This is a genomic window from Saccharospirillum salsuginis, from assembly GCF_014651855.1.
GTDB classification, from domain to species: Bacteria; Pseudomonadota; Gammaproteobacteria; order Pseudomonadales; family Natronospirillaceae; genus Saccharospirillum; species Saccharospirillum salsuginis.
Genome location: NZ_BMXR01000012.1, coordinates 1 through 114,988 on the forward strand (window position 1 = coordinate 1; position 114,988 = coordinate 114,988).

Here is a 114,988-nt window from a genome sequence, read left to right on the forward strand (position 1 = left end):
GACTGGTATCTGGGCTTGCATGAAGAATGAAACGCCGTTTGATAGTGCGCTTTTGTTCAGCGATGAGCATTTTAAGGCTTGACGCTAAACGGAGTATCTACGGAGCTATCGATCTTCTAAGTAGCTGTGTATTGGGATTGTCTGATGGAGGTATTGGCAACGCTGCAAGCGACGGATGCCTGGGGTTCCCAGCCGGGGATGTCCGCAGCAGGGATGCTGCGGTCAAGTCTACAAGGACGTATTCACGACGACCCCGGATGGGAACCCCAGGTAGCCGGCGCGAACGATGGGCACAGAAGCAAACCCAGGCACCATTGAAACATGCCACTAAAAGAACCACTGGCACCCAAACAAACCACCAAGAAACCACGAAAATTGACTAGCATTTGGGAACCGTTTTGGGAGAATGCGCCGCCCGAATAGATCGGGCCCGACAAGAGGACCCAACCATGAGACAGGTAACCGTAGCCGCCACACAAATGAGCTGTGGCTGGGACGTGGATGAGAACATCGCCAAAGCCGAGCGCCTGGTGCGTCAGGCCGCCGAACAGGGCGCCCAAATCATTCTGATTCAGGAACTGTTCGAGCGCTGCTATTTCTGCCAGAAGCAGAAAGAGGAATACCTGCGATTCGCGACGCCCGTGGATGAAAACCCGGCCATTCGGCATTTTCAGAACGTCGCCGCCGAACTCAAGGTTGTGCTCCCGATCAGCTTCTTCGAGCGGGCCAACAACGCCTACTACAACAGCGTCGCCATCATCGACGCCGACGGCTCCAACCTCGGGATTTACCGCAAGACGCACATTCCCGATGGCCCCGGGTATTCCGAGAAATTCTATTTCACGCCTGGCGACACCGGCTTTAAAGTCTGGGATACCGCCTACGCGCGCATCGGCGTCGGCATCTGCTGGGACCAGTGGTTCCCGGAAACCGCGCGCAGCATGGCGCTGATGGGCGCGGAACTGTTGTTCTACCCGACCGCGATCGGGACCGAACCGCAGGACAGCACCATCGACTCGCGCGATCATTGGCAATTGACCCAGCAGGGCCACGCGGCGGCGAACCTGACGCCGTACATCGCCTGCAACCGGATCGGCAAGGAGTTCGAGGGCGATCAGGACATAACCTTTTACGGCTCGTCCTTCATCGCCAATGAACTGGGTCAGAAAGTCGCTGAATTGGGTCGCGACGAGGAAGGCGTGCTGGTGCATACCTTCGATCTGGACGAAGTGGCCGCGACGCGACATGCCTGGGGCATTTTCCGCGACCGCCGGCCGGATCTGTACGGCCCCATCCTGACCAAGGATGGAGGCCGCTGACATGCCCGCACCCCTGCCTTCGACGCCGCGTGAAGACGGCTTCGCCATGCCCGCCGAGTGGGCGCCGCACAGCCAGACCTGGATGCTGTGGCCGGAGCGGCCGGACAACTGGCGCTACGGCGCCAAGCCGGCCCAACGCGCCTACGCCGCCGTCGCCGAAGCCATCGCTCGCTTCGAACCGGTGTCGATGGGTGTGTCGGCCGACCAGTATGAAAATGCCTGCGCCCGTCTGAGCGCAGGCATCCGGGTGGTGGAGCTGTCCAGCAACGACGCCTGGGTACGCGACACCGGTCCGACCTTTGTCACCAACGGCGAGGGTGCCTTGCGCGCCAACGATTGGGAGTTCAACGCCTGGGGCGGTTTGACCGGCGGGCTCTATCAACCGTGGAACCGGGACGATCAGGTGGCGCAGAAGATCTGTAACATGGAAGGCATCGAGCGCTACCGCACCGAGAACTTCGTATTGGAAGGCGGCGCCATTCACGTGGACGGCGAAGGCACCCTGATGACGACCGAGGAATGCCTGCTGAACCCGAACCGGAACCCGCATTTGACGCGGCCGGAAGTCGAACAGAAGCTGCGCGACCATCTCGGTGTGGACACGATCCTGTGGCTACCGGACGGCATCTACAACGACGAGACCAACGGCCACATCGACAACATGGCGTGCTGGGTCGCGCCGGGCCAGGTGGTCCTCGCCTGGACCGATGACGAGTCGGACCCGCAATACCAGCGCAGCCGCACCGCCCTGCATTATCTGGAATCCCACCGCGACGCGCACGGCCGGTCATTGACCATCACCAAGTTGCCGTTGCCGCAGCCGCTGGTGCAGACCGAGGAAGAGGCCGACGGCATCGACTGGGCGGCCAAGGCCTGGCCGCGACGCGCCGGCGAGCGGATGGCCGCCAGCTATGTCAACTTCCTGATGGTCAACGGCGGCCTGATCATGCCGGCCTTCGGCGACCCGAGAGACGAGGAGGCGGCCAACATCCTCGCCGACCTCTGTCCGGACCGGCAGGTGGTGCAGGTCCCCAGCCGGGAAATCCTGCTTGGCGGCGGCAACATTCACTGCATCACCCAGCAGCAGCCGCGCCCCTGATTCCCGTTCAGGTCGAGGCGCCAGCCAGGCGTCTCAGTCCACCGAACTTGCGCCGGTATTGCGCTGGCGTAATCCCCACTTTCTGCTGGAACTTGCGGCTGAAAAACGCCGCATCCTGATAGCCGACTTCTTCGGCGACGACATCGATGGCGACATCGGACGTCTCCAGGATGTGCTTGGCTTCTTCCAGTCGCAGCGTCAGGACATATTCCATCGGCGACAGTCCGGTCGCCAGCTTGAACCGCCGCTTGAAGGAGCGCTCGCTCAACCCACTCATGGTGACCATGGTCGCCACCGGCGAGCGCTGATTGTAATGCTGCGCCACCCAGGTCTGGGTCTCGGCGATGCGGGCGTCCTCGACCTGGCGGGTCTGGCTGAGCATGGCGTAGGGCTGTTGGCCGTTTTCATGCCAGTCGATCAGGTTCACCTTGGCCACCCGGGTGGCTTCCTCGACGCCGAAAAAACGCGCGATCAGATAGAGCGCCATGTCCATCCAGGAGGTGCCGCCGCCGGCCATGATCAGTCGCTGTCCGAGCCCGGCGGTGACCAGAACCCGGTTGGGATGGACCCGGGCACTGGGGAAGGAGCGGGCCATCAGGTCGCAGTAGGCCCAGTGTGTGGTCGCGTCCTGGTCGTCGAGCAGGCCGCCCTGCCCGAGCAGATAGGCGCCGGTGCAGGCGGCGGCGATGATGCCGCCGCGCTGCCAATACCCCTTGAGCCATTCGACCTCGGGGCTGTAGTCGGTCTGGGGGCCGCGGAACGGGTCGAAAAAGAGTTCCAGCACGCAGACGACATCCGGCTGGTAGTCCTCGGCCAAGCGTTGTTGCGGCTGCACCAGCCCACCGTTGGCGATGGGCAGCGGTTCCAGATCACGCGACAGGATGAGTGGGCGGATGATGCTTTCGCCGGCCTGTCCGGTCGTCAACAAGGGCCAGTCACGGCCCACGGAAGACAACACATCGACCATGCCGTAGAGTGTGGACCCTGTGGATTCCGGTGTGGCCAACAAGGCGACTTCGATTGGCCGCGTACGATCTGTCATGACGTCTTCCCGCGCGGTAAACAGGACGCCCAGTGTACCCCGTTTTTCATACCGACATCGATTTGGCCGAATCGACCAGAGGCTGACCGTTTTGGCTGGCGGGCTCAGTCGGCGTCGGCTCTACCATAACGACTCCCAACTCAAGGAGACTGTTATGCCTTTCGACACCCACACCGCCCAACGGGATCCGGCCGCGTTCGCCGACCGTCTGGGTGAACAGATCAACGGGGCCGCCGTGGTCACCATGATCTCCCTGGGCCACCGGCTCGGCCTGTTCGACCGGTTGGCGATCACCAGCCCGTGCACCAGCCAGTCGCTGGCCGAGGCGTGCGACCTGAACGAACGCTATGTCAGCGAGTGGCTGGCGGTCATGGTGACCGGCGACGTGCTCGACTACGACGCCTCGTCCGCCACCTATCGTCTCGATCCGGGTCACGCGGCCTGCCTGACCCGGTCGGCTTCACCGGACAACCTGGCCGTCGTCGCCCAGTACATCCCGCTGATCGCCGGCATGGAAGAACGTCTGTTGCAGTGCTTCCGAACCGGAACGGGCCTCGCCTACCCGGATTACCCCTGTTTCCACCAGGTCATGGCCGACGACAGCTACCAGACCGTCGTGACCGCCCTGTTCGATCATATCCTGCCGTTGATCCCCGGTCTGACCGACCGGTTGAACGAGGGCATCGACGTGCTCGACGCCGGCTGCGGCGCCGGTAAAGCATTACTGGCCCTGGCCCAGGCTTTTCCGCGCAGCCGTTTTGTCGGCTACGATCTCTGCCTGGAGGCGTTCGAGCCGACCCGCGCACGCGCCGAAGAACTCGGGCTGGATAACCTCCACTTCGAACAGCGCGACCTGCGCGCCTTCGACGAACCCGGCCGGTACGACTGGATCGCCTCGTTCGATGCCATACACGACCAGGCCGCGCCGGACGCCCTGCTGGCGGGCATCGCCCGGGCACTGAAGCCCGGCGGGGTCTACCTGATGCAAGACATCGCTGGTTCCAGTTACCTGGAGAACAACCTCGTCCATCCGCTCGGGCCGTTGTTGTACAGCATCTCCTGTGCACACTGCACACCGATCTCAATCGGACAGGGCGGGCCGGGCCTGGGCACGATGTGGGGCGAGGAAACCGCGCGCCACTATTTGCACCAGGCCGGCTTCGACGACATTCAGGTGCAGCGGCTCGACCACGACCCTTTCAATGTTTACTTCGTGGCACGCCGGTAGGAGGATTCAGGCCGTGTTGAACAAGTTTCACATCATGGGTTACCTGGCCCTGGCCTGGGTGCTCGGTTCCAGTCTCGGACTCGTTCTGGAATGGCTGGGCCGGCTGATGGCCGGACACTGAAACCCGGGGCGCCGTAGTCCACGGCGCCCATTCATCATGAAAGAGAGAACCCTCAATGAACCCAACCTGGACAAAATGGTTGCTGAACACCTATCCCCCCTATTGGGGCACGGGGATCCGGATTACTCACCTGGCCCGGGACTGGCGCGCGCTGGACGTCGAGATGCCGTTGCGCTGGTATAACCGCAACGCCGTAGGCACACACTTCGGCGGCAGCCTGTCGTCGATGACCGACCCGTTCTACATGTTGATGCTGATGAACCTGCTCGGTCGGGACTATCGGGTCTGGGATCAGTCCGGGACCATCGAATACCGCAAGCCGGGTCGAGGCCGGGTCCATGCCCGGTTCCGGATCGATGACGACCTGATCGATGCCATTCGGCGCGCGACCGACACCGGGGAACCTTATCGACCGACGCTCGCGGTCGATATCGTGGACGACCGGTCCGACGTCGTCGCCCACGTAACCCGTACGCTTCATATTCGCCGTCTGGTGACAAAGACCGAGACTCCACAAGAGGCACTGCGCACAGCCGATTAAGCGGTTACAATGCGGCCTTCATATTAGAATTGACGGGTCCCATGCTATATACCTTTTTACGCGATACCGTGCGCTTTTTCGGCAACCACTGGCTGCCGCTGGTGCTCATCACCGTTGGGCTCGGGGTCCTGTTCGAGGGCGCGACGCTGGTGTTGATGCCGGCGATGGCGGGCATGGAATTTCCCTGGCCGATCTGGCTGTTGCAATGGGTCGGCGGTGTCTGGAGTTCGGCGGCGGTGATCCTGTATCTGGACCGGGCCATCAAGAAGGAGTACCTGCCACCGCGCCAGGCCGTTCTGCAGGCTCTGGCCTGGGTGCCGATGCTGGCGACGGTCCAGTTTCTGACCGGCATCGTCGTCGGGCTGGGGTTGATTCTGATCGTACCCGGCCTCTATTTCGGCGTCCGGCTGGTGCTGGCCAGTTTCTTCCTGATTCTGGATCGTCAGCCGGTGCTGGACTCGATGCGCACGGCCTGGACCCGGAGCGTGGGTTACGGATGGACAATCTTCGGCGGCTACGCGCTGATCTACGGGGCGCTGATCCTGGTCAGCCAGGTCCTGTTCATTGGCGGCGATGTGGAAGCCGGCAACACCGGATACGGTTTGGGGACGGTGCTGTTGAATCTGTTGTTCAAGCCGGTAGGCGCCCTGGCCCTGGTCTTCGGTTTCCGGGTGTATACGGACAGCCAGCAGTCGACCTGACCACCCTGCCCCCCAGATGGACCGGCGCTCCCCGGATGAGCGCCGGCTACCGGCCTATACGGCCACTTCAATCATCGGCCGCCTCCAGACGATCGCAGTAGCAATGGATGGCCTCATTCATAAACTCGGCCAACCCCGCCCCGAAGCGGTCGATGTTGTCGGTGAAGCGACCATCGTTGACGCAGAGATCCGCCAGGCCGCGCAACATATCCCGTGAAGGCTGATAGAAATGCTGCAGGTGCTGATGCCAACGCTGCACGACAGCCTGCACGGCCGCGTCGGTCACCGCACACTCGATCAGGTCGGCCATGTCTCGATAAATGGCATTGCCTTCGTCAAGAATCGCCTGGCGCTCTTGTTCCGACAGGTTATTCCAGCGCTGGTTGCTGGCCTTGACCAGGTCTGCGTCCCAACGTTCAGCGGCCTCCTGTGCATAGGCTTCCTGTTTTTCCGGGCTGAAGCCGTCGAAAAGGCTGGGTGATGTCATAGGGGTTCCTCGCTGTATCGATTCCAGGGTTGTCTCCACCGTGCGCAGCAACCGGCCCAGCCGATCGTGATCGGCAAGCAGGCGCTCGCGGTGGCGTTCCAGGGCCTGGAGCGTGGAGTGATTGGGCGCATCCAGCAGGTCCTTTATCTCCGCGACCGGGACATCCAGTTCCCGGTACAGCATGATCTGTTGCAGCCGCAAGGCGTCCGCCCCGGAATAGCGGCGGTAACCGTTGTTCGGATCGCGCCCGGCCGGCAACAACCCGATGCGGTCGTAAAAATGCAGCGTGCGGCGGGTGACACCGGCCATAACGGCCAATTTCCCGATGCTGTACATGGCAGCCACTCCTCTCTCATTGCCCTTGAAACCCAGGCTCCGGGTTGACGCAACGTCAAGGTCAACGGGCAAACTGAACGTTTTTCCAGCCCGTCCTCCATGAATCGGCTCGCGAAGGCTCTATGACGGCCCTTTCAGCACTGAACTTCAACGCAAAAAGTGAACGATTTTTCTTTATAAAAGACGAATTCGTTCAGTTATACTGAGTGCGATTGGAGGAGCGAGTATGCCACGTCATCGACCCATGCAGTTGCTGGAAGCCGCCGGGCGTTGCTTTCAGCGTTATGGCCTGCATCAAACGCGTATGGAAGGCATCGCCGCCGAGGTGCCGTGCTCGAAGGTCACACTCTATAAACAGTTCCCGGACAAGTCCGCTCTGGCCGCGGCCTGGCTGACCGATCGGATGTCCCGCTCACGCGAGCGGACCGCCGCCATCCTGGGCGGCCGCCAGCCCTTCGCCGCCAAGGTCAAACAACTGGTGGCGCAGAAACAGACCGACCTGGCGCAACTGGGTGAACCCTTCACGCGCGATCTGTTTTCGTCGGACTGTCCCGCCGGACTGCGCCGGGAACTGCAACGGCAGATCGAATTGAACAAACAACAGACCGCCTGGATGATCGACCTCGGCCGTGCCGAAGGTGTCATCGACCCCGCCATTGACGACAGCCTGGTGCGACTCCTGCTGGACCATTTTGAACAACTCTTCACCGACCCGGCTTTCGCCGAAACAGTACCCCAGCCTCAGCGCATCGACACCCTGGTGAGCCTGTTTCTCTACGGCGTACACCGCCACCCCATGCGGGAGCATCACTCATGATCGACGTTGAACAACTGCGCAACCGGTACTCCGGGCGCGACGAAGATACCCTCAAGGGACTGAGTTTCAGCGTCGAACCCGGCGAAATATTCGGTTTTCTGGGCCCCTCGGGCTCGGGTAAAAGCACCACCCAACGCCTGCTGATCGGCTTGGAAAAAGGCCATCGCGGCGCCATTCGCCTGTTTGGCCGTCCGATCCAGGAGTGGAACGCCGCCCTTTACCGCCGCATCGGCGTCTGCTTCGAACTGCCCAACCATTACGCCAAGCTGACCGCCCGCGAAAACCTCGCGGTGTTCGCCGCGCTGCAGGGCATCGAGAATCGGCGGCGCATCGACGCGGTGCTGGATCAGGTCGGCCTGCTCGCCGACGCCGACACCCGGACCGCGCGGTTTTCCAAGGGGATGAAGATTCGCCTCAACCTGGCCCGGGCTCTGTTGCCGGAACCGGACCTCCTGTTCCTGGACGAACCCACCTCCGGGCTCGATCCGGTGACCGCGGGGCGCATCAAGTCCGTGATACAGGACCGGCAAGCCGCCGGCACCACGGTGTTTCTCACCACCCACACCATGCAGGACGCCGATCAGTTGTGCGATCGGGTGGCTTTTATTGTCGACGGTGAACTGAAACAGATCGATGCCCCCAGCGTACTCAAGCAGCGCTTTGGTGAGGACAGCCTGACCGTCCGCCACGTTCGGGCCGGTCGTGTCATGACCAGCCGGTTCCCGCTGCAGGAGCTGGCCAACAACGCCGACTTCCAGGCGTTGCTGCGTACCGATCGGATCGAGCAGATGCACAGCCAGGAAGCCAGCCTGGACGACGTCTTCATCCGCGTGACCGGAGCGGCGTTGATATGACCGCCTGGCTAGCCTTGTTGAATGCCGAAGCCCGCCTGTTCTGGCGTCAGGGTCTGGTCGCCGCCGCCCTCGTACTGACCCTGGTCTGGGTGGCTTTGCTGCATCTGACACCGCCTGCGGACCGGTTGTTCTGGCTCGGTCTGGTGGCGGGCATGGACGTCATCGCCATGGGCCTGTTGTTCGGGTTCGGCCTCGGGCTGCTCGATCAGGTTCAGGGCACGCCGACCGCCTGGCGACTGACGCCGACACCGGCCCTTTGGTTCAGCCTGAGCCGGACCCTGTTGTTGAGCGGCCTGTTGACCGCCTGTTTGCTGTTGCTGGCGTTTCTGGTGCTGCCCTTCGCCACGGTCTGGCCGCGTCTGCCGGGCCTGGTCCTGCTGGCGATACAGGCCGCGCTCGCCGGTCAACTGTTCGGCCGCTGGCTGAGTGACCTCAACGGTTTCATTCTCGCCACCGCCCTCAGCGCTCCGCTCTGGGCGCTGCCGTTTCTCGGCTACGCCGGCTGGCTCGACGGCCCCCTGCCCTGGCTCTGGCCGCTGTCCGGCGGCTTGTACTGGCTGACCGAAGGTGCGCTGTCCTCGCCCGTGTCCCTTGCATGGATCACCGGCCTGCAGCTCGGCTGGATTCTGGTCTCGGCCGGGCTGGTCGAACGGCTGGCCCCGCGTCATCTCGGCCACCGGCTCGGAGAACGGTCATGAACAGGACGACTCGCCCTCTGCATCTCTGGCGCAGCCTGCTCCGCGCCGAGGTTCAACGCCTGCGTGATGATGCGTTCCTGCTCCTGCTGCTCGGCCTGATGCCGGTGGTCGCTCTGGTGTTACACCAACTTTGGCCGGTGTTGATGGATCGCTGGCCGGACTGGCCCTGGTCGGCGTTGGCGCCGTTCGTCAGCGCCCTGCTGTCCTTGCTAACCCCGCTGATGATGGGGCTGGTGCTGGGTTTCCAATGCCTGGCCGAGCGCGAAGCCGGTATTCTGGCCGCCATTCGACTCACGCCGGCCGGGCTGACCCGAGCGCTGCTGGTACGGCTGTCCGGCTATGCCGTCGCCGCCGGACTGCTGACCCCACTGGTGCATCAATGGCTGGGCCTGGTGCCCCTCGGCTGGCCTCAGGCGCTGGCGATCGGCGTCCTCGCACTGCCCCTGTTGCCGTTCGCCACACTCCTTGTGCTGGCGTTTGCCCGCAGCCAGGTGGAAGGGTTCGCCATCATGAAAGCCACCGGCGGGTTGGTCTCGATTCCTCTGCTGTTGCTCGCCCTGATGCCCGCCCCGGGCTACTGGCTGGCCGCGCCCCTGCCCACCTGGTGGACACTGCTGGGCTATGTGCGCCTGGCCGAAGGCCACCGCATCGGTTGGCTTTGGCTGCTGGTCGGCGCGGCCTGTTTACTGGCCGTTACCACCCTATTTTGGGTTCGTCTAAGTCGCCGATCGGATTGAACATTTCCGACTTACACACAGAAGCTGTGGATAACCTTATGGATAAGGTTGGTACAACCTCGGGCGATGCCATGCCTGTCCCATCCCGAAAATCTGATCTAAATTTGCACACTGTGACGTACGTCGCAGCCATGAGCCTGCCCAATGGATCACTTTCCCGTATTGAATCTTATTGACGCTCACCTTCAATTATTTCATTTAACAAGACCTTCCTCCCCTTCGTATAACCCGACGCTGGCCAGCACCCTCAACCACCACTTCAACTGTAAGGAAGGTTGCTATGCACACCAAATTACTGGTCGGGTCGCTGGCGGCGGGCACACTGTTGCTCTCCGGCTGCGAGATGTCCGACAACAACGACAATGACACAGACGATTCCTCAGACAACGCCTCGGCCAACCTGCGTGTGCTCCACGCCTCCGGTGATGCGCCGGCCGTCAATGTATATCTGGATAACGCCCTGACCCCGGCCATCGACACACTCGATTTCGGCGAGGCCTCGGCCTGGGCGGAAGTCGATGCCCAGACCTACGATGTTGACGTCTTCGGCATTCTGCCGGATCTGTCCGACACCGCCGACGCCGTCATCAGCGCCGATCTCGATCTGATGGACGACATGAACTACACCGTGGTCGCGGTCAACGAACTGGCCAGTATCAGCGCCAAGGTCTTCGCCGATGACGGCACCACGACCGACAGCAGCAAGGTGCGGGTGCAGGTTGCCCACCTGACCTCAGGGGCACCGGCGGTCGATGTTCATGTCACCGCACCCACCGATGCGCTCAGTGCAAACACCGTACTGGGAACCGTCTCCTTCAGTGACACCGACACTCTGGGTCCTGTCCTGGTGGACGCCGACACCTATCGGATTCGCATCACAGCGCAAAACGATGCCTCCACCGTGCTGTACGACTCCGGCGAGGTGAGCCTGGCCGCCGGCAGCGATTTGTTCATCGGCGCGATTCCGAACGAATCCGGCATAGGCGACTCACCGGTCACCCTGGCCGTGCTGGATGGCACCGACACTACCTTGTTGTACGATCAGGATGACGGTGCCGCCGTACGTGCCGTTCACAATGTGTCCGATGTCGGGGAAGTCGATATATTCGCGGCGGGCGACACCACAGCCAATCTGGATGTCACGGATTTCAGCAATGGCAATGCGACCTTCGCGGACGTCACCTATGAAGCCGTATCCAACTATGCCGAAGTGGCCGCCGGTGACTTTGATCTGGCCGTCAGCACCGACAACAGTTCCGCCGCCATCAGCGCCGAAGGCGTTTCCGTCGCCAGCGGCATGAGCTACAGCGTGTTCGCCATGGGCACCGCCTCGGGTGCGGACAGCGCCGAACTCGAACTGGTGCCCTACATCGACGACCGACGTGACATTGCCACCGGTGCCAAGGTGCGCATCATTCACGGCGCGGCGGATACCGCCGATGTGGATGTGTATGTGACCGCCGGGACCGACATCACCAATGAAGATCCGGCGTTCGTGGATGTCAGCTACAAAGCCGACACCGGCTTTGTTCAACTGGCGGCGGGCACCTACTACGCCACGGTTACTCCGGCCGACTCCAAGACCATCGCCATTCAGGCGCAACTGACCGTCGCCGCCGGTGACATTATCACCGTCTGGGCGCAGGACGGTGGTGACGTTGTGGTGCGGGACGACACGCCCTGAATAGCGTCTGAAACAGGAATTAGGGGGATGCGATCGCATCCCCCGATTCATTTCTATTTCCCTTCTTTGTCGTTCACACTCCGTTAATTCCAATCTTCGACCTGCTTTCCTAAAACCGCGACCTTTCGGGTTGATTACCTGTGGGTTGGCAATGAGGGTTCGGCTAAACTAGGCTCGACTGAACCTGGAAAGCCGAGCGATTTGCGCTTCAGGTACCAATCCCCCAAAGGCAACACGGTTGTAGAGGCATCAATGGGATCCATCCTGAGGTCCATCACCGCACTGTTTCTCGGTATCTGTTTTCTCATTCTGGGCAATGGTCTGCTCAGCACCCTGTTGATTCTGCGAGGTGTGAACGAGGGGTTTTCCGAGCAGTTTCTGGGTTTGCTGACATCGGCTTACTTTTTGGGGGCCTTGTTCGGGACTCAATTCGCCTCGAACCTGATTCGGCGCATGGGGCACATCCGGTGCTTCACCTTCAGCGCGGCCATGCTGGCGTGCAGCATTCTGGCCTATGTCCTGCTGCTGTCACCTGTGGTTTGGCTGGTGATCCGCTTGTTCACCGGTTTCGGTGTCTTCGTCATGTACACCGTCATCGAAAGTTGGTTGAACGGGCAAACGCCGGACGACTATCGCTCGCGCGTGTTCTCGATTTATACGCTGGTGAATCTGATGTCGATCGCGGCGTCCCAACAGTTGCTGCACATCGATACGGTGGATGCGTTCACGCTGTTCGCCCTGGCGGCGGTGTTGGCGACGGCGTCGGTGATGCCGGTATCCTGGACCCGATTGCAGCAGCCGAACATCGCGATCGACATGCCGAAGATGGACTTGCGTTACCTCTATCGGGTCGCCCCCGTGGCGGTCATGGGGGTTATTGCCTCGGGGCTGGTGATGGGGCCCTTCTACGGGTTGATGCCCCTGTTCGCATCGAGCATCGGCTATTCGGAAAGCCAGTTCGCGATGTTGATGACATTGTCTTTATTGGGTGGGGCGTTTATTCAATACCCGGTCGGACGATTGTCGGACCGGCACGATCGGCGTCGAGTCGTGTTGTGGGTGATGCTGGCCGGTGTGCTGGTGTCGATCGGGATGGGCTGGGTGGCCATGCAGTGGCCGCAGCGGGTCGTGCCGATGACGGTGTTGTCGATGGTGTTTTGCGGTCTGGTATTGGCCATTTACCCGATCTCGGTGGCGCATCTGGTGGACCGGATTCATAAGGATCATCTGGTGGCGGGGTCGAGCGGCTTGCTGTTGCTCTATGGCTTGGGTGCTTTCGTGGGTCCCGGGGTCGCCGGTTTGATGTTGCAACGGCTCGGCGGTTCGTCGTTGCCGGCGGTCTATCTGGCGACACTGGCGGTTTTCGGGATGGCGGTCGCCTGGCTGTTGAAACGGTCGACGGTGGTGGAACATCCCGAGGAATACGAAGGCCATTTCGTGGCGATGGTGCGCACCACGCCCAATGTGTTGCCATTGCACCCGGATTCGGAGGAGGAGCTGGAGCCGCCGGAGGAACGCCGCCAGGAGGACCGCGTCGGATGATGATTGCGAACGTCTCGCTCAGTGTCGGGTCTGTTGTTTCTTGCGGCTGATGACTTCGATGGTTTTCAGTATGTCGCGCCAGGTGACGATGCCGATCGGCTGGAATTGGTCGTCGACCACGGGAAGGCAGGAGACGCCTTTGTGGTTGAACAGTTCGACGGCGTCGAACAGTTCGGAGTCGGGGCCTACGGTGACGGGGTTGCGGCTCATGATTTGATGGGCGCGTTTGTTGAGTGTGGCGGTGTCGTGCGTTGTTTCGGCGGGGGTTCCGACGTAGGGGCTGACGGTTTTGAGGATGTCGCGGTCGGAGATGATGCCGACGAGTCGGCCGTTGTCGGTGACCAGCAGGTGGTGGAATTTTTGTTCCTCGAACAGTTCGCGGACCTGGCTCAGGTCGTCGTCCATTTTGACCGTGACGACGGTGTGACTCATAATTTTCTTAACGGTCATGTTGGTGCCCCTGGTTGGTCAGATTGCGTAGCCTTTTGTGCCAATGGCCCGCGCCTGGTGCCGGCGCGGATCCTCCCGGGTCGCCGTAAATACGTCCATGTAGGCTAGACCGCAGCATCCATGCTGCGCACTCCCCTGGAGTATCCACCCCGGCACCAGTCGCTTACTCAAGTGGTTACACAAGTACAACTATTATAGCCCGTAATCTCTCTCCACCTTGGCCACTCTCAATCGATAATCCGCATACCACCTTTCCCTGCCAAGCCGCTGCGCTTCCAGATGTTCCGCCTGTTGTTTCCACGCTTTGATGGACGCTTCGTCGCGCCAGTAGGAAACGGTGATGCCGAGCGCTTCCCGTGCGGATTCGACGCCGAGGAAGCCGGGTTGCCGGTGGGCGAGTTCGACCATGCGTTCGGCCATGTCGCCGTATTCGGTTGCGTCGAGGTCGGTGCGCACGGAGGTGAAGATGACGGCGTAGTATGGGGGTTCGGGGGTGTCGGCGATCATCTGTGGCTCCTTGATGGTTAGCTTAGGATCGGGGTGCGTATTTTGCCAGCCAGCGGTCGAGTTGGTTGGCGAATTGCTGGCGGTCCTGTTGGTTGAGGGCGGGTGGTCCGCCGGTCTGGATGCCGCTGCCGCGCAGGGTGTCGAGGAAGTCGCGCATGTTGAGTCGGGCGCGGATGTTGTCGCGGGTGAACAGTTCGCCGCGCGGGCTGAGGGCGAGGCCGCCTTTGTCGATGACGTCGGAGGCGAGCGGTATGTCGCTGGTGATGACGAGGTCCCCCGCGTCCATGCGCCGGACGATTTCGTTGTCGGCGACGTCGGCGCCGGCCGAAACCTGGATGCTGCGAATCAGTTTCGAGGGCGGTGTGCGCACCGGCTGATTGGCCACCAGCACCAATTCGGTGGCGGTGCGTTCGGCGGCGCGGAACAGAATGTCTTTGACCACGCCCGGACAGGCGTCGGCGTCGATCCAGATCGTCATGGCGGTTCCACTCTGGCTTGGGGCGCCACTATAGCATGCTCTTCGGGGTCGATTTAAAACGGCCGGTCTTGTGTCGATTACGTTGTTCCGGGGTTGTTGAAACAGCACCCCGGGATGCTTGACCTTCCAGTCGCTGCATGCGCGAAGCTGGTCGGACATTCGGATGGAGACACGCCATGGCGAAGCAAGCAGACGATATTCTCATTGTGGGTGGCTACGGCAGTGTGGGTCGCCACCTCGCCGCCTGGCTGGCACCGGTCTTTCCCGATCGGCTTGTCATCGCGGGGCGTCGTCTCGACGCGGCTCGGGCGGCGGCCCAGGCGGTGGGGTATGGTTGTCGGGCACGGGCATTGGATCTGGCGCAACCACCGGCCGATGCCGACCTGGGCGAAGTCGGCCAGGTGGTGGTCTGCGTCGATCAGGTCGATACCGCCTTCGCGCGGCTCTGCCTCACCAAGGGTATCGATTATCTGGACATCACCGCCAGTCTGGAGTGGCTGCAGAGGCTGACTGCTTTTGACGAACTGGCACGGGAAACAGGCGCCAGTGGGCTGATCAGCCTGGGAACGACGCCGGGTTTGACCAACCAGATGGGGGCCTGGATCGCAGGGCATGCCGACGGGGCGCACCGCCTCGATCTGCTGGTGGAGTTCGGCACCGGCGAGACGCATGGTGATGCGGCGCTGGATTGGATGTTCGATCACCTGAATGACCGATTCGAGGTGCGCGAAGAGGGTCGCTGGCGGACGGTACGTGGTTTTGGCGAAAAGCGGCGCTTTCGAGGGAATGGAAAACGCGGTCGCTGGGGCTACCGGTTCAATCTGCCGGACCAGCAGATTCTGGCCACCGACCTGGCGATACCCACGGTCGGTACCTGGGTACGATTCAGCAGTACGCCCCTGACCGCCCTGATCGCGCTGACCACGCGCCTGGGTGTGGTGCGTCTGTTGAAGTGGCCGCTGGCACGGCGCTGGGTGAAACGCGGTTTCAGTCAACTGGCCTACGGCAGCGACTGCTGCACCCTGGTCGCTGAAAGCCGCTCGGCCATTGGGCAACGTCAGTGGCTGGTGCTGAGTGCCCGACAGGAAACCCGGTTAACCGCTGCGGTGGCGGCCGCCAGCCTGGTCTGGCTGCGCACGCGGGGGCTGCCGGGCGGCGTCCACCATCTGCATCAGGTACTGACGCTGGACGACCTGCTGCCACAACTGCGTCAATGGCTACCCGATTTGGAATTGGACAGCAGCGTGCCCGGCACTTAGTGGGCTTAGTGGGATCGAAGCGAGGTGGTGGGACGGCGAGACCGGATTCCCGCCGCCGCAGCCGATTCAGCCTAAGTTCGACAGGCTCCTAGATCCCCAACTTGTCGCGCAGGCCATAGTAGAAGGCGCCGATGGCGGTGTACGGCACTCGCATCAGGCGGCCGCCCGGAAACGGTAAATGAGTGAGACCGGCGAAGGCGTCGAAGCGTTCGGCCTGTCCGCGCAAGGCCTCGGCGATCAGTTTGCCGGCGAGGTGGGTGGTGGTGACCCCGTGCCCGCTGTAACCCTGGGCGTAGTAGATATTGTCCCCGATGCGCCCGAATTGCGGCAGGCGGTTCATGGTGAGCAGGAAGTCGCCACCCCAGGCGAAGTCGATTTTGACGTCTTTCAACTGCGGGAATGTATGCTCGAAGTGCGGCCGCAGGAAACGCTCGATCGACGCCGGGTCGCCGCCGCCGTAGGTGACACCGCCGCCGTAGAGCAAGCGGAAGTCGCCGGTGATGCGGTAGTAGTCGAGTTTGTAGTTGCAGTCCTCGACGCATTCCAGTTGCGGAATCAGCGACCGGGCCCGCTCCTCCCCCAGGACTTCGGTGGTGACAATCTGGGTACCGCAGGGCATGGCCTTGGCCGCCAGCTCCGGGATCAGACCGCCGAGATAGGCGTTGCCGGCGACCATGACGAAACGGGCTGTCACGCGGCCGTGCCCGGTGTGGACCACGGGGCGTTCGCCCCGCTCGACGCGGGTGACCGGTGAGTCCTCGAACAGACGGCCACCGTGCTGCTCGATGGCGTTGGCTTCGCCGAGCGCCAGGTTGAGCGGGTGGATGTGACCGCCGCGCCGGTCGCGCAAGCCGCCGACATAGCGCTCGCTGTTGACGACGTCGCGGACATCGGATTGGTCGAGCATGTCGAGCTCGGTGTGACCGTACCGCTCCCAGAGGGCTTTTTGCTCGCGCAGTTCGTGCATCTGACGCTTGTTCAGGGCCATGAAGACACCGCCCGGACGGTAGTCGCACTGGATGTCGTACTGGGCGATTCGGTCGCGAATGATGTCGGCGCCTTCGAAGGCCATGCTGCCGAGCACGCGGGCAACGTCCATACCCTGGCTCTTTTCGATCACGTCCATGTCGCGACTGTAACTGTTGACCAGTTGGCCGCCGTTGCGGCCGCTGGCGCCATAACCGATGCGGGCGGCCTCGAGCACGACCACGCTGAAACCGGCCTCGGCCAGGTGCAAGGCGCTGGACAGGCCGGTGAAGCCGGCGCCGATGACGCAGACATCCGCCTCGATAGCCTCGGTCAGCGGCGGCCGCTCGGGAGCCGGGTTGGCCGTCGCGGCGTAATAGGAGCCGGTGTGCGGCACGCGTTGTGTCATGATCGGTTCCTGTCAGTCCAGAGTGGGCATCACAAACTCGGCGCCGAGGTCGCCGTCCGGCCAGCGCGCGGTGACGGCCTTGCGACGGGTATAGAACTTGACCCCTTCCATACCGTGCACGTGGTGACTGCCGAACAGGGAACGCTTCCAGCCACCAAAGGCGTGGAACGCCATCGGCACCGGAATCGGCACATTGACGCCGACCATGCCCACTTGGATGTCGCGTACAAAGCGACGGGCGACACCACCGCTGCGGGTATAGATAGAGGTGCCATTGCCGTATTCGTGGCGGTTGATCAGTTGCACCGCGCTGACGTAATCCGGTACCCGGACCACGCACAGGACCGGACCGAAAATTTCTTCCTGGTAAATGGTCATTTCCGGCGTGACCCGGTCGAACAGGCAACCGCCGAGGAAATAGCCGTTCTCGTGCCCCGGCACCTGGTGCCCGCGGCCGTCTACGACCAGCTCGGCACCCTCCTCGACGCCTTTGTCGACGAAACCGGTGACCTTCTCCAGATGCTCGCGCGTGACCAGCGGCCCCATGTCGAGACCGGTCTCGGCGCCGTTGCCGATTTTCAGGGTGCGGGCCTTGTCGGCCAGCTTGGCCACCAGTTCATCGGCGATGTCGCCCACCGCGACGGCCACGGAAATGGCCATGCAGCGTTCTCCGGCCGAACCGTAGGCGGCGCCGGTCAGGGCGCTGACGGCACCGTCGAGATCGGCGTCGGGCATGACCACCAGGTGGTTCTTGGCGCCACCCAGGGCCTGCACACGCTTGCCGTGTTCACTGGCGGTGGAATAGATGTATTCGGCGATCGGAGTCGAGCCGACAAAGCTCACCGCTTGCACCGTCGGGTGGGTCAGCAGGGTATCGACCGCGACCTTGTCGCCGTTGACGACATTGAACACGCCGTCGGGCAGTCCGGCTTCTTTCAGCCATTCGGCCACCAGCAGCGCCGCGCTCGGGTCTTTTTCGGACGGTTTCAAAACAAAGGTGTTACCGCAGGCGATGGCCACCGGCCACATCCACATCGGCACCATGGCCGGGAAATTGAACGGCGTAATGCCGGCGACCACACCCAGCGGCTGGTTGACGGACCAGGCATCGACCCCGCGACCGACCTGTTCGGTAATCTCACCCTTGAGCAGATGTGGAATGCCGCAGGCGAATTCCACCACTTCCATACCGCGTATGATCTCACCTTTGGCGTCTTCGAACACCTTGCCGTGTTCACTGCTGACCACACGGGCCAGTTCGTCGAGACGCTCCTCGAGCAACATCTTGAACCGGAACAGGATGCGCGCCCGGTTCAGCGGTGTGGTCTCGGCCCAGTCCGGAAAGGCGTCACGTGCGGCTTCGATGGCGCCGATCACCTCATCCTGACTGGCCAGCGACACCTGGCCGCTCTGTTCGCCCAACGCCGGGTTGTAGACCGGGTATTGCCCCTGGCTGGGGTCGGTGAGGCGTCCGTTGATGAAATGGTTGATTTGTTTCATGGAGATACCTGGAGTATTGATTGAGGTCTGTAGGAGCGCATGGTCCGCACTCGGACCCTACCCTGCCAATTTCACACAGGTCGCGCACGGAGTGCGCTCCTACCACAGGAGTTAGTTAACCGTTTTTATCGCATGCTTCAGCGCACCGATGATCTCATCGATCTGACTTTCGCTGACGATCAGCGGCGGTGACAATGCGATCGTATCGCCGGTGCAGCGCACCAGGGTGTTGCCCTGCCAGAAACAATGATGGAAGACATCGTAACCGCGTGCGCCAACCGTTTCGCGGGGTTCGAATTCGACGGCCCCGACCAGCCCGATGTTGCGGATGTCCTTGATGTGGGGCAGATCAGACAGGCTGTGCAAGGCCTCGGCCCAGCGCTCCTCCAGCTCCAGCGCGCGCTGGAACAGGCCCTCGCGTTCGTACAGGTCGAGCGTCGCCAGACCGGCCGCCGCCGCGACCGGGTGACCGGAATAGGTGTAGCCGTGGAACAGTTCGATGGCGCTGTCCGGCCCGTTCATGAAGGCATCGTGGATGAAGTCCGCGACGAAGACGGCGCCCATCGGCACGGCGCCGTTGGTCAGCCCCTTGGCGGCTGTAATCATGTCCGGCGTGACGCCGAACCGGTTGGCCGCAAAGGGTTCGCCGACCCGGCCGAAGCCGGTGATGACTTCATCGAAGATCAGCAGAATGCCATGGCGCCGGGTAATCTCGCGCAGCCGCTGCAGGTAACCGACCGGCGGCAGAATCACGCCGGCCGAACCAGCGACCGGTTCGACGATCACAGCGGCAATGGTGTCCGCGCCGTGCAGGGCGATCATCCGTTCGAGATCATCGGCCAGTTCCGCTCCCTGCTCGGGGATGCCCTGAGTAAAAGCGTTCTCGGGCAGCAGGGTGTGGCGCAGATGGTCGACCCCGTTCAACAGGGTGCCGAACATGCGCCGGTTGTTGACCAGACCGCCAACGGAAATGCCGCCGAAGCCCACCCCGTGATAGCCCTTCTCGCGACCAATCAGCCGGGTGCGCTCGCCCTGCCCTTTGGCGCGATGATAGGCCAGGGCGATTTTCAGCGCGGAATCGACCGATTCGGAACCGGAGTTGGTGAAAAACACCTTGTTGATGCCGTCCGGCGTATGCTTGACCAGACGTTCGGCCAGTTCAAACGGGCCGGGGTGACCCATCTGGAAGGTCGGACCAAAGTCCATCCGCTCCAACTGCGCGCGTACCGCTTCGGTGATGGTCGAACGCCCGTGACCGGCATTGACGCACCAGAGACCGGCCGTGCCGTCGAGAATGGTGCGGCCGTCCTCGCTGGTGTAATGCATGTCCCTGGCGCCGACCAGCATGCGCGGCTCGGCCTTGAACTGGCGGTTGGCGGTAAAGGGCATCCAGAAAGCATCGTGCGACGCGGGTGCAACTTGAGACATAGGCAGCTCTCACTCAATTCAAGCCGGATGGCGAGTCGGTGTATGTGTGTTATTTTGAACAGCTAGACGCCAGTGTATGTCAAATAAATAAAACATCAACCCCCGTACCGGGGAATGTCATGGAGGCATTAACCGGGGCGCCCTGATAATGTTTGGCGATAAGCCAGCGCGATGGCAGGCATAGCCGAGCGTTCAATATATTGAAACTTTAGCGCCCGCTGGTGTAAGTTAGCGTCATTGCTCACCAAGCCGAGGTTGCCATGACCATCAACACACTCGAATACTGGACCGCCGCCGCCGACAAACTGAACCCCGAGGGCCGCGCCTTCATCGGCGGAGAATACGTCGAGGCGGCCTCCGGCGAGACTTTCGAATCCCGCAGTCCGATCGACAACCGCAAACTGGCCGACATCGCCGCCTGCAACAGCCTGGACGCCGACCGCGCGACCGCCGCCGCCCGAGCCGCCTTCGAGGCCGGTCACTGGGCACATCGGCCGCCGGCCAAACGCAAGAAAACCCTGATCCGCTTCGCCGACCTGATCGAGGAATACGGCGACGAACTGGCCCTGCTCGATACCCTCGACATGGGCAAGCCGATCACCCATGCTCGAAAAATCGATGTCAGGGCCACCGCCAACAGCATCCGCTGGTCGGCCGAGGCGATCGACAAGCTTTACGACGAAATCGCCCCGACACCGCACGACGAACTGGGCCTGGTCACGCGGGAACCGGTCGGCGTTGTGGCCGCCATCGTGCCCTGGAACTTCCCGCTGATCATGGCCAGCTGGAAGATCGGCCCGGCGCTCGCCATGGGCAATTCCGTCATCCTCAAGCCGTCCGAGAAATCGCCGCTGTCGGCCATTCGCCTGGCCGCCATCGCCAAAGAGGCCGGCATACCGGACGGCGTTTTCAACGTTTTGCCGGGTTACGGCCATACGGTCGGCAAGGCGCTGGCCTTGCACATGGACATCGACACCCTGGTGTTCACCGGCTCAACCGGCGTCGCCAAGCAACTGATGATTTGCGCCGGCGAATCCAACATGAAACGGATCTGGGCCGAAGCCGGCGGCAAATCGCCGAACATCGTTTTCGCCGACGCCCCGGACCTGGACGCCGCCGCCAGCGCCGCCGCCGAAGGCATCTGCTTCAACCAGGGCGAAGTATGCACCGCCGGTTCACGCCTGCTGGTCGAAGACAGCATCGCCGAGCCTTTCATGGAGAAAGTCCTCGCCGCCATCAGCACCTGGAAGCCGGGCAACCCGCTCGACCCCGAGACCAACATCGGCGCCATCGTCGACGAAGCACAACTGAACCGGGTTCTGGGCTACATCGAAGCCGGCCGCAGCCAGGGCGCCCGACTGACCAGCGGCGGAGGGCTGGCCAAAGTAGTCGACGGCGGCTTCTTCATCGAACCCACCGTCTTCCAGGACGTGACCGGCGACATGAAAATCGCCCAGGAGGAGATTTTCGGACCGGTGATGTCGGTCATCACCTTCAAAGACGAAGCCGAAGCGCTGCACATCGCCAACGACTCCATCTACGGCCTGGCCGCCGCCGTCTGGACCAGCGACCTCAGCCGCGGCCATCGCATGGCCAAGGGCTTGCGCGCCGGCTCAATCTGGGTGAATCAGTGGGATGGCGGCGACATGACCGCACCCTTTGGCGGGTTCAAGCAGTCCGGGAACGGCCGGGATAAATCGTTGCACGCGTTCGATAAATACAGCGAGGTCAAAGCGACCTGGATTAAGCTGTAGGGGAACTATAAAACGGCCCTACTCAGTTTTTGGTGGGCGCCACCCACTGTAGGTCGGATTAGGTCCGAAGGGCCGTAATCCGACAATGGTGGTTTTAGCGCCATCAACGCCATTAGCACAATGTTGGATTACGCCTATCGGCTAATCCAACCTACATGACTTCGTAGGGTGGGCACCGCCCACCATAATTCGTCACCTCGAAGACCCCTTCTCAAAACACATCCTTCAACCGGTGATACAACATCCCCAACGCCAACAACGGCGACCGGAACTTCGGACCACCGGGGAAAGTCATGTGCCGCACCCGCTCAAACAACTCGATCCGCCCGTCCTCACCGTGCATCGCCTGCGCGATCAAGCGACCGGCCAGGTGCGTCACGTTGAGCCCGTGGCCGGAATACGCCTGGGCGTAATAGACGTTGGGTGCCAACCGTCCGATCTGCGGAAAACGATTCGCCCCGATACCGATCATGCCCCCCCATTGATAATCGATACGCACATCCTTCAAATACGGAAACACACGCACCAGGTGCGGTTTCAGAACGTTTTCGATCGACTGCGGGTCGCGCCCGGAATAATTACACAGGCCGCCGAACAACAACCGCTTGTCGGCACTGAGCCGGTAGTAATCCAGCGCCACATTCTGATCGCACACCGCCAGATCTTTCGGCAACACCCGCCGCCAGACATCCTCCGGCAAGGGCTCGGTCGCGATCACATAACTGCCCGCCGGCAACACCTTACCCGACAAGGCCGTATTCAACCCCGCCACATAGGCATTACCGCACAACACCACCTTACTCGCCCGCACCTCACCTTTCGCCGTGCGCATGATCGGCCGATCCCCCTCGACCACCTCCGTCACCAGACTCTGCTCGAAAATCCGCACACCCAACGCATGCGCCGCCTCCGCCTCCCCCGCAACCAGGTTCAGCGGGTGCAAATGCGCCGCCCCCATATCGACCAGACCGCCCACATACCGATCCGACCCCACCACTTCATGCATCCGCTGCTCGGGAATCAACTCAATGCGATGGGCATAGCCCGCCGCCTTAAGCGCCGCATACTCCAACTCGAAATCCCGCACATGCCGGCGCCGCGTCGCCAGATCGCAATACCCCATCTTGAAATCGCACTCGATGCCGTACCGCGCCACCCGATCACGCACAATCTCGACCGACTCCTCCCCCATCGCCGTCACCGCCTCGATCCCGGCCTGTCCCAGTACCTTGCGAAACGGCTCCAGACCATGGCCCACACCGCGAATCAACTGACCGCCATTACGCCCCGACGCCCCCCAACCGATCCGACGCCCCTCAATCAACGCCACCGAATCCCCCCGCTCCGCCAACTCCAGCGCCGTATTCACCCCACTGAACCCGCCGCCGACCACACACACATCCACATCGATGCGCTCGGTCAACTCGGGATAGGTTCGTGTATAACGACGCGTCGCCGCGTAATAGGATTCAGGATGATCGTCGGTGTGAGTACGGGGGTTCAGGTACATGCGGCGTCCAGAATACAGATCAAAATGTTCGGTATTTTTGACACAACATCACCGCATTTTCAACAGGATTAGAGTCACTTTCAGCAACCACCGCACCGAGCAACGGCTAAAACGAGGCATTCTTCGAATATTTCAGGACAGGAATCCAACAAACCGCAGCCATTAGCGATGGCCCCCCGGGCTGCTCTCACGGGGATGTCTGAGGCATGGATGCCGAAGCCAAGCCCCCATGGAAGGGTTCACGGCGACCCCGTGAGAGCAGCCCGGGGGGCCAGCGCGGATTCATGTGTGCCGTTGCGGGCTCTTGGCACTCAATCTAACCGGGCCATCTCCCATTGGTCCCCCGATCAGAATTTGCTACTCTATGTAAAAAATAATGGATAGCCACCCAGCTATCCACAACCACCCCATCCAACCGCACAAAACCCGACCGGAGGTGCCCTTCATTGGACGTAGGCGAACGACTCAAGGCCATTCGTAAGCAAAAAGGTCTCTCACAGCGTGAACTGGCCAAACGCGCCGGCGTCACCAACAGCACCATCTCCATGATCGAGAAAAACAGCGTCAGCCCCAGCGTCAGCTCGCTGAAAAAAGTGCTGCAGGGCATCCCCATGTCACTGGTCGAATTCTTCGCCGAAGACACCGATACCGACAACGCCCAGCCCGTCGTCTACAACCCCGATGAATTCATCGACCTCTCGGTCGACGAGGTCAAACTGAAACTGGTCGGAAAAGCCTTCGGACGGCGCGCCATGGCCTTCATGATCGAAACCTACGAGCCGGGCGCCGACACCGGTGCCGAACTCTACGTCCACGAAGGCGAGGAAGCCGGCCTGGTCATCAACGGCGCCTTTGAACTGACCGTCGGCAGCGAGGTGTACCACCTGAAGAAAGGGGATGCCTACTACTTCGATTCAACCCGACCGCACCGGTTCCGCAACCCCTTCGAGGAGACCTGCGAAATCGTCTCGGCCACCACCCCGGCCAATTTCTAGCCGGCCGGGGGCGCCGGCTCCCCGGGGCTAGAAATCCGTGAACTGAATGCCCCACCGCTGTTCGATGGGTTTCAACAGTCCGGCCGCACGCAGTTCCCGCAACTGCGACAGCAGCCACTCCATTTCCAGCTCAGCGCCCTGGCTCACCAGTACACTCAACCGATAGGTATTATCCGCCCGTTCGGACACCAGCAAATCGCTCATGTCCAAGCCCTCATTCCGGCGCGCGCGCAGATAACTTTCATTCAACACCGCCACCTCGCCGCGTTCGCGCATCAACATTTCCAGACCCGCGGCCAGGCTGGGGGCGAAGTCGATGGTGAACTGGTCCTGCAGCCACTGTTCATCGGTGCGGTAACTGGCGAAGCCGTAGTGATAACCCCGCGTCGCGATCAGATGTTTTTTATGGATATCGTCAAAGAACCCCTGGCCGCGGTCTTCTTTGTCCAGAGCCACGTACACGTCGCGGTCGACCGCGATCGGGTGGGAGATGTTGACCGATTCGTCACGCCATCCCCAGTCGGGGGACTCGAAAAACATCGCCTCGAAGCGCCCCTGTCGGAACGACAACTCACGGCTGAAGGCCGCGACCGGGACGAATTTAAACTCGATCCGCGATTGCCACTCGTTGAGCTGGTCGAGCACATCCACCGTAGCGCCGCTGGGCTCTTCAGATGCGTGGCCGACAACATAAGGCGGGTAGGGATATCCACCGACCAGAACAGTCCGTTCATAGGCCTCGACCGCCGCCAGCGGCAAAAGCCCGACCAACGCGGCCAGCATCACACGAATACAAGAGTGCATTGAAGAAGTCTGCAATTCAGTCATAACGTCAGATCAGCATAGACCGCCACCAAACCGAATTCCAAAAAAGTGGTCTAAACTGCGCGTAAACGCGAACCTTGGAGGTGGAGGGTCGCATCATGAAAACACATCGCGCAGGCAAGATCCCGACCTGGCTGGCCGGTCTGGCATTGGCTTTATTGTGGCCCGTCGCGGCGGATCAGAACGACGACCGTCTCGACGGCCTGTTCGACAAACTGCAGGACGCCCCGAACGCGTCGCAGTCCGCCGTGATCGAACAACAGATCTGGCTGATCTGGACACAGGCCCCGAACGACGAGGCCGAACGCCTGATGGACCGGGGCATGCAGGCCATGCGACTGGGGGAATGGACCTTGGCCGAGCGGTTGTTCGATCAACTGGTCGAGAAGGAACCCAAGTTCGCCGAAGCCTGGAACAAATTGGCCACCGTTCATTACGTGCTCGGGGATTACAACGAGTCGATGTCGGATATCGAACAGACGCTCAAATTGGAGCCCCGTCATTTCGGTGCCCTGTCGGGCCTGGGCAGTATCTTCGCGCGTCTGGGCCAGCCGGCGGCCGCCATTCGGGTGTTCGAACAGGTACTGGAAATCTACCCCCATTCCCAGGACAGCCAACATTCGATTGAGCAGCTGCAAGAGCAACTGCTGGACCGGGCAATCTGACTGGCAAGCCAGATTGCCACTCTCGTCCCGATCGGGTCACGGCAGTGTCACGAAAAACCACTAGGCTGACAGTGGGCGCCGACACGATTGCGTCGCCCCAACCGGTCTAACCGCCCCCGGGCAGGAGGAGCCATGCTCACGTTGCAACCGGATATGAAAACCCTGTTTGAACAGCTCGGGCTGGACAGCAGCCCCGAGGCCATGGAGGCCTTTTTCGGCAACCATACACTCGACCCGGACGAAGATGTCTCCGAAGCCGATTTCCTGAGTTTCGAACAACGCCTGACCCTGGCTCGGATGCGCGATGAAGACGCCGAATGGGCCGAGGTCGTCGACACCATGGAAACCCTGCTGCACAAGCACTGAACCGGATACGTTCAACCGGGTCAGCGCCCTTCCCGCTGTCGCGCCTCAAGCCCCGACTTCACCCGATCGATGGTGGCCGCGTGCCGGTTCAGCCAGGCCACGGCCTCCCCCTGGGTGCGCACCCGCATCAGGACCCGCTCGTTGTGCCAGCCATGCACCAGCGCCTCCCACCGGGCCGACCAGGTATGCGCGCCCCGAAACCGATGAAACGCCACGGCGGAGGCCGACAGCATCAATAACACCCTCTGATACGGGTTCAACGGTTGATCGGCCGCTGTGGTGCTGCGCCGGTAAGGTCTCGGCACCACATCCACACGATCCGTCCGGGGTGTCGACCGGTTCAGCACGGCGGACAAGTCCGACGCCTGCCGGTCGCGCTCGGTCAGCGCGGGCAGATTCCAGCGCCGGCACAGGGTGCGCAGGATGCTGCTGTGGTCGAACACCGTCGAACATACGGTGCCATCCTCGATCCAGGGCGACACCAGGACCGCCGGCACCCGCACGCCCAGCCGGTCGAATCGAAAGCCCTGCTCACCCGCTTGCCCGTCCGGTCGGGGCGGCACGGCCGCCGGCGGTGACACGTGATCGTAGTTGCCGCCGTGCTCGTCATAGGTGATCACCAACAGGGTTTTTCCCCACGCCGGCCCGTTGCGCAAGGCCTCATACACACGGGCGATCAACTGCTCACCGGCCAGTACGCTGGAGGTGTCCACCGGGTCGAGGAATGGCGGGATGCCGGCGGGCGGGTGCTGGTCGTTGTTGTCCAGCATCAGGCGCGGCTCGATAAAACTGTAGTCCGGCAGTTCTCCCTTGGCGGCCTGATCGAAAAACGCATCCATCGTATGCACATGACGGCGTCGATACCGCCACAGCGCCGGCTGCAGCAACTCGGTAAAGCTAATGACATCCTCGGGGTCGTAATAGATGCCGAAGGACCGGCCGGCGTCGTCGAGCCGGTTGAACACGGTCGGCGCCGAATGCAACAGCCACTTGTGCACCGGACTGTTGTTGACGAATCCGTGAGAGGTCCCACTGTGCACGAAGGCGCGATTACCGAAGGTTTGACTGGGAATCGCGCTGAACCAGTGGTCGCAGACGGCGAAACGTCGCGCCAGGGTGCTCAATACCGGTACGGATTCGGGCGTAAACCCGGTCATGATCTGACGGTAAACGGCCGGGTCGGGCTCGCCGAACCGGGGGGCCAGTGACGGCCACCAGCGCGCCAGGTGCTTGCGCAACCAGAGAATCGGTCCCGACGCCTGCGGATACAGTGAGGGGTTACCGGCCAGATTATCGATGTAATCCCGCACGAAGCCGGACATCGGCGCCGGGTCCGGCACAGGATCCGGCACATTGAAAGGCGGCCGATCGAATGGATACCATCGATTGGCGGCCGGACGAGTGCTACCGAAGAGCTGTCGGTTGACGTGATAATACTCTTCGCCCGGATCGGGGTTGGGGCTGGTCATCCGGTCCGTCTTGCCGAAAGGCAGGTGACCGCCGCCGGCGTAATCCGGAACCGGGTTGGACAGATCCCGACCGCTGACGCCGGCGTACGCCTGCCCTCGCGGCGGTGTTTTATAGGGTTCGGGGTTGTCCGGATCGTACAGCCACCCCAATACATTATCGAAGGACCGGTTTTCCATCATCAGAACGACGATATGATCGATCCGATCGAGTGCGCCGCCACCGGCGGTTTCACTGGACACGACTTGGCTCCCTGAACGCTGTTCTTTCACGCCAGTCTAGCCCGGATCCCGACGCCTGAGGAGGCCCCATGACCCAACCGGAACACGACACCACCGAACATCGGTTCACCCTGACCCTGGACGGGGACCGGGCCGAGCTGAACTATCGAATGGACACACCGGATACCGTCAATTTCACGCGCACCTTCGTGCCGAACGCGTTTCGCGGCCACGGTTACGCACGACAGCTCGTGGACACCGGCCTGGCCTGGGCGCGGGAAAACCATTTTCGAATCAAGGCGGACTGCTGGTACGTCCAACAGGTGCTGGATCGGGGTGGTTGATAACGCCGATTCCAAACTTGGTCAGAATTATTGAACAGCGCCATCAGGAAGCTTTGATTGGATTGGCACTCCAGGCCCGAATAATGGTCGACGTCTCCGGGACGACCGGACAACCGATTCGAATTCAACAGGAGTGTCACCATGACCAAGGTACTGATTCTTTACTACAGCATGTACGGCCACATCGAACAGATGGCGCACGCGGTCGCCGAGGGTGTTAATAAGGTGGACGGTGTCGAGGCGACCCTGCGCCGCGTGCCCGAAACCATGAATCCCGAAGCCGCCAAACAAGCCGGCGCCAAGCTGGATCAGAGCGCTCAGGTCGCCACCGTCGAGGAACTGGCCGACTACGACGCCATCATTTTCGGCACCCCGACCCGGTTCGGCAACATGGCCGGCCAGATGCGTACCTTCCTCGACCAGACCGGCGGTCTCTGGGCCCAGGGTAAACTGGTCGGCAAGGTCGGCAGTGTGTTCACCTCCTCCGCGACTCAGCACGGCGGACAGGAGACCACCATTACCTCCTTCCACACCACCCTGCTGCACCAGGGCATGGTCATCGCCGGCGTGCCCTACAGCTGCCAGGGGCTGACCAAAATGGACGAGATCACTGGTGGGTCGCCCTATGGCGCGAGCACTCTGGCCGGTGGCGACGGCAGCCGTCAGCCATCGACCAACGAGCTCGAGATTGCCCAGTTCCAGGGCCAGCATGTCGCTGAACTGGCGAAGAAATTGAGCGCGGCCTGACCCGTGCCTGCACAGCTTGCCTGCGGGCAGGCTGTTCCCTCCTCAGTCTTCGTTTTCGAGCACCAGAACCCCCGCCGCCGTGTTCGACACCGGTATATGGTAATGCCGATGCAGTTCGGTCACGTGTTCGCTCAACACACCGCGCATGGCCAACCACATGTTCAGCTCCACGCCCTGTGCGCCGGCCTTTTCCACCAGGTCATCGTTGGTCAACCGGGTCAGTTCTTCCGGGTGCCCGACCAGCGTGTCCATGCAGTACTGATCGAATGCCTTGTTGATGAAACCGGCCCGTTCGCCGTCCAGCTGATGCGACAAGCCACCGGTACCGAACACCACCACTTTCTGGTCCCCCGCGAACGAACGAATGCCCCGACCAATGGATTGACCCAATTTGTAACAGCGCTTGGGTGACGGCATCGGGTGGCGTTCGCAGTTGATGCACACCGGAATCACCTTGATGTGCTGATAGCGGTTGCCCGGCCACATCAACGACAAGGGGACCGTCAGGCCATGATCGACTCTCAGTTCCTGGCACACCGTCATATCGAATTCATCGTCGATCAATTGATTGACCAGATGCCAGGACAACTCGGTTTCCCCGGTGACCGGCGGAATGGGTTTGATGCCCCAGCCTTCGTCGGCGTTGTGGTATTGCGGGGCCGTCCCGATGGCGAAGGTCGGTTTCTTGTCGAGGAAGAATTCCAGACCGTGATCGTTGTAAAACACCACGGCGATGTCCGGTTGTTGCGCCTCCAGCCAGGCCCGAACCGGCGGGTAACCGTCGAAAAACGGCTTCCAGTACGGCGTGTCCTCTTCATGCCGGTCCATGGCCATCCCGATGGCCGGAATGTGCGATGTGGTGATACCACCGAGTACCTGTGCCATGGTTATTCTCCCGCCCTGACCAGTTTTTCCTTGAATGCCTCGACCGTCATGCCGGTTTGCAGCGCACCGACATCCTGAACGTTCAACCCCAACAGACCGGCGAATTTCGCCAGATAGTAAATGCTGCCGCCCTCGCGCAGTAACGCGAGAATATCGCGGTCGAGAATCGCCGCCTTTTGTTCGGGGGTCAGTCCGAACCGATCGCAATAACCGGCTTCGTCCTGTTTGAACGCCTCGCGGGCGGAGGCTTCGTTGAAGGAGTAACACATCTTGTTGAGGGCATAGCCTTTGGTGGCCATGGGACCGTCGAATTTAATGGTGCCGGGAACATCGGCATGGGATGAATTGGACATGGTAATACCTCTCGGGTGAGCGCACCCGAAAGGCTAGGACAAGGCGATCGCCAAAACCTGACCTGAATCAATTGTTCGGTCGCAAAGGCAACGAACGGCCTGTTCGGTTGCTGGAACAACCGGTCTCAGGCCAGTTGTTCCAACCGTTCCAACAGGGTGTCGTATTGCTCCTGCTTGTACTCGTCGAACAGCGGATCGTGTCGGTGCTGGATGTTATCCAGGATGGCCTGGTTGGACGCTTCATCCAACCGCTCGAACAGTGGAAACACCAGATCCTCTTCCTTGCGCATGTGTTCGCGCATATGCCAGGCATAATCCTCGAACGCGCGGTGCAACTGATCGAGCGGCACCGGTTGGCCGAAATTGATTTTGCGTATCAGTGAGCGCAGCTCATCCCCTTCCCGCTCCAGTTGATCGTGATCGCTGCGAATCACACTGGTCTTGGAAGGGGCGGCCAGCTTCTGCGCTTCCAGGTAGTCGAACGCCACTTCTTCCAGCGGGTGATGAAAGAACTCCGGATAGCTGTGCATGTATTCCATGATGTCCATGATCAGCGACAGATCCGGTGTGTCATCGTCGTCGGAATTTTCAGTGTCGTATTTGGCGATTTCCCGCTCCAGCACCGTCAGCACCCGTTTCAGGTTTTGGTGGTCGTTCAGCAATCGGTCGAGTATCGCGGTGGTCATAATGCACCTCCTTTCCTGCGCACTCCCCGGAAGAGGTAGGGAGTCTATCCAGAGACTAACAAGGCCCCCGGCAACCATCTTGACCTGGGTCAATAGCCTGGGTACCGACAATCGACGGTGCCGACAACGCGGGCAGAATGATAGACTGCGCCTGAATACAAGCGCACAGAGTAGTGACTCATCCAATGAAGAAAACTGTCCAGGTCGCCACCAGCGAAATCCATGGCCGGGGGCTGTTCGCCACCCGCCGCATCAAGGCCGGCACCCTGATCGGTCACTGCCAGACCCGCCCCACGAAAACCGAGAATGACTATACCCTCTGGCTCGAAACCGGGCCGGTGGATGTAACCTGCGAGTTGAAATACATCAACCACGGCACCCGACCGAACGTCGCTTACTATGACGATCTGTCCGTCGTAGCCTTGCGCGATATCGCCCCGGAAGAAGAACTGTTGCACCACTACGGAGATGACTGGGAGTGAAAACGCCCCTCAGCGACTGGCAGCGGCCTGTCGAACCACAGCCTGACCCAGCGCGGCGAAATACCGTTCGAACGCCTCATTGACCTGCAACCGGTGCGCTCCCTCCGGATAAAGCCCGATTTTCGCTTCGTCCGATTTGAGCGTGCCCTTGACCAGAAACCGGTTCTTGACACTGGCATCCTGAACGAACGCTTCGAATGCCCGGGCACAGACTTCTTCCGGCAAGCTGAAATAGAGCGACTGTTGCGCCCGGTCGATCCGGGCCGAACGCTGAAAAAGGTCGCTCGGAGACTGGCCGTCCGCACTCAGCAGTATGGCGCTGAAACAGCCGAACAACAGATCGTTCAACGGATGCCGCACCGGCGGCTGATCGCTCAGCCAGGCCTTGGACGCGAACCAGTTCGGTGGCGCGCCCCGGGCGGCCTTGTCGACCATGTAATGATCGAACGCGTGAAACCACTCGTGCGCAATGCTGCCGGGACCGGCGTTCTTGGCCAGGGCGAAAGCGCGAGAAGGTAAGGTGTAATGGGCCGACACCCCGGGCTGACCGCCGGTGCCATACTCCAGCGACAGGGTGCCGCGCAACGAGATTACCGATTCCGGTACCTTGAGGATATCCATCAGATCACAGAGCGCATCGTAGAAACGCAGGCAGGAAGCATCCCGCTCGGCGGCGGTAACCCAGCGCCCGATGCGGATGGACCGAAAACCGAAGCGCCGGCGCACATCGGCGAAGCCCACCGGGGCGCCGCCGCGATGGTCGCGCCCCTGGCGGTGGTAGGGATCTCGCATATTGACAGAACTCTGATGTGCGGCTAGTTTGAGGCCGCTAGTGAAAATCGCACCATGGTCGGTTCGATTTTATCGGATTCAACACGGCATTGCCCACGACCACTGGTTCGATACCCCATTCATCCAGTCACAATCCGCAAAAGGACCTTGCCCATGAAGCCTTGGCTCCTCCCCTGTGTATTAACCCTGTTAACCGCCTTACTCACCGCCTGTGCCGGCGGTGGCAGCGACGACAATGATGGTGACGACTCCGGTTCCGCCACGTCCTCCCAACAACGACTGTCCGGTTCGGTCAGTCAGGAAGGCGGGGCCTCCGACGAGGATCCCATCAGCGTTAAAATCCTCAGTTACGATGGCGACGACACTCTGATAGACAGCGAAACCACCGTTGCCAGCTACCTCAGCCAAAGCGACAGCTGGATCTACGAGTCTGAAATCGACATGGACAAGGCCGGCGGCTATCTGGTCGTCAGCATGGACAAAGACGGCTACGCCGGTTTCAACCGGAAAGTCGAGTTCGATGCACCGCGCGACATCCAGGTGCTCGGCCGGATTGTCGAAGCGGCCGAGGCGCAGGTCACGGTGGAAAGCAGCGGCTATGTTCTGCGCAGTGGCCGCACACGCAACAGCTTCACCTTCGCTCTGGTCGAGGACGGTCGAGGCCAGCGCTCCCTGGTCGGTGGCGCCTCCAACCTGCTCGCGGCCCGCGCCGCCAATGCCACCGATGTCCTGGTGATCGATATTCCCGCCAGCTCCGTGCCCCAGGACACCACTGAACTGCAGGGCCGCATGGCCAGCTTCGACCCGAACGATGCGGAAGAATCCGAATCCTTCCCCGGCGAATACGCCGACAGCGACGGCAACGAACTGCTCTCGGTCGCGTTCCAGTTCAACGAGATCACCACACAGGACGGAGAGTCCCTGGGCAAGGCGGTTCAGCAGGCCCGCGCCAATGGCTTGATGTCCCGTGCTGAAACCGAACCCACGATCATCTCCCGGTACATTCCCGAAGGCAGCTGTTCCGCCATGGAAAACCTGGGCGATTCCGACGACACCAAGTCCGGCTTCCAGATTCCGGTGTACACCTACAACCCGAACAGTGGCCTGTGGGATTTGCTGGGCACCGGCACCGTCTACGAAGACGGTGGCACCCCGGTCCCCAGTGACCGGGAAATTTTCGATTGCGGAAGCGTCACCTATTACCTGGAAATCGAAGTCAGCAACGAAGACTTCAACCGGAAATGGTGGAACCTGGACTACCCGCTGACATTCGAACAACCGGTCCAGCTGTGCGCCAAGGTGCGCATCGAGGATCAGGATGGTGCACCGTTGAGTGGCACCTCGATTTTCCTGAAGGACGACGATGGCCGCAGCTTCTCCGATACCTACGGTTACACCAACGACAGCGGAGAAGTCACACTGAATACCACGTTAATCGACGGCAGTGACGACCGTAGCGCACAAATTCGGTATTGGGGTTTCAACAGCGCCGCTTATGTTTCCAGTGCCGTGACCTTGAGCGAAGACTGCGCCACCCGTCAGACGGTAACCGTGGAGCGCCGGGACAAATGCCTGATCCGGGGCCAGGTAAACGATGAAACCGGTCCGCTCAAGGATGTACTGGTTTACGCATATGGCTATGGCGATCAGGACTGGCATTACGGATACGGGCAAACCAATGCCAGCGGCGAGTTCAGCCTGAACGCGGTCTGCAACATGGATTACACCGTCTACGCCTACGGTAGCCAGACCTACTATCAGAGCTTCAAGAGCGCCAATGTCGACGCCAGCCTGGGCGAGGACGAACAGTCCGATAACGGCGAAGTGGTCCAACTGGACACCATCACCATCGAAAACCAGGGCCCGATCGCCTATGCCTGGTTCTACTGGAGCTCCAACATTGGGGACACTACGGTTGGCGACGATGGCGAAACCTACTACAGCCTCGACAGCGGCACTGTCGACGTCTGGGGCTACGCCTGGGACTACGAAGGAGATTGGCCCGTCAGCATGACGCTGCAACTCATCGATGAAGACGGCACGGTCAGAGACAGCGTGACTCAAGAGCTGACCGAGGAAGACTACTTCGCCGATGAGGATGGTTTGCTGACGCTGGATGTACCGGGCAACGGATACTACCGCCTAGGCGGCACAGCGACTGACAGCAAGGGGAATTCCAGCGACATCAACAGCTACGGCGCGATCGATTAACGCGTCTTCCCTCCGGGCCGGGCGCCCGGAGGGATTGATTCACACCCGCGACAGCGTTTGACTCAAGCCCGATCAACCTGCAACGGCTGCATGGATTGTTTCAACTGGGCCCAGAGCCGCTGGCGCTCCATCTCCAGCGTCAGCCCCTGGCTTTGACGCCAGTCCCGCCACTGCCGCAACACCGTACTCACCACCCAGTTCGACGGTCGGCAAAAGCGATAATGGGAGCCATCGCGAGCCAGCACCGAGACACTGTCCGCCTCGATCTCGACCGCGCCCAGTGCGCACTGAGCCGACGGACGGCGCTTGTTCTGATAGTAACCGGCTTCCACAAAGCAGACGCCCTCGTTTGACGTCCACAGGAAGGCCACCGGTAAGGTGAGCTGGAAGAAATCCGGCCCCTGGATCACAACTTCAAGATTCTCGTTGAACGGCAGTTGTTCACGGGGAATCGGCTGCATGGATCAATCCCTTTTCTCGATTTGACTGAGGCTGTTGAGTCGACGCTGCGCGAACTGGCGAGGCGATGGTGCCTTGCCGACTGTCCTTCGTCGCGGCAAGGGCCACTATAAATCCGCCCGGAGAAAATGCCAAAACGAATGTGTCATTCGTGTCCGCTTTTGATTCAATCCCGGCGGGATCGGCTTGTCATCGCGAAACGTCCGTGCTGAGATGGACACTGTTTGAATCCATCCGAGACCTTGCATTGATGCCCATCGAGCTGTTCACCCGCCACTTCCTGGGACTCTTCTTCCTGATGATTGGCCTGCTGTATGGCTGCCGCAGCCTGGGTCTGTCACAACGATGCGGGTACAGCCACATCCACTATGGCGAACCGGGCTCGGCCACCTGGTGGCACCGGCAAAGTTTCAACCTGTTTCGGGCGGCCATACTGGGGGTGTGTCTGGCGCGCATCCCGTTTCCCATCGACGGCTGGCTGGGCATGATCGAGCCGCTGTATCAACCCGGCATCCTGCTGATCGGCGTCGCCCTGCAGCTCATCGCCTTCGCCCTCATCAGCTACGTTCAAGGCTACCTGAACGCCGACTGGCGCTCCGGCATCGATCAGGACCATCCACCGTCGCTGATCACCGACGGGCCTTACGGCCGCAGCCGCAACCCCATTTTCCTGGCCATCCTGATCGGACAATTCGGCTTTTTCCTGGCCTTGCCCAGCCTGTTTTCCCTGGTGTGTCTGGTGGTTGGCGCGGGGGTGATCCTCCGCCAGGCCCGGGCCGAGGAAAGTGCCCTGAACCGGTTGCACGGCTCGGCCTATGAGGAATACCGCCACCGCGTTCCGCGTTGGTTGTGAGCCTGCAACGCTGAGTTCCAGCAACGATCAGGCGGCCTGCTTGTCGATTCGGCCGGCAACGGACTACCCTGACCTCAGCTTAAACGATGGGCTTACAGTCGCATCAATCACTCTTAACCAGGAGAACCGGGATGTCGAATTGGATTGAACTCAGCGCTTCGGACCAACACCGCTTCAAAGCCTACCTCGCCGAACCCGAAGGCACGCCCAAAGGAGCCATCGTCGTGCTGCAGGAGATCTTCGGTGTGAACAAACACATCCGCACGGTCTGCGACCGACTGGCTGGCGAAGGCTATGTCGCCGCCGCCCCGGCGCTGTTCGACCGGGTTGAGCGGGACTACGAGGCGGGTTACGAGCCCGAGGACGTCAAACGTGGACGAGACCTGGTACTGAGAGTGGACCTGGCGCGATCGCTCGACGACATCGACGCCACCGTCGCTCACCTGAAACCGCAGGGCCCGGTCAGCATCATTGGCTTTTGTCTGGGCGGCTCCCTCGCTTTTAAGTTCGCCGCCCGATCGGAGAACATCGCCTGTGCGGTCGGCTACTACGGCGGACGCATTCCGGACTGGGCCGATGAAACGCCCCGGTGCCCGACCATCCTGCACTTCGGCGAAGAAGACGCCGCCATCCCGATGGACAAGGTGGACATCGTGCGTCAAAAACAACCCGAACTGCCGATCTACACCTACCCGGCCGGTCACGGTTTCAATTGCGATTTGCGCGGTTCCTACGAGCCCGAATCGGCCGCGCTCGCCTGGAAGCGGACGATGGCGTTTATTGAGGACAACAGCCGAGGGTGAACAGCCCTTGGCTTCAGGAACGTGCGCCCAGCTAAGCGCATTGATTCACGTTTATTGAGGCAACTTTAGACTGGCACTTGACGCCAACGCCGTATCGACCTTAAATAGTCCACTTGGTCGATAATAAAAGTACCCGCCAATGACTTATCTCTTGCTGAAATACTGTCACCTCCTGTCCGCTGTGATCATGCTGGGAACCACCCTGTGCAACGGCATCCTGCGGTTTCACACCAACGGCACCCGGCAAAGCCATCATATGGCCGCGATCTCGACGGGCGTAACGGCGCTGAATCGCATTCTGCTCGGTCCATCACTGACCCTGTTGCTGCTGACCGGTCTGGCTATGACACTGAGTCGCTGGTCGTTCGACATGGCCTGGCTTCAATGGTCACTGGGCCTCTACGGCCTGCTGCTGTTGGCGTTTATTCTGGGGTATGCCGAGGAACGTCGATTGGAACGGTTAGCTGTCGACGCCTTCGACAACGGCCAACACGAACCGGACCCGCGCTACTGGCAGGTCATGCGTCGGGCCACGCCCATCGGACTGGGAGCCACCCTGGTCAGTCTGTGGATACTGTTTATGATGCTGGCGAAGCCGATGTAACCCGCTCTGGTTGGAGGTTTCACCTTATCCGCATTGAGACGGGACGGGGCTTGATGCATCATTCCGGCCTCATATTCGACCGTCGCCCCCTCGTCACCCGATGCCTACGCTGACCGAACTCGATCTGCTGCCTTATTTTTCCGACGTCACACTGCAACGCGGACGCGCCTACTATTTCGGCGGCTGCGCCACGGTCAAGCACCGTTTTCAGGAAGACGATGCGTATGTCGTGCGCGGCACGGTCTCCGGGCAGTCCGCCTCCCACTACCAGACCACGGCTCTGGTTCAAGTGGATAGCCGGCAGATTCTCAACGTTGATGGCTACTGCTCCTGCCCGGTGGGCAGCGATTGCAAGCATGCCGTCGCCCTGCTGTGGACTTTGATTGACGAAGGTGTGGATCTGGGTCGTCCGGTTCACGCCAACCGCGCCGATCTGGAAATCGCCTCCTGGCTGGCCAGGCTGGAGGCGGCCCGAGGGCCGAATGCCACGCCGGCTCCCGATCCGGAATACCCACTGTATTGCCTGGTACCCACCGGCCAGCACGTGCTGGTCGAGTTGCGCCGGGCGCGCTGGCTGAAAAAGCAGCAATGGGCCAAGGGAACCCGACTGGGTTTGCACCAACTGCCCCAATGGTCCAACCGCCTCGCGCGGGACGAGGCTGACGACATCGCTTTGCCGTTACTGAATGCCCTGCCCGAGGTCTATCACCAGGGAGTGCCCACCGCCACCGTAGCCGGCCCCGAAGGGGTGTTCTGGTTGCGGGAAGCCCTGAAGACCGGGCGTGTAATGATCGACAACAATCGCGCCCAGCCAGTGCAGCCGGGTCGGGAACGCTCATTGACGACCGAGTGGCTGGAACACTCCGATGGCGGCTGGACACTCGCTCTGGCGCTGGAAGATGCGGAAGAATCCCTGGTACTGCCGACCGATCCTCCCTGGTATCTGGCGTCGGCCCCATTTGAGACCGGCCCCATCGACACCCCCTTTTCGGCCAGCGAATTGCAGATCCTGTTGCACGCCCCGACAATCCCCGAATCGCAAGCCGAGGAGACCTTCGAACGTCTGTCCGGTCGGTTCAAGGAGCGACTGCCGGTTCCCAAGGTGGGTGACAGCATCCGGCTCGACCGCCTGGAATATGGGCGCTTGCTGCTGACGCGCCATGGCACGGCCGATTTATTGCGTGCCCGGGGTCTGACAACCGATTGGCTCGCCGGGGGCGACTTCGGCGATCGGGAACGCCCCCGCATCATCGTTCAGTTTTGTTACGACGGGCACGAGTACCTGCTCGACTGGCTCGACAGCCAGAGCAGGGACGTCGTTCGCTTCGAGGAAGGCGGCCAATCCTACAGCCTGGTGCGGGATGTCGACACCGAGGAGGAGTGGATCGAGGAACTGATCGAAGCGGGTCTCATGGAGGACGAAGTACTATCCGGGGAGTTTTTTCAGGACGATTGGGAGGATGATCGACCCGAACCCCTGTACTGGCACTTGTTCATCGAAAGCCACCTGCCCCGACTGCGTGAGCTGGGCTGGCAAGTGACCTTTCTGGACGACTGGGACACCGGTGTCGAACTGATCGACGATTGGCGGGGCGAGATTCTCGAACACGATAATGGCGATCTGGATCTGGATCTCTATCTGGAATACAAGGGGCAACGCATTCCCCTGGTGCCGGCGCTGATCGCCTGGTTCGACAACCCGCTGCGCGGTGAAGACGATCAACTCCTGGTCGAACTCGACGATAATCAATTCGCCCAAATCGACCGTGCCAGCGTCCAGCCGGTGCTCGATGCCCTGACCGACCTGCTGAACCGCGATGCCGTCCCCGGCGATACCCTGCGCCTGCCCCCGACCGATGTCGGCCACCTGGCCAACCTGGATCAACACGGCTTGTTCACCGGCGGCGACGCGGCGCGAGAGAAGGCCCGCCGCCTGACCCAACTCGAACGCATCGAACCGGTGCCGCCCCCGAGCGGGCTCCGGGCTGAGCTCCGCCCTTACCAGCAACTGGGTCTGAACTGGCTGCAGTTCCTGCGTGAATTCGGGTTCGGCGGTATCCTGGCCGACGACATGGGCCTGGGCAAAACCATTCAGACGCTGGCCCACCTGCTGCTGGAAAAAGACGCCAGCCGCCTCGACCGACCGGCCCTGATCATCGCCCCGACCAGCCTGCTCGGCAACTGGCGTTCGGAGGCGGCGCGGTTCACGCCGAACCTGCGGTGCCTCGTCCACCACGGCAACGACCGGGCCCAGACGGCCACCGCCTGGGCCGACGCCGACCTGGTGATCACCAGTTACGCCCTGGCCTGGCGCGACGAAGCGCTGCTGAACGAACAGACCTGGTCCTTCGTCATTCTCGATGAAGCCCAGGCGATCAAGAACCCGCGCACCAAGATGGCCAAGGCCATCTACAGCTTGAAAGCCAGCCATCGGATATGCCTGACCGGTACGCCGCTGGAAAACCATCTGGGTGATATCTGGGCCCTGATGCGGTTTCTGATGCCCGGCTTTCTCGGCAGTTGGCAACACTTCAACGAGCACTACCGCAAACCGATCGAGCGCCAGCGCGACCCGGACCGCTTCAATGCTCTGATCACCCGGTTATCGCCCTTTCTGCTGCGCCGCACCAAGGACATCGTCGCGCGCGAGCTGCCCGCCAAGACGGAAATCACCCAGACCGTGGCCCTCGAAAGCCCGCAGCGGGCGCTGTACGACAGCATCCGCGCGACCATGGAGAAGCGGGTCAAGGACCTGCTGGAACAAAAAGGTCTGGCCAGCAGCCAGATCGAGATCCTCGACGCCCTGCTCAAGCTCCGCCAGGCCTGCTGCGACCCGAGCCTGGTCAAGATCGACGCCGCCAAGAAGGTCACCGAGGCCGCGAAGCTGGACTGGCTGATCCCCACCCTGGCCGAAATGGTCGAGGAAGGTCGCAAGGTGCTGGTGTTCTCATCCTTCTCTTCGATGCTAACCCGCATCGGCCGCTCTCTGGACGACGCCGGCATCGGCTACAGCACCCTGACCGGCCAGACGCGCAAACGCGACGAAGCCATCGCCGCCTTTCAGGACGGCGACGCCCCGGTGTTCCTGATCAGCCTCAAGGCCGGCGGCGTCGGCCTCAACCTCACCGCCGCCGACACCGTCATCCACTTCGACCCCTGGTGGAACCCCCAGGCCGAAGCCCAGGCCACCGACCGCGCCTACCGCATCGGGCAGGACAAACCCGTCTTCGTCTACAAACTGGTCGCCGAGAACACCGTCGAGGATCGAATCCTGGCGATGCAGCATCACAAGAAAGCCATGGCCGACCGGCTGCTGTCCGGCGGCGGGGATGGGGCACGACTGGAGAAAGAGGCCTTGCTGGGGTTGTTCGAGGCGTAGCTTACCCGCAACAAGGGGTAAAATTGACCTTACCCGCTATAGGGTATAATCTCGAACTTATCCGCTCCAGGGGGTAGCCATGAAAATTACAACACCGGACATGTTGGCCCAGGCTCTGAAAAATGCGAGAACCTCGCGACAGTTGAGTCAGGAAGCAACCGCCAAGCTGGTTGGCATCAAACAGGATACGGTGTCCAGATTCGAGACCCGACCGGACAGCAGCCGGATTGACACCCTATTCAAGATACTGGCGGCCCTGGAATTGGAGCTGCAGGTTGTCGAGCGTGATCGAGGGACTCAAGGTACGGGTTGGTCGGAGGAGTGGTGAGGCGTGGCCAATTTGATCGTTGCCCTTAACGGCATTCAAGTCGGTGTGTTGACCCAAGGCGCCGACGGGTCATTGAGATTCCAGTATCTGCCGGAATGGCTTCAAATGGATGGCGCAAGGGCCATTTCTCTATCCCTGCCGTTAAAGAAATCCCCTCACATCGGATCTTCGGTATTCAACTTCTTCGACAACCTACTTCCCGATGCGGATGCGATTCGCGCCCGCATGCAGGTCCGGTTCGAAGCGCCCACCAGGCACCCATTCGACCTGCTTTCACGAATCGGTCGGGATTGCATCGGTGCCATCCAATTATACCCTGAATTCATGGACATCCCCGATGTCCGGACCATTACGGCCGATCCTTTGGACGACCACGACATAGGGCGGATTCTGAGCCGCTATCAGGAAGACCCTTTGGGTATGAACCGGGACACGGACTTCCGAATTTCCCTGGCGGGCGCCCAGGAAAAAACCGCCTTGCTGTGGCACCAAAATCGATGGCAACGCCCGGTTGGCAGCACACCGACGAGCCACATTTTCAAATTACCCATTGGACTTCTGGATCAGCGCAACATCGACCTGCGAGAAAGTAACGAGAACGAATGGCTGTGCCTTCGTATACTGGCTGCATTCGGCATGCCCGTGGCCAACGCTGAATTAGCCCGCTTCGACGACAATGGCGTGCTGGTGGTGGAACGCTTCGACCGCCGCTGGTCCCGGGATGGTTCCTGGTTAATGCGGCTTCCCCAGGAGGATTTCTGCCAGGCTCTGGGGATCTCACCGGCATTGAAATACGAAAACGAGGGAGGTCCGGGTATCGAGGCCGGCATGAAACTCCTGCTCGGTTCCCAACAGGCTCACCGGGATCGGAATCTGTTTTTCAAAGCCCAGATCCTGTTTTGGCTAATGGCCGCGATTGACGGACATGCCAAGAACTTCAGCCTGTTTATCAAGCCTCACACCGCCATCGAAATGACGCCACTCTACGACGTACTCTCCGCCTACCCGTTGATGGCACAGGGCTCTCTCCCTCCCGAAAGAACCAAAATGGCCATGTCGGTCAAGAGTAAGAACCGACATTATGACTGGCCGCGAATCGAAGCGCGCCACTTCATCAGTACCGCACAACAGGTAGGGTTTTCAGCGGAGTCTGCAAAAGCCATGATTCACGATATCGCCGAGCGGACGGACATCGCGCTTGCGCAAGTGGAAGCACAACTTCCCCCGGATTTTCCGGCTCATATCAGCGACCCTATCCTGACCGGTATTCGCAGGCAGGCCACCAAGTTGATGGATTCACAACCATAGGAGCCTCCCATGTCCGACTTCCCCTTCACCGACCTGACCCGCCTGGAACATCGGGACGACCTGCCCGCGGCGTGCGACACCGTCATTATCGGCGGGGGCATCATCGGTGTGATGACCGCTTACTACCTGGCTTGCCAGGGGCAGCGTGTGGTGGTGTGCGAGAAGGGTCGCATCGCCGGTGAGCAGTCGTCGCGCAACTGGGGCTGGGTTCGCCAGCAGGGTCGGCACCCGGCGGAATTGTCGATCATGGTGGAGGCTCATCGTCTGTGGCGGGAACTGACCGACCTGATGTCGGAAGACATCGGCTATCGCACCACCGGTATTCTCTACATGGCGGCGGACGATGAGGAAATGGCGACCTTTGAGCGCTGGTTGCCACACGCCCGCGATGCGGGCGTGGACAGCCGGTTATTGAGCCGGGATGAGGTCATGACGATGCTGCCGGGCGCCCGGGGCGACTGGGCCGGCGGCCTGCATACCCCGAGCGATGGCCGGGCCGAACCCTGGTTCGCGGTGCCAGCCCTGGCGCGGCTGGCGAAACAGGCTGGCGCAACCCTTCGGGAAAGCTGCGCGGTACGGGCGCTGGATGTGCAGTCGGGCGCCGTGACCGGCGTCTTTACCGAGCATGGCCGGGTCGGTTGCCAACAGGTCGTGCTCGCCGCCGGGGCCTGGAGTTCGCTGTTCGTCCGCAACCATGGCGTGAGGTTGCCGCAACTCAGTGTACTCGGCTCGGTCATGGCGACCGAGGCACTGGAACTGCCGTTCACCGGCGGCGCGGCCGACCCCGACCTCGCCTTTCGAACCCGTCTGGACGGCGGTGCGACCGTCGCTCACGGCTTCCACCACGATTTTTTCATCGGCCCCGACGCGTTTCGTCACCTGCGCCAATTCGGCGGTCAGGTGCGCGGTGGCCTGAAGAGCACGCATTTGAGGCTGAAAGCGCCGGCCGGCTATCCGGACGCCTGGGGCACGCCCCGGCGCTGGCGACCCACCGATGTCTCACCGTTCGAACGGCTGCGCGTACTGAACCCGCAGCCGAACCGGCGTACGCTCGATACAGCCCTGGAGCGCTTCGCCGACACCTGGCCGACGCGGGAACGCCCCGGCATCCGCAAAGCCTGGGCCGGTATGATCGACACCCTGCCGGACGAATTGCCGGTCATCGACCGGGTGCCGGACCTCGACGGCCTGATTCTGGCCACCGGCATGAGCGGCCACGGCTTCGGCATCGGGCCCGGTTTCGGTCGGGTACTGGCCGATCTGGTGCTGGGACGGCCGGTCGGACACGACCTGAACGCCTTCCGCTACGAGCGCTTCTTCGACGGTACCCGGCTCGAACCGGGTCTGGCCTTCTGATGGTCATGAACACAGCGTTGCACCGTCCGTGCTGGCCGGGCCGCCTCCGGACACTTCATACTGGCGCGCCCAACCGCCCACCTGGAGCCGACCTGCAATGACCCTCGACACCCTCTGGACCGTACTGCCACTGCTCGCGCTGATCTTCATGGCCTCGGGCACGGTCAAAGGGCTGTCCGGCTTCGGCATGCCCTTCATCGCCGTGCCGGGCGCGACCATCCTGCTGAACGTGCCGATCAGTCAGGCCATCGCCTGGGTGCTGGTCTCCGGCGTCGCCACCAATTCGGTGCAATTGATTCAGACCCGGCGGGAATGGCGGGTGCTGCGCGAGATCTGGCCACTGGTCGCCACAGTACTGGTGGGCATGACGCTGTCGGTCCAATTACTGTCCGTGCTGGATTCGCGCATCACCACCCTGATTCTCGGCGCGGTCATGGTGATCTCGGTCGGGGCACAGCTGTGGCGCGGCTGGGTCATTCTGCCCGAACGCCGGACCCTGGCCATGGTAACCGGCGGCGCCGTCGCCGGCCTGTTCGGCGGGCTGACCTCCTTCTACGGGTTTCCGTCATTACAGGTATTGGTCGCCACCGGCCTGCGCAAGGACACCTTCATCTTCGCCGCCAGCTTTCTGCTGTTCTCGGGCACCATCGTGCTGGCCGCCGGCCTCGGTTCCCAGGGACTGATGACACCGCTGGACGCACTGATCTCCGCCATCCTGCTGGTGCCGGCGCTCATCGGCATGGCCCTGGGGCAACGGCTGCGCCGCGCGCTGTCACCCGAGAAGTTCACGCGGGTGGTTCTGTTCGTGCTGCTGGCCACAGGGCTGAGCCTGGTGATCCGCAGCCTGATCCTGGCGTGACACGCCCTCCGCCGGAGGAGCGGAACACACACCGGTTACAGGTGAATTAAATTCACTCATGAGGTGAAAAAGCATCGTTTGTGACAGACCGGTCAAGTTCGTACTCTATGCGTATCGACAGCGGTACTACCGCCCAACCCGAGACCAAGAGGACAGAATGAACGCATCTTTCGAGACCCGCACCACCCAACCGGTTGACCTGGCTAGCATCGAGGCCGAAGCACGCGCCTTGCGCCAAGCGTACCTGACCGAGTTGTCCGAGCGGTTCGCGAACTGGATGTCGGACCTCTACGCAGACCTCTTCAAGGGCAAAGGCACCGCTCGTTCGGCCTGATTTTTTGGCGACCCGATTCGTCGGTTCGCCGCCCGCAAGCCTGCTTGCTTTATCGTTGTGTACTGCCTATAGCGCGGCTCGACTTGTTCGGCCGCGTTTTTTTATGCCTGCCTGTTACGCTCAGACGGCGGCCAAATGCACGGCCAACCCCTGCCCCACGCCGACACAGAGACTCGCCAACGCCGATCGACCGCCGCGTCGACTCATTTCCAACGCCGCCGTTCCAATGATCCGCGCGCCCGTCGCACCCAGCGGATGGCCCAAAGCAATCGCGCCGCCATTGGGGTTGAGTCGCGGATCGTCATCGTCCAACCCCAACTCCCGCGCCACCGCCAATACCTGAGCTGCGAAGGCTTCGTTGATCTCGATGACGTCGTACCGCTCCAGCGCCTGACCGGTGCGCTCAACGAGAGAATGCACAGCCGGCACCGGCCCCATGCCCATCAAACGCGGCGCCACCCCACTCGACGTCGCCGTCTCAATGCGCGCGATGGGCGTCAGACCGTACTGTTTCACCGCCGCCTCACTGGCCACCAACAGCAGAGCACAGCCGTCATTGATGCCGGCCGCATTGCCAGCGGTAACCGTACCCGGATCACGAAACGGCGTCGGCAACCGGGCCAGACGCTCGGCCGTCGTATCGGCTCGCGGATGCTCATCCACCGACACCGACTGAACCTCACCGCGCTTCACCGGTACCTCGACTGGCACGATTTCTTCAGCCAACCGACCGGCCTTGATCGCCGCCTGGGTTCGTTCCTGGGACCGCAACGCATAAGCGTCCTGATCCTCGCGCGACACCCCGTATTCAGCCGCCACATTCTCCGCCGTCTCCGGCATCGACTCGGTACCGTACTGTTTCGACAGCGCCGGATTAACAAACCGCCAGCCAATGGTGGTGTCGTACATCTCGGTGTTGCGGGAAAAAGCGGTGTTCGCCTTGGGCATGACGAGCGGTGCCCGGGTCATGCTCTCAACGCCACCGGCCAACACCAGATCCGCCTCGTTCGTCTTGATCATCCGCGCAGCCTGAACCACAGCCTCGAAACCGCTACCGCACAACCGATTCACGGTGTAGCCGGGCACCGTTTCGGGCAATCCCGCGATCAGCGAGGCCATACGCGCGACGTTGCGGTTATCCTCTCCCGCCTGATTGGCGCAGCCGAGAATGACTTCATCAATTCCAGCGGGATCGATGTTCGGATGCCGTTCCAGCAAACCACGCATAACCTGAGCGGCCAGATCATCCGGACGCAAGCTGGCCAACGAACCGCCATAACGGCCAATGGGGGAACGCAGGGTGTTGCACAAATAAGCAGTCATGATGTATCGGTCTCCACAACAGAGTGATCAATCACCTTAATGTTCTTGATTCGACGTGGGCTAGCGACGGTCACCGGGTAGACCTATACAGGGATGTCGGCCGCCTGGACGGCGGCCGTCAAGCCCCCATGGATGGGTTCACGGCGACCCTGTATAGGTCTACCCGGTGACCGGCGCGGGTTCAGACTCCGTCAGGCAGGACCGCCGTTGCCTCGATTTCCACCTTGGCCTCATCCTCGATCAGGTCGGCGACCTGAACCATCGTCATGGCGGGGAAATGTTTGCCCAGCACAGCCCGGTAGGCCTCACCCACCTCTTTCAGTCGACTCAGGTATTCCCGCTTGTCCGTGACGTACCAGGTCAGGCGTACGATGTGTTCAGGGCGGGCATCGGCCTCGGCCAATACCGTGACAATGTTGGTCAACGCCTGATGAATCTGCTCGACAAAATCGTCCGTGGTGAATACCTGGTCCGCGTTCCAGCCGATCTGGCCGCCAACAAAAATCGGGGTGCCCCGGGCATGAACGCCGTTGGCGTAACCCGCGGCGCGTTTCCAGTGTTTGGGATGCAGGATGTGGTGAATCGATTCTAAAGTCATGCAGGCTTACCTGTGTTGTGCTCGGGTTCGAAGCGCTGGCGAAAATCCTCCGGCCAGGGCATCGGTTTTCCGGTGTTCATGTCCACGTAGACGAGGGTCGAGGTACTGCGCAAACGCAGCTCGCCCGCGCAGGTCGCGGTAATGGTGATGGTCAGGCTGGCACCGCCGACGGCGTCCACCGTCAGTTCGAAATCGAGCCGATCACCCAACCGGCTGGGCGCGGTGAAATCGGTCGCGATGCGGGCGGTGGGAACGCCGGTGCGACGCTCCATATGCAATTGATTGAAACTGGCGCCGACCTCGTCTTCGAACCAGTCCTCGACCACCGAATTGATCATCTCGAAATACCGGGGAAAGAAGACGATGGCGGCCGGGTCGCAGTGTTGAAAACGGACTTTGCGTTGCGTGCGGTAAGTCACGATCACACCCCCAGATACCGGTCTTTGAGCGCATCTGTCAGCTCATCCGGTTGTCCGGTCCAGGCCGTGCGGCCTTTCTCCAGCACCACGCAATGATCCGCGACCGGCAGCAGTTCGCTGAGGGTTTTATCCACAAGCAGAATGGACAGTCCGTCCTGTTTCAGGGTGTGGATGGCTTTCCAGATCTCCTGTCGAATAACCGGTGCCAGGCCTTCGGTGGCTTCATCCAGCACCAGCAGGCGCGGATTGGTCATCAGCGCCCGGCCGATGGCCAGCATCTGTTGCTCGCCGCCCGACAGCGTGCGCGCGCCCTGATGCGTGCGTTCGGCCAGCCGGGGAAACAACCGCTCCACCCGCTCCAGCGTCCAGTGCCCCGGTTGGGCGGTGGCCAGCAGATTTTCGCGTACGGTCAGGTTGGTAAAGCAACGCCGCCCTTCCGGGACCAGCCCCAACCCCAACCGGGCGATGCGGTGCGACGCCCGTCCCTGAATCGGCTGCCCGTCCAGCAGAACCCGGCCCCGGCGCGGCGGCGTCAGCCCGAAGATGGACCGGATGGTGGTGGTCTTGCCCATGCCGTTGCGGCCCATCAACGCCACCAACTGACCCGGCTCGACCGCCAGATCCACCCCGAACAAAGCCTGGGAGGGCCCGTAACAGGTTTCGATACTTTCTACGCTCAGCATGCTTCCTCCCCGAGATAGGCTTCACGGACGTGCGGATTGTTGCGGATGGCCTCGCTGTCGCCGTGGGCGACCACTTCCCCGTCGACCAGAACGGAAATCCGGTCGGCCAGACGAAAGACGGCGTCCATATCGTGTTCGATCAACAGAATCGGCACCCGGGTTTTCAGCCCTTCGAGCAGTTCGGTCAGTTTCGCCGAGCCCTCCGGCCCCAGCCCGGCCATGGGTTCATCCAGCAACAACGCCTTGGGCTTGAGCGCGAGCGCGCAGGCGACCTCCACCTGCCGGCGCTCACCGTGCGACAGGTCCGAGACCGCCGTGTCGGCGCGATGGCCGAGACCCATCTGTTCGATGGCCCGCAAAGCGGGCTCGACCAGGTCGGCGTCGCTACGAATCGGCTTCCAGAACCGGTACGAACTGCCCTGCACGGCCTGCACACCGACCATCACATTGCGCAGCACGCTCAGCGGTTCGGCCAGCGACGACACCTGGAAACTGCGGCCCAACCCCAGGCGGGCCCGTTCGGCCACACTGAGCGAACTGAGCGCTTGTCGCTCGAGATAGATTTCACCCCGGTCGGGCTTGAGCGTGCCGGCGATCTGCGCGATCAGGGTCGATTTGCCGGCCCCGTTCGGACCGATCAGGGCATGGATTTCACCGGGCCTCAAATCCAGGGAGACCTGGCGGGTGGCGTGCAGGGCACCGAACGACTTGTCCAGGCCGTCCAGCGCGAGAATCGGATCACGCATAGCGTTCCCTCCCCGCCAACAGGCCCATGACACCGCCTCGGGCGAACAACACCACGGCCAGCAGCACCACACCCAGGAAAAGTTGCCAGTACTCGGTCAGTCCGCCCAGCAAGGTTTCCATCATCACGAACAGGATGGCGCCGGCCAGCGGACCGCACAGTCGCCCGACACCGCCGAGAATAACGATCACCATGATCTCGCCGGAGCGGTGCCAGCTGAGCATGGACGGCCCGACGAAACCGTTCAGGTCGGCGAACAGCGCACCGGCCACACCGGTGATCATGCCGCTGATGACAAAGGCGGCCAGACGAATCGGGCGGGGTTCCACCCCGGCGGTCGCCAGGCGTGTCTCGTTCAGACGCGCCATGGTCAGGGCCGCGCCGAAACGGGCGTTCATCCAGCGCTGGGTCAGGAACAGAGCCAGCCCGAGCAAGGCCATGCACAGCGTGAAAAAGACCAGCGGATTATTGGTATCCAGCCCCGGCAGGCTGTTTCGGATGTAGATCGGCAGGCCGTCCTCGCCGCCGTACGTCGGCCAGGACACGGCGAAGTAATAGATCATCTGGGCAAAAGCGAGCGTGATCATGATGAAATACACGCCCGAGGTGCCCAGCGAAATCGCGCCGATGGCATAGGCGACCAGGCCGCAGACCAGCAAAGCGCTCAGCCAGAGCACCGGCATCAGATCGCTGCCGGCGGGCAAGCCGGACAGCCCGAACAACGGCGACTGGTCGAAGGCGTGGAACGCGCCGATACCGGCCACATAGCCGCCGATGCCGAAGAAGGCCGCATGCCCGAAGCTGACCATGCCGCCGAAGCCCAGGGCCAGATTCAGCCCGACACCGGCCAGCGCGACGATGGCGATGCGCGACGCCAGATTGACATAAAACGGCTCGCCCGCCAGATGGGCGAAGACCGCCGCGGCCACCAGCACGAGGATCAATCCCCAGCCGATGACGGTCTCCCGGCTGAGCGGGCGCCGACCCAACGAGGGCGACCGGGATGGAATATGGGATTCTAAACTAGTCATGAGCCGCAAAGAGTCCGTTGGGTTTGAATGCGAGAATGCCGGCCATCAATACGTAAATCAGCATCGACGCCAGTGCCGCCCCGACACCGGAGGCGTCGGAGGGGGCCATGAACAACTTGAACAAACCGGGCAGCAGAACGCGTCCGAGGGTGTCGACGACACCAACCAGGACCGCGCCGATCAGCGCACCCTTGATCGAGCCTATGCCGCCGATAACGATGACCACAAAGGCGAGAATCAGCACCGGCTCCCCCATACCGACCTGGACCGACTGCAAGGCACCGATGGTGGACCCGGCCAGTCCGGCCAAGGCCGCGCCCAGTGCGAACACCAGGGTGTAGAGTGTGCTGATGTCGACGCCCAGCGCCCCGATCATCTCCCGATCGTTTTCACCGGCGCGGATGCGCATCCCGAGTCGGGTACGGCTGATCAATAAGTAAAGCCCGATCGCGATCGCCACGCCCATAACTATGATTGCCAGCCGATACAGCGGGTACTCCACTCCGCCCGGCAAAGTCACAGAGCCGGACAGCGAGTCCGGAACGTTCAGCCACAGCGGGGACGAGCCGAAAATCCAGCGGGTGCCTTCGGAGAAAATCAGAATCAAGGCAAAGGTCGCCAGCACCTGATCGAGGTGGTCACGGTGGTACAAACGACGAATGACGGTCCATTCCACCACGGCACCCACCGCCGCGGCCGCGAGCACACCGCCGAGCAACCCGACCCAGAAGGAGCCGGTCAGGCCGGTCACCCAGGCGGTCACGAAGGCACCGGTCATGTAGAAGGAACCGTGGGCCAGATTGATCAGTCCCATGACGCCGAACACCAACGTCAAACCACTGGCCATCAGGAACAGCATGGTTCCGAGTTGAATGCCATTGAGCACTTGTTCGATGAGCAAAGTCAGGGTCACGAGGGAATCCTATTCAAGCGGTGAGTGGGGCGCCCGATCGAGCGCCCCGACAGTCAGAGCCGAATCAGAGGCTGCACTGGTCAACGAAGCTGTCCTGCAGATCCTCGACCGCGACACCGACCAGTTGGTTGGTCGGGCCATTGCCCTGATCCACCACTTCGCGCACATAGATGTCCTGGATCGGGTGATGGTTCGGGCCGAAGCGGAAATCGCCGCGCGTGGATTCGAAATTCGCCGCTTCAAGCGCCGCCTGGAAGGCCTCTTCATCGTCGGGATGGGCGACGTCCAGCGCCGACAGAATCAGGTTGGCGGTATCGAACCCCTGGGACGCGTACAGCGTCGGAGTACGGCCGTATTTTTCCCGGAAGCTGGCGACGAAGGCATTGTTGGTCGGGTTGTCCAGATCGTAGGCCCACTGGGAGGTGTTTTTCACGCCCACGGCGGCGTCACCGACCGCACCCAGGATGATCTCGTCGAACGAGAACGCCGGGCCGTAAACCGGCAGGTCGATGCCGGCGCCGGCGTACTGTTTCATAAAGGCGATGCCCATGCCGCCGGGCAGGAAGAAGAAGACGCTGTCGGCATCGCTGGCGCGGATCTGAGCCAGTTCCGCCGCGTAATCGGTCTGGCCAAGCTGGGTATAGACTTCATTGGCCAGCTCGCCCTGGAAGCGGCTCTTGAACCCGTCCAGCGCATCCGTACCGGCCGGATAGTTCGGCGCCAATATGAACGGTTTTTTCACGTCGGCCTGTTTCATGTAAGCGCCCATGGCCTCGTGCAGGTTGTTGTTCTGCCAGGCCACGTTGAAGTATTTGTTGTGACAGAGACGACCGGCGAGATCGGACGGGCCGGCATTGGGCGAAATGTAAAACGGCCCCTGACGCACGGCGCTCGGCACTACGGCCATGGCCAGGTTCGACCAGATGATGCCGGTCAGGATGTCCACGTCCTCGCGCTGAATGAATTCATTGGCCAGGCTTTTCGCCACGTCCGGTTTGCGCGCGTCGTCCTGAACCAGAACCTCGATGTCGTCGCGACCGGCCTGTTCCATCGCGAGCATGAACCCGTCACGCACGTCCACCCCCAGGTGGGAACCGCCGCCGGACAGGGTGGTGATCATACCGATCTTGACCTCGTCGGCCTGAGCCGTGGCCAGGGTCGAGGCCATCACGGCCGCCAGACTTGCATTCAGTAACTTCTTCATTGCACACCTCCAATGGTGTTTTCTTGTTGTTGATCCTGGGGTCATGCCCCGAGTGTCTTCCCGTAATTAAAGCGTGGCCTCCTCTTTCAGCCGGAAGCGTTGCACCTTGCCGGTCGCCGTTTTCGGCAGTTCGTCGATGAACCGGATCGAGCGCGGGTACTTGTAGGGCGCGATGTCGTTCTTCACGAAATCCTGCAAGCGTTTAACGCACTCGTCGTCGCCGACCAAACCGTCCGCCAGCACCACATGGGCCTGCACAATCTGGCCCCGATCGTCATCCGGCACACCGATCACGGCGCACTCCAGTACATCCGGATGCTTCAACAGACTGGCCTCCACATCGGGGCCGGCGATGTTGTATCCGGACGAGACAATCATGTCGTCGGTGCGGGCGGCGAAATGGAAATAGCCGTCCTCGTCCTGATAGAAGGCATCCCCGGTGAGATTCCAGCCATCACGCACATACTGGTGCTGACGCGGGTCGGCCAGATAGCGGCAACCGGTGGGGCCCCGCACCGCCAGACGCCCAACCGTACCCCGGGGCGCTTCGGCGCCGGAGTCATCCACAATGCGGGCTTCATATCCCGGCACCGGGGTACCGGTACAGGCCGGACGAGCGTCATCGAGTCGGTTGGAAATGAAGATGTGCAGCATCTCCGTTGCCCCGATACCGTCCAGCATCGGCTTTCCTGTTTTGGCTTTCCATTCCTCGAATACCGGGGCCGGCAGCGTTTCGCCCGCCGACACGGCCGCGCGCAGACTGGTCAGATTCGCACCTTCGTCCATCGCTTTCAACATAACGCGGTAGGCGGTGGGGGCGGTGAAGCACACGGTGGCCCCGTAAGCCTCGATCAATTCAATCATGTTCGGCGGCGATGCTTTCTCCAACAGCGTCGCGGTGGCCCCGAAGCGCAACGGGAAAACGGCCAGCCCGCCCAGTCCGAAGGTGAAGGCCAACGGCGGTGAGCCGACGAAGACATCGTCCGGCGTCACCTGAAGAACGGACTTGGCGTAGGTGTCGGCAATGGCCAGCAGGTCGCGATGATAATGCATGGTCGCTTTGGGGTTACCGGTCGTACCCGACGTGAACCCGAGCAGGGCGACGTCATCGCGCCCGGTGTCGACCGCCTCGAAATGCACCGGTTTTTCCAGTGCGCTGTGGTCGAGTTCAGCCTCGTGATTCGCGGTCCCGTCGAAGCCGATGACGTGCTTCAGAAAGCGACTGGTGTCGGCACAGGTGTGGAGCTCTTCCAGCAATCGGGTATCACACAACGCGTGGCTGATCTCGGCCTTGTCGACGATCTTGGCGAGCTCGCCGGCGCGCAGCATGGGCATGGTGTTGACCGCTACGGCACCGGCTTTGGTGACCGCCAGCCAACAGGCCACAAACGCCGGGTTGTTGGCGGAGCGGATCAGAACCCGGTTACCCGGCACAACGCCATAGTCTTCGACCAGTGCGTGCGCCAACCGATTGGTCCAGTCCTGCAATTCTTTATAGGTGCGGCGTCGACCGTTGCCGATCAGCGCCGTGCGGTCACCGAGCCCGGCTTCGACCTGGCGGTCGACCAGTTCGACGGCCGCGTTCAGCCGTTCCGGGTAGTCCAGACCGGCCGGCAGAAAGACCGGCTGGTCGTCGGGTGCGGGCAGATTGTCCCGCGTGAAGGTATCGATGTGTGCCGATGGTCCCAGCATGATAGTGCTCTCCAACCTGTCGTTGTTGTTGTCGGGCGGATGAGCCGTCTCGGTCAGTCAGTGGCCAAGGCGCTCCTCGCAATCACGATCTTCTGCACATCCGAGGCGCCCTCGTAGATGCGCAGCGCCCGTATCTCCCGGTACAGGCATTCCACGATATGACCGGCGCGCACGCCGTCGCCGCCGTGCAACTGCACGGCCTGGTCGATCACCCGCTGCGCCTGTTCGGTGGCGTACAACTTGGCCATGGCGGCTTCACGGGTGACTCGGGCGGCACCCTGGTCCTTGGTCCAGGCCGCCCGGTACACCAGCAGGGCGCTGGCATCGACGTCCAGCGCCATGTCCGCCAGATGCCCCTGCACCATCTGCAGGTCGGCCAGCGGCCCGCCGAACAGTTCGCGCTCGCGCGCCCGGGTCAGGCTTTCATCCAGGGCGCGTCGGGCGAAGCCGAGGGCGGCCGCGCCGACGGTCGAGCGGAACACGTCCAGCACCGACATCGCGATCTTGAACCCCTGCCCGGGCTCGCCGAGCCGGTTCGAGGCCGGGATGCGCACCCGGTTGAATCCGAGCCGGGCCAGCGGATGCGGCGCACTGGTGTGCAACCGCTCGCGGATCTCGAACCCGGGCCGGTCGGCTTCGACGATAAACGCCGACAGCCCTTTGGCACCGGGGGCTTCACCGGTGCGGGCGAAGACGACGTAGAGGTCGGCGATGCCGCCGTTGGAAATCCAGGTCTTTTCGCCGTCGAGGATGTAGTCGTCGCCGTCGCGTTCCGCCGTGGTGGCGATGTTGGCGACGTCCGACCCCGAAGCGGATTCGGTCAGCGCGAAGGCGGCGATGGCCTGCCCGGTGCGGGTACGCTCCAGCCAGTCGCGCTGCGCCTCCTGTCCGAACAGACTGATGGCCCCGGTGCCGAGCCCCTGCATCGCGAACGCGAAATCGGCCAGGCCGTCGTACCGGGCCAGGGTTTCGCGGGCGAGACACAGGGTGCGGACATCGAGCTGGTCGCCGGCGGTCGGTTGCAACCAGCCATCACGACCCAGCATCGAGACCAATTCCCGACAGCGGGCGTCCACGTCCCCGGGTTCGCTGTGGTCCGCCAGGTGCTCGCGGCACCAGGCATCGAGTCCGGCCGCCCAGTCGCGGTGTCGCGCTTCGAAAAACGGCCAATTCAAAAAGGTGGTGTCGCTCATCAGTCGCCTCCGAAGGTCGGCTTTTCCTTGGCCACAAAAGCGCGATAGGCGCGTTCGAAGTCCTTCGTCTGCATGCAGATCGCCTGCGCCTGGGCTTCGGCTTCGATCGCCTGCTCCAGGCTCATCGACCATTCCTGATTCAGCTGCGTCTTGGTGATGCCGTGGGCGAAGGTCGGTCCTTCGGTCAGCTTGCGCGCGTAATCGAGCGCTTGGGCTTCCAATTGATCCGCCTCGACCACCCGGTTGTAGAACCCCCAGGCCAGGCCTTCGTCGGCGCTCATGGTACGACCGGTGTAGAGCAGGTCCGCCGCCCGACCCTGACCGATGATGCGTGGCAGCATGGCGCAGGCCCCCATGTCGCAGCCGGCGAGGCCGACTTTGGTAAACAGAAAGGCTGTCTTGGTCTCGGCTGTGGCGAAACGAATGTCGGAGGCCATGGCCATGATGGCGCCGGCACCGACACACACGCCGTCAGCGGCGGTAATCACCGGTTTGCCGCAGCCGAGCATGGCCTTGACCAGGTCGCCGGTCATGCGGGTGAAAGCGAGCAGCTCTTTCATCTCCATCGACACCAGCGGTGCGATGATGTCGTGCACATCACCGCCGGAACTGAAATTGCCCCCGTTCGATGCCAGCACGACAGCGTCGATGTCATCGGCGTAGGGCAGTTGGCGAAAGGTGTCGCGCAGTTCCGCATAGCTGTCGAAGGTCAGCGGGTTTTTGCGCTCCGGCCGGTTCAGTTGAATGACGGCCACGCGTCCCTCGACGCGCCACAGGAAATGCTTCGGTGTGAAATCGGCCATCGTGACAGTCGTCAGGGTCATTGCGGTTCTCCCGAGGCCAGTGGCAGGTGGGCCAGCAGTTCGTTCATGTGGTGGGCGGCATCGGCCGAGAGATTGGAAAACAGTTCATCCACCCAGCATTCGTGGGCAGCGGCCATGCGATTGAACTGGGCCTTGCCGGTTTCGGTCAGTTTGATTCGGGTCGCGCGCCGGTCCTCGGCGATGGCGATGCGCTCCACCCAGCCGTCCTCGACCAGACGGCTGATGATGCCGGTGACATTGCCGTTCGAGACTTTCAACTGCGACGACAATTCGTTCATTTTCAACCCGCCGGGATGGCGCGACAGCGCCGCCAGAACGTCAAAGCGCGGCAGGGTGGTGTCGAATTCGGTGCGCAACCGTTCGCGCAACACGGCCTCGACCCGGCGCGTGGTGCCGAGCAGGCGCAGCCAGAGGCGCAGATGTTCCTTGCTGGTCAGATCGGTAGTGCGTGCGGTGCTCATTGCTCCCCTCCGGAAATGGAAATGGCCTGGCCGGTGATGGCCCGGGCGCCGGGCGATGCCAGCCAGAGCGCGGTCCGGGCGACATCGTCCGGTTGGATCAGGCGTCCCTGCGGGTTGTGACCGGTCAGTTGTCGCGTGGCGTCTTCCCGGCTCAGGCCGGTGGTGGCGGTGATGGTGTCGAGGCTGCGATCGAGCAGCGGTGTTTCGGTGAACCCGGGGCACAGCGCGTTCACGGTGATGCCCTTGCGCGCCACTTCCTGCGCCAGGGCTTTGACCAGGCCGATGACACCGTGCTTGGCGGCGCAATAGGGCGCCACATAGGGGTAGCCTTTCAAGCCGGCCGTGGAGGCCACGGCCATCAATCGGCCGCCCTCGGCCAGATTGGCCAGACCGGCCTGCAGTGTCAGAAACACCCCGGTCAGGTTCACGTCCAGCATGGCCTGCCAGTCGGCCAGCGAGGTTTTGCTCACCGGGGCGCTGGACGCCGCGCCGGCATTGGCGATGACCACATCCAGCGGCCCGAGCCCTTCAAACAGGGCCTCGACGCTCTGCGGGTCGGTGACATCAGCCGTACGATAACGAATCCGCTCATGGCTCTCGGCGACAGCCCGCAGGGCCGCTTCGGTGCGCCCGGCGATCACCACCTCGGCCCCGGCGTCGGCGAACGCCCGCGCCATGGCGGCGCCGATGCCGGTACCGCCGCCGGTGATCAGAATCCTTTGGTCGGAAAACTCGGTGCTCATGGTGTCAAATCAGTCCTTCGTCGCGTTGGGCCAGCCGCAACAGTTGGTCGCGCCCGGCCAGGTAGGGGGCCGGCCAGACCTGTTGATCGTTGCCGATCCTGGCCGCCGCATGCAGCGTCCAGTACGGGTCAGCCAGGTGCGGCCGGGCCAGGCAGACCAGATCCGCGCGGCCGGCCATCAGAATCGAATTCACATGGTCCGGGTCGAAAATATTACCCACCGCCATGGTCGGCATGCCGACTTCATTGCGGATGCGATCGGCAAAGGGCGTCTGGAACATGCGCCCGTAAACCGGGCGCGCCCGGGTCGAGGTCTGCCCCGCCGAGACGTCGCAAATGTCCGCGCCGGCGTCGCGGAACGCGCGCGCGATCTCGACCGCCTCGGAAGGATCGACCCCGTCGCCATCGACCCAGTCGGTGGCGGAGATGCGCACGGACATCGGACGGTTTTCGGGCCAGACCGCGCGCACAGCCCGGAACACTTCGAGCGGATACCGCAGCCGGTTGTCCAGCGACCCGCCGTATTCGTCGGTGCGCCGGTTGGTCAACGGGGTGATGAAGCTGGACAGCAGGTAACCGTGGGCGGCATGCAGTTCCAGCATGTCGAACCCGGCATCGCGGGCGCGCTCGGCGGCGCGCACAAAGTCGGCCGTGGTCCGGTCCATGTCGTCACGGTCCATGGCCTTGGGGATCTGATTGCGTTCGGACCAGGGAATGTCGGAGGCGGCCAGCAACGGCCAGTTACCCTCGGGCAGCGGCGCGTCCATTTCCTGCCAGCCGAGCTGGGTGGAGCCCTTGGGCCCGGAATGGCCCAACTGCATGCAGAGTTTGGCGTCGGTCTCAGCGTGCACGAAGTCGACCAGGCGCCGCCACTCATTGGCCTGCTCGTCGGTGTACAGCCCCGGGCACCCCGGTGTGATCCGCCCTTCGGGAGTCACACAGGTCATCTCGGTGTAGACCAGGCCGGCACCGCCCTTGGCGCGTTCGGCGTAGTGGACGAAATGCCAGTCGGTGGGAAGACCGTCGACCGCCTTGTATTGCGCCATCGGCGAGACCACGACGCGGTTTTTCAACGTCAGATCGCGCAAGCGATAGGGCGCGAACATCGGTGCCTGATCGCTGCCGGACACACCGGCCTGCTGCTGGAACCAGGCCTCGGCGCTGGACAGCCAGGCCGGGTCGCGCAGGCGTAAATTCTCGTGACTGATGCGCTGGGATCGCGTCAGCAACGCATAATTGAACTGCACCGGGTCCAGGTCCAGATAACGCTCGACATTCTCGAACCATTCGGTGGAATTGCGCGCCGCCGACTGCAACCGCAACACCTGCAGCCGACGCTCGTCCTCGTAACGCTGAAACGCCTCGGCCAGTGTCGGTTCCGCTTCGACATAATCGGCCAGGGCGATGGCGCTCTCCAGCGCCAGCTTGGTGCCGGAACCGATGGAGAAGTGCGCCGTAGCGGCGGCATCGCCCATCAACACGATGTTCTCGTGACTCCAGCGCTCGCACAGCACGCGCGGGAAATTGATCCACGCCGAACCCCGCACATGGCGGGCGTTGCTCATCAGCGCGTGACCGCCGAGATGCGCCTTGAAGATGCGTTCGCAGGTGGCGATGGATTCGTCCTGGGTCATATCGCCGAAGCCGAAGGCGTCCCAGGTCTGTTGGGAACACTCGACAATGAAGGTCGCGGTCTCGTCGTCGAATTGATAGGCGTGAGCCCAGACCCAGCCGTGCTCGGTTTTCTCGAAAATAAAGGTGAAGGCGTCGTCGAATTTCTGCCGCGTGCCCAGCCAGACGAACTTGCAGGCGCGCACGTCGATGTCCGGTTTGAACACGGACTCGTAGGCCGTGCGCACCTTGGAGTGAATGCCGTCCGAGGCAATGACCAGATCGAACTCGCGCCGATAGGTGTCAACGTCCGTCACCTCGGTCTCGAACTGCAACTCGATGCCCAGTTCGCGGGCGCGTTCCTGCAACAGCACCAGCAGTTGCCGGCGGCCGATGCCGCAGAAACCGTGCCCGGTCGATACCGTCCGGTGGCCACGGTGCACCACGGCGATGTCGTCCCAATAGGCGAAATGTTCACGAATGCGCTCGGCGCTGACCGGGTCGTTCGCCGCCAGGTTGTCCAGGGTTTCATCCGAAAGCACCACGCCCCAACCAAAGGTGTCGTTGGGGCGATTGCGCTCGATAACCACGATGTGATGATCCGGATTGCGCAACTTGGCGCTGATGGCGAAGTAAAGTCCGGCCGGGCCACCGCCGAGGCAGGCTATGTTCATGGCAAATCACCTTGTGTTGTTATGGGCGGTCTGAATCACCTGAAGTCTGAAAGGCACTCTAGATCGCACTCGAATTTATTTCAAGCTTAAAACTTCATGCTTGAATATTTCAACCTTCAAGCATAACCTCGACGCCAGTCTGTCACAGGAGAGTGTCATGAGTTCGATGCTGATCACCGAAGCCGGCGAAGGCCTCTTCCACGCCCGGCTGAACCGGCCGGAGGCGCACAACGCCCTGAACACGGCCTTGCTGCAAGCCCTGTCGGAGGCCTTCGCGCGCGCCGACGACGACCCCTCGATCCGGGTCATTCTGATCAGCGGTACCGGCGAGCATTTCGCCGCCGGCGCCGACATCAACGAAATCGCCGATAAAACCGAAGCCGAGGGCGCCGATGACGTGCGCAAGACCTACTGGCGCCAGTTGCAGTCGGTGCGCAAGCCGGTCATCGCGGCGGTGGAAGGTTATTGCCTGGGTGGCGGGTGCGAACTGGCCCTCAGCGCCGACCTGTGCGTGGCCGCCGATGACGCCTCGTTCGGTCAGCCGGAGATCCGCCTGGGGCTGATTCCCGGCGCCGGCGGCCTGCAGCGTCTGGCCGACCGACTCGGCAAAGCCCGGGCGATGCGGCTGGCCCTACTGGGCGAACGCATCAGCGGCGCAACCGCCTATGATTGGGGACTGGTCTCGCACCGGGCCGACCGGGGCGAAGCGGTCACCACTGCCCGGTCACTCGCGGAAAAGCTGGTTAAAGCGGCACCGCTGGCCGTCGAGGCATCGAAAGCGGCCGTATTAAAAGCCACCGAAGACCGGTTGAACGACGGACTGGATTGGGAGCGGCGCGCCTTCGAACGACTGCTGTCCAGTCAGGACAAAATCGAAGGCATTACCGCCTTTCGGGAAAAACGCCGCCCGACTTTCACCGGTCAGTAACCGTTTGGAGAGCCTCATGAACACCCCTCACCACATCGCCGTCATCGGCGCCGGCATCATGGGCCAGGGCATCGCCCAGGTGATGGCTCAGGCCGGCCATCGAGTCAGCGTATTCGACGTGGCCGATGGCGCGGCGGAAGCCGCCCGCACCGCCATTGGCGAGGCGCTGGCACGACGCGTGAGCAAAGGCCGCCTGAGTGAAGCGGACCGACAGGCCACGATCGATCGACTGCACCCCGTCGACCGGATGGATGATCTGGCCGACGCGGATCTGGTCGTCGAAGCCATTGTCGAACGGCTCGATGTGAAACACGCGGTGTTTCAGGAACTGGAAACGGTCTGCTCGACAGATACCCTGCTGTGCACCAACACCTCGTCCCTGTCCGTCACCGACATCGCCGACGGCCTGCGGCATCCGCAGCGCCTGTTCGGTCTGCATTTTTTCAATCCGGCGCCGGTCATGAAGCTGGTCGAAGTCGTCAACACACGCGACAGCGATCCGGCCTTGCAGCGAATGCTGCTGGATTGGGTGCCCACCCTGGGCAAGCAACCGGTCAGTGTCGCCGACAGTCCGGGGTTCATCGTCAATCGCTGCGCCCGGCCGTTTTATTCCGAGTCGCTGGTCATGCTCGAACAGAACCTGGCGACGCCCGAGGTGATCGACGATTGCCTGACCGCGAACCTCGGCGTCCCGCTCGGCCCCTTCGCGCTGATGGATCTGGTCGGGCTGGACATCAACCTGGCGGCGACGGAAACCCTGTGGCGAGCGTTCGACCACCACCCACGTTTCCGGCCGGCCGTTTCCGTGCGCGACCGGGTCGAAGCCGGGCAATTGGGCCGGAAAACCGGTCAGGGCTTCTACCCCCACCCGCGCCCCAAAGCCGAACACATATACACCGCCCGGGTAGACGGCAGCGCGGCCCTGGTCGACCGTTTGCAAGCGGAACTGCCCTGTGCCGTGGTCATCAGCGACGGACGCAGCGCGGACAGGATCGCGGCTGAGACGGCACAACCGGTACTGCTGCTCGACCAGAGCTTCATCGACTGGACCGACCGCCCGGCGACCCTGGCCTACACCGCCAGCGGGTATCTCGACGAAGGCGTGTGCGAGATGGCGGAAGCCTGTGCGGCGAAGTTCGGTGTCGGCCTGATCCGCGTGCCCGACAAACCCGGTCTGATCGCCCAGCGGCTGGTGACGATGCTGTTCGATGAGGCCGATCGCGTCGCGCGCAGCGGTGTGGCCGAAGCCGGCGACATCGACACCGCCCTGCGAAACGGCCTGAATTTCCGGCTCGGCCCCTTCGCCCTGGCCGAACAACTGACCGACCCGGTTCGCGAGCGGATCCGGGCGCGACTGACCGAGCAGGATACGTCCGGCCGGTATCAGGCCGACCCGGTCGAGACACCCGGGCCCTAATGCGGCAAACTGCCTTACGTAACCGGTAGGAGACCTTGCAATGCTGTATCGGGATCTGGATTCACAGGAAGCCATCGATGCGCAATACAACCCCATGCTCAGCGTGGACGGGCCGTCGGCCATTCGCCGATACCAGGAAGACAGCCTGTCGACCCGGGACCGGCTGACCCATCAACGCCATCGCTACGGCGCGACCCTGGTGGAGCATCTGGATGTGTTTCCGGCCGGCGACCCCGGCGCACCGATCCACGTCTTCTTCCACGGCGGGTACTGGCGCGCCCTGTCCAGCGACGACTTCTCGTTTGTCGCCGAGGCACTGGTCCCGCGAGGCGTAACAACGGTTGTGGTGAACTATGCGTTGTGCCCGACGGTGACGCTGGGCGAAATCGTTCGGCAATGCCGGGCGGCATTGGCCTGGGTGTATCGAACCGCCGCGGAGGGTCAGGGTGACCCGAACCGGATCAGCGTCTCTGGTCATTCCGCCGGCGGTCAGATCGTCGGCATGCTGCAGGCGACGGACTGGGAAACACACTACGGCCTACCCGGGGACTTGATTCGATCCACCACCGCCATCAGCGGGTTGTTCGACCTGCGCCCCTTCCCGTATTCCTGGTTGCAACCGAGATTGCAACTGACCGGACGCGACCTGCAGGACTACAGCCCGTTGTTTCAGCCGCCGCGTTCGAGCAACCCGATTCACCTTTTAGTGGGCGCATTGGAGTCCGAGGAATTTCATCGTCAGTCGTCGGTGTTCGCCGACCACCTGCGCGCGGCCAACCCGGAGCGGACCGTCTCCAGCAGACGCATCGAAGCGTGCCATCATTTTTCCGTGCTCGACGGTTTTCGCACCGGCGAAGGGGCGCTGTTCGACACCCTCCTGAGCGGCGTCGACTGATGGTTTTTCGGGTTTGGATGACCTGAAAAAAGGTGTTTTCTGCCGGTCAAAACGATGTTCGGCCATGGGTGAAAAAATTCGATCGACAGGATAAAAATTCATCACTTGTGACCGAACGGTCAGGTCACTATCATGCCGGCCGGCTCGGGTGGTGCAACGCCGCCCGTTATCGAGAATGTTCGTCTTAAGGCAGGCAAAGATGACGCAGTTTGACCTCTCCACATCGTCCACCGACACGCTGGATCTTCGCACCCACCCGGACCTGAACAGCCTGCAACATACGGCGTTCAGACAGCGGGATGCTTTTATCGGCGCCTTGATTCGTCAGGGGCTGGGTCGAGTGAAAAAAGCCCTGGTCGGGCTGTTGGTACCGCCGGTTACGCCGCACGGCGCTTAACACCGGTTTCCTCTGGATCGGCCGTGAAGAAAACGGCCGATCGAAGCCTTTCAACGTTTACTCCGGCAGTGGAATAAATTCCTCTTCATCGCCCGGCACCTTATCGAATCGTCCCGCACGCCAATCTTCCCTGGCCTGGTCTATCCGTTCCTTGCGACTGGAGACGAAATTCCAGTCGATGTAGCGACGGGTCAGCGCTTCACCGCCGATCACGGCGATCCAGGTATCCTCCACCGCTTCGACCTTTACTCCGGTCTCATCCGACAGCACCGCCATGCTCTGAGCCGGCAAGGCAATGTCGCGGGCTTTCAATTCCCCCTGCACGACATAGACCGCCCGCTCCTGAGCTTCCGGCAACATCAACCGCTGCCCTTTGGCCAGCCTCGCCTCGATGTAGAGCGTATCGGCGAAGGTCTTCACCGGTGAGACGGCACCATAGGCCCGACCGATCATGACGCGAACGGGCACGCCTTTCACGTCCACCCGGGGGATATCGGCGTCCGGATAATGGTAGAACGCCGGTGCGGATTCCTCTTTGTCTTTCGGCAACGCCAGCCACAACTGCAAGCCGTGCTGGGTCCGCGTGTTCGACAAAGCCTCCGGCCGTTCCCGTTCGGAATGCACGATGCCGCGACCGGCCAGCATCAGGTTCACATCGCCCGGTCGAATGGTCTGAACGGTACCGAGCGAATCCCGATGCAACATCTCGCCTTCGAACAGATAGGTGACCGTCGCCAGCCCAATATGCGGATGCGGCCGCACATTGATGCCCTCACCCGGTGGAAATTCGGCCGGCCCCATGTGATCGAAGAAGATCCAGGGACCGACCTTCTTCTGCTGCCGTGTCGGCAACAGTCGTCGTACCGAAAACCCGCCCAGATCGGACATACGCGGTTCCAGTATTCGGTCGATGGCCGTGCAGGAAGGCTCCACCTGATCACAATCCTGAAACACCGATTTCGCCATATTACTCATTCGTTACCTCCCATTGACCACAGCGTGTTATGACAGACGTCCGAATTTCCCGAGATGGAAATCGGTCAGCGCCTGATGGATGTCTTCATGGCTGTTCATCACGAAGGGGCCGTGACCGACCACCGGTTCGTCGATCGGCTCGCCGCCGAGTATCAGCAGCCGTGTCGACGCATCGGCTTCGAGCCGGATCGAATCACCCTCGCGACCGAAGCAGGCCATATCCGCTTTGCGGGTTATCTCGGTGCCATTGAGCGTCACCGAACCGTCGAGCACCGCCACAAGTGTAGTGTGTCCGTCCACAACCGGCAGGGTGATATCGGCACCGGCCGCCAGAGCGACGTCCCAGACCGAGACCGGGCTGAAGGTTCTGGCCGGCCCGGTGCGTCCGGCGTAGTCACCGGCGATGACCCGCAGGCGGCTACCGGCTTCGTCCAGGTCGACGACCGGAATGTCGGCGGACAACAGGGTCTGGTAGCCCGGTGGTGTGTCCTTGGAGGCTGCCGGCAGGTTGACCCACAGCTGCACCATTTCCAGCACACCTCCCGTTTCGGTGAATGCCCTGGAATGCAGCTCCTCGTGCACGATGCCGGCCCCGGCCGTCATCCACTGAACATCGCCCTCGCCAATGCGACCGCCTTCGCCGCTGGAATCGCGGTGTTCCAGTTCGCCCTGGAGCACCAGCGTCACCGTCTCGAAGCCGCGATGCGGATGCTCGCCGACACCGCGTTGCCGGTGAGACGGCGCGAAACGCGCCGGGCCGGCGTAATCCAGCAGCAGAAAGGGGCTGATGGCGTCCGCGCCCATGCGGTTATAGGACATCAGGGACCGGACCGGAAACCCGTCACCGACCCAGTGACCCTGGGGTGGGCTGAAAACGGCCTGAATCTGTTTCATGGTCATAGCTCCTCGCCAAATGTGTTGGCCTTTGCAATGACTTTCATGATATTGACGCAACGACGATACCGGTAGATGCTATAAACACCACTCAGAGTCCCACCAATAGAACGATGACCCGCATGCAAGACCTTAACGATCTGTACTATTTCGTCAAAGTGGTCGACCACGGAGGGTTCGCTCCGGCCGGCCGGGCACTGGGCATCCCCAAGTCCAAGCTCAGCCGCCGCATCGCGCTGCTCGAGCGCACACTGGACACCCGGTTGATTCATCGGTCCACCCGTCGCTTCACTGTCACCGAGATCGGACAGGAGTACTACCGGCATTGCCTGGCTATGCTGGTGGAGGCCGAAGCCGCCCAGGAGGTGATCGACCGGTCCCGGGCCCGGCCCAGGGGTGTGGTTCGACTCAGTTGCCCGCCGGGCATGCTGTACTTCCTGATCGCACCGTTACTGGTGCGATTCATGGAACGCTACCCGGAGGTTCAACTGAACGTTGAGGCCACCAGTCGACGGGTGGATGTCATCCGGGAAGGATTCGACATCGCGTTGCGGGTTCGGTTTCCGCCGCTGGAAGACAGCCACCTCACCATGAAGGTGTTATCACAAAGTCCACAGTGCCTGATGGCCTCTCCGAGTCTCTTGGCCGGACACCCAACGCTCACCGGCCCATCCGATCTGAGCCGGCTGCCCAGTCTCGATTTCGAAGACCCCGACGGACGACATTACTGGTGCCTCGATGGCCCCGAGGATGCCGAGGTTCGGATACCGCACGAACCCAGGCTGGTCACAGACGATGTGTTCACCCTGCGCGAGGCCGCGCTGTCCGGCCTGGGCATCGCACGATTGCCCATGATCGTCGCCGGTGACGACTTGCGTGCGGGCCGGTTGGTGAGCGTGATGCCCGACTGGCGCCCCCGGGGCGGACTGTTCCATGCCGTCTTTCCATCCCGTCGTGGGCTGCTGCCTTCGGTGCGGACCCTGCTCGATTTTCTGGCCGAGTCACTCGACGAGGTGGATTTCCCGGATTAAACCGGTTTCGCCCGTCCCTTCCAGATCGACCAGGAATACAGCGCCAGCGAACACCAGATCAATACAAAGGTAATCAACTGACTGGGCTTAAGCGGTTCGTTGAACACCAGCAACGCGATCAGGAACTGAATGGTCGGGTTGATGTACATCAGAAAACCGACCGTCGCCAGACGCAACCGGCGCGCCGCCCCGGCGAAGAACAACAACGGAATGGCGGTGAGAATACCGCTGGCGATCAACAACAGTGTGCTCTCGCGATTCTCGGTGAAATGCGACAGATCCAACTGACTGAGTACACCGAACGCCAGCAAACCGAATGGCATCAATAACAGGGTCTCCACGAACAGACCGGACAACCCGTCCAACGGGACCTGCTTGCGGATCAGCCCATAGGTGCCGAAGCTGAACGCCAGAATCAGGGACAGATACGGAACCGTCCCCAGCGTCGCCAATTGCAGCAGTATCGCCACCGTCGCGATGGCCACGGCCACACCCTGTGCCCGGCTGATCTGCTCTTTCAGAATGATCATGCCCAGGGCGACATTGATCAACGGCGTCAGAAAATACCCCAGGCTCGCCTGAAAGACGTTGTTGGATTCCACCGAATAAATATACGTCACCCAATTAATAGCGATGAGTACAGCACACACCAACACCCGCCCCAACCGTTTGGGTTCGGCCAAGGCGATGGAGACCACCGACCAGCGACGCATGAACGTGATCACAAGGGCCAGGAACACACAGGACCAGACCACGCGGTGAATCAGAATTTCCCAGGACGGGATGCCTTCGAACAAGGCGAAAAACAACGGAAAACAGCCCCAGATGCCATAGCTGGCGAGACCAAAAAAGACGCCTTTGACGGGCTCGGGTGCGTTCTGATTCATAAGTTCCTCAAACAGCTAAAGAACAGCGGGAGCCGGAAGGCTATCAGCCTTTTCTTGTGGAAGACCAGCGCTTTTTCCTGAAGGCTCAATAAAGCGGTTATCGTGCTTTTTGTAGCGATACAATCGGACGTTAACGAGCCCATCTGAAATACCTCATGTCGACACGATAAGCGTTTCTGGATACCATGCTCAGCCACTGGCCACCCGAACCGACCATTCAACTCGACAGACTTTTCCGGAGATCACCATGGCAGCCGCCGATTCACCGTCCACCAAACCCACCCGTCGTCGGGGCTCGGGCGTTTCGACGGTTTATGAAACCTTGCGCAATGAAATCATCGATCTGACGCTGGCACCGGGTACTCCGCTGGAAGAAAATCAGCTCTCCGAACGTTTCCAGATGTCCCGTACGCCCATTCGCGAAGCCATACTCAAGTTGTCCGCGGACGGGCTGGTGACCACACTGACCAACCGGTCCACCATCGTGTCGCAAATCGACTTAATGGACTTGTCGTCGTATTTCGATGCGCTGACACTGATGTATCGCGTCAACACTCGGTTAGCGGCCGAGTTTGCCACCGAGAGCGACTGGGAAAGGCTGGAACAATTGCAGGCGGAGTATGCCGACGCGGTTGAACGTGGCGATGCCCTGGCCATGATAACCGCCAACCGGGAATTTCACCTTGCCATCGCCGATGCCGGTGGTAACCGGTACTACCGCGATCTGTTTAAACGATTGCTCGACGAAGGTCGCCGACTCCTACGCCTGTATTACATCTCGTTCAACGACCAAATCCCGCGTGAATACTCGGACCAGCACGAAGACCAGATACAGGCGATTCGAAACCGGGACATCGCCCTCGCCGATCAGTTGGCCAGGGAACACGCCGATCAGATCGTCGCGCAAATCCAGCGCTACATTGCGCAGGACCGGCGCCACAACATTCCCTTATAAAGCGTTTCCCGACCGTAGGTTACGACCAACGCGAAAATCGTCGCGGTGAATAGGGGGACCGATCGATCGGCATGACGGCGTCAGTTACCATCGCTTTAACCAACTGCGCCGTCCCCGACGACTGGGTTAACCCCAGATGCCCGTGACCAAAACAGTAGATTACGCGGTCACTGCACCGGGCCGGTCCGATCACGGGTAAACTGTCCGGCATCGAAGGGCGAAACCCCATCCAGCGTTGCCCCTGTTCCGTGCGAAGTCCAGGCAAATAGCGGGACGCTTTTTCCAATAGAATATCGGCGCGCCGATAATTGGGCGGACGCTTCAAGCCACCGAATTCCACTGCCCCACCCACGCGAACGCCACCATCGATACGTGACACGACAAAGCCATCGTTTGGAAAACTGATGTGGGTTTTCACATCGAAGGCACCGGCGGGCAGGGTCGTGTTGTAGCCACGTTCGGTATCGAGCGGCAAGCGGTCACCCAATTGCCAGGCAAGCCGGCCGGACCAGGCACCTCCAGCGATCACCACACGATCCGATACTCGGGTCTGCGCAGCACTGCGAACGCATACACGCCCGGCTTGTACGTCGACGTCGGTCACATTAAACGACTCAATATGCCCGCCTGCTTTTTGAAAAGCCGTTGCCAAATGGGTGGCCCAGGTGACGGGGTTGCACACATTCATCCAGTCCGGTGTGTATCCGGCGTGTGTAAACCGAGCGTCCAACCCCGGCTGAATCGACGCGATGTCGTCGGCATGGTCCAGCAGCCGGACATCAATACCGTGTCGTTGTTTCAATGCCCAACCCGGTCGACTGGCTTCGAACTGTGCCGCACCGGCGTAAACCTGCAATTGCCCATCACGTTGGAACAGGGGTTCGGCATCCGTTTCTCGGATCAGGTTCTCAAGCGCGGTCTGAGACAATTGCATCAAAGCGCTTTGTGCCCGCGTGGCCGCCTCAAAACGGTCCCGCCAACTGGAACGCCAGAACCGCAACAGCCAGGGCGTCAATTTCGGCGCATAGCCTATCGGCAAGGACAACGGACCCAGCGGATCGATCAGCCACTTGGGTGCTTTACGCAGGATACCCGGCGTCGCCAGTGGCTCGACATCGGTAAAGGCGAAGGCACCGGCATTGCCCCGACTCGCCTCGGCGGCTATGCCGGAGCGGTCGAGCAGCAGTACGCGCCGCCCGTCGGATTGCAGAGCCAGTGCGCAGGTGATGCCGATGATTCCGGCGCCGACAACAATGATATCCGCATCGTTTTTCCGCATCGCGGTTTCCCCTCAGTCGTTTGGAGCCGGAGTAATACCGCCGACGTAAGGATCCGCTGCATCAAACACCAGCTCACCCACAGCCGTCACATAGGCCGTGCCGGTAACGGTCGGGATCACACCGCCGTTGGGGCCGGGTTCATACACCAGGGTATAACGTGAATCGATAATACTTTCCTGCACCCAGGGTTCTCCAGGAGCCAGTTCGTCGTCGGCCGCCATACAGGCGACTTTGGCCGAAGTTCCCGTGCCACAGGGCGAGCGATCATAGGCGCCGCCGGGACAGAGCACAAAATTGCGGCCCCGGGCGTCCGGGTGGTGAGGCGCACCGATGAATTCCACATGATCAATCACGCCGCCTTCCTCACCGGTAATACCCTGCGTTCGCAGGGCCGCCATGATGAGCCGCGCGTATCGGGTCAGAGATTCAATCTGATCGAAGTGCAGCGGTACCGGGCAGGTTTTGGTCAGGAAAAACCAGTTGCCGCCCCAGGCAATGTCACCCACGACCGGCCCCAATTCCGGCACCTCGACCGAGACGTCTTTTCGGTAGCGAAAACTTTCAACATTACGCACCGACGCCCGGTGCGCATCATGCAATTCAACCTCCACCACGCCGACCGGCGTCTCGAACCGATGACATCCCGGTTGAATACGGCCCAGGTGAGCCAGGGTAACGGCTGTCCCAAGTGTGGCATGCCCGCACATGCCGAGGTTGCCAACCGGGTTGTAGTAGATCACACCCGTGCAGCAGTCGTCTTGCTGTGAAGGCACAAGCAAGGCGCCAACCATGGCATCGTGTCCTCGCGGCTCCATCAGGGTCGACCGATAAAACCCGGGGTGCTCCGCCAGCAACTGGCGGGCCAGTTGCGACACGGGTCCGGGCTTGAGGTCCGGCCCGCCCGAAAGGATGACGCGCGTCGGCTCACCCTCGGTGTGGGAATCGATGAATTGCATGACGTGCCCTCCTCACCGTTGCTGGCACCAGCTCTGATACCACTGATTAAACACCGTGAACTGTTCTTCCAGGTGATGCTTCTGACTCGGGCTCAACGCATCGGTCGGATTGAAGTGATGTTCATATTCGGCATACCCCTGCAACACCATCAGGTGCTTGTAATACAGCACCAGGTCCGGTCCTTCATCGAACGACGACAGGACCGCCAGCGCATCGTCCAGCTCCCGTGCGGCGCGTCGTGCTTCAGCATCGCCAGAGGCGCCACGCCGACACAGATCGACCAGATGCAACACCGCTTTCGGCAACGCATTACCAATTCCGGTTATGGCGCCCCGGGCACCGCAGTTTAAAAAGCCGTGATAAACCGTGGTGTCCACACCCACCATCAATGACACCTGATCATCCTGGCTGGTGATGTGCTCGGCGGCATAACTCAAATCTGCTTTGCCTCCGAATTCCTTGAAACCGATCAGGTTCGGAAAACGGTCACGCAGCTCAAAAAACAGATCGGCACGCGTGGCAAAACCATAGTACGGGCTGTTGTAAATCACCGCCGGCACGTTCGGTGCCGCATCCAGAATGTCGGAAAAATGATGGCGTTGGGCCGCCACCGATGTACCCCGCGAGAGCACGCGTGGAATCACCATCAACCCCTGTGCGCCCACCCGGGCGGCATGAGCGGCATGCGAGACCGCACTTTGCGTATTAATGGCCCCGGTTCCGACGATGACCGGAACACCGGCTTCCACCAAGCGTGCCACGCCTTCCTGACGCTGCTCGTCCGTCAACAGGGGCCAATCCCCCATCGAGCCGCAATACACCACACCGGACATGCCCGTCTCAATCAGATCCCGGCCAATCCGAACCAGGGCATCGAAGTCCGGTTCGCCGTCACGATTGCAGGGTGTCATCAGGGCAGGAATGCAGCCGTCGTAAATTCGTGTGTCCATCAATGTCTCCTCGATCGGTTTATCGTACTTTCGATAAAAAAGCACGCGTGTGTTCGGATTGGGGGGTGTTGAATAATTGTTCCGGCGGGCCGATTTCTTCCATGATGCCTTGGTGAAAGTACGCCACCCGATCGGATACGTCGCGCGCGAATCCCATTTCGTGGGTCACGCAAATCATGGTCATGCCCTCGCGGGCCAGCATTCTCATCGTGTCCAGAACCTCACCGACCAACTCCGGGTCCAGTGCCGATGTTGCTTCATCAAACAACATTAAAGACGGTTCCATGGCCAATGCCCGGGCAATGGCCAAACGTTGTTGTTGCCCACCGGACAGGGCGTGCGGGTAGCTGTCGAGTTTGTCGCCCAGCCCGACGTGGTTCAGTTGTTCGGAGGCCCGTTCGCTCGCTTCAGACTTTGACTGCCCTTTGACGATCCGGGGCGCCAGGGCCACGTTTTCCAGAGCCGTTAAGTGTGGAAAACTGTTCCATTGCTGAAACACCATGCCGAGCTTCTGCCGCAATCGGTTCAGGTCGGTTTTAGGGTGGTGAACCTCAGTGTCGTCCACCCGGATAGAGCCGTCCTGAATGCTTTCCAGTCCGTTTATGCAATACAGCAGGGTCGATTTACCCGACCCCGACGAGCCGATCACGGACAGGACTTCGCCCTTGTCGACCGTCAGATTGATCCCCTTGAGGACATGCAAAGGGCCAAATCGTTTGTGCAAATTGGTAATGTCGATCATTGTGCCCACCGTTTTTCATAAAGGGATGCCGCCCGCGCCATCGGAAACGACAAGGCAAAATAAAACGCACCGGCGATGGCCAGGATGATGAGGGGCTCCTGCGTCCGGGTGATCAGAGTCTGTGACGCGCGCAGTAATTCGACATAGCCCAGTACCGATACCAGGGCGCTGTCTTTGACCACACTGAGCGCCACCCCGACCCAGGCCGGAAAGACCGCTCGCAAACCCACCGGCCAGACGATGTGGCGCATGTCCTGCCAATAGGAGAGGCCCAGGCTTCGGGCGGCACGGCGCAAGTCGGGGCTGACCGATTCCAGTCCGGAACGGGTCACGTTGGACACCAGAGCCACGGTGTATACCGTCAAGACCAGAGTGCCCGCTGCGAAAGGTCCCAGAGAGAAACCGATGATGGGAAACAGGTTGTAGAACAGCACCAGCTGTATCAGCAACGGGATCGACCGGAACACATCGAGAACCGCATTCAACAGAAATCGCCCTGTTCGACCCAGCACGGTTAATAGCCAGCCGAATATCAAGCCAACCAGAGAGCCGATGCCAATGGATACGCCGGAAATCAACAAGGTGCGACCCGCGGCTTCCGCCAGAAATCCCAGGTCTTTTAGTTGCAGTCCACTAAAATAATCCATCACACCCCTCCTTCGCTGCGAAACAGTCGCCAGCCCAGCATCCGGGAGGCCATCAGAATGAGTTTGACCAGGGCGTAATAGATCAAAGCGACGACCGCGAAATATTCGAAAATGCGATAGGTCCGGGAAGCGAAATACTGAGCCGAACCGGTCAGTTCCTGATAGCCGACCAGCATGCCCAGCGAACTCATCAGTACGGCCCAGACAATCTGATTGGTCAACGGGTGCCAGACCTTGCGCAGCACTTGCGGAATGATGATGTGGTAATAGGTTTGTCCCGCGCTCATTCCCACGCTGCGAGCCGCACGGTATTGGGTATCCGGGATGGACTGAAAACCACCGCGGAAGTTTTCGGCCAAATAGCCGGCGCAATTGAAGCTCAGCCCGGCCAGCACAATCATGAACGGCGACAGGTGCCACCCCCAGGCGCCCAGCCCGAAACCGAAAAAGAACAGCTGAAACAACACCGGTGTGTTGCGTGCGATTTCAATCCAGGCCACAGCAAACCACTGCAGAGGTGTCCACCGCCCACGGGCATTCATGCGCAGGATGGCCAGCAGCAATCCGATCACAATGCCCAGCACGATGGACAGCGCCGCCACCTGGAGCGTATCCAGCGAAGCCAGCAGCAGGTCCGGCAATCGTCCGATGACCGGCTGCCAATGAAAGTTATAGTCCATGACGACCATCCGAATCAGACAGAGAGTGATGAACCGGGCAGGCGTTCAGAGTCCACCCGGCTCCCCAATCGGGTCAGTGTTCAGTAGTAGACACCGCCCACGGTCAGATCCGGAGCGTCGCTGCCGACGAACTGCGCCCACAGTTCCTCATAACGACCGGTACGTACTTGCTGCTGGATAAACAGGTTGAGGTAATTCAGCCAGGAGACGTCCTTGCGCGGTCCGGCCATGGAAACGTAGTCCGCGGTAAAGGGCAGTACCGGTCCCAATTCGATGTTATCGAACCGTTGGGCAATCGGGCCGGCGACGATATTTCCGGTCATCCCGGCATCCACTTTGCCCTGCTCCACCGCCAGGAAGACTTCGTTTTCCGACTGATACCCCTGGTACCGATAGTCGTCACCCCAGTCGTCGGCGTATTCCTCGTACCATTGTTCCTGCACTGTGCCGACACCGGCGGCGACTTTTTTGCCCCGCATGTCCTCAAACGTTTCGATGCCACTGTCTGTGTTCACAATGGCCTGGGACACGAACACCGCGTAAGGAATCGAGAAGCCAACGGTCTGGGCCCGTTCCAGCGAGTCCGAGGTCGAACCAATCACCACATCGGCACGACCGGTCACGATCAAGGGCAAACGCTCGGACCAGGTAGCCGGGATCAGATCCACTTCGACGCCCAGTGAATTCGCCAGATCCTTGCAGTATTCGACATCGAAACCGGCTGGTTCGTTGTTGTCATTCCAATATCCGATCGGCGGGAAATCCAGTACGACGGCGCAGCGCAGCGTACCCCGGTCGACGACTTCATCCAGGGTGTCAGCCAGGGCAAACCCGCTGGCCAGCAGAGCTCCCAGGGCGCTGCAGTGAAAGAGAGTCAGCAGTTTTTTCAGCATTGTGGTTGTCCTTTCTTGTTGTGTTTGTAGGTCAGGATTCCACCGGAAACAGGATCCGGCTGACGAGCTCTGTCGAACTCATGTCGACATAATATATACATGTTGACGACAAGATCAACAAAGTCGACTATGTGTCGACATGAAAAGCCAGATCGGTTTTCATACTCGAACGTTCATTCGACAGGAGAATCAGAATGGAACTGACAGGACACTCATTGATCGGTCAGTCGTCCGTTCCCGGTGCGGGAACCCGCTTCACGGCAATCGATGCGGCCACTGGTGAGCCCATGAGTCCGAGCTTCGGCAGCCTGAGCCCCGATCAGGTCGACCAGGCTTGCCACTTGGCCGCGAAGGCGTTTGACGCCTATCGGGAAACACCGCCCAATGAACGCGCCCGGTTTCTGGACACCATCGCTGATGAAATCGAGGCCCTGGGCGACGGGCTGATCAGACGCGCCATGGCCGAATCCGGATTGCCCCGCCCCCGTCTGGAAGGGGAACGGGGGAGAACCTGTAACCAACTGAGGTTATTCGCTACCGTCGTTCAAAGGGGAGAATGGATGGATGTGCGTGTGGACACCGCACAGCCGGAGCGGACACCCATGCCACGGTCGGACCTGCGCCAGCGTCACATCGGCATCGGCCCGGTCGCCGTCTTTGGTGCCAGCAATTTCCCGCTGGCGTTCAGCGTCGCCGGCGGCGATACCGCCTCGGCGCTGGCGGCGGGCTGCCCGGTCGTGGTGAAAGCCCATCCCGCTCACCCCGGCACCTCGGAGCTGGTGGGCCGCGCCATCCAACGGGCCATTGCCCGATGCGACCTGGCGGAAGGGGTGTTTTCACTGATCTTTGATGCCGGTCACGATGCGGGCGCCACCCTGGTCGCGCACCCGGACATCCAGGCGGTGGGGTTCACCGGTTCCCGGACCGGCGGGCTGGCCCTGACCCGGATCGCTCAATCCCGGCCGCAACCGATTCCGGTCTACGCCGAAATGAGCAGCATCAATCCGGTGTTTCTGTTCCCCGAAGCCTTGCAGCATCGAGCCGACGATCTGGCGGAAGGGTTTGTGGCCTCGATGACACTGGGCGCGGGGCAGTTCTGTACCAACCCGGGGTTGGTGCTCGCGGTCCGTGGCGACGACCTGAACCGGTTTGTGGAAACGGCCGCCCGCCGTGTGCGCGAAACAAAGGCGCAGACCATGCTGACTCCGGGCATCGCCGAGGCGTATCGCACCGGTTGCCTGAAGCGGGCCGATGCCGCCAACCAGGTCGCACAAGGCGAGCCCGGTCCCTCGAACCTGGCCGGCCGCAGCACCTTGTTCAAGGCCCGCGCCGCCGAGTTCCGGAAGAACCCGACCCTGCGGGAGGAAGTGTTCGGTGCTGCGTCAGTGATCGTCGAATGCGACGACCTGGACGAGATGCAAGCCCTGGCCGAGCAACTGGAGGGGCAGTTAACCGCCACACTCCAGTTGGACGATGGCGACTGGACAGCGGTCCAACGTTTGGTGCCCACCCTGGAACGGCGGGCCGGGCGACTGTTGGTGAACGGCTGGCCAACCGGCGTAGAAGTGTGCGACGCCATGGTGCATGGCGGCCCCTTCCCGGCGACAACGGACACCCGCAGCACTTCGGTGGGGTCGGCGGCCATTCAGCGTTTCCTGCGTCCGGTGTGCTACCAGGACTTTCCGGAAACACTGTTGCCCGCCAGCTTGCGCGATGACAATCCGTTCGGCGTGAGCCGACTTGTGAACGGTGAACGCGAGTATCGCTGACTCCACTTGAGGACTAAGGGTGTTACAGCCTATTGTGCAGGGTCACATCGGCGCTGCCTTCTTCGTTGAAGACTGATGCCACCGTTCAATGAAGCGGTGGCAGTGCCAGTAAAAACATCAGACCGATGACCGCCGATATACACAATGCCTGCCGACCCAACCCGGCCGACGCACGGCCTCGCAAAAACGGCAAAAACGCCGGTACTTCCTTCCGATACCGCTGGTACCGCTCACCCAGTTCCGACACCAGATCAGCCTCTTCGAAATAGGTCGCGATCAACACATAGAGTGTGACCGATACGGCGAACACTAACTGGCCGACCGTCATCCGGGGCGTCAGCCAGGGCAACACCATCCAGCCCAGGCTGATCGGGTGACGGATCAGGGCATACAGATAACGGGCGGCGAACACTGGTTCGGCCGGCCGCGCCTCGCGTACCCAGCGCCAGACCTGACTTAACCCGAAGAAGCCAAAGTGCCCGAAATGGAACGTGGCCGAGAACATCATGCCAATGGTCAGCAGAAAAGCACCGATGATCGCACCGGCCGCCCAGACGTTGTCGACGTGCCAGACTGTGATCGGAATCGGCTGCCAGGCCACAACCAGAATCGCGGTCACGACGGCCGTCATGTACAGGTAGGTTGCCCGTTCCAGGTGCGCGGGGACGAACCGTGTCCACCAGCGCTTGAAAAACGGCCGGGCGGTCACCGAATGATGCAGACCGAAGCCCGTTACCAGCAGCAAGTTGACGACGACCGCCGAGGTCAGCGAGCCGTCATAATGGCCCGTATTGATCCCCTTGGGGACACCGAAGTCGGCCAGAAAACCGACGATGTAGACGATGTTGGCCATGGCCAGCGCATAGGCGATGCCGGCATAGGTCCATGCCAGTACTTTCTTCATGATGGGATTTCCTCCAATGAAAACGTCGGGCAAGCGCAATGCCCGTTTAAAACAGAGTCGCCAACCGGTCCGCGACGCGCCCGGCTCCGCCAAAGTCCGGTGGCGGCGCGGCGTTCGCGGTGGCGTGGCGTTCGAGCAATGCCTCGACATGGCTCGCCAGCCGGTCCGCGTCGCGCAGTTCGGCGAACGGCACCCGCCGGCCACATCCGTACCGTTGCAAGCGGTGGTGGACGTGAATCTGTTGTTCGAAATGATGCTCCAGTGGCACATAGATAAAGGGTTTGCCCAGACAGGTCAGTTCCATCGTGGTCGACAAGCCGCCCTGAACGATGCCGAGGTCGCAAGCCTGCACATGGTTCAGGAAGTCCGGCACGAAGCGCCGATAGGTCACACCCTCCACCGTCGGCAATTCGGCCGGATCGATGCGCGGCCCGGTCACGATGTCGAACACCAGCGCCGGCACCCGCATGCGCAACGCCGGGACAATGCTCAGCAACTGGCGGATCAGCACCCGACCGATGCCGGAACCGCCCACCGCGACCAGGCAGACGATCTGCCCGGACCGGAACCCCAGCGCGCGTCGCACCACATCCCGGTCGTTCGGCGCCAAGGCCTCGACGGGATTGATGTATCCCGGAAAGTCATGGTGCTGCGCGGTCCAGTCCTGTATGGACGGCAGGCCGTCACCGAACGGCAGGTCCACCACGTCTTCGCGGTCGCCGATAAACAGGGCGGCGTCGCGTACGTCGGGCCGGCTTTCGATGAAGTCGATCATTTCGGCGTTCCAGTCCCGCGCCAGTCGCGATTCGGTGCTGGTGGCCGAGGTCATCGGCAACACGCCGACAAAGTCGGTCATCCACGCCAGCTTGGCGCGCTTCAACTCCGGATGTTCGTGCCAGAAGCGGTCGATGTCCCAGGCCTCGTCGGCGATGACCAGGTCGTAGTCGTCGTTCTCCACCACGTCCTGGAACAGGCAGAAATTGGCGACCAGAATCGCATCCATGCGCCGCAACGCCTGAAAGGCATTGAGATCGTGCTCGCCGGATTCGGATTCGATGTGTTCGGATTCACTGAGCAGCTTGCGCGACATCGGGTGAACCCGCTCGCCCGAGGCGGCGAGATAGGACGTCACCGGCGCCTGCGCCAGCCAGTCGATCTCAAGCTCCGGGCGCCGATCGCGCAGCGCCTCTGCGATGGCCTGGTCGCGCCGGACATGGCCCAACCCGATCGGCGACGACAGGTACAACGCCTTCGGCTTACGGCCCGGGCCATGGCGGGTGATGGCCGGTGCGGTCGGGCGTTCATCCGGACGGGGACCGACCACCTCGTCAACAAACGCCCGCAGCAGACGATTCACCTTGGCCGGAATGCGGGCGTTGGGCATATGGCCGGACCCCGGCAGGGACACGAACCGGGCCCCGGTGATCCGCGCGATCAGTTCGCCTTTCTCATGGGGCACGATGCGGTCGTCGGTTCCCTGCACCACCAGCACCGGGCACTGAATCCGTTCATAGGCGTCTTCGCGCTGGCCGTCGCTGCCGGCCCGTGCCGCGATGGTGTGCGTCAGGGTGTAGGGGTCGGTCTCGTGCGCCCAATCGACGGCGTCCTCGATCTGTTTTTCCGAAAACGTCTCGGACAGCGCCTGCCGCACGAAGAAGTCCGCGAAGCCGGTGTAATCCTGCTGCCAGTAGTGAAAGGCGTATTTTTCCCAGCCGTGGTAATGCTCGCGTTTGGCGCGGATGTTGTCCGGATGGAACTGCGGAAAACTCGGCCCGAAGGGCGCGGTCGGCGCCAGCAGCATCGCGCCCTGCGTCCGGTCCGGGTGGTAGGCGGCCAACAGCGCGGCCAGATGCCCGCCGTAGGAAAACCCGCCGACGAAGGCGCGATCGACCCCTTCCGCATCCATGATGGCGATGGCGTCGGCCACCAGTTCGAACGGATGGTAAGCTCTTGTCTCATTGGGGCGGTCCGACAGGCCGTTGCCGCGACAGTCGATGCTGATTACCCGGTAAAACTGCGACAGATACGGCACCTGGCCTTTCCACACGCCCGAATGAACGATCTGCCAGGCGCTGAACAGCACCAGGGTGGTGTCGCCGTCGCCGGCGATGCGATAACCGAGGGTGCAGCCGTCGCGTTCGATGGAACGCGGTTCGCCGACCAGGTCCACATACCGGTTAACCATCGCCCGCCCTCCGTTCCATCTCGGCGATCAAGCCGCCGATTTTGCAAATGGCGTTGTAGCCATCTTCCGAGGCCTTGACCGCATCCAGCAGCAACAGGGTTTCCAGGCCGAGAAAACTCTGCCCGACCAGTATCCCCAACTCGCCCGCCGTGAACGGGCCGATGGGTCCGTACCGGTCGATCGCCTGCTGCGCCACCGAGGTCAGCAAGTCCTTCCAGCCATCCAGTTGTTGCTGAATGCGATGGCGAATCTCCACATCCGACAGGGCCGCGTACATCATTTCATGCAGAACCCGGACGTAGCCCGATTCCAGATCGTCGTGCAGATAACGGCAGGCCATGACCCACTTTTCGGACAAGGGCCGGTCGGATTCGTACATCGCCGTCTGGCGATCCAGCAGGCGATCGTTTTCCACCTCGAGCAAGGCCAGCAACAAGCCCTGCATCGAACCGAAGTGGTAATGGATCTGGCTCAGTGGCACACCGGCCGTCTCCGCAACCTTACGCGTCGACAGGCCGCCATAGCCCACCTCCCGCAGCAGGGTTCCGGCCGCGGACAGCAGATCGTCACGAGTCTTTCGTTGTTTTGCGTTCCGGGTCACGCGTTATTCTCCCAGGGAATGGATCGTTTGATTCATTGGGGTCAGGATTCGGTGTGTGCTTCGGTTCGCGCTCCGGCGTGAATCGAGGCATCGCCCTCGTTCCACAGCACCTCCTGGCGGATGGCGTGAATCACCCACCCCCCGGGTCCGCGACGCAAACCAAAACGGTACACCGCATGGGTGTTGAACGACCGGTCGTCGTCGCTGCGCCAGATCATCGCCGAGGCGATGCAGGTCGCGGTCTCGTCCCCTACCGTCACCTGATGATTGGCCATCAGGTGATGCGTTCTCAGGTGATTCAGTGCAAGCACGCGTTTGCCAACATAAACCTCGCGGGTCACCACGTCCTTGACGCCCCGCAGGCTGGTGTAGTCGCACTCGATGTCGTTCGCCAACACCGCTTTCAGGCCGTGCCAGTCCTTCAGGTCGAAGGCGTTGGCGAAGGTGTTGACGACATTGACGATGGCTTCCCGTGGCACAGCGATACCCCGCTCTGTGGATTTCATTCATTTTCGGTCGGTCGACCGAATTAAATTAAAACCGCGACACGGTGTCAAGCTTGAAATGGTTCGGGACTGTTAACGTTCTTGATCGAAACAGGCCAGAAACGCCTGACTGGCCTTCGACAGGTAGTGGTTCTTCTTCCAGCCCCAGGCCAGCTCCAGCGGAATGGGCGGGTCGAAGGGGCGGCAGGTAAGGCGGGGTTCGTTCTCGACAATCATGCTCAGGCAGGTGGCGACGCCCATTTCGTTCATCACCAGGTTCTTCAACAGTTCGACCAGATTGGTCTCGAATTGCACATCCAGACTCAGGCCACTGGCGCGCGCCCGCTGCTCGATCGACTCGCGCAGAAAGTAGCCCTTGCGAAACAACACCGTGGGTTGCCGGCAGAAGGTCTCGATGTCGATCGACGTCCGCTCGGCCAGATGGTGATGGGTGGGTATGCAGGCGACCACCTGTTCGGATAATTGCGACGCGTAACGGATCTGGTCGTGCGGCTGTTCCGAGCGCAGCAAGGCCAGGTCCAACTCGCCGTTGATGACCCATTGCTCCAGAGTGTCTGTCCCACCCTCGACAAGGCGTACTCGGATGCCGGGGTAGCGTTTCTTGAACCGGAACAGGTAGCGCGGCAGATAGTAGGTCGACAACATGGCCGAGGCGCCAATGTTCACCTCGCCGGATTCCAGCCCCTGCAGCTCGCCCAGCTCATGCACCGCATCGTCCAGCCCTTCGAGGATATTGCGCACGTGCCTGAGCAATACCCGCCCATCCGACGTCAGCGACATGCGCCGGTCCGCCCGGTTGATCAGCTTCAGGCCGGTTTCCTCTTCCAGCTTCTTGATCGCGATGCTCAGCGCCGGCTGGGCGATGCCGAGCCGGCGGGCCGACTTGGAAAAACTGCCGGTAATGGCGATGTCGTTGAAGTACTTGAGGCGGCTGATGCTTTCCAGACGCATGGCGGTCACCCGGTTTCGAGATGGACTTCGCCCTAGTATAAGTAACGCATATGGAAAATATATAAATAATATAATTTCGATATTAGGTGCACTGCGCTAGATTGAGGGGAACCCAACGAACAACGACGCAACAACAACGAGGACACCCCCATGGCGACCGCCCCCTTCGATTGGAAAGACCCCTTCTCGCTGACCGCTCAACTGACCGACGAAGAGCGCATGATCATGGAGACCGCCCACGATTACTGCCAGGACCGCCTCGGCAGCCGGGTGCAGATGGCCAACCGCAACGAATCGTTCGACCCGGCCATCATGCTGGAACTGGGCGAACTGGGCATGCTCGGCGTCACCCTGCCGGAGGAATACGGCTGTGTCGGTGCCAGCCACGTCGCCTACGGCCTGATCGCCCGTGAAGTCGAACGCATCGATTCCGGCTACCGCTCCGCCATGAGCGTGCAGTCCTCCCTGGTGATGCACCCGATTTACGCCTACGGCACAGAAGAACAGCGGAAAAAATACCTGCCCAAGCTGGCCACCGGCGAGCTGATCGGCTGTTTCGGCCTGACCGAGCCCGACGCCGGTTCCGACCCCGGCAGCATGCGCAGCCGCGCCATCAAGACCGACAACGGCTACATCCTCAACGGCACCAAGATGTGGATCACCAACTCGCCGATCGCCGACATCTGCGTGGTCTGGGCCAAGCTCGACGGCGAGATTCGCGGTTTCATCCTCGAACGCGACATGAAAGGCCTGAGCACACCGAAAATCGAAGGCAAATTCAGCCTGCGCGCCTCCGTCACCGGTGAAATCGTGATGGAAGACGTCTATGTGCCCGAAGCCAACCTGCTGCCCAACGTCAAAGGGCTCAAAGGGCCGTTCGGCTGTCTGAACAAGGCACGTTATGGCATCGCCTGGGGCGCCATGGGCGCGGCCGAGGCCTGCTGGCACGCCGCCCAGAGCTACACTCTGGAGCGCATCCAGTTCAACCGCCCGCTGGCGGCCACCCAATTGGTGCAGAAGAAACTGGCCGACATGCAGACCGAGATCAGCCTGGGTCTGCAGGGCGCCTTGCGCATGGGCCGGCTGATGGACGACGGGGCCTGCCCGGTGGAACTGATTTCCCTGATGAAGCGCAACAACGCTGGCAAGGCGCTGGACATCGCCCGCGTCTCGCGGGACATGCACGGCGGCAACGGCATCAGCGACGAATACGGTGTCATCCGCCACGTCATGAACCTCGAGGCCGTGAACACCTACGAAGGCACCCATGACGTGCACGCCTTGATCCTCGGCCGCGCGCAAACCGGCATTCAGGCGTTCGGCTGATGGACACTCACGCGCAGGCCGGCGCCTTGGCCGGCATCAAGGTGCTGGATCTCTCCCGCATTCTGGCCGGTCCCTGGGCCAGCCAGATGCTGGCCGATTTCGGCGCCGACGTGATCAAGGTGGAACGGCCCGGCAGCGGTGACGACACCCGGGGCTGGGGCCCGCCGTTCTTCGAAAGCGACGACGGCGACGAACGCGTCGCCGCCTACTTCCACAGCTGCAACCGCAACAAACGCTCGATCGCCATCGACTTCACCCACCCGGAGGGCCAGGCGCTGGTCCGTGAACTGGTCAAAGAAGCGGACGTGCTGGTGGAGAACTTCAAGGTCGGCGGGCTGGCCAAATACGGGCTCGACTACGACAGCCTGAAGGCCATCAACCCGGCGCTGGTGTACTGCTCGATCACCGGCTTCGGCCAGACCGGCCCCTACCGCCAACGCGCCGGCTACGATTTTCTGATTCAGGCCATGGGCGGGCTGATGAGCGTCACCGGCGAACCGGACGGCCAGCCGATGAAGGTCGGCGTCGCGCTGACCGATGTGCTCACCGGCCTCTACGCCGCCAACGCCATCCAGGCCGCGTTGCTGTACCGGTACCGGACCGGACGCGGGCAATACATCGACATGGCGTTGCTCGATGTACAGGTCGCGGCCATGGCCAACCAGGCGATGAACTACCTCGCCACGGAGCAGGCCCCCGGCCGGCTCGGCAACGCCCACCCGAACATCGTGCCCTATCAGGCGTTCGCCACCTCCGACGGTCACATCATCCTCGCTGTCGGCAACGACGGGCAGTTCCAGCGGTTCTGTGAGGTCGCGGGCGTGCCGGAGCTGGCCAGGGACGAGCGCTTCGCCACCAACCGGGGCCGGGTCGCCCACCGCGACGAACTGGTGCCGATGCTGGCCGATGTCATCCGCGTACACAGCCGCGACTGGTGGCTGACTGAACTGGAACGGGTCTCGGTACCCTGCGGCCCGATCAACACCCTGAAAGAAACCTTCGAGGACGAACACGTCCAGGCGCGGGAAATGCGCCGAACCCTGCCCCACCCGACCCTGGGCGAAGTACCCTCGGTCGCCAACCCGATCCGGTTCAGCGAGTCCGAGGTGCAGTATCGCAGCGCGCCGCCGTCCCTGGGATCGGACACCGAGGCGGTGTTACAGGCACTGGGGCATGATGTAGACGATATCGCCCGAATGAGGATGCAAGGCATAATCGGTTAATTAGGCGCTCGAACACCGTAAGCTCAAACTCACCCACATACACAGCGTTCTTCAACAGCAGCGCAACTTACCAGAGGTTGATCGGGTCGACATCAGGGACTTGCAGGTTTATAATTTTCACACTATTTTAATTTTTATAAACCAAATTGACGCCGGAAACCCACTGAACAATGGATATTTTTGCAGAACGTCTCATTCGGGCTCGCAAGGCGGCCGGCCTTTCGATGACGACGCTCGCCGCACAGATTGGCGTTTCCGCCAACGCCATCAAGAAATACGAGCACGGGCAAACCATGCCCACATCGACCAATCTCCTGAAACTGGCCAAAGCTCTGGGAGTTCGTACCGAATACTTCTTCCGACCGGTCAAAGTCACTCTTCAAGGCGTTGAATACCGCAAGCGGGCGTCTACACCTCAAAAATTGTTGGACCAAATCAATGGCGATGTATTGGAGCAAGCTGAACGCTGGACTGAACTCCTGGATCTGTACCCGGACTCCGTCAAGCCTGTGCCCGCTTTCGAGTTACCATCCGATCTACCGGAGAAGGTCACGAATTATGATGCCATCGAAGCCATAGCGATTCAGGTACGCCAGGCTTGGGCCTTAGGCCTGAATCCTATTCCAGAAATGATCGATACACTGGAATCCAAGGGCATCATGATCATCACAACGGATGTGGAATCCAAGAAGAAATTTGACGGGCTCGCCGGTTCAATCGGAGACACACCCGTCGTCGTCATTTCTTCGTATCAACCGGGTGATCGGCAGCGTTTTACCCTGGCTCACGAACTGGGTCACTTGGTGTTGCATGGTCGCCTTGGTCCAGAACTTGACGAAGAAAAAGCATGCAATCACTTTGCTGGAGCTTTTTTGCTTCCCAAGCCTGCACTGCAACAGCAGATTGGCACGCACCGACGCGCACTCGAACCGCGAGAACTGTTTATCCTGAAGCACGAATTCGGTATCAGCATGATGGCGATACTGGTCCGAGTCGGGCAGTGCGAGGTGATTACTCAAAGCCTGCAAAAGCGTTACTACATGACCTTTAGCAAACAGGGCTGGCGAACTGAGGAGCCGGGAAAGGCATATCCTCAGGAAGAAACGCTACTTTTCGAACAACTTATATACCGGGCCCTGGGAGAGGGCTACATCGGTGAGTCCAAGGCTGCCGAACTCATGGGTATCTCTCTCTCCAGTTTTCATAAAGAACGGAAACTGGGGGTTACCCATGCAGCTGCTCATCAGTGATGCCAACATCCTGATCGATCTCGAAGAAGGGCAGTTGATTGAAAGGATGTTCGACCTGCCTTATAGATTCAGTATTCCCGACATTCTCTTCATCGAAGAACTAGAGGAAGAGCACCAACACCTTTTGGAGCTTGGTCTGACTCTGCGCGAGTTAAACAGCAAAACAATGACGTACGCAATGAACCTCATACCCAGGTACAAACGAGCCAGTCGTAATGATTGCTTCGCATTAGCGCTGGCCGCGCAGGAGGAGTGCCCCCTACTCACGGGTGATATGGCTTTGAGAAAGGCAGCTGAATCAGAATCGGTTATGGTTCATGGAACTCTTTGGTTGGTTGAGACAATGGTCAAGCGCCGACTGATCTCAGTGAAAGAAGCGCGCGCAGCATTCCAGCGCATGGAAGCCGCCGGCAGGCGGCTTCCATGGCCTTTAGCGGAAGCTATCCTTCAAGATCTGGAAAGTGACTCTTAAACTGAACTAGCCCAACGGCAACCCACCCGCGAGCACATTCTAACTCTTCAACTGACGACGCAGGTCGCGCAGTTTGGTGTCGTTGTCGATGGTGACCAATTCGACATCCACCATATCGGCGTAGATCTCCAACACTTCGGTCGACACCGTCTGGGTGTAGGCGCTGTGGTGCGCGCCACCGACGTTGGAGGCGGATACCGGCGATGTGTTGCGGGAGCTCGGGCATGATGCGGGGGATGTTACCCGACTGATGCAGCGAGGCATCATCGGTTGAGTTGATAATCACTGCGCAAGGTACCGCCCCGGCGCGAACGTTTTAACGAAACACACCTCACTCGGAATCCGGCGGGGCGCTCCCGGACTGCTGCATCGGGTCGCAAAACTGAAACTGGTTGCGACCCTTTTGCTTGGACGCGTACATGGCGGTATCGGCGTTATGGATCAGGGTATCGGGGTCCTGCCCGTCCTCGGGGAAGACGCTGATGCCGATGCTCAGAGACACCTGGACGTCATGCCCATCGAGAACGCGCGGCTGCGCGAAGCGATCGAGAATCTTCCGGGCGATCTGAACGGCATCCGTTCTCGCTTTAATTTCGCTTAACAGGATTAAAAACTCATCACCACCATGCCGGCTCACTGTGTCGGTTGTGCGCAGACAGGCCGTGATTTCCGACGCCGCATCACGCAGCAGTTGATCGCCGACCGCATGGCCATAGGCGTCGTTGATGGGCTTGAAGTGGTCCAGATCCAGAAACATCACGGCCATGTTATTACCGTGTCGGTGGGCCATCCCGATCGCCTGGGTCAGCCGTTCCCGGAGCAGAATTCGATTGGGCAGCCCGGTGAGGATGTCGTGTTGCGACAGGTGGCTCATCTCTTCCATCGCGGCCACGGATTGGCGGGCATCGTGAAACACGATAACCGCACCGGCGACTTTGCCGTAACGATTGTAGATGGGGGCCGCGGAGTCCTCGATCGCCATGTCGGTGCCGTCGCGGCGAACCAGCACACTGCCCAGGGCCAACCCGACGGTGCGCCCCTCGTCGATAGCTCTCTGACCCGGACTGGTCACCCGCTCGCGGGTGCTCCCGTCGAAAATGGAAAAGACCATTTCTACCTGCTGCCCAAGCGCCTGTTCGCTCGGCCAGCCGGTCAGCGTTTCCGCCACTTTATTGAGGTAGATCACCTGGCCCTGCGGGTCGACCACCAGTACAGCGTCGCCTATCGCGTCGAGCGTGATGTGCGCCATATCCTCGAATGAAACGTCATCGAACGTGCCCAGTGGCGGCTTTCCGATACGTCGTCCCTTTCTAACCTTGGGCTCATTATCCGAGCGAGCAACGCTGTTGTCCGGCAAGAAAGATCTTGTCGTTCGCGAACGAGGGGATTTATGCATGGTGCTCATACTGTCAGGCCGGGAGCAAGTGGTCTGTTCGGTATCGCACATAGCCGGGCTGACCAGGACGGGCTCCGTCCGGATGACAGCCCGGTCAGTCACAGCCGGGGGCGGGTCTTGCGGTAGAGAGGGTTCAGCAGCCGATCCGTTTCCTTTTTCACCACGGCATAGCATTCACAGCTCAATTGCTCGAGTCGGGCACGATCCAGCACCCGGATGTGCCCACGGTGATACTCGATGACGCCCAGTCGTTGCAGCTTACCGGCCGCCTCGGTCACGCCTTCGCGGCGAACGCCGAGCATATTGGCAATGAGCTCCTGGGTCATCACCAGTTGATCCGAGGGCAACCGGTCGAGGGAAAGCAGTAACCAGCGGCACAGCTGCTGGTCAATGGAATGATGGCGATTACAGACCGCTGTCTGCGCCATTTGAGTGATCAATGCCTGGGTATAGCGGAGCAACAGGGTCATCAACTCCCCGTGACGGTCGAATTCCTCCACCAGCCGCTGCCCCGACAATCGGTAGGCCATGCCACCACTTTGAACCAGCGCCCGGCTCGATGTGCTCTCCCCGCCCATGAATAGCGATATGCCCACCAGGCCTTCATTGCCGACCACGGAGATCTCAGCGGAAGCGCCATTCTCCATGACATACAACAACGACACGATGCAGTCCGTCGGAAAATAGACATGGCGCATTTTATCCCCGGGCTCATAGAGCACCGTTCCCAACGACAAGGGGACTTCTTCAAGATAGGGCAACAGACGCTCCCGGACGTCGACAGGCAAGGCGGCAAGGAGATGGTTTCGTTCGGCGTGCTTGGCTGGCGGCGTCATCCGGGTACTCCTGACTACTACAAGATGACTGCCAGTGTAGTGCACTTTAAACGCCCTGAGGACGTTATCTCACACCGTTCTTTGGAGGGGAGGACTTGTGGGCTATGAATTTCCCGGGCACACCTAAATACATCCGTGTCGTCCTTTCATGCCTTGTCCACATCCCAACCGTCCGTGTAGGTTCGTCCTCGCTCTACCTGAGCACAGACTGCCCGGGAAATTCATAGCCCACTCTGGTTACTCCTTCTTGTTCAATCCCTCTTCTACTACCCAGTGGAGTAAATTACTGGCCTTGTCATCCGGGGTCTGTACGCTAACGAACAGATTGAAAAAAAGTGTTAGAAATCAGGTGGTGTGTTCGTCCGGAGCCACGGTGTCCGCCGTGAGCATCTCAGGCTCGTCGGCGGACGTCCTGTCCTGCGGTAGATACAGGTTCAGCACTATAGCCGTAAACGCACCCAGGCTAACCGGTGTGCCGAAGATGTTCCGGACGGTTTCAGGCAGGGCCTGGAGCACGTCCGGCGCACCGGCGACACCCATCCCCAAACCGATGGAAGTGGCGATGATCAGGATATTGCGTCGGTTCAACTCGGACTGGGCCAGAATCTTCACACCCGCTGCGGCAACCGTACCGAACATGATCAGAGTGGCGCCGCCGAGCACCGGCTTCGGCATCTGCTGCAGTATGCCACCGATGACCGGAAACAAGCCCAGCAGTACCAGAATCCCGGCGACGTACAACGCGACATGGCGACTGGCCACGCCGGTGAGCTGAATCACACCGTTGTTCTGACTGAAAGTGGTCATCGGCATGCTGTTGAAAGTGGCGGCAATGGCCGAATTCACCCCGTCCGCCATAACGCCGGACTTGATGCGCCTCATATAGACGGGCCCCTTGACCGGTTGCTGGGAGACCATCGAATTGGCCGTCAGATCGCCGGTGGTTTCCAGCGATGTCACCACAAAAATGATGGCGAGCGACAGGAAAGCGGCGATGTCGAACGAAAAACCGAACTTGAACGGTTGTGGCACCGCCACCAAGGGCAGCGAGCCCAGCGTGCTGAAATCCACCTTGCCCATAAACCAGGCCACCACGAACCCGACCGCCAACCCGATGATCACACTGCTCAGGCGCAACAGTGGGTGGCGGAACCGGTTCACCAAAACGATGGTGACCAAAACCAGCCCACCCAACGCCAGGTTCTGCAACGAGCCGAGGTCTTCAGCGCCCTGTCCACCGGCCAGGTCGGTCATGCCGACGGAGACGAGGGAAAGGCCGATGATGGTGATGACGGTGCCGGTAACGACCGGTGTAATCACACGCCCCAGCCTGTGAATAAACTGACTGAGAAACACCTCGACAAAGGCGGCCAGGAAACACACTCCGAAAATGGTGGACAGTATCTCCTCGGGCGTACCGCCGCGATTTTTGACCACGAAACCGATGCTGAGAATGGTACTGAGGAACGCGAAACTGGTGCCCTGAACGCACAATAAACCGGACCCCACCGGGCCTATGCGCCGGGCCTGAATAAAGGTGCCGATGCCGGAGACGATCAGCGCCATGCTCACCAGATATGGCACGTATTCGCCCAACCCCAGCACACCGCCGATGATCAACGTCGGCGTGATAATTCCAATAAAGCTCGCCAAGACATGCTGAACGGCGGCAAAAACCGTCGGCCCCAGGCCCGGCTTGTCCTCCAGGCCGTAGATGAGATCACCGTTACGTTGCGCATCGGGGGCTCGGTCGTCGGTATAGGGTTGCTTGTCTGCCATGGTCTGCTTCTGCTCCTTTTGTCGGTAATCGCCACCATGGGCAGAGTCTAGATGGTTTTATTCATTTCGCGGGCGGGCGCTGCATCCGGACATCACCCGAGTGGCGACGGCGATCCGCGAACCGGGCGCGATGTCGGCCTGGCTGGATACGCTGATACCGGTCCGGGATTAGGACGCTGAGTTCAATATCGGCCCGGGCATTGTTCAGCGGATCAGGGCAGGCATAATCGTCGGCCCAGTCCGAATACGAACCGCCGTCCATGCCCGACCGCCCGAACAGCTCCGCGCTCACCCTGGCCATCGCCGGCTTCTTCTTCATGACCGCCGGTCTCGGCAGCCGTCCCCTGGTTCCGCTGTTTGCCCGCGAGTTGAGCATCGGCCCCGGCGAACTGGGGGTTTTGGTGGCCGCCTATGCGGTCATCCCGCTGTTCATCGCCGTGCGCATCGGCCAGTGGATCGACCGGCACGGTACCCGACGCCTGCTGATCGCCAGCGCCGCCGTCTGTTGCCTGTCCATCGCCATGCTCTTCGTGCTGGACAACCGGTTCGGACTCTACCTGTCTCAGGTGATATCCGGCAGCGCTTTCACCGCCTTCGCCCTCGCCGCCCAGAACAACGCCGGCGCCCGCAATCCGGACCCGGCCATTCGCGAGAAGAACATCGCCGTGTTCAGCATGGGCGTCGCGCTCGGCAGCCTGGTCGGCCCGCTCGCGGCCGGTTTCCTGGCCGACGCGCTCGGCCACGCCCCGGCGTTTCTGATACTTGGCGGGGTCGGCTTGCTGTCCGTCCCGATTCTGATCGCCCGCGTGCCGGAAGTCCGCAACCCCGGTAAAAGAACCCGCTCCACCGACGAATCCCGCAGCCCCCTGCGCGTGCTCAAATACCACCCCTACCTGGGACGCACCTTCCTGATCGGCGCACTCATCCTGTTCGGCAAGGACATCTACATCGCCTACTTCCCGCTCTATGCCGCCGAGATCGGTATCTCCGCCTCGGTCATCGGCGTCATCGTCGGCCTTCACAACGGCGGGGGTGTCGTGTCGCGATTCATGCTGTTGCGACTGGTGAAAGCGGTGGGCCGGTCGCGGTTGATCGTGCTGTCGATTCTGATCAGTGGTGTCGGGTTCCTGTTTATTCCGGTGCTTGGCGGTGTGGTCGGACTGACCACCCTGTCCGTTCTGCTCGGGCTCGGTTTGGGCCTGGGACAACCGCTGTCCATATCCACGGCCATTAACCTGTCGCCGCAGGACAAGGTCGGTGAAGTCCTGGGGTTTCGGTTAACCTGCAACCGCCTGACCCAGGTGTTCGGGCCGCTGGCTTTAGGGTCGCTGGCGGCCGTGGCCGGTGTCAGTGGTGTGTTTTGGGTGGTCGGTTTGGTGTTGGCATTGGGGAGTGTTAAGACTCGGATTCCATTGGATGCATCCAATGATGTAGAGCACTAGTTTTTCCACCGACGATAGATACCGGGGGGGGTGGATGGAATTCGTCCAACAATGAACACGACAACTCAATCAGGAACACTGCCGTATCTCTGAATTGGTCTGAATTTTCATTGAAAAAAAAGCGTTCAAGCCAGGGTTAGGTGTAACATCTGTCCGCTTCTGGTTTTACCGGGTTACTCCACGCTGATAGACTCCAGCTTCCGCAGTAAACAAGACTTGCCCAATGACAAAAGTTCTCGCCCCACTATTGCTGGTCCTGGCCGGCACTGCTTTTGCGAATCAGGAACTCGAGCAAACGACGTCCGCTCATATTGTAAACCTTACTTCTATTGATAAAGAGGTATGGATCAACGGAGAGCAATACTCTATAAGCCCCAGTTCTGGCATCAGTGTCCCCTGCCTTGATGGGGAAGAAGTCGAACTCCAGCAGGACACACAGTTAACTTACATTCCCTGTGGTGAAGTCGTGGAGATGCAGTTGTGAAAAAAACAATCATCAGTCTGTTTGCTCTCTCGGCTCTGACAGCCTGCTCACCGGAAAACCCGGATGGATCGGATGCGACCACATACTCTTCCTGCCGAATCACATCATCGGAAGCAATATTGGCATCAGATCGAGCCAATGACTTGAACCAGTGTTGGGATGGTGTTGATTACGAAGAGAAAAACAAAGCCATGGCCTGGTGTTCACAGAAAGTATCCAATTACATTTCCAGCAACTATGTATTTGGTCACACCGTCAGATACGAAGTTGCTTCGAATAACTGCTAACTGCCAGTTGCAAATGTAACACTACAATTTCTATCTTTACCGGCAGGCATCCTGATTCAGACAGTCAGTATGCCTGTTTTTGTAAGGTTTCTCTGTTCCCGGAAGAAAATAAGGCTCATCCTTCAAGTAAGGAACACCATCAGATCGACAGGGAAACGAATGCCTGATACGTTTATCTGGATTGGTTCGAACCCTTCAGACTGAGAGAATCCAGCCCATGTCTCAATCCCACAACATCGCCCTGCTGATCGACTGCGATAACGTCAGTCATCGTGCGATTGAAGGCGTCCTGCAGGAACTGGCCAAATACGGCAAGGTGAACGTGCGCCACGCCCACGGCAACTGGAACAGCCCCACGATCAAAGGCTGGATTGAAAAGCTGCACCCCAACGCCATTCGCCCGGTTCAGCAGTTCGCGTTCACCAAGGGCAAGAATGCCACCGACGCGTCGATGATCATCGACGCCATGGATCTGCTGTACAGCGGTAACGTCTCCGCCTTTGCCCTGATGACCAGCGACAGCGACTTCACACCCCTGGTACTGCGCCTGCTGGAGAGCGGCCTGACAGTCTACGGCTTCGGCGAACAAAAGACGCCTCAGCCCTTCGTCGATGCCTGCTCGCAGTTCATCTACACCGAAAACCTGGAATACATCGAAGAAGCGGACGAACCGGTTCCGGCCGCGACCGCCACGAAAACAACAAGCCCCCCGAAAAAGGCGACGCCACCGGACAACAAAAAACTGAGTCGTAAGGAACTGCGTGGCAACACCAGCCTGGTGCGGCTGCTGCGCACCGCCGTTGAACAGACATCCGACGACGATGGCTGGGCGCATCTTGGTGCGGTAGGCACCTATATCTCGAACAACAGTTCGTTCTCACCGGTGAACTACGGCTACAAAAAACTCAGCGACCTAATCAAAGCGTCTGAGCTGTTTGAAGTGCGCACCAATAACAAAGTGATACACGTCAAAGACAGTCGATCCCATTGATCGCATTTTATTGAATACGTCAGCTTAGCCCGAGATTTCCAGTTCAGAATTCCGACGCGGCACCACTGTGGAGCCGCGCCAAGTCCGCCTTTACAACGAATCCCCCGCCGACAATCGCACCCGGAACTCGCCATTGGTGACGGACTCTTTCGCGCCATCGATGTCGCTGTGCACGGTGGCGGTGAAAGTGCCGGTGACAACATCGGTCGTCCCGGATGTATCCCGCACCACGTTGCTGAACTGACAGGCGCCGTTTGTGTCTTCCCCGGTGCTGAAGCCTTCCGGGTTGGTAGTGTCCGGGTCGGCGGCGTCCGGTACGATGCCGACATAGGCGGCCGAGCCGTTGCCGCAGCTCTGGCTGGCGGTATCCGGGTCGAACGTCAGCGTCCAGCTGGTGACGCCCTCCGGAGAGGTGTTGTTTTCCTCACCGGCATTGATGGTCAGCGCGCCGCCGAAGCTGAGCACCGAGTTGATGTTGGCCACGGTGTATTGGGTGTTGCCCAGACAGCCGGCGATGCCGAATTCGTCGCTCGCCAGGCCGTTCGATGCACTGCATTCGGCGTTGCCACCGCCATCGTCCGGAGCACTCAGCGGGTCGGTATCGATGCCGTTGTATCCGCTCACGGCGGTTTGCAGAGCGCTGGTGCCGTAGGAGGACGCCCGACTGCTCAAGGCCTGTTGCCACTCGGTGGCCAGGTCGGTGTAGGACGCAGTGGTGTTGCCCAGCGCGTAGTTGCCATCGAGCGTGCCGTCTTCCAGGTCGGACGCCAGATGCGCCATCGAGACCAGCCCCGGGTAGGCAGTGCCGCTGGCCAGGTCCGCCAGGGCGGCGAGGCGCAGTGCGTACTGGTCCGCCGGTGACGCATCCAGCGAGGCCGTGGTGGTGGCGCTGGTGAACGGCGTCGGTGGTGTGAGCAGGCTGTCCAGTTCCGGCGCCAGGCTGGTGCGGATGCGCTCGTTCAGATCCCGCACGTCGGCGGCATCCAACGGGTAGAGGTCGAGTTGTCCGGCCCCCTGAACCGCCAGGGTGGTGAGCGGCGTGATCGCCACGTCGCCACCGGGTTCGGGCGCCAGCGACATCATTACGGTGGTGCGGTCGTTCTGCAGTCGCTCGCTGCCGACGATGTCTTCGGGGAAAAAGACACTGTCCGGGTAGAACACGCTATCCGGATAAAAGACGCTGTCCGGATAGAATACGCTGTCGGGGTAAAACACACTGTCCGGGTAAAAGACGCTGTCGGGATAGGCCTTCGTGGAACTGCCGATGGACTCGTCGTAATAGGCGGCGTCTTCATCGACCACCGCCAGGTAGAGTACCGGCCCGTCGTAACCTTCGATGACCAGTTCCCCGCTTTGGCCCTGTTCATTGGACAAGGCCGCCGCCAGGAAAACGTCCTCTTCGTTGGGGGCCTGTTCACCCGGGCCGACCAGCCGATCCGCTCGCAGGGCGACGATGATGGCGTTGTCCACAGGGCCGAGGCTCGCCATGATTTGGGTGCTGGTCCGGGTCGTGTCCGAGTCGTCCTGATCGGCCGGGTCGCCGGAGCCTCCGCTGTTGCAACCGGCAACCGCCGCCAGCGCGACCGAGAATGACAGGGCGAGATTCAATGAGACAGGGCTCTTCATGGCACTTCCTCTCTGGATGCAGTTCACCCAGAGCCTACAGCAGGCACCCCACCGATTAATTGTAAAAACTGGACGTCTTTCGACCGGCGATTCACAACCGTTTACCGAAGCGTTTACAGCCGCGTCAGAAAGCTCTTCAGAAAGCTGTCCGGGTGATTGAGGAACCCCAGGGGATTGGTGCCGACCAGGCGCTGAAAATCCTTGATGAAGTGCGCCTGATCGTAATACCCGGCCCAGGCGGCCAGTTCCTGCAGCGTGGCCTGGTCGTCGGTGTCTAGCGCGGTGAGCACCTGGCGGATTTGAACCACCTTGGCGTAATGCTTCGGGCCGACGCCGACCACAACGCTGAAGGTGCGATTCAGTTGCCGGTGGCTGACCGCGCACCGCTCGGCGAGTTCGTCGATGGCAATCCGCCCGCTGGCCTGCTCGATCAACTGTACCGCGCGGTCGACCCGGTCCGTCTCAGCCGCGTGTGGAACCTTGCCCATCAGATAGTGTTCCAGCCAATGATGTCGACCGTCCGCGGTGGTTTCTTTCCCGAGTACCGCGGCCAATTCGTTGGCTTCGCGGGCACCCACCAGATCGCCGAAAGCGATCGTCCTGTCGGATAATGCCCGACAATCCACATGAAACAACCGGTGGAAACCGGTGGCCGTGAACTCGACGCCCGCCAGACCCGAATGCCCCTGAATCCGGGTCCAGGGCATCTCTCTTTGGAGCTGTCCGCCGACAAACAGCGGCGCTAACCTGTAAAGCACCTGGTCGCTGAACCGCATGTACTGGGGCGCACCGAAGTTGTAGCTCAGGTAGATCGCACCCGTGGGCGGCACATAGAGACTGTAGGGCGCCGGCGAAGGGTTGTAGGTATGCAAAAAGTGCCGGACATAGGGCTGCAATTCGGAGCGGGGCACCGTAATGTCGTGCTGCAGGTGTTTAGCCGGATCCATCAAGGGCTCCTGGTTCGTCTTACAGCGTCTTCTACACCGGTTTCGCCCGCACTTCCACCCGCCCCGGTGATCACAGAGTGGGGACGCCTTACTCCTTTACGTTCACTTACAAAACGAATACTCCGACCATTGGAGAGACCCGCCTCCCTGATCTACGGTAACGGGCCAACTTCGGTAGGAAGGAGGACGAAGTGATGCCTAAACGCGTTCGAGCTCTCCTGACGCTCTTCGTGCCCGTCTCACTGCTGGCACTGGCCGGTTGCGACGACCCGAACACCACCACCACGGTCACCCGGGCCGAGGTGGAAGCCCGGCATTCGCCCATCATCGCCACGGATTCCGAAACCGTCACCGTCACGGCCGAAACCGATACCGACGCGACGGAATTCTGGACCTTTATTTTCGTCGACGGCACGCTGGAGGAGATCTGCGACAGCCAGACGTCCTGCTCCGTCACCGTCGGACCGCTCAGCAGCACGCCACCGGGCGGTACCGGCACCGGCAGACCGGTGAACTACCACGCCATCGTGCTGCCGATTAAGTACGACGATTGCGATCTCGACCCCTGCAACAACGAAGACCGCAACACCTTCGCCGTCACCGGCAACAACTACCAGTACGACCCGAACTCGGGCAACTACATTCCCGCGCTCGACCAGTCCCCCAGCTCAGACGCGGTGGACGTGGTGTTCCACATGGCCGGGGATTACACCAGCGGCAGCGACCTGACGAAGTCGTTCATCAGCGATGTAGAAGACAAGATTTACGATGAATACGGCGCCCAGTCGATCATCGAAGACCAGATGCAGAACTTCAATTTCTGGGTCTATACCAAAAAAGCCAATGGTGACGACTGCGGCGTGCCGGACTCGAGCGTCAGTTCCAACATGGCCTTCCGCGACGCCGACGCCGTGCTGCATGTGGATACGTTCGGGGATTGCTCGATCGGCAGCCGCTTCTCGGCCGAAGGGCACGACACCAAGGCGTTCCTGCACGAGTCTGGCCACGGCGTGTTCAACATGGCCGACGAATACGACGGCGACACCAGCTATTTCGAACCGGCCAACGAACCGAACATTTTCAAAACCAGTAGCAACTGCACCAGCGAACAGACCAGCGAAGGCCGACCGACCTCCGCTTGCAGCCAGTTCACCTCCCGCCAGGGCGGCTGGTACAAGATCCACACCGGCAGCACCATCATGAGCTGGGGCACCACCGGGCAACCCTGGGGGACCGAAGGTGTGGAACACATGAACTGGTTCTTCAATAACCTGTAAGGCAAGCCGAGTCACAGATGTTAAGAGGTGCTTCGATGCGATTCACACACTCACTGATCACCACCCTGCTCGGGGTAACCGTTCTGGCGACCGGGGCGACCGCCGCCGACAACGAGGTGGTGGTGATCCCGCTGACCTGGGGCGACCAGGTGTATTACCAAACACCCGAAACCGTACCCGAGATCCTGCCCTGCGAGCCCCCCAACCTGCCGGTCGCCGGTGGGGCAGACATGCCCATGGCGCAAGGGTTTTCCAACAACGAGATGGTGTTCAGCCAACAACTGAAAGACCCGCGCCTGATGCTGGTGGAAGACCCGACCGCGGACAACCCGTCCCGTGTCGTCACCGGCATCGACTTCAAACTGTACCTGCCCTGGACGGGCGAATACTCCGAACTGCGGTTCTTCGGCCAGCTCGATCAGCAGGAAGCCGATGTCATCGTGGACTTAACCAACGCCATCAGCGCCTACCGCGAAAATGGCGGCCGCGACGCCGAAGCGACCTGCCAGTACCCGGAAAAACTGCAAGCCGACCGCGATGCGATTAATCTGGATAAGCGCATCTCCGAAGCCCTGCAGCAGGCCGAGAGCGAGTCCGAGGGAAACTAAAACACGAAAGATAACACTGTCGCTCTCCCACCCAAGCGATTCAATTCGTAGGGCGGAAGAGCGACAGCGACATCCGCCGACACCAACCCCGCCCGGAACCCAAACCCCTCTCACTCACCCAACCAAAACCCGCCCAAAAAACCACCCCAACCCCACCAAAACCAACCCAACGGACGCCACACTCACCCCAACCGAATACCCCGCCCACCGAGCACACCACCGCAACACCGGATACACCAACACCACCACCGCCAACTGCCCCGCTTCAACTCCCACATTAAACCAGGCCAAAGACGCAATACGATTGGACTCGGCCAAACCCGCCTCACGCAACACAGCGGCAAACCCCAACCCATGGATCAACCCGAACCCGAAGGTGAGCCACCACCGGCGCCACACCAAAGCCCCACTATCCACCGGCACCCGGGGCATTCGCCGCCAACCCGCGCCACCGGCATCGACATGCAACCGAACCAGGTTCAACGCCCCCACCCAGGCCACCGACAGCGCAATCAAACTCTCGGTGATCACCGCCGGCAGATTGATCACCCCCAACACCGCCAGACTGAGCGTGATGGAATGCGCCACGGTAAACGCGGTGACCCAGATCGCCGCCGTGCGCAACCGTTGCGCCAACAACAGCAAACCGGCCAGGAACAACAAATGGTCGTACCCGCCGAGGATGTGCTCCACCCCGAGCCGGAAAAACGACCGGTGCCCGCTCGCCGCCACGGCTTCGGGCTCGGGCTTCTCCGCCAGTGACACTAGCTCGACGCCTTGCTCCCGCCGCACCTGTTCTACTGGTATGGTCAGTTCCCGGCGCTTGGAATGCAGCATGACCTGCCGGCCGAGGTTCCCGATGTAAACCCGGACCAGATTGCGGTGCGCCCGGTCAAAGCTCACAAAGAGTTGATAGGTCAGATGCAGGCGGGTTAACGGGCGCGGGCACTGGAAGCGCAGCCGATATTCGTAGGAGTCGATTTCAGCCAGCGTCTCGGCGCGGACAGCCGTTAGATCGCACTCATCCGCCGCATTTCGTAATTGAAACCCCTGCCGCACCGGGGTTTGGTAATGGCTGGCGGCACGCGGATTATCCGGCTGCTCTCCGCCTTCGATTCGCCACAGATCCGCCGTCGGCACGGTGTACACCAGTTCGACCCGCTCTGCGCCGATATACAGATCGGTGACGGTGACTCCGCTCGGGTGGGCCCACGCCGACGACATCCCCACCAACAGGAGAACGAGCCAGAATCGAATCAGGTACGAGGAAAGCAACAGCACACACAGCCCCTGAACCGGACGGGTTTCAAGTCGATTCAACGAGCCTAACACAGGATAAAGTGGGGGTGGCACAGGCAGGAAGGCTGAGCGCGGTATGGGCATTTACGCGAGTTCCATCACAAAAACCCAGATTCGTCACCGGATAATATTGGCTCACTCTATCCGGCCGGATACCATCCCCGGCTATTTGATTTAATTCGAACACTTCCAAGCAGATAGCCGTCGCAAGGAATTTCACAGCAAGGAACAAGGACGCATGAGCGATTTTGACGCCCCTTGGGGTGGGGATAATGATGTCCTCCCGTCGGATTCATGGAGCCGGTCATTCCCCTCACATCCCATCCATTCAAGTGACTCGACCGAGGAACCAACGGCCCACACTCGTGGGGATCGTGAAGCGGTCGCCGGCTTGGCGGCGGACATCCGCAACCGGTTGGATCCACACTGGTCCACGTGGACCCTGCTGAGCGAAGACGAAGCCCGCTATCTTGCGGCCAACGAACACCGCCGCTTTTTCACCCGGAATCGACGCGGCGAATGGCAAGAAACCCGCGGCCGGGTCGTCGGCTCGACCGACCCTTGGGTCTGTCTGGAACGGGTATCAACCGATTCATCCCGCAAAGTCCGTTCCAGTGGCGGGACCGCCACCGCTCGCTCGACGGCCGAGGAAGCCGGGCGCGATGCCATGACGCCCGAAGAAGCCGAAGCGGTTCGTCAGTATCAGGAACAGCGCGAAGGCACCCGCACCGACCACACTCTGCGTCTGGAATACTTGGACGACCAAGGCGAACCGGTTCCGGACATCCGCTACACCGTCTCCCTGAACGGTACCGACTACACCGGCCGCCTGAACGACAACGGCCGGGCCACACTGTCCAATTTGCCCGCCGGTGAGGCCTCGATCGTCTACGAGGCCGACCAGAGCCGACTGCCCGAACTTCGTCAGGAACTCAAATCACTGCTCGACAACATCATCGATGAGCGCTCCGACCGCAAGGACATGATGAATGACCTGCTGGCGGAGAGCGGCTATGTCGAACAGGGGCTGATTCTCACCGGCGCCTTCATGGTCTCCTTCTGGGACAGCGCCAAGGAACTGGCCTCGGACACGGCTGATCTCGTTACCGGCGCCGCCGACGGCCTGACCGCCGCCAGTGCCGCCCTCTATGAAAAACTGGCGGACGGTTATTCCCTCGACGAACTGGAAGACGACTTCGCCTACGTCGTGAGCGAAGCCGGCCACGCCTGGGACCAGGCAGAAAAAGCCTACACCGTGCTCAAATGGCTGGCGACCGACGACGAGACCTGGTCGATGCTGGTCGACTTTCCGAAACGCTTTTTCGACTCGATGAGTACCGTCGAGAAAGTCGAAGCCCTGGGCGCATTGGCCTTCGACATCCTGTTCGCCATTGCCCTGGCCGTCGCCACGGCCCTGACCGCCGGAGCAGCGGCCGCCGTGGCCGGCTCCGCCGCCGCCATCAAATACTCCCGTTACTTCACCGAGACCATCGGAACGTTGCGCAGCATTTACCGGATGCTGCCTACCGGCCTGATCGAAAAACGCTACAAACAGGTCCGGGTGCGCCGTAGTGAACAGGACCACACCGGCCGATCCGACGAGCCACAGGAAAACCTGAACCAAACCTCCGAAGACACCACGAACAGCGACAGCAAAACCGAGAACGACCAAACGACACAATGCGAAGCCCGCAGCACCTGCCGGAACGACCCGATCAATATGCTCACCGGCGAAGAGCTGTTCTCCCACGTGGACTTCGAACTGGGCGGCCCCCTGCCCCTGGTCTGGAAACGGCTTTACCGCAGCACCGCCAGCGGTCGACGCAGTGATCTCGGCCATGGCTGGAGCCACCCGTTCGACCAGAGCATGGCCCTGAAAGACGGTCAATTGGTGCACCGGGACGCCGAAGGCGCCTACATTACCTTCCCCTTGCCCGAGGACGGGAAACGGGTGCGCAACCAATGGGGCACGGTCCTCAGCCGGTACGGCGATTACATCAGCCTGCGCCAGGACGGTGTCGTTCTGAATTTCGAACCCGATCCGCATCAACCGGACCAATGGCGTCTCAGCCATTTGAGCACCACTGACCGCAAACACCGGTGGGAACTGCGCTACACCGATACCCACCCCGGCCAGGGCGTACTGACCCAGGCCACCGCCAGTTGGGGCGCGCTGCTGCGTTTCGAGCATGGGAAACACGGTTGGCACCGCATCACCGGCCGAGCGTCGCCGCATCTACCGGTCACCACCCTGGCTCACTACCGCATCGACCGCCACGGCGACCTGATCGCCGCACGCGACCAAAGCGGCCAACAGGAACAGTACCGGTACGCGCACCACCTGTTCCAACTGCGCCAAACCGCCACCGGCCTGCATTTCGGCTTCGAATGGGATGCCACCACACCCGATGCCCGCTGCACCCGCCAATACGAGGAAGGCGGCCACTACGACTACCGCTTCCAGTGGACCCCGGAGAACCGCACAAGCACCGCGACCGACGGTCGCGGTTTTGAAGAAACGTTTGTCTTCGACGCCGAAGGCAACCTGATCGAACAGACCCGCCCGGACGGCACCGTCGAACGCTGGGAATTCGACAGCCACAGCCGCCTGCGCGCCCACACCGACCCGCTCGGCAACACCACCCGCTTCGACTACGACCGGCGCGACCGCTTGGTTAAACGCACCGACGCCCTCGGCCATACCGTGCGTCTGCATTACTGGAACGACAGCCCGCAACCGAGCCAGATCATCGACCCGCTCGGTCAGCGCACCCACTACGACTACACCCCGGACGGCCAGCTCACCGCCGTACGCCACCCGGACGGCACCGAAGAACGCTGGACCCACCACGGCGACCGCCTGATCGGCCATCAGGACCGGCAGGGCCGCCAGCACCGTTACCACTGGCACGACACCCTCGGCACCCTGAGCCGCTACGAGTGCCTCACCGAACGCGACGACGAACCCGGCACCCTGACCACCCTGGCCGACATCACCTTCGAGTACGACGACCAGGGCCGCCTGCACACTCAGACCGACCAGCACGGCCGCCAACAGCATTTTCAGTACGACGACCACGGCCGCCTGATCACCCAACTGGATGAGCATAACCGCGCCTGGCGCTTCGACTACGACCGCGCCGGTCGCCTCGTTCGCCAGACCGACCCGAGCGGCCGCACCACCGAGCTGCGCTACGGCGTCTTTGCCCAGCCTGAGGCCCGGGTGCTGCCGAACGGCACCGAGATCCGCTACGAATACGACGCCGAACGCAACCTCACCGCCGTCATCAACGGCAACGGCCAGGCGCACCGCTTCGACTACGACGGCTGCGAGCGGTTGATAAAAGAGGTTGGCGTCGACGGCCGAACCACCGAGTACGCCTACAACGACGCCGGTCACCTGACCGACCTGCACGAAGGCCCGATCCACGCCACCTTCGATCGCAACGCCCTCGGCCAACTGATCCGCGAGCAATACCAGCACGCCGAGCGTGCCGAGGCCAACACCTGGGCTGAATACCAATACGATGAACTGGGCCGTCTAACCAAGGCCCGCAACGAACACGCCGAACAGAACCTGACCTACGACGCCGCCGGCCGATTGCAGGAAGACGAGATCGAACAGATCTTCCCGGGCTGGATGAACCAGGCCCGCCCCTACCGGCACTGGCAGCACTACCACTACAACGAGAGGGGCCAACTGCACAGCGTCGCCCACAGCGCCCTCGTTGCCCGACCGCCGAACCAGAAATGGCCGTCGCTGCACCACGATTTCCGCCAGCCCGGCTGGCGACAGCATTACGACTGGCACACGGACGGCACCCTCAAGCGCATTGGCGTCAACCTCCCCGGCGACCCCGCCTATGCGGACACCCCGATCCTGGAACAACGCTTCAACGACTTGGGCCTGCTCACCGAGCGCCGTGAAGGCGCCCACACCAGCCATTGGGAATACGACCCCGAGCAGCGCCTGCAACGCTACCGTCGCCTCGCCCAAAACGACCCGGACCGCCCGGTGCAAGAACGCGCCTACGGCTACGACGAGGCCGGCCGCATCAACCGCATCCACGATAAACGCCACGGCGAGCGCCGCTACCACTACGACGCCCTGGACCAACTGACCCGAACCGACATCCGCCACCCGGACCAGGACAAGGCACACACCCAACTCCACAACGTCGACGCCGCCGGCAACCAACTCCCGGACGGCCTCGACCGCCTGCTCGACAACCGCCTGCCGTTCCACGGCGACCGCCACTTCGACTACGACGAACACGGCAACCTCGTCCACATCCGGCGCGGCACGGGCCAGAAGCTGGAACAACGGCTCAGCTACAACGCCAAACACCAGCTCATCCGCATCGAGGACTACAAGGACGGCGAACTGCAACAACGCCTAACCTTCCGCTACGACGCCCTCGGACGCCGGATCGACAAGGCCGTTCAGGGCTGGGTGACCCCAGACACTAAGCAAGATAAGAACGCCGACGAGGCCGAGTTCAAGCTGCGCTACCGCGAAGCCTACGTCTGGCAGGGCCACACCCTCATCCAGGTGCGCCACATCGGCACCAACTTCATGCCGAAGAACAACCGGGTGTACTTCTACGAGCCCGGGACCCATGTGCCGGTGGCGTTGTGGGACCAGAAGCTCGGGTTGCATCAGATCGATACTGATCATACCGGGACGCCGAAGGCGATGTACTGCCATGAAACCGGTGAGGAGGTGTGGTGTACCGATCACCACACTTACGGCGAGACCCGCGATTCTGAAGCTGCCATGATCCATCCAGTGACGGGGTATTCGTTTGAGCCGGGCCTGAGGCAACAGGGGCAGTACGAAGACATCGAGACAGGGTTGTATCAGAACTGCTACCGATTTTATGATCCAGGTTCTGGAAGGTATGTAAGCCAAGACCCGATCGGACTCATGGGTGGGCTAAATGTCTATCAGTATTGCCCAAACCCGGTGAACTATGTCGATCCATTAGGGTTGAGCACCAAAGAATGTGACAAGGATGAAGCAGCTAGGTCCGGAATTCCAAATATCTCAGACATTGGCAAAAGGATTTCAAACAAGCAGCTTCGGCACATTAAAGATAGACAAGAGTGGATAAATAGAGGTCAAGGCGGGTATTTGAATAGCATGGAAGATGCACAGTCAGTACTTACCGCTGCCCATAATGGAGAGGCGGAGTTCTTAGGCTCCAATGCGCAGGGATTCCCCGTGATTCGATACAATGACATTACTGGCTACAATAATAATCCGGGGGCTGGTTATAGTGATCAACCCACTAATGTTTTTGTAATCAAGGGAACAGCAAAGCCTAGCATTGTTCCTACCAACCCAAACTGGAGTCCTAATTAAAATGCCAACAGTACAAGACTGGCTTTGGATTGAGGTCATGTTTATTCAAGCATTGCTTGGATCTATTTCTTCCAATGTCCGTAGAGTTGTAATCTCTTTTAATCAGGAAGAGTGGGTTCTTGTCGCAACCTTAGAACGCATGAACGAAGAAGACAAGGAAGAAATGGAAGATGCAGTTGATGAGTTTTCAATATTGCTTGAAGACATTAAAGAGCATATTACGGAAATTGCTTACACTAAAGCAAAGGCAAAGATCATAGTATCAAAGGATAAACCAACACCAATCAACAATGAAAACATGAGAATAGTTTTTCAGCGGAAAGAGGTGTAATTTACGAACGATCAATCGATACCGATCATGCTGGGATCATCCTTTCGGCTGTAGTGATGTTGATCTAAAGTGTTCTAATCGTGAGTGATGGAGTGGACGCCCTGGCCAAACGGCTTCAATGCGCCAAACTGGTTTTGCCAACTCAGTTAATGAAGGGCATCCACATGAAACAAGATAGACTCATAGCCATTGATCTGGCAAAAAATGTGTTTCAACTGTGTGTAATAGATGGCAACAACCGCGTGCTAGAAAACAAGGCCGTCAGGCGTTACAAACTGATCACCACGATGGCTCGGCGCAAGCCCTGCATCGAATTCGCCAGCGCATTGTTCGGCAGAGAACGGCTCTGGTTAATCAGACTCGTGGTATATTAAGTGAATACGGCTTCGTGTCGGTACCAGGCCCCAAAGCGTTCAAAACATTGATGGGCGAGGTCACCAGCCCGGAATGCAGTGGGCTTACTCCGTTGACAAAGGAGCAGCTCTGCCAGGCGAAAAAAGACTTCGATCACCTGACGATGCGTCTTGATCAGTTGAATAAACAGTTGCGGGAAATTGCGTTGAACAGCCCTTTGTGCCGGCTTCTGTTGACTATACCGGGCATCGGTTATCTCACCGCCACCGCTACGATCAATGCTATCGGTCGTGGCGAGCAATTCGATCATGCCCGTGAGGTCGCGGTCTGGTTGGGGGTAACCCCACGGCAATATGCCAGTGGTGAGAAAGGCCACATGAGTGGCATCACCAAGCGTGGGGATCGATACCTAAGGGCCTTGTATATCCATGGTGCCAGAGCGGTCCTGCGGGTGTGTAAGAGACCTGATGATCCTGTTCTAAATTGGGCTCGACGTCTTGTGGCCCGGCGTGGCAAGCATAAAGCAATTGTTGCATTGGCCAGTCGGATGGCCCGGTTAGCCTGGACGCTCATCCAAAAACAGGAGGTCTACCGAGCGGCCTGACGGCATGGCTTAATCAAGAGTAACCCTGCCAGAGTCCGTCGAATCGATGATGAATTAGCGGTTAATCCGCCTTGGCATCAGTCTGATTTGGACATGGTTTCAGTATACCGAGTGGTTGTTTTAGACAGCCAAGTGCGGACCTTCAACAGGGCCCGGGAGTGAAACTAAAACAGCTCCCAACCAGTAGGCCGGATATATGTCAGCACGACTGCTCTATCATTGAATAGCACGTGGTTATGACAGTAACAATGAAGAGGCATCGAGCCAGATGAAAATCTGGCTTAACGGACCACTGCGGCTTCACAGGTATCATGCGTCCATATATGTCCAGATAGGCTCAGTGGGTAGGGGGAGTTAAACACTCCTCCTTACCCGATTACAAGAATTCTGGGATGGTTCCTGCTTCAAAATAGCCCCACACCCTAAAATTATTTCCTTCCATTGAGTAAGGCACTTGAGATTTCAAGATGGCCTCGTGCACAATTTCAGTATTGTCTATTTCGAAATCCGCAACCAGCCTTCCTCTTCTGACCTTCCTTATCGGACTGATATCAACCCATTCAAGGCGCGAAGGACTATATTCACTAAACGTCCAATCAAAGAGCGAAAAACCTGAACTCTCTTCATCATAAATATCTTTTACTCGAACATAGGGTTCGTCTTTTCCCAAATCCATGAGTGAGTTCGCAAGCTTCTCCCATTTAGTGTTGTTCATTACCGATACCAAATTTCGTTCTTCGATGACTTTTTTTAGCCTTTCAATCATATTTGAATCTTGTAGCGCGAAAACTCAGCCTCTGCTTTTAGCGGTCGGCTGAAGTGCATTGTGTACGCCCAGCATGGGCATGAACTAATGGAGTGAAGGTCCCCTGTGGGAAGATCACCGTCGAAAACCATGTTGTGATTAGACAATAACCACTAGCGAATGGCAAGGGCTCCACCGCGAGGTGTGGTCTCAGTGAAACTGATGAAACTGAGACACCCACAAATGCACTTGACCTGAAAAGTAGTAACCAGTAGTTTACACAGTATCTTATGGAAAAGCTGTCAGAGCGAGACACTATGCCACGATCAAGGAAAACACAGATTGCGATTGAGGCGACACCCTACTACCACTGTACTTCCCCACTGCTGTCCGGTTAACTTAATCCAAGATTCATCTGCCCGGTATCACTGGGCGGATCAGATTCTTTAACAAACAACTCCATCAGTGGACGACGTTGCATCAACGCACCGGAAGTCTTTCGTGCAATGCGTTGAAGGCTCAACCCCTTCGCGGCTGTTTCTTGTACTAGCCTCATCAATACATAACTGATCATCGCCATGAGAACCTGAATGAGCACGGCGTTTTCTGAGGTGCCGAAGAAGCGTTTTACTCGCAGGTTTTGCTTGATCCACTTGAAGAAAAGCTCTATCTGCCATCGTTGACGATACAGGTCGTCAACATCGACAGCCGAGCGCTCCAAGTCATTCGTCAGGAACGTCAACTCCTTGCCATCCTCAGCGCGAATAAAGCAAATTCGGCGCAGGGTTTTGTCTTTCAGACAGTCATGGCTCTTGTACTGCACTTCGACAAGGTCATCTGATAACACGCCTTCACCCATAGGGTCCCGAGTTTCAAGAACTTCATACGGCATATCGCGCTTCATCCGCCCAACAAACAGACAATCATGATCGATGAGCTTGCTCAGAAAGGCAGCCTTGTTATAGGCCCGATCAAAATCGTAGGTCAGCCCCTTGAACAGCAGGAACTTGCCTGCCGGTACGGAATCATGAAACTTGGCGTTGGTGACCTCGAAGAAGACCGGAGCATCTGCTTCCGGGTCGAACACCGTGTGAACCTTGATCCCGGACTTACCCGTTCGAAAGTTGGCCCAATGGTACTGAGACTGACACAAGGTGATCGTTGTTGAATCAATCAATTGGACGGATCGCATCAATCCGCGTGTCTTCTGACTTCGCCCCAGCATCGACAATAAGTCAAAGAAAAGGTTCTGAAACACCATCGCCGGTCTGGATTGGTTGGCATCGGCCAAGGTGCTCTTTCGAATGGAATTGATCCCGAGGTGAGAGAACCGGGAAGACAGAGTGCCCAGTCGTTCAACCAGGTCCCTAAAGCTCTGTGCTCCACTCAACTGACCAAACAACATAGCCACAAAGAGATCCCAACAGAAAGCGGTACGGCAGCGCTTGTCGCCGTTGTACCGATCGACGGATTTTTGAAAGCGCTGGCGCGGCAGGATCTTGAGGAGTTGAGAGAGAATGGTGCTAGTATGAGCCATGCCCAGTTCCTTGCAGAATGATGTCTTCGCAAACCTCATTCTACCGCAAACTGCGGGGGAACTGGGCTCCTCTCTCTAGCTCCCTCAGTTAACCGGACAGCAGTGGCTCTACACATTGAACTGTTAATTTATCTCAATGCCCCGAAACTCGTTGCTACCACCTTTAACAACCGATCCAAACCGACGACTTACCCACCCAAAGGAAACCACCATGAACAGGAACATCCTACTCACCCTGAACGCTGTCTTTCTTGCCTTCTCCCTGTGGCTACTGGTCGCCAGGCTCATCCTGCCCTTTATTCAAGCCGCCCAGGCCATCGGTTTCTCCGATGCGCTAAGTCTGCTCAGTGGTGTCAGGCCAGTCTTGTTATTGATTGCACCCTGCTTATTCACCTGGATGATGGCCAACATTGTCAAACTACGTTGGTCTCTGGTGTTGTACGTGAGCAGCTATGTGTTACTGATCTTGGCCGTCATTCTATTGGCCAGCGGAGTGGTCTCGGTCACTCAGGGCGAGGACATAAATGTCGGACTTGTCATCACCCTGGTTGCTGCGCTTCTACTGCTAGCAACAGCCTGGTTCAACGGCCGTGCACTCAAGGGGTTTAACAAGCCAGTGGCTTAACCCGTATGGCGATTGGGCTTGATGGCATGCTCGCGGTCAAATCGGTGTCCGCGGCTTTGTTCCATGAGCACTAGCCTTAGCGGTCGATGCCGGTCGATATCGCCCGGCATCGGCCAACAACGATAACTTCCGCCTCACGCTTCATCTCCTCGGGCATGTAGCTGCTCTGGATCAGCTCGATCATATCGCCTTGGCTGTCGACCTGGTTGCGGATCGCCCTGATAACCGCTCGCTCCGGTAAACCGTACCGGCGCCCCAGTTCCAGGAAGTCGTATCCGGTGTAGAAACCATATTCCTGGTACGGTTCGGTGAACTCTTCCTCCCCGGTCTCCGGGTCAGTCAGGAGGTCACATGCCATGAATTGCCCTTCCTTCGTATTGTCGAAAGCCTGAACAAAGAGGACATCGTAGTTCGGGGTCAGCTTGTCGTAGAAGCGGGATGAGGATTCCACTGCGCGCTGCAGGCTGAGGTTTTTGGTGTGAAGGTCGTTATTTCCTATCGCATACGCGAACAACACCCGGCGAAACAGGTCCAGCTTTACAGCTCGCTTGCCCCCGGTGGCCTGGTCGACCAGCTCACCCGCTTTTTCGTAGGAGACATCGTACTTAGCCTTGGGCGGCAAACCCCCGATCTGCAAGAGGTCTTCCTGTGGGCGCTTGTCGCCGCTTTCGAGCCGATCGAATCGGCGGGTCAGGTAGGCCAACTCGCCCGTTTTAAACGGCACCAGAGTACACAGGGCGGTTTCAATACCTATTTTTTGGCTGGCCAACATGGCCGCGTGCTCGTTCTCTGCCGCATTGGGGAAGGCCTCGGGGCTGGGTTTGAGAATGTACTCACCGTTATTCCGGGTCACCACCAGCTCGTTCGAGGCCCGATCCAGCCTGAGCGACAGCTTCTCCTGGACGCCTGAAATCGAAATGCCTTTAGAGTACTCAACGCTCTTGCTGAAGAATTCCTGTCGATCATACGACAGGGGAAATGTCACCTTGGACGTCCCGAATACCTGCTTCAAGGCCCGTTGGCTGTACCCCGACGCAGCCTCACGGCCTGAGATGGCTTTGAGGGTGGCCAAACAGCGATCGTACGTCATTGGTCCTCCTCAGCTGGGATGACGGACACGGCGCCCACCAGGTCCCGGCCATTCTTTAGGAGCAGACCGAAACTGTCAGTTTCGTCGATATGCTGGGTCTGTGATTGCACTCGTCTGAGCCAACCTTCGGAAACCAGGTTCTCGAAGAATGGCGGGAGCCCGTCTGAGAGGTACGGTTCATCCGTCAGGGGCATGCTGAACGCGATGGGGATTCCGTCGACACGGTAGAGAGGGTCGTAGGCGAACCGTACCGTGCCGTCGTCATCTTCCTCAATCACACCGGCAAACTGGCCGTTGTAGTAGACATTCCCGCGCCTCATCGAGCGGTCACCATCAATTCAAGCCCCAGGGCATCCACCACCTGCACCAGCTTGGGCACCTGCACTTGCAGGCTTCCTTTCTCTAGCTTGTGCACCGTAACCTGACCCACATCCGCCAGCTCGGCCAGCCCCTCTATGGTAAGCCCTTGCTTCACACGGGCAGCCCGGATGACCGCTCCCAGCTCATCCAGAGATTTGAGATCTCCGTATTTCTCCGCCTCGCGCGCCCGTTGTTCCAGGTTGACCAGGTGGGTCAACAACCCTTTGATAGAATCCGCGACCGAAGGGACATCCTGGCCCTCAAACTCCTGCTGGTTCTTTTTATTGTTGCTACTGAACCGGTTGGCTTGCGGATTGACGTTGGAGTGATGAGCCACCGTATGCTTCTTGAGTACCTGGTTCAGATCTGCAAGCAGCCCGGCACCTGAATTCTTCACCTTTTCAAACATTTTCACCCCCATCAGGAGTATTCTTATATATTTCCATAGATTACACGAAATATATTCGTTTTTACATATACAATTGCATAATTTTCTAATTTACCTATGCCTTTGTGTAGTCATCTTGTAACGTTTTGCCGGGTATGGGGGGAATTGTGATCAATTGACCGATGTCTAACACCGGTCTTATACCCTCCACCGGAGATGGGCTCCGGGCACCAGAAGCTCTTTTTCGAACATCGACAAGTCCGTACAGGAGAGGGTTTCGGTTCCCGCCATCGGGAACCATCAGTGCAGCCGGTTGCGTGCGTAAGGCGGTACCGGCCTGTTCAGAGTGTGGCGGCTGAGCGCCGGGAAGGGGTATTCAGGATGATTCCTGTTGTGACGTTTTAGCCGAATAGGGGCTAAAGGTGTTGGTATCCTGGGTGAGCAGTTGCAGCAGCTTGGGGTGGACACACAGTTTGTCTCGCCCCACTTGTTGCTCGCTCAGGGATTTAAAACCTTGCCAAAGGGCGCGGTGCGGTAGCGCAGAGCCTCTTTGGTGGCGGGGTCGGCCCTGCAATAGCCCCGACATGATCCGTCTACGGGCACTGGAGAAGCGATAAAAGGCGTCTACGTCGCACACATATGTCGATAATATCAATATTAATCGACATATTATCGAAGTATGTCGATGCCATCGACACAATTGGAAGACCTGTCGATTGTTGTAGGTTTTATCGACACGTTATACGAGCTTCCAGTACCCGGTAGCGGTGAACTCCACACCGGCCAGGCCCGACTGGCCCGGAATTTCCGTCCAGGGCATCTGCCGTTGCAACTGACCACCGACGAAGAGCCTGGGCAACGGGTACAGCGGCCGGTCATCAAACTCCATGACCTGATGACCGCCGTAGTTGTAACTGAGGTAGATGGACCCCGAGGGCGGCACATGCAGACTGTAGGGCTCGGGAGACGGGTTGTGGGTGTGCAGCAGGTGGTGCACGAAGGGCCGCAGGTCCGGGGTCGGGTCGATCAGTTGGTGGGGCAGGTGGTTGGCCGGGTCCATAAGGGGTGCCTGGGCCGACTCGGTTCGGCTAGGATGCCGTAAAAGAGTCGATCTTCTCCCGGCACAGATCGACCGTTAACTGGCGCAAGCGTTCAACCCGTTCGGCCAGCCAGGCCAGATCGTCCCGGGTGATGGTGTATTCCCGGTTGTAGCGGGCATCCACATAGGCCTTGCGCAGCAGCTCGAAGCGGATTTTCTCGTCCAGCGTGCTGGTGGGGAAGACGGCCAGCGACCGGGGCTCGATGCTGGCGACCAGCCCGCTGAGCTTTTCCAGATCGTGGGTTTTGGGCTTGTAGCGGGTGTAGACCAGCAGAATGGCGTCGTAGAAGCATTCCGTGGCCTGGTGGAGGAAGAAGGCGGCTTTGTTGAGGTCGTCTAACTGCAATGCCACGTCAAAATAGGTTAGGAACCCTTTGGCGTTATCATACCAGTAGTCGTAATCACCCTTCGCCAGAAATTGCCGTTCCTGTGGCTCCATTTCCACGGGCTCTGCCAGGGCCAAATCACCGTGGCTGAACAGCAGAATGCCCTCTTTCCGGATATCCGTAAAAAAATACTGCCGCTTCTCGATCCGCTGGTTCACGAAGTGGATATCCTCCGCGATCAGGCTGACCGGGGTGGCCACCTCATCCTGCAGACGCGTCTTCATCGACTTCTTGCGCTCCACCTTCCGGGCCAGCGCCTCGTTCTTCATGATGGCGATTAAATCGAAATCGCTCTGGTACACATAGTGCTCGCCATCGTCCGCCAGCTCTTCCTCCCAGTCCCCACGGGCGTAGCTGCCGAACAGGATCAGCAGGCCGGGTTTGAAGAACTCGCAAATGATGTCCACCGCCTGGTGGAGCTGGGTTTGCTTGTCTTCGGGGAGGTGGTCGAGTGTGGTTTTCATGGGGTGGAATGGTAGCAGGTGGGTGGGGTGGTGAATAGTTTGGTTACAACTATCTCGGATACCCCCGGTTGCTTAGCTCCAGCTTGATTACACAAGAGAATGCTTAAGTGTCACCAGCCTCTCACCTCCGAGTATTAAACTACTGGTAAAATGGTATAGAACCAGAATAGATGGCTTTTCGAAACAAATGCCACCTCTACTTTCCAAATTCCACAACCTTGCTGTGGTCAGCTGGCTGGACCGCACAATACCAGCCAGCGCATTTACTAACTGTATATCAGTCAGGGTAATAGAACTCTACGGCCATCGAACGGTCATTCGTCCAACGAGTACTCAAGTTACGCCTTTGGGAAAAGTCATGGATTTGCTGACCCATCAATCTACGTGTCTTCTCCAAGTTGCTTTCAGTGACCCTGTTCCTCCGCAAACTATTGTCCAACCAGCCACAAAAGTGGACCTTATCCGCCTCTTCTATATCCGAGTAGTAGCGCACAACATCTTGTGCCGTAGCTATGTTCCGTGGGTTGGCTTGAGAAGGGATTTGTTGATCAAAATCGAGGAAAAACTGCTTGGGATCAAAGCGGCTAGCACTGTTGTTTGCCGTTCTTAGTGCTTCAAGTAATGCAAAAAATGTCTCTTTAGGCTCTATAAAGGGCTCGATTTCAAAACCGTGTTGAACTTCCCTAAAAATAGCGAAGTTATGTCCTAAACACCCCATAACTAATTCAAATGGTTCAAGATCAATAAAAAACAAGCAGTCAAAGGTCAGGTTGTTCAGTTGGTAGCGAAATTTATAACGACCAATGTTTTGGTCCTTCATGCTGCGATATAGCGGTATCAATCCTGGTAGTTTCATCAGTGTTCTAAGCTCCCTATCTGTCAATGTGGATTGTAGCCCAATGATCCTGGACCCTCCTTAAAGGGGATAGTCTACCCCGAATAACAAGATTTGCCTATTTAAGAGACATTCACTTACTTGCGAGTTCTAGTAAAAACCTGTCAATCTTGTATTGGATCAATAGTATACTGTCATCACAGTTAGTGAATGGATGGACGCTTGCTAATCGGGTTTGATCAGTTAGCCTAACCAGTTAGACCTTTAATGAAAAATCAGAAAATCGGCTAATGGCAAATAAGCAGCCCAAACAACAATTGCCTGCAAGCCAAATTAATATATCCATTTCTGTTGGTATAATGTAGTTCGCATTAGCTATCCAGCGCAAAGCTCCGGATTTTGTCGTGTTCTTCCGCTCGAATAACCGTACCTAAATCGGCCAATTCTCTCTTGATGTCCTCAAGGGCATCCAACTGGCGTTGGTTTCCACTGGAGTGATCCAGGGGCAGTAGGGTACGTTCCGGCAATTCTCCAGCGCGTTTAAGCCGCACGAGCTTGGGAATCCACTTGTCGGCGTGATCCCACAGTCCTTCTTTAGTGGTCAGATCGAAATAGAACGGCTTGATGACTTTGATCACTTTTTCATCTACGACTTGGGCCAAGTCGACCTGGACGGGTAGCTCGCCCTCATACAGTTTGAACGTGTGCGGTCTAAAGGGCCGCTCCAGGCGTAGATCGTCGATCACCTGACGAACTTGCCGTTTAAGCCTGGTTTCATGACCTTCCTTTCGGGTGAAGGCGTGATGCACGTAATGATCGAACAACCTGTCGAGTTTTTTCTCAGGCTGGTTCTGTAACAAGAGTGTGCGCTGCCCACCAAAGGCCACGATATTTGAACGCGGCACTACCAGTCGCTCAAAAGCCTGCAAGGCATTAGCCTTGTTAGTACTTACCAACCTCTGAATGGCGGTGTATTCACTTTCCAGATCTTTGGCAAGCTGCTTATACAGCCCCTTCGGCAGATTTTTGAAAAAGCGACTGTATCGAACATCGTTGATTTCCAGCCGGAATAGGAACCGGTTGGACTTCGGTACGGCCATGACGATGCCGATATTGGCGAATTCCTCACTCTCAGGGTAAGGCACAAAGCGCACGACGGCGTAGCGACAAGCTTGTTTTGTCATTCGTGCCTCCAGAAATCCGGTGAAAAGTGGCGATTCGCTGCACTATTTGGAGCTCATCGGAGTACTCGCAAACAAAGCACCACCAGGTGGTGCTTTGATTGCTTGCCTCCCGGGGACTTGGTCAAGAGTGGTATTCATGGGGTGAATGGTAGCAGGTGGGTGTAGCAAGAACTAGACAGAGCGAATCCCAGCAAGACAGGCAAAAAGAGCGGACATAAACGACACCTCAAGCCCCGCATTACAACCGACTTGCAGTACACTGCATTGGCCACGGTCATTGTTGCATAAACAGAACAGGGATAGACTCACTAGGAGCAAGTGACGCGGCCTTTGTTCACCCGGCAATTGGAGTAACCATGGACAAGAAAGCGCTGACGGAGCGGGACATCTGCACCAAGTTCATCACCCCAGCCCTCAAACAAGCCGGGTGGAACATTCAGAGCCAGGTGCGCGAGGAGTTTCCGGTCACCAACGGGCGCATCATCGTCCGTGGGCGTATGCATACGCGAGCAAGGCCCCGCCGGGCGGACTATGTGCTGCACTACAAGAAGAACCTTCCCATCGCGATCATCGAGGCCAAGGACAATAAACACAGCCTGGGCGATGGCATGCAGCAGGCCCTTTCCTACAGCGATGCATTGGATGCCCCCTTTGTGTTCAGCAGCAATGGCGATGGTTTCCTGTTCCACGACCGAACCGGCCTGTTCGGGCAAACCGAAACCACCCTCAGCCTTTCCGAATTCCCTGATCCAGACACACTGTGGGACCTCTACTGCCAACACAAAGGCATTTCACCCAAAGCCCGCGAGACCGTTGAACAACCCTACTACGATGACGGTAGCGGCCGCACACCCCGCTATTACCAGACCGTGGCCATCAACCGGACCATCGAGGCCGTCGCCAAGGGGCAAGACCGCATTCTACTGGTCATGGCCACCGGTACCGGCAAGACCTTCACCGCCTTCCAGATCATCTGGCGGCTGTGGAAGTCCAAGCAGAAGAAACGCATTCTGTTCCTGGCCGATCGCAATATCCTGGTGGATCAGACCAAGAACAACGACTTCAAGCCCTTCGGTCAGGCCATGACCAAGGTGACCAATCGTACGGCGGACCCGTCCTATGAGGTGTACCTGTCGCTCTACCAGGCCGTAACCGGCAGCGAAGAAGACCAGAACATTTATAAGCAGTTCTCCCCGGACTTTTTCGATCTCGTGGTCATCGACGAGTGTCACCGAGGCAGCGCCGCCGTTGATTCCGCCTGGCGCCAGATTCTGGAGTATTTCTCCAGCGCCACCCACATCGGCCTCACCGCCACGCCCAAAGAGACCAAGGAGGTCTCCAACATCGACTACTTCGGCGACCCGGTGTACACCTACTCCTTGAAACAGGGCATTGAGGACGGTTTCCTGGCTCCCTACAAAGTCGTGCGTGTTGATCTGGACAAAGACCTCCAAGGCTGGCGCCCCAGCAAAGGGCAAACAGATAAATATGGCAAACCGATTGACGACCGTATCTACAACCAGAAAGACTTCGATAAGACACTGATCCTGGAAAAACGCACACTTACTGTCGCCGCAACCATCACCGAGTTCCTGGAAAGTACCGATCCCTACCAGAAAACCATCGTCTTTTGCGAAGACATCGACCACGCCGAACGCATGCGCCAGGCGCTGGTCAACCTGAACCCGAAGCGCGTGAAGGAAAACCGCAAATACGTCATGCGCATCACTGGGGACGAGGCCGAGGGCAAAGCCGAACTGGACAACTTCATCAACCCGGAAGAACGCTACCCCGTCATCGCAACCACCAGCAAGCTGATGACCACCGGTGTGGACGCTCAGACCTGCAAGCTCATTGTGTTGGACCAGCGTATCCAGTCACCAACAGAGTTCAAGCAAATCATCGGACGCGGCACCCGCATCAACGACGACTACAACAAGCACTGGTTCACCATTCTTGATTTCAAGAAGGCGACCGAGATGTTCGCGGACCCAAGATTCGATGGCGATCCGGTGAAGGTCTACGAGCCCAA

113 protein-coding genes (1 of these 113 cut by a window edge) are annotated in these 114,988 nt (G+C 60.2%); 52 read left to right on the plus strand and 61 right to left on the minus strand.

The features are described from left to right. Window positions 1-449: 449 nt before the first annotated feature. Together aguB and aguA are read left to right on the plus strand one after the other, a co-directional pair. A complete protein-coding gene (gene aguB, locus IE111_RS19680; protein ID WP_189612021.1) occupies window positions 450-1,319 on the plus strand; it encodes an N-carbamoylputrescine amidase in 870 nt (289 codons plus the stop codon). 1 nt (window position 1,320) lies between these two features. Next, the gene (gene aguA / locus IE111_RS19685; RefSeq protein ID WP_189612023.1) at window positions 1,321-2,418 is read left to right on the plus strand and encodes an agmatine deiminase; all 1,098 of its coding nucleotides are present in this window, start codon (window positions 1,321-1,323) and stop codon (window positions 2,416-2,418) included. A gap of 7 nt (window positions 2,419-2,425) precedes the next feature. Here the strand turns inward: aguA and IE111_RS19690 are convergent, their stop codons facing one another. Further along, window positions 2,426-3,460, minus strand: coding sequence for a GlxA family transcriptional regulator (locus IE111_RS19690; RefSeq protein WP_189612025.1), 1,035 nt, complete (start codon window positions 3,458-3,460; stop codon window positions 2,426-2,428). Window positions 3,461-3,614: 154 nt separating this feature from the next. On the opposite strand from IE111_RS19690, the gene IE111_RS19695 reads away from it, so the two are divergent. The 3 genes from IE111_RS19695 (at window position 3,615) to IE111_RS19705 (ending at window position 6,051) form a co-directional block, all read left to right on the plus strand. Further along, entirely contained in the window at window positions 3,615-4,688 is a 1,074-nt protein-coding gene (locus IE111_RS19695) for a class I SAM-dependent methyltransferase (RefSeq protein ID WP_189612027.1), read from the plus strand. A gap of 176 nt (window positions 4,689-4,864) precedes the next feature. Next, a complete protein-coding gene (locus tag IE111_RS19700; protein ID WP_189612029.1) occupies window positions 4,865-5,350 on the plus strand; it encodes a DUF4442 domain-containing protein in 486 nt (161 codons plus the stop codon). A gap of 41 nt (window positions 5,351-5,391) precedes the next feature. After that, window positions 5,392-6,051 carry a YciC family protein gene (locus IE111_RS19705; RefSeq protein ID WP_189612030.1) on the plus strand — a complete coding sequence of 220 codons (660 nt, stop codon included), beginning with the start codon at window positions 5,392-5,394 and terminating at the stop codon, window positions 6,049-6,051. 67 nt (window positions 6,052-6,118) lie between these two features. On the opposite strand, the gene IE111_RS19710 is transcribed toward IE111_RS19705, so the two are convergent. Then, on the minus strand, window positions 6,119-6,874 hold the full coding sequence (locus tag IE111_RS19710; RefSeq protein WP_189612032.1) for a MerR family transcriptional regulator: 756 nt from the start codon (window positions 6,872-6,874) through the stop codon (window positions 6,119-6,121). Window positions 6,875-7,100: 226 nt separating this feature from the next. Here IE111_RS19710 and IE111_RS19715 point away from each other — a divergent pair, with 226 nt between their 5' ends. The 6 genes from IE111_RS19715 (at window position 7,101) to IE111_RS19740 (ending at window position 13,206) form a co-directional block, all read left to right on the plus strand. Next, complete coding sequence (locus IE111_RS19715) at window positions 7,101-7,691, plus strand: TetR/AcrR family transcriptional regulator (protein ID WP_189612034.1); 591 nt, start codon at window positions 7,101-7,103, stop codon at window positions 7,689-7,691. Continuing rightward, window positions 7,688-8,545 (plus strand): ABC transporter ATP-binding protein, encoded by an 858-nt coding sequence (locus IE111_RS19720; RefSeq protein WP_189612035.1) that lies wholly within the window; start codon window positions 7,688-7,690, stop codon window positions 8,543-8,545. The genes IE111_RS19715 and IE111_RS19720 overlap by 4 nt, the downstream gene beginning before the upstream one ends. Next, window positions 8,542-9,243, plus strand: coding sequence for a hypothetical protein (locus tag IE111_RS19725; RefSeq protein WP_189612037.1), 702 nt, complete (start codon window positions 8,542-8,544; stop codon window positions 9,241-9,243). Before IE111_RS19720 ends, IE111_RS19725 begins: the two co-directional genes overlap by 4 nt. After that, window positions 9,240-9,980: an Rv2686c family ABC transporter permease subunit gene (locus tag IE111_RS19730; protein ID WP_189612039.1), complete on the plus strand. Its 741-nt coding sequence runs from the start codon at window positions 9,240-9,242 to the stop codon at window positions 9,978-9,980. Before IE111_RS19725 ends, IE111_RS19730 begins: the two co-directional genes overlap by 4 nt. Before the next feature lie 280 nt (window positions 9,981-10,260). Then, the gene (locus tag IE111_RS19735; RefSeq protein WP_189612040.1) at window positions 10,261-11,664 is read left to right on the plus strand and encodes a DUF4397 domain-containing protein; all 1,404 of its coding nucleotides are present in this window, start codon (window positions 10,261-10,263) and stop codon (window positions 11,662-11,664) included. Between the two features lie 252 nt (window positions 11,665-11,916). Then, window positions 11,917-13,206 (plus strand): MFS transporter, encoded by a 1,290-nt coding sequence (locus tag IE111_RS19740; protein ID WP_189612041.1) that lies wholly within the window; start codon window positions 11,917-11,919, stop codon window positions 13,204-13,206. Between the two features lie 18 nt (window positions 13,207-13,224). Here IE111_RS19740 and IE111_RS19745 read toward each other — a convergent pair whose 3' ends face one another. From IE111_RS19745 to IE111_RS19755, 3 genes are all read right to left on the minus strand, one after another. Then, complete coding sequence (locus tag IE111_RS19745; RefSeq protein ID WP_189612042.1) at window positions 13,225-13,656, minus strand: CBS domain-containing protein; 432 nt, start codon at window positions 13,654-13,656, stop codon at window positions 13,225-13,227. A 192-nt stretch (window positions 13,657-13,848) separates the two neighbouring features. Further along, on the minus strand, window positions 13,849-14,163 hold the full coding sequence (locus IE111_RS19750) for an antibiotic biosynthesis monooxygenase family protein (protein WP_189612043.1): 315 nt from the start codon (window positions 14,161-14,163) through the stop codon (window positions 13,849-13,851). Between the two features lie 22 nt (window positions 14,164-14,185). Continuing rightward, the gene (locus IE111_RS19755) at window positions 14,186-14,641 is read right to left on the minus strand and encodes a YaiI/YqxD family protein (RefSeq protein WP_189612044.1); all 456 of its coding nucleotides are present in this window, start codon (window positions 14,639-14,641) and stop codon (window positions 14,186-14,188) included. Between the two features lie 176 nt (window positions 14,642-14,817). On the opposite strand from IE111_RS19755, the gene IE111_RS19760 reads away from it, so the two are divergent. Continuing rightward, complete coding sequence (locus IE111_RS19760) at window positions 14,818-15,900, plus strand: saccharopine dehydrogenase NADP-binding domain-containing protein (protein ID WP_189612045.1); 1,083 nt, start codon at window positions 14,818-14,820, stop codon at window positions 15,898-15,900. An 88-nt stretch (window positions 15,901-15,988) separates the two neighbouring features. Here IE111_RS19760 and IE111_RS19765 read toward each other — a convergent pair whose 3' ends face one another. From IE111_RS19765 to aptA, 3 genes are all read right to left on the minus strand, one after another. Then, entirely contained in the window at window positions 15,989-17,275 is a 1,287-nt protein-coding gene (locus tag IE111_RS19765; protein WP_189612046.1) for an NAD(P)/FAD-dependent oxidoreductase, read from the minus strand. A 12-nt stretch (window positions 17,276-17,287) separates the two neighbouring features. Continuing rightward, entirely contained in the window at window positions 17,288-18,775 is a 1,488-nt protein-coding gene (locus tag IE111_RS19770; RefSeq protein WP_189612047.1) for a CoA-acylating methylmalonate-semialdehyde dehydrogenase, read from the minus strand. Window positions 18,776-18,886: 111 nt separating this feature from the next. Next, window positions 18,887-20,203: an omega-aminotransferase AptA gene (aptA, locus tag IE111_RS19775; RefSeq protein ID WP_189612048.1), complete on the minus strand. Its 1,317-nt coding sequence runs from the start codon at window positions 20,201-20,203 to the stop codon at window positions 18,887-18,889. A 260-nt stretch (window positions 20,204-20,463) separates the two neighbouring features. Here aptA and IE111_RS19780 point away from each other — a divergent pair, with 260 nt between their 5' ends. After that, window positions 20,464-21,957 (plus strand): aldehyde dehydrogenase, encoded by a 1,494-nt coding sequence (locus IE111_RS19780; protein ID WP_189612049.1) that lies wholly within the window; start codon window positions 20,464-20,466, stop codon window positions 21,955-21,957. Between the two features lie 211 nt (window positions 21,958-22,168). Here IE111_RS19780 and IE111_RS19785 read toward each other — a convergent pair whose 3' ends face one another. Beyond that, window positions 22,169-23,467, minus strand: coding sequence for an NAD(P)/FAD-dependent oxidoreductase (locus IE111_RS19785; RefSeq protein ID WP_189612050.1), 1,299 nt, complete (start codon window positions 23,465-23,467; stop codon window positions 22,169-22,171). 446 nt (window positions 23,468-23,913) lie between these two features. Between IE111_RS19785 and IE111_RS19790 the strand changes: the two genes are divergently transcribed. Continuing rightward, the gene (locus IE111_RS19790; protein ID WP_189612051.1) at window positions 23,914-24,462 is read left to right on the plus strand and encodes a cupin domain-containing protein; all 549 of its coding nucleotides are present in this window, start codon (window positions 23,914-23,916) and stop codon (window positions 24,460-24,462) included. 27 nt (window positions 24,463-24,489) lie between these two features. Here the strand turns inward: IE111_RS19790 and IE111_RS19795 are convergent, their stop codons facing one another. Next, complete coding sequence (locus tag IE111_RS19795) at window positions 24,490-25,266, minus strand: substrate-binding periplasmic protein (protein WP_189612052.1); 777 nt, start codon at window positions 25,264-25,266, stop codon at window positions 24,490-24,492. Between the two features lie 119 nt (window positions 25,267-25,385). Here IE111_RS19795 and IE111_RS19800 point away from each other — a divergent pair, with 119 nt between their 5' ends. Further along, window positions 25,386-25,952 (plus strand): tetratricopeptide repeat protein, encoded by a 567-nt coding sequence (locus IE111_RS19800; RefSeq protein ID WP_189612053.1) that lies wholly within the window; start codon window positions 25,386-25,388, stop codon window positions 25,950-25,952. Between the two features lie 132 nt (window positions 25,953-26,084). After that, a complete protein-coding gene (locus IE111_RS19805) occupies window positions 26,085-26,318 on the plus strand; it encodes a DUF2789 family protein (protein WP_189612054.1) in 234 nt (77 codons plus the stop codon). Window positions 26,319-26,338: 20 nt separating this feature from the next. On the opposite strand, the gene IE111_RS19810 is transcribed toward IE111_RS19805, so the two are convergent. After that, the gene (locus IE111_RS19810; RefSeq protein WP_189612055.1) at window positions 26,339-28,027 is read right to left on the minus strand and encodes an alkaline phosphatase family protein; all 1,689 of its coding nucleotides are present in this window, start codon (window positions 28,025-28,027) and stop codon (window positions 26,339-26,341) included. Window positions 28,028-28,095: 68 nt separating this feature from the next. Between IE111_RS19810 and IE111_RS19815 the strand changes: the two genes are divergently transcribed. Both IE111_RS19815 and wrbA read left to right on the plus strand, forming a co-directional pair. Beyond that, window positions 28,096-28,350: a GNAT family N-acetyltransferase gene (locus IE111_RS19815; protein WP_189612056.1), complete on the plus strand. Its 255-nt coding sequence runs from the start codon at window positions 28,096-28,098 to the stop codon at window positions 28,348-28,350. Window positions 28,351-28,491: 141 nt separating this feature from the next. After that, window positions 28,492-29,097, plus strand: a complete 606-nt coding sequence (gene wrbA, locus IE111_RS19820) for an NAD(P)H:quinone oxidoreductase (protein ID WP_189612057.1) — start codon at window positions 28,492-28,494, stop codon at window positions 29,095-29,097. 42 nt (window positions 29,098-29,139) lie between these two features. On the opposite strand, the gene IE111_RS19825 is transcribed toward wrbA, so the two are convergent. The 3 genes from IE111_RS19825 to IE111_RS19835 all read right to left on the minus strand — a co-directional run bounded on the left by IE111_RS19825 (window position 29,140) and on the right by IE111_RS19835 (window position 31,021). Next, complete coding sequence (locus tag IE111_RS19825; RefSeq protein WP_189612059.1) at window positions 29,140-29,982, minus strand: class III extradiol dioxygenase family protein; 843 nt, start codon at window positions 29,980-29,982, stop codon at window positions 29,140-29,142. A gap of 2 nt (window positions 29,983-29,984) precedes the next feature. Continuing rightward, window positions 29,985-30,335 carry a protocatechuate 4,5-dioxygenase subunit alpha gene (locus tag IE111_RS19830; RefSeq protein ID WP_189612061.1) on the minus strand — a complete coding sequence of 117 codons (351 nt, stop codon included), beginning with the start codon at window positions 30,333-30,335 and terminating at the stop codon, window positions 29,985-29,987. 125 nt (window positions 30,336-30,460) lie between these two features. Continuing rightward, the gene (locus IE111_RS19835; protein ID WP_189612063.1) at window positions 30,461-31,021 is read right to left on the minus strand and encodes a hemerythrin domain-containing protein; all 561 of its coding nucleotides are present in this window, start codon (window positions 31,019-31,021) and stop codon (window positions 30,461-30,463) included. A 185-nt stretch (window positions 31,022-31,206) separates the two neighbouring features. Here IE111_RS19835 and IE111_RS19840 point away from each other — a divergent pair, with 185 nt between their 5' ends. Further along, on the plus strand, window positions 31,207-31,503 hold the full coding sequence (locus IE111_RS19840) for an SET domain-containing protein (protein ID WP_189612065.1): 297 nt from the start codon (window positions 31,207-31,209) through the stop codon (window positions 31,501-31,503). A 9-nt stretch (window positions 31,504-31,512) separates the two neighbouring features. Here the strand turns inward: IE111_RS19840 and IE111_RS19845 are convergent, their stop codons facing one another. After that, window positions 31,513-32,295, minus strand: coding sequence for a CLCA_X family protein (locus tag IE111_RS19845; protein ID WP_189612067.1), 783 nt, complete (start codon window positions 32,293-32,295; stop codon window positions 31,513-31,515). Between the two features lie 153 nt (window positions 32,296-32,448). On the opposite strand from IE111_RS19845, the gene IE111_RS19850 reads away from it, so the two are divergent. Further along, a complete protein-coding gene (locus IE111_RS19850; RefSeq protein WP_189612069.1) occupies window positions 32,449-34,506 on the plus strand; it encodes a hypothetical protein in 2,058 nt (685 codons plus the stop codon). Between the two features lie 62 nt (window positions 34,507-34,568). Here IE111_RS19850 and IE111_RS19855 read toward each other — a convergent pair whose 3' ends face one another. After that, window positions 34,569-34,967, minus strand: coding sequence for a hypothetical protein (locus IE111_RS19855; RefSeq protein WP_189612071.1), 399 nt, complete (start codon window positions 34,965-34,967; stop codon window positions 34,569-34,571). Between the two features lie 203 nt (window positions 34,968-35,170). Between IE111_RS19855 and IE111_RS19860 the strand changes: the two genes are divergently transcribed. The 9 genes from IE111_RS19860 to IE111_RS19900 all read left to right on the plus strand — a co-directional run bounded on the left by IE111_RS19860 (window position 35,171) and on the right by IE111_RS19900 (window position 44,789). Then, on the plus strand, window positions 35,171-35,818 hold the full coding sequence (locus IE111_RS19860; RefSeq protein WP_229805452.1) for a methyltransferase family protein: 648 nt from the start codon (window positions 35,171-35,173) through the stop codon (window positions 35,816-35,818). A 131-nt stretch (window positions 35,819-35,949) separates the two neighbouring features. Continuing rightward, complete coding sequence (locus IE111_RS19865) at window positions 35,950-36,621, plus strand: dienelactone hydrolase family protein (protein ID WP_189612073.1); 672 nt, start codon at window positions 35,950-35,952, stop codon at window positions 36,619-36,621. 139 nt (window positions 36,622-36,760) lie between these two features. After that, window positions 36,761-37,225, plus strand: a complete 465-nt coding sequence (locus IE111_RS19870; protein ID WP_189612075.1) for a DUF2269 family protein — start codon at window positions 36,761-36,763, stop codon at window positions 37,223-37,225. A gap of 100 nt (window positions 37,226-37,325) precedes the next feature. Then, window positions 37,326-40,604 carry a DEAD/DEAH box helicase gene (locus IE111_RS19875; protein WP_189612077.1) on the plus strand — a complete coding sequence of 1,093 codons (3,279 nt, stop codon included), beginning with the start codon at window positions 37,326-37,328 and terminating at the stop codon, window positions 40,602-40,604. A gap of 79 nt (window positions 40,605-40,683) precedes the next feature. Continuing rightward, a complete protein-coding gene (locus tag IE111_RS19880) occupies window positions 40,684-40,932 on the plus strand; it encodes a helix-turn-helix domain-containing protein (protein WP_189612078.1) in 249 nt (82 codons plus the stop codon). Window positions 40,933-40,935: 3 nt separating this feature from the next. Next, complete coding sequence (locus IE111_RS19885) at window positions 40,936-42,240, plus strand: type II toxin-antitoxin system HipA family toxin (protein ID WP_189612080.1); 1,305 nt, start codon at window positions 40,936-40,938, stop codon at window positions 42,238-42,240. 9 nt (window positions 42,241-42,249) lie between these two features. After that, window positions 42,250-43,596, plus strand: coding sequence for an NAD(P)/FAD-dependent oxidoreductase (locus IE111_RS19890; RefSeq protein ID WP_189612082.1), 1,347 nt, complete (start codon window positions 42,250-42,252; stop codon window positions 43,594-43,596). Between the two features lie 97 nt (window positions 43,597-43,693). Then, entirely contained in the window at window positions 43,694-44,455 is a 762-nt protein-coding gene (locus IE111_RS19895) for a sulfite exporter TauE/SafE family protein (protein ID WP_189612083.1), read from the plus strand. 157 nt (window positions 44,456-44,612) lie between these two features. Further along, window positions 44,613-44,789, plus strand: coding sequence for a hypothetical protein (locus tag IE111_RS19900; protein WP_189612085.1), 177 nt, complete (start codon window positions 44,613-44,615; stop codon window positions 44,787-44,789). 120 nt (window positions 44,790-44,909) lie between these two features. Here IE111_RS19900 and pcaF read toward each other — a convergent pair whose 3' ends face one another. From pcaF to IE111_RS19970, 14 genes are all read right to left on the minus strand, one after another. Then, complete coding sequence (gene pcaF / locus IE111_RS19905) at window positions 44,910-46,115, minus strand: 3-oxoadipyl-CoA thiolase (protein ID WP_189612278.1); 1,206 nt, start codon at window positions 46,113-46,115, stop codon at window positions 44,910-44,912. A gap of 178 nt (window positions 46,116-46,293) precedes the next feature. Next, complete coding sequence (locus IE111_RS19910; RefSeq protein WP_189612087.1) at window positions 46,294-46,710, minus strand: RidA family protein; 417 nt, start codon at window positions 46,708-46,710, stop codon at window positions 46,294-46,296. Continuing rightward, the gene (locus tag IE111_RS19915; protein WP_189612089.1) at window positions 46,707-47,129 is read right to left on the minus strand and encodes an acyl-CoA thioesterase; all 423 of its coding nucleotides are present in this window, start codon (window positions 47,127-47,129) and stop codon (window positions 46,707-46,709) included. The genes IE111_RS19910 and IE111_RS19915 overlap by 4 nt, the downstream gene beginning before the upstream one ends. Before the next feature lie 2 nt (window positions 47,130-47,131). After that, the gene (locus IE111_RS19920; protein ID WP_189612091.1) at window positions 47,132-47,812 is read right to left on the minus strand and encodes an ABC transporter ATP-binding protein; all 681 of its coding nucleotides are present in this window, start codon (window positions 47,810-47,812) and stop codon (window positions 47,132-47,134) included. Beyond that, entirely contained in the window at window positions 47,806-48,558 is a 753-nt protein-coding gene (locus IE111_RS19925) for an ABC transporter ATP-binding protein (protein ID WP_189612093.1), read from the minus strand. Before IE111_RS19925 ends, IE111_RS19920 begins: the two co-directional genes overlap by 7 nt. Continuing rightward, window positions 48,551-49,588 carry a branched-chain amino acid ABC transporter permease gene (locus IE111_RS19930; protein WP_189612095.1) on the minus strand — a complete coding sequence of 346 codons (1,038 nt, stop codon included), beginning with the start codon at window positions 49,586-49,588 and terminating at the stop codon, window positions 48,551-48,553. The genes IE111_RS19925 and IE111_RS19930 overlap by 8 nt, the downstream gene beginning before the upstream one ends. Next, window positions 49,581-50,501: a branched-chain amino acid ABC transporter permease gene (locus tag IE111_RS19935; RefSeq protein WP_189612097.1), complete on the minus strand. Its 921-nt coding sequence runs from the start codon at window positions 50,499-50,501 to the stop codon at window positions 49,581-49,583. Before IE111_RS19935 ends, IE111_RS19930 begins: the two co-directional genes overlap by 8 nt. 64 nt (window positions 50,502-50,565) lie before the next feature. Beyond that, complete coding sequence (locus tag IE111_RS19940; RefSeq protein ID WP_189612100.1) at window positions 50,566-51,705, minus strand: ABC transporter substrate-binding protein; 1,140 nt, start codon at window positions 51,703-51,705, stop codon at window positions 50,566-50,568. 66 nt (window positions 51,706-51,771) lie between these two features. Then, window positions 51,772-53,397, minus strand: a complete 1,626-nt coding sequence (locus IE111_RS19945; RefSeq protein WP_189612102.1) for a benzoate-CoA ligase family protein — start codon at window positions 53,395-53,397, stop codon at window positions 51,772-51,774. Window positions 53,398-53,450: 53 nt separating this feature from the next. Beyond that, window positions 53,451-54,590: an acyl-CoA dehydrogenase family protein gene (locus tag IE111_RS19950; RefSeq protein WP_189612103.1), complete on the minus strand. Its 1,140-nt coding sequence runs from the start codon at window positions 54,588-54,590 to the stop codon at window positions 53,451-53,453. After that, window positions 54,590-55,414: an enoyl-CoA hydratase family protein gene (locus IE111_RS19955; RefSeq protein ID WP_189612106.1), complete on the minus strand. Its 825-nt coding sequence runs from the start codon at window positions 55,412-55,414 to the stop codon at window positions 54,590-54,592. The genes IE111_RS19950 and IE111_RS19955 overlap by 1 nt, the downstream gene beginning before the upstream one ends. Continuing rightward, a complete protein-coding gene (locus tag IE111_RS19960) occupies window positions 55,411-55,875 on the minus strand; it encodes a MarR family winged helix-turn-helix transcriptional regulator (protein WP_189612108.1) in 465 nt (154 codons plus the stop codon). The genes IE111_RS19955 and IE111_RS19960 overlap by 4 nt, the downstream gene beginning before the upstream one ends. Then, entirely contained in the window at window positions 55,872-56,618 is a 747-nt protein-coding gene (locus tag IE111_RS19965) for an SDR family NAD(P)-dependent oxidoreductase (RefSeq protein ID WP_189612110.1), read from the minus strand. The genes IE111_RS19960 and IE111_RS19965 overlap by 4 nt, the downstream gene beginning before the upstream one ends. Before the next feature lie 4 nt (window positions 56,619-56,622). Next, on the minus strand, window positions 56,623-58,902 hold the full coding sequence (locus IE111_RS19970; RefSeq protein WP_189612112.1) for a bifunctional salicylyl-CoA 5-hydroxylase/oxidoreductase: 2,280 nt from the start codon (window positions 58,900-58,902) through the stop codon (window positions 56,623-56,625). 157 nt (window positions 58,903-59,059) lie between these two features. Between IE111_RS19970 and IE111_RS19975 the strand changes: the two genes are divergently transcribed. The 4 genes from IE111_RS19975 (at window position 59,060) to IE111_RS19990 (ending at window position 62,539) form a co-directional block, all read left to right on the plus strand. After that, a complete protein-coding gene (locus IE111_RS19975) occupies window positions 59,060-59,830 on the plus strand; it encodes an enoyl-CoA hydratase/isomerase family protein (RefSeq protein ID WP_189612114.1) in 771 nt (256 codons plus the stop codon). Window positions 59,831-59,846: 16 nt separating this feature from the next. Continuing rightward, on the plus strand, window positions 59,847-61,247 hold the full coding sequence (locus tag IE111_RS19980) for a 3-hydroxyacyl-CoA dehydrogenase NAD-binding domain-containing protein (protein ID WP_189612117.1): 1,401 nt from the start codon (window positions 59,847-59,849) through the stop codon (window positions 61,245-61,247). A 40-nt stretch (window positions 61,248-61,287) separates the two neighbouring features. Then, the gene (locus IE111_RS19985) at window positions 61,288-62,142 is read left to right on the plus strand and encodes an alpha/beta hydrolase (RefSeq protein WP_189612119.1); all 855 of its coding nucleotides are present in this window, start codon (window positions 61,288-61,290) and stop codon (window positions 62,140-62,142) included. A 199-nt stretch (window positions 62,143-62,341) separates the two neighbouring features. Continuing rightward, window positions 62,342-62,539, plus strand: coding sequence for a hypothetical protein (locus IE111_RS19990; RefSeq protein ID WP_189612121.1), 198 nt, complete (start codon window positions 62,342-62,344; stop codon window positions 62,537-62,539). Window positions 62,540-62,596: 57 nt separating this feature from the next. On the opposite strand, the gene IE111_RS19995 is transcribed toward IE111_RS19990, so the two are convergent. Together IE111_RS19995 and IE111_RS20000 are read right to left on the minus strand one after the other, a co-directional pair. Next, complete coding sequence (locus tag IE111_RS19995; RefSeq protein ID WP_189612123.1) at window positions 62,597-63,514, minus strand: pirin family protein; 918 nt, start codon at window positions 63,512-63,514, stop codon at window positions 62,597-62,599. A gap of 27 nt (window positions 63,515-63,541) precedes the next feature. Next, window positions 63,542-64,408: a pirin family protein gene (locus IE111_RS20000; protein WP_189612125.1), complete on the minus strand. Its 867-nt coding sequence runs from the start codon at window positions 64,406-64,408 to the stop codon at window positions 63,542-63,544. Window positions 64,409-64,530: 122 nt separating this feature from the next. Here IE111_RS20000 and IE111_RS20005 point away from each other — a divergent pair, with 122 nt between their 5' ends. Further along, entirely contained in the window at window positions 64,531-65,439 is a 909-nt protein-coding gene (locus IE111_RS20005; protein WP_189612128.1) for a LysR substrate-binding domain-containing protein, read from the plus strand. Here IE111_RS20005 and rarD read toward each other — a convergent pair. Continuing rightward, on the minus strand, window positions 65,436-66,326 hold the full coding sequence (gene rarD / locus IE111_RS20010) for an EamA family transporter RarD (protein ID WP_189612130.1): 891 nt from the start codon (window positions 66,324-66,326) through the stop codon (window positions 65,436-65,438). The genes IE111_RS20005 and rarD overlap by 4 nt on opposite strands. Before the next feature lie 247 nt (window positions 66,327-66,573). Here rarD and IE111_RS20015 point away from each other — a divergent pair, with 247 nt between their 5' ends. Next, window positions 66,574-67,281 (plus strand): GntR family transcriptional regulator, encoded by a 708-nt coding sequence (locus tag IE111_RS20015; protein ID WP_189612132.1) that lies wholly within the window; start codon window positions 66,574-66,576, stop codon window positions 67,279-67,281. Window positions 67,282-67,300: 19 nt separating this feature from the next. Here the strand turns inward: IE111_RS20015 and IE111_RS20020 are convergent, their stop codons facing one another. From IE111_RS20020 to IE111_RS20050, 7 genes are all read right to left on the minus strand, one after another. Next, window positions 67,301-68,560: an NAD(P)/FAD-dependent oxidoreductase gene (locus IE111_RS20020; RefSeq protein ID WP_189612133.1), complete on the minus strand. Its 1,260-nt coding sequence runs from the start codon at window positions 68,558-68,560 to the stop codon at window positions 67,301-67,303. A gap of 12 nt (window positions 68,561-68,572) precedes the next feature. Continuing rightward, entirely contained in the window at window positions 68,573-69,517 is a 945-nt protein-coding gene (locus IE111_RS20025) for a proline racemase family protein (RefSeq protein WP_189612134.1), read from the minus strand. A gap of 12 nt (window positions 69,518-69,529) precedes the next feature. Further along, a complete protein-coding gene (locus tag IE111_RS20030; RefSeq protein WP_189612135.1) occupies window positions 69,530-70,468 on the minus strand; it encodes a dihydrodipicolinate synthase family protein in 939 nt (312 codons plus the stop codon). Window positions 70,469-70,487: 19 nt separating this feature from the next. Next, a complete protein-coding gene (locus IE111_RS20035) occupies window positions 70,488-71,210 on the minus strand; it encodes an amino acid ABC transporter ATP-binding protein (RefSeq protein ID WP_189612136.1) in 723 nt (240 codons plus the stop codon). Continuing rightward, window positions 71,207-71,857: an amino acid ABC transporter permease gene (locus IE111_RS20040; RefSeq protein ID WP_189612137.1), complete on the minus strand. Its 651-nt coding sequence runs from the start codon at window positions 71,855-71,857 to the stop codon at window positions 71,207-71,209. Before IE111_RS20040 ends, IE111_RS20035 begins: the two co-directional genes overlap by 4 nt. Further along, window positions 71,857-72,537 carry an amino acid ABC transporter permease gene (locus IE111_RS20045; protein WP_189612138.1) on the minus strand — a complete coding sequence of 227 codons (681 nt, stop codon included), beginning with the start codon at window positions 72,535-72,537 and terminating at the stop codon, window positions 71,857-71,859. The genes IE111_RS20040 and IE111_RS20045 overlap by 1 nt, the downstream gene beginning before the upstream one ends. 80 nt (window positions 72,538-72,617) lie before the next feature. After that, complete coding sequence (locus IE111_RS20050) at window positions 72,618-73,430, minus strand: transporter substrate-binding domain-containing protein (RefSeq protein WP_189612139.1); 813 nt, start codon at window positions 73,428-73,430, stop codon at window positions 72,618-72,620. A 194-nt stretch (window positions 73,431-73,624) separates the two neighbouring features. On the opposite strand from IE111_RS20050, the gene IE111_RS20055 reads away from it, so the two are divergent. After that, a complete protein-coding gene (locus IE111_RS20055; protein ID WP_189612141.1) occupies window positions 73,625-75,199 on the plus strand; it encodes an aldehyde dehydrogenase (NADP(+)) in 1,575 nt (524 codons plus the stop codon). 85 nt (window positions 75,200-75,284) lie between these two features. Here IE111_RS20055 and IE111_RS20060 read toward each other — a convergent pair whose 3' ends face one another. The 5 genes from IE111_RS20060 to IE111_RS20080 all read right to left on the minus strand — a co-directional run bounded on the left by IE111_RS20060 (window position 75,285) and on the right by IE111_RS20080 (window position 80,346). Next, complete coding sequence (locus IE111_RS20060) at window positions 75,285-76,103, minus strand: methyltransferase family protein (RefSeq protein ID WP_189612144.1); 819 nt, start codon at window positions 76,101-76,103, stop codon at window positions 75,285-75,287. A gap of 46 nt (window positions 76,104-76,149) precedes the next feature. Then, window positions 76,150-78,288: an alpha/beta hydrolase gene (locus tag IE111_RS20065; protein WP_189612145.1), complete on the minus strand. Its 2,139-nt coding sequence runs from the start codon at window positions 78,286-78,288 to the stop codon at window positions 76,150-76,152. Then, complete coding sequence (locus IE111_RS20070; protein ID WP_189612147.1) at window positions 78,281-78,889, minus strand: TetR/AcrR family transcriptional regulator; 609 nt, start codon at window positions 78,887-78,889, stop codon at window positions 78,281-78,283. The genes IE111_RS20065 and IE111_RS20070 overlap by 8 nt, the downstream gene beginning before the upstream one ends. Window positions 78,890-78,930: 41 nt before the next feature. After that, window positions 78,931-79,395 carry a nuclear transport factor 2 family protein gene (locus tag IE111_RS20075; RefSeq protein ID WP_189612149.1) on the minus strand — a complete coding sequence of 155 codons (465 nt, stop codon included), beginning with the start codon at window positions 79,393-79,395 and terminating at the stop codon, window positions 78,931-78,933. Window positions 79,396-79,467: 72 nt separating this feature from the next. Then, the gene (locus IE111_RS20080; RefSeq protein ID WP_189612151.1) at window positions 79,468-80,346 is read right to left on the minus strand and encodes a LysR family transcriptional regulator; all 879 of its coding nucleotides are present in this window, start codon (window positions 80,344-80,346) and stop codon (window positions 79,468-79,470) included. A gap of 150 nt (window positions 80,347-80,496) precedes the next feature. Between IE111_RS20080 and IE111_RS20085 the strand changes: the two genes are divergently transcribed. The 4 genes from IE111_RS20085 (at window position 80,497) to IE111_RS20100 (ending at window position 84,617) form a co-directional block, all read left to right on the plus strand. Further along, the gene (locus IE111_RS20085) at window positions 80,497-81,672 is read left to right on the plus strand and encodes an acyl-CoA dehydrogenase (RefSeq protein ID WP_189612153.1); all 1,176 of its coding nucleotides are present in this window, start codon (window positions 80,497-80,499) and stop codon (window positions 81,670-81,672) included. Further along, entirely contained in the window at window positions 81,672-82,895 is a 1,224-nt protein-coding gene (locus IE111_RS20090) for a CaiB/BaiF CoA transferase family protein (RefSeq protein ID WP_189612155.1), read from the plus strand. Before IE111_RS20085 ends, IE111_RS20090 begins: the two co-directional genes overlap by 1 nt. A gap of 170 nt (window positions 82,896-83,065) precedes the next feature. Next, window positions 83,066-84,145, plus strand: coding sequence for an XRE family transcriptional regulator (locus IE111_RS20095; protein ID WP_229805453.1), 1,080 nt, complete (start codon window positions 83,066-83,068; stop codon window positions 84,143-84,145). Next, window positions 84,126-84,617, plus strand: a complete 492-nt coding sequence (locus IE111_RS20100; RefSeq protein WP_189612157.1) for a PIN domain-containing protein — start codon at window positions 84,126-84,128, stop codon at window positions 84,615-84,617. The genes IE111_RS20095 and IE111_RS20100 overlap by 20 nt, the downstream gene beginning before the upstream one ends. A gap of 39 nt (window positions 84,618-84,656) precedes the next feature. Here the strand turns inward: IE111_RS20100 and IE111_RS24565 are convergent, their stop codons facing one another. The 4 genes from IE111_RS24565 to IE111_RS20120 form a co-directional block, all read right to left on the minus strand. Beyond that, window positions 84,657-84,884 (minus strand): hypothetical protein, encoded by a 228-nt coding sequence (locus IE111_RS24565; RefSeq protein WP_229805454.1) that lies wholly within the window; start codon window positions 84,882-84,884, stop codon window positions 84,657-84,659. A gap of 64 nt (window positions 84,885-84,948) precedes the next feature. Continuing rightward, window positions 84,949-85,866, minus strand: a complete 918-nt coding sequence (locus tag IE111_RS20110) for a diguanylate cyclase domain-containing protein (RefSeq protein WP_189612168.1) — start codon at window positions 85,864-85,866, stop codon at window positions 84,949-84,951. 245 nt (window positions 85,867-86,111) lie between these two features. After that, complete coding sequence (locus IE111_RS20115; RefSeq protein WP_189612170.1) at window positions 86,112-86,849, minus strand: Crp/Fnr family transcriptional regulator; 738 nt, start codon at window positions 86,847-86,849, stop codon at window positions 86,112-86,114. 345 nt (window positions 86,850-87,194) lie between these two features. Next, window positions 87,195-88,628, minus strand: a complete 1,434-nt coding sequence (locus IE111_RS20120; RefSeq protein ID WP_189612172.1) for a uracil-xanthine permease family protein — start codon at window positions 88,626-88,628, stop codon at window positions 87,195-87,197. A gap of 260 nt (window positions 88,629-88,888) precedes the next feature. Here IE111_RS20120 and IE111_RS20125 point away from each other — a divergent pair, with 260 nt between their 5' ends. The 4 genes from IE111_RS20125 to IE111_RS20140 all read left to right on the plus strand — a co-directional run bounded on the left by IE111_RS20125 (window position 88,889) and on the right by IE111_RS20140 (window position 91,832). Next, the gene (locus IE111_RS20125) at window positions 88,889-90,070 is read left to right on the plus strand and encodes an MFS transporter (RefSeq protein ID WP_189612174.1); all 1,182 of its coding nucleotides are present in this window, start codon (window positions 88,889-88,891) and stop codon (window positions 90,068-90,070) included. 223 nt (window positions 90,071-90,293) lie between these two features. Beyond that, the gene (locus tag IE111_RS20130; protein WP_189612175.1) at window positions 90,294-90,554 is read left to right on the plus strand and encodes a hypothetical protein; all 261 of its coding nucleotides are present in this window, start codon (window positions 90,294-90,296) and stop codon (window positions 90,552-90,554) included. Beyond that, entirely contained in the window at window positions 90,551-90,841 is a 291-nt protein-coding gene (locus IE111_RS20135; protein WP_229805455.1) for a hypothetical protein, read from the plus strand. Before IE111_RS20130 ends, IE111_RS20135 begins: the two co-directional genes overlap by 4 nt. 217 nt (window positions 90,842-91,058) lie before the next feature. Beyond that, entirely contained in the window at window positions 91,059-91,832 is a 774-nt protein-coding gene (locus tag IE111_RS20140; RefSeq protein WP_189612177.1) for an NYN domain-containing protein, read from the plus strand. Between the two features lie 90 nt (window positions 91,833-91,922). On the opposite strand, the gene IE111_RS20145 is transcribed toward IE111_RS20140, so the two are convergent. Together IE111_RS20145 and IE111_RS20150 are read right to left on the minus strand one after the other, a co-directional pair. Then, window positions 91,923-93,458, minus strand: a complete 1,536-nt coding sequence (locus tag IE111_RS20145) for a hypothetical protein (RefSeq protein WP_189612179.1) — start codon at window positions 93,456-93,458, stop codon at window positions 91,923-91,925. 113 nt (window positions 93,459-93,571) lie between these two features. Next, complete coding sequence (locus tag IE111_RS20150) at window positions 93,572-94,405, minus strand: helix-turn-helix domain-containing protein (protein ID WP_189612182.1); 834 nt, start codon at window positions 94,403-94,405, stop codon at window positions 93,572-93,574. Between the two features lie 194 nt (window positions 94,406-94,599). On the opposite strand from IE111_RS20150, the gene IE111_RS20155 reads away from it, so the two are divergent. Next, entirely contained in the window at window positions 94,600-95,682 is a 1,083-nt protein-coding gene (locus IE111_RS20155) for a M64 family metallopeptidase (RefSeq protein ID WP_189612184.1), read from the plus strand. Between the two features lie 35 nt (window positions 95,683-95,717). Further along, window positions 95,718-96,290 (plus strand): hypothetical protein, encoded by a 573-nt coding sequence (locus IE111_RS20160; RefSeq protein WP_189612186.1) that lies wholly within the window; start codon window positions 95,718-95,720, stop codon window positions 96,288-96,290. Between the two features lie 114 nt (window positions 96,291-96,404). Here IE111_RS20160 and IE111_RS20165 read toward each other — a convergent pair whose 3' ends face one another. Beyond that, entirely contained in the window at window positions 96,405-97,514 is a 1,110-nt protein-coding gene (locus tag IE111_RS20165) for a HupE/UreJ family protein (protein WP_189612188.1), read from the minus strand. A 466-nt stretch (window positions 97,515-97,980) separates the two neighbouring features. On the opposite strand from IE111_RS20165, the gene IE111_RS20170 reads away from it, so the two are divergent. The 4 genes from IE111_RS20170 (at window position 97,981) to IE111_RS20180 (ending at window position 104,243) form a co-directional block, all read left to right on the plus strand. Further along, window positions 97,981-102,954: a DUF6531 domain-containing protein gene (locus IE111_RS20170; RefSeq protein ID WP_189612190.1), complete on the plus strand. Its 4,974-nt coding sequence runs from the start codon at window positions 97,981-97,983 to the stop codon at window positions 102,952-102,954. A gap of 1 nt (window position 102,955) precedes the next feature. Continuing rightward, complete coding sequence (locus IE111_RS20175; RefSeq protein ID WP_189612192.1) at window positions 102,956-103,285, plus strand: MafI2 family immunity protein; 330 nt, start codon at window positions 102,956-102,958, stop codon at window positions 103,283-103,285. A 92-nt stretch (window positions 103,286-103,377) separates the two neighbouring features. Next, a complete protein-coding gene (locus IE111_RS24570; protein WP_229805458.1) occupies window positions 103,378-103,659 on the plus strand; it encodes a hypothetical protein in 282 nt (93 codons plus the stop codon). After that, a complete protein-coding gene (locus IE111_RS20180; RefSeq protein WP_229805457.1) occupies window positions 103,611-104,243 on the plus strand; it encodes an IS110 family RNA-guided transposase in 633 nt (210 codons plus the stop codon). Before IE111_RS24570 ends, IE111_RS20180 begins: the two co-directional genes overlap by 49 nt. A 376-nt stretch (window positions 104,244-104,619) precedes the next feature. Here IE111_RS20180 and IE111_RS20185 read toward each other — a convergent pair whose 3' ends face one another. Together IE111_RS20185 and IE111_RS20190 are read right to left on the minus strand one after the other, a co-directional pair. Beyond that, entirely contained in the window at window positions 104,620-105,009 is a 390-nt protein-coding gene (locus IE111_RS20185) for a DUF6678 family protein (protein ID WP_189612196.1), read from the minus strand. Window positions 105,010-105,382: 373 nt separating this feature from the next. Then, window positions 105,383-106,525: an IS4 family transposase gene (locus IE111_RS20190; protein ID WP_189612198.1), complete on the minus strand. Its 1,143-nt coding sequence runs from the start codon at window positions 106,523-106,525 to the stop codon at window positions 105,383-105,385. A gap of 211 nt (window positions 106,526-106,736) precedes the next feature. On the opposite strand from IE111_RS20190, the gene IE111_RS20195 reads away from it, so the two are divergent. Continuing rightward, entirely contained in the window at window positions 106,737-107,150 is a 414-nt protein-coding gene (locus tag IE111_RS20195; protein WP_189612200.1) for a hypothetical protein, read from the plus strand. A gap of 76 nt (window positions 107,151-107,226) precedes the next feature. Here IE111_RS20195 and IE111_RS20200 read toward each other — a convergent pair whose 3' ends face one another. The 7 genes from IE111_RS20200 to IE111_RS20230 form a co-directional block, all read right to left on the minus strand. After that, window positions 107,227-108,240, minus strand: a complete 1,014-nt coding sequence (locus tag IE111_RS20200) for a type II toxin-antitoxin system HipA family toxin (RefSeq protein WP_189612202.1) — start codon at window positions 108,238-108,240, stop codon at window positions 107,227-107,229. Next, window positions 108,237-108,560 (minus strand): HipA N-terminal domain-containing protein, encoded by a 324-nt coding sequence (locus IE111_RS20205; protein ID WP_189612204.1) that lies wholly within the window; start codon window positions 108,558-108,560, stop codon window positions 108,237-108,239. Before IE111_RS20205 ends, IE111_RS20200 begins: the two co-directional genes overlap by 4 nt. After that, window positions 108,557-109,021, minus strand: a complete 465-nt coding sequence (locus IE111_RS20210) for a helix-turn-helix domain-containing protein (RefSeq protein WP_229805456.1) — start codon at window positions 109,019-109,021, stop codon at window positions 108,557-108,559. Before IE111_RS20210 ends, IE111_RS20205 begins: the two co-directional genes overlap by 4 nt. A 706-nt stretch (window positions 109,022-109,727) precedes the next feature. Further along, complete coding sequence (locus tag IE111_RS20215; RefSeq protein ID WP_189612205.1) at window positions 109,728-110,048, minus strand: DUF6597 domain-containing transcriptional factor; 321 nt, start codon at window positions 110,046-110,048, stop codon at window positions 109,728-109,730. Window positions 110,049-110,076: 28 nt separating this feature from the next. Then, window positions 110,077-110,937 carry a HEPN domain-containing protein gene (locus IE111_RS20220; protein ID WP_189612207.1) on the minus strand — a complete coding sequence of 287 codons (861 nt, stop codon included), beginning with the start codon at window positions 110,935-110,937 and terminating at the stop codon, window positions 110,077-110,079. A gap of 277 nt (window positions 110,938-111,214) precedes the next feature. Then, entirely contained in the window at window positions 111,215-111,793 is a 579-nt protein-coding gene (locus IE111_RS20225) for a DUF6037 family protein (RefSeq protein WP_189612210.1), read from the minus strand. Window positions 111,794-112,143: 350 nt separating this feature from the next. After that, entirely contained in the window at window positions 112,144-112,956 is an 813-nt protein-coding gene (locus tag IE111_RS20230; RefSeq protein ID WP_189612212.1) for a DUF3037 domain-containing protein, read from the minus strand. Between the two features lie 356 nt (window positions 112,957-113,312). On the opposite strand from IE111_RS20230, the gene hsdR reads away from it, so the two are divergent. Further along, a protein-coding gene (gene hsdR, locus IE111_RS20235) for an EcoAI/FtnUII family type I restriction enzme subunit R (protein WP_189612215.1) crosses the window boundary here: on the plus strand, window positions 113,313-114,988 show its 5' portion. Its footprint extends 754 nt past the window's final position; 1,676 of the gene's 2,430 nt are visible here — the first part of the coding sequence; it begins with the start codon at window positions 113,313-113,315; its stop codon lies beyond the right edge, outside the window.

Coding starts and splice junctions, on each gene's coding strand:
- aguB (WP_189612021.1), top strand. CDS start 450: ATGAGACAGGTAACCGTAGCCGCCACACAAATGAGCTGTGGCTGGGAC.
- aguA (WP_189612023.1), top strand. CDS start 1,321: ATGCCCGCACCCCTGCCTTCGACGCCGCGTGAAGACGGCTTCGCCATG.
- IE111_RS19690 (WP_189612025.1), bottom strand. CDS start 3,460: ATGACAGATCGTACGCGGCCAATCGAAGTCGCCTTGTTGGCCACACCG.
- IE111_RS19695 (WP_189612027.1), top strand. CDS start 3,615: ATGCCTTTCGACACCCACACCGCCCAACGGGATCCGGCCGCGTTCGCC.
- IE111_RS19700 (WP_189612029.1), top strand. CDS start 4,865: ATGAACCCAACCTGGACAAAATGGTTGCTGAACACCTATCCCCCCTAT.
- IE111_RS19705 (WP_189612030.1), top strand. CDS start 5,392: ATGCTATATACCTTTTTACGCGATACCGTGCGCTTTTTCGGCAACCAC.
- IE111_RS19710 (WP_189612032.1), bottom strand. CDS start 6,874: ATGTACAGCATCGGGAAATTGGCCGTTATGGCCGGTGTCACCCGCCGC.
- IE111_RS19715 (WP_189612034.1), top strand. CDS start 7,101: ATGCCACGTCATCGACCCATGCAGTTGCTGGAAGCCGCCGGGCGTTGC.
- IE111_RS19720 (WP_189612035.1), top strand. CDS start 7,688: ATGATCGACGTTGAACAACTGCGCAACCGGTACTCCGGGCGCGACGAA.
- IE111_RS19725 (WP_189612037.1), top strand. CDS start 8,542: ATGACCGCCTGGCTAGCCTTGTTGAATGCCGAAGCCCGCCTGTTCTGG.
- IE111_RS19730 (WP_189612039.1), top strand. CDS start 9,240: ATGAACAGGACGACTCGCCCTCTGCATCTCTGGCGCAGCCTGCTCCGC.
- IE111_RS19735 (WP_189612040.1), top strand. CDS start 10,261: ATGCACACCAAATTACTGGTCGGGTCGCTGGCGGCGGGCACACTGTTG.
- IE111_RS19740 (WP_189612041.1), top strand. CDS start 11,917: ATGGGATCCATCCTGAGGTCCATCACCGCACTGTTTCTCGGTATCTGT.
- IE111_RS19745 (WP_189612042.1), bottom strand. CDS start 13,656: ATGACCGTTAAGAAAATTATGAGTCACACCGTCGTCACGGTCAAAATG.
- IE111_RS19750 (WP_189612043.1), bottom strand. CDS start 14,163: ATGATCGCCGACACCCCCGAACCCCCATACTACGCCGTCATCTTCACC.
- IE111_RS19755 (WP_189612044.1), bottom strand. CDS start 14,641: ATGACGATCTGGATCGACGCCGACGCCTGTCCGGGCGTGGTCAAAGAC.
- IE111_RS19760 (WP_189612045.1), top strand. CDS start 14,818: ATGGCGAAGCAAGCAGACGATATTCTCATTGTGGGTGGCTACGGCAGT.
- IE111_RS19765 (WP_189612046.1), bottom strand. CDS start 17,275: ATGACACAACGCGTGCCGCACACCGGCTCCTATTACGCCGCGACGGCC.
- IE111_RS19770 (WP_189612047.1), bottom strand. CDS start 18,775: ATGAAACAAATCAACCATTTCATCAACGGACGCCTCACCGACCCCAGC.
- aptA (WP_189612048.1), bottom strand. CDS start 20,203: ATGTCTCAAGTTGCACCCGCGTCGCACGATGCTTTCTGGATGCCCTTT.
- IE111_RS19780 (WP_189612049.1), top strand. CDS start 20,464: ATGACCATCAACACACTCGAATACTGGACCGCCGCCGCCGACAAACTG.
- IE111_RS19785 (WP_189612050.1), bottom strand. CDS start 23,467: ATGTACCTGAACCCCCGTACTCACACCGACGATCATCCTGAATCCTAT.
- IE111_RS19795 (WP_189612052.1), bottom strand. CDS start 25,266: ATGCACTCTTGTATTCGTGTGATGCTGGCCGCGTTGGTCGGGCTTTTG.
- IE111_RS19800 (WP_189612053.1), top strand. CDS start 25,386: ATGAAAACACATCGCGCAGGCAAGATCCCGACCTGGCTGGCCGGTCTG.
- IE111_RS19805 (WP_189612054.1), top strand. CDS start 26,085: ATGCTCACGTTGCAACCGGATATGAAAACCCTGTTTGAACAGCTCGGG.
- IE111_RS19815 (WP_189612056.1), top strand. CDS start 28,096: ATGACCCAACCGGAACACGACACCACCGAACATCGGTTCACCCTGACC.
- wrbA (WP_189612057.1), top strand. CDS start 28,492: ATGACCAAGGTACTGATTCTTTACTACAGCATGTACGGCCACATCGAA.
- IE111_RS19825 (WP_189612059.1), bottom strand. CDS start 29,982: ATGGCACAGGTACTCGGTGGTATCACCACATCGCACATTCCGGCCATC.
- IE111_RS19830 (WP_189612061.1), bottom strand. CDS start 30,335: ATGTCCAATTCATCCCATGCCGATGTTCCCGGCACCATTAAATTCGAC.
- IE111_RS19835 (WP_189612063.1), bottom strand. CDS start 31,021: ATGACCACCGCGATACTCGACCGATTGCTGAACGACCACCAAAACCTG.
- IE111_RS19840 (WP_189612065.1), top strand. CDS start 31,207: ATGAAGAAAACTGTCCAGGTCGCCACCAGCGAAATCCATGGCCGGGGG.
- IE111_RS19845 (WP_189612067.1), bottom strand. CDS start 32,295: ATGCGAGATCCCTACCACCGCCAGGGGCGCGACCATCGCGGCGGCGCC.
- IE111_RS19850 (WP_189612069.1), top strand. CDS start 32,449: ATGAAGCCTTGGCTCCTCCCCTGTGTATTAACCCTGTTAACCGCCTTA.
- IE111_RS19855 (WP_189612071.1), bottom strand. CDS start 34,967: ATGCAGCCGATTCCCCGTGAACAACTGCCGTTCAACGAGAATCTTGAA.
- IE111_RS19865 (WP_189612073.1), top strand. CDS start 35,950: ATGTCGAATTGGATTGAACTCAGCGCTTCGGACCAACACCGCTTCAAA.
- IE111_RS19870 (WP_189612075.1), top strand. CDS start 36,761: ATGACTTATCTCTTGCTGAAATACTGTCACCTCCTGTCCGCTGTGATC.
- IE111_RS19875 (WP_189612077.1), top strand. CDS start 37,326: ATGCCTACGCTGACCGAACTCGATCTGCTGCCTTATTTTTCCGACGTC.
- IE111_RS19880 (WP_189612078.1), top strand. CDS start 40,684: ATGAAAATTACAACACCGGACATGTTGGCCCAGGCTCTGAAAAATGCG.
- IE111_RS19890 (WP_189612082.1), top strand. CDS start 42,250: ATGTCCGACTTCCCCTTCACCGACCTGACCCGCCTGGAACATCGGGAC.
- IE111_RS19895 (WP_189612083.1), top strand. CDS start 43,694: ATGACCCTCGACACCCTCTGGACCGTACTGCCACTGCTCGCGCTGATC.
- IE111_RS19900 (WP_189612085.1), top strand. CDS start 44,613: ATGAACGCATCTTTCGAGACCCGCACCACCCAACCGGTTGACCTGGCT.
- IE111_RS19910 (WP_189612087.1), bottom strand. CDS start 46,710: ATGACTTTAGAATCGATTCACCACATCCTGCATCCCAAACACTGGAAA.
- IE111_RS19920 (WP_189612091.1), bottom strand. CDS start 47,812: ATGCTGAGCGTAGAAAGTATCGAAACCTGTTACGGGCCCTCCCAGGCT.
- IE111_RS19925 (WP_189612093.1), bottom strand. CDS start 48,558: ATGCGTGATCCGATTCTCGCGCTGGACGGCCTGGACAAGTCGTTCGGT.
- IE111_RS19930 (WP_189612095.1), bottom strand. CDS start 49,588: ATGACTAGTTTAGAATCCCATATTCCATCCCGGTCGCCCTCGTTGGGT.
- IE111_RS19940 (WP_189612100.1), bottom strand. CDS start 51,705: ATGAAGAAGTTACTGAATGCAAGTCTGGCGGCCGTGATGGCCTCGACC.
- IE111_RS19945 (WP_189612102.1), bottom strand. CDS start 53,397: ATGCTGGGACCATCGGCACACATCGATACCTTCACGCGGGACAATCTG.
- IE111_RS19950 (WP_189612103.1), bottom strand. CDS start 54,590: ATGAGCGACACCACCTTTTTGAATTGGCCGTTTTTCGAAGCGCGACAC.
- IE111_RS19955 (WP_189612106.1), bottom strand. CDS start 55,414: ATGACCCTGACGACTGTCACGATGGCCGATTTCACACCGAAGCATTTC.
- IE111_RS19960 (WP_189612108.1), bottom strand. CDS start 55,875: ATGAGCACCGCACGCACTACCGATCTGACCAGCAAGGAACATCTGCGC.
- IE111_RS19965 (WP_189612110.1), bottom strand. CDS start 56,618: ATGAGCACCGAGTTTTCCGACCAAAGGATTCTGATCACCGGCGGCGGT.
- IE111_RS19970 (WP_189612112.1), bottom strand. CDS start 58,902: ATGAACATAGCCTGCCTCGGCGGTGGCCCGGCCGGACTTTACTTCGCC.
- IE111_RS19975 (WP_189612114.1), top strand. CDS start 59,060: ATGAGTTCGATGCTGATCACCGAAGCCGGCGAAGGCCTCTTCCACGCC.
- IE111_RS19980 (WP_189612117.1), top strand. CDS start 59,847: ATGAACACCCCTCACCACATCGCCGTCATCGGCGCCGGCATCATGGGC.
- IE111_RS19985 (WP_189612119.1), top strand. CDS start 61,288: ATGCTGTATCGGGATCTGGATTCACAGGAAGCCATCGATGCGCAATAC.
- IE111_RS19990 (WP_189612121.1), top strand. CDS start 62,342: ATGACGCAGTTTGACCTCTCCACATCGTCCACCGACACGCTGGATCTT.
- IE111_RS19995 (WP_189612123.1), bottom strand. CDS start 63,514: ATGAGTAATATGGCGAAATCGGTGTTTCAGGATTGTGATCAGGTGGAG.
- IE111_RS20000 (WP_189612125.1), bottom strand. CDS start 64,408: ATGAAACAGATTCAGGCCGTTTTCAGCCCACCCCAGGGTCACTGGGTC.
- IE111_RS20005 (WP_189612128.1), top strand. CDS start 64,531: ATGCAAGACCTTAACGATCTGTACTATTTCGTCAAAGTGGTCGACCAC.
- rarD (WP_189612130.1), bottom strand. CDS start 66,326: ATGAATCAGAACGCACCCGAGCCCGTCAAAGGCGTCTTTTTTGGTCTC.
- IE111_RS20015 (WP_189612132.1), top strand. CDS start 66,574: ATGGCAGCCGCCGATTCACCGTCCACCAAACCCACCCGTCGTCGGGGC.
- IE111_RS20020 (WP_189612133.1), bottom strand. CDS start 68,560: ATGCGGAAAAACGATGCGGATATCATTGTTGTCGGCGCCGGAATCATC.
- IE111_RS20025 (WP_189612134.1), bottom strand. CDS start 69,517: ATGCAATTCATCGATTCCCACACCGAGGGTGAGCCGACGCGCGTCATC.
- IE111_RS20030 (WP_189612135.1), bottom strand. CDS start 70,468: ATGGACACACGAATTTACGACGGCTGCATTCCTGCCCTGATGACACCC.
- IE111_RS20035 (WP_189612136.1), bottom strand. CDS start 71,210: ATGATCGACATTACCAATTTGCACAAACGATTTGGCCCTTTGCATGTC.
- IE111_RS20040 (WP_189612137.1), bottom strand. CDS start 71,857: ATGGATTATTTTAGTGGACTGCAACTAAAAGACCTGGGATTTCTGGCG.
- IE111_RS20045 (WP_189612138.1), bottom strand. CDS start 72,537: ATGGACTATAACTTTCATTGGCAGCCGGTCATCGGACGATTGCCGGAC.
- IE111_RS20050 (WP_189612139.1), bottom strand. CDS start 73,430: ATGCTGAAAAAACTGCTGACTCTCTTTCACTGCAGCGCCCTGGGAGCT.
- IE111_RS20055 (WP_189612141.1), top strand. CDS start 73,625: ATGGAACTGACAGGACACTCATTGATCGGTCAGTCGTCCGTTCCCGGT.
- IE111_RS20060 (WP_189612144.1), bottom strand. CDS start 76,103: ATGAAGAAAGTACTGGCATGGACCTATGCCGGCATCGCCTATGCGCTG.
- IE111_RS20065 (WP_189612145.1), bottom strand. CDS start 78,288: ATGGTTAACCGGTATGTGGACCTGGTCGGCGAACCGCGTTCCATCGAA.
- IE111_RS20075 (WP_189612149.1), bottom strand. CDS start 79,395: ATGAAATCCACAGAGCGGGGTATCGCTGTGCCACGGGAAGCCATCGTC.
- IE111_RS20080 (WP_189612151.1), bottom strand. CDS start 80,346: ATGCGTCTGGAAAGCATCAGCCGCCTCAAGTACTTCAACGACATCGCC.
- IE111_RS20085 (WP_189612153.1), top strand. CDS start 80,497: ATGGCGACCGCCCCCTTCGATTGGAAAGACCCCTTCTCGCTGACCGCT.
- IE111_RS20090 (WP_189612155.1), top strand. CDS start 81,672: ATGGACACTCACGCGCAGGCCGGCGCCTTGGCCGGCATCAAGGTGCTG.
- IE111_RS20095 (WP_229805453.1), top strand. CDS start 83,066: ATGGATATTTTTGCAGAACGTCTCATTCGGGCTCGCAAGGCGGCCGGC.
- IE111_RS20100 (WP_189612157.1), top strand. CDS start 84,126: ATGCAGCTGCTCATCAGTGATGCCAACATCCTGATCGATCTCGAAGAA.
- IE111_RS24565 (WP_229805454.1), bottom strand. CDS start 84,884: ATGATGCCTCGCTGCATCAGTCGGGTAACATCCCCCGCATCATGCCCG.
- IE111_RS20110 (WP_189612168.1), bottom strand. CDS start 85,866: ATGGCGCACATCACGCTCGACGCGATAGGCGACGCTGTACTGGTGGTC.
- IE111_RS20115 (WP_189612170.1), bottom strand. CDS start 86,849: ATGACGCCGCCAGCCAAGCACGCCGAACGAAACCATCTCCTTGCCGCC.
- IE111_RS20120 (WP_189612172.1), bottom strand. CDS start 88,628: ATGGCAGACAAGCAACCCTATACCGACGACCGAGCCCCCGATGCGCAA.
- IE111_RS20125 (WP_189612174.1), top strand. CDS start 88,889: ATGCCCGACCGCCCGAACAGCTCCGCGCTCACCCTGGCCATCGCCGGC.
- IE111_RS20130 (WP_189612175.1), top strand. CDS start 90,294: ATGACAAAAGTTCTCGCCCCACTATTGCTGGTCCTGGCCGGCACTGCT.
- IE111_RS20140 (WP_189612177.1), top strand. CDS start 91,059: ATGTCTCAATCCCACAACATCGCCCTGCTGATCGACTGCGATAACGTC.
- IE111_RS20145 (WP_189612179.1), bottom strand. CDS start 93,458: ATGAAGAGCCCTGTCTCATTGAATCTCGCCCTGTCATTCTCGGTCGCG.
- IE111_RS20150 (WP_189612182.1), bottom strand. CDS start 94,405: ATGGATCCGGCTAAACACCTGCAGCACGACATTACGGTGCCCCGCTCC.
- IE111_RS20155 (WP_189612184.1), top strand. CDS start 94,600: ATGCCTAAACGCGTTCGAGCTCTCCTGACGCTCTTCGTGCCCGTCTCA.
- IE111_RS20160 (WP_189612186.1), top strand. CDS start 95,718: ATGCGATTCACACACTCACTGATCACCACCCTGCTCGGGGTAACCGTT.
- IE111_RS20165 (WP_189612188.1), bottom strand. CDS start 97,514: ATGTCGTCGGCGTGGGCCCACCCGAGCGGAGTCACCGTCACCGATCTG.
- IE111_RS20175 (WP_189612192.1), top strand. CDS start 102,956: ATGCCAACAGTACAAGACTGGCTTTGGATTGAGGTCATGTTTATTCAA.
- IE111_RS20185 (WP_189612196.1), bottom strand. CDS start 105,009: ATGATTGAAAGGCTAAAAAAAGTCATCGAAGAACGAAATTTGGTATCG.
- IE111_RS20190 (WP_189612198.1), bottom strand. CDS start 106,525: ATGGCTCATACTAGCACCATTCTCTCTCAACTCCTCAAGATCCTGCCG.
- IE111_RS20195 (WP_189612200.1), top strand. CDS start 106,737: ATGAACAGGAACATCCTACTCACCCTGAACGCTGTCTTTCTTGCCTTC.
- IE111_RS20200 (WP_189612202.1), bottom strand. CDS start 108,240: ATGACGTACGATCGCTGTTTGGCCACCCTCAAAGCCATCTCAGGCCGT.
- IE111_RS20205 (WP_189612204.1), bottom strand. CDS start 108,560: ATGAGGCGCGGGAATGTCTACTACAACGGCCAGTTTGCCGGTGTGATT.
- IE111_RS20210 (WP_229805456.1), bottom strand. CDS start 109,021: ATGGGGGTGAAAATGTTTGAAAAGGTGAAGAATTCAGGTGCCGGGCTG.
- IE111_RS20215 (WP_189612205.1), bottom strand. CDS start 110,048: ATGGACCCGGCCAACCACCTGCCCCACCAACTGATCGACCCGACCCCG.
- IE111_RS20220 (WP_189612207.1), bottom strand. CDS start 110,937: ATGAAAACCACACTCGACCACCTCCCCGAAGACAAGCAAACCCAGCTC.
- IE111_RS20225 (WP_189612210.1), bottom strand. CDS start 111,793: ATGAAACTACCAGGATTGATACCGCTATATCGCAGCATGAAGGACCAA.
- IE111_RS20230 (WP_189612212.1), bottom strand. CDS start 112,956: ATGACAAAACAAGCTTGTCGCTACGCCGTCGTGCGCTTTGTGCCTTAC.